The organism is Mucilaginibacter angelicae, assembly GCF_042434235.1.
Lineage (GTDB): Bacteria > Bacteroidota > Bacteroidia > Sphingobacteriales > Sphingobacteriaceae > Mucilaginibacter > Mucilaginibacter angelicae.
The window spans coordinates 1-115,343 of sequence record NZ_JBHLTS010000024.1; the positions used below are offsets into that span (position 1 = coordinate 1).

The following is a 115,343-nucleotide window of genomic DNA, read 5'->3' on the forward strand; positions in this document are numbered from 1 at the left end:
TCCTTTATCAGCAAACGATACGTTTGCAAATAATTCCGTTTTAAGGTTAGATCATTTGTGTTGATTCGCATAGCTTTAAGTTAGGCTATTTTGTCTCCGAATTATCTAACCTTTACAGCAATGACATGGTTCTCACAGCCGTTGTTGGTGTTGTCACCATAGGTGTTCGAAAGATTTTTTAATTCCCTCCCTTGGGAGGGGTGCGGCTGAAATGTGTGTTGGCAGGGAGGGGTTTGTACGCTATTCAAGCGAATAAGCCTATCGATGAACCCCTCCCTACACCCTCCCAGGGGAGAGAATCGCACAATCCCCAGCTTTTTTGTTTCTTCCAAATATTTGAAATTTCTGTCCAGCCTCTCCCTACACCACCTTTTTCTTCACCGCGTAATTATTAAGCTTTTCCAGCAGGTCATCGGGTTTAAATGGTTTGGATACATAATCATTCATGCCGGCTTCGTACACTTGTTCCTTAATATCAAAAAGTGCGGAAGCAGTAAGCGCGATGATAGGTACGCCTGATTTTTTAGGATCGGCCATTTTACGGATCTCTTTTGAGGCATCAAAGCCGTTCATTACCGGCATCTGGAGATCCATTAATACAATATCAAAATTACCGTATTGCATAAACTCAACAGCCCGTTCGCCGTTTTCGGCAATGGTTGGGTTTATATTCCACTTGCTGAGCAGTTTTTTCATCAGCATCACGTTAACCATATTATCTTCGGCAATAAGCACACGCAAACAGGCCAGGGCGTTTTCTGCAGATTGCCTGGCCAGTGGGGCAGCCACTACCTCGGGCGCTACTTCTGTTGATACCGGGAACTCCAGGTTAAATGAAAACTCGGATCCATGGCCCATAATACTGTTAACGGTTATTTGCAGGCCCTGCAGCTCAAGCAAACGCTTAACTATAGCCAATCCAAGCCCTGTGCCGCCATACTCACGTGTGGTAGCTAATGATTCCTGCGTAAATGGTTCAAATATATTTTCGAGGTTTTCCTTTTCAATGCCGATACCTGTGTCCCTTACCGAAAAGTTTACCGTAACGGTATTATGCCTGTCTTCCACGCAGGTAACCCTTACCCATATGTTTCCCTGCGGCGTAAATTTTATAGCATTGCTCACCAGGTTAAAAATGATCTGGGTTATCCTGGTAGGGTCGCCAAAAAGCACTTTATTTTTTAATGATCTGTCAACGTCAAGCTTAAACAGCAGTCCTTTTTCTTCGGCTTTCAGGATCTGGCCGCCGCAAATATTATTCATCAGCTCAATAAGGTTAAAGCGGATATTTTCAAACACCACCTTTCCCGATTCAATTTTGCTGAAATCAAGCACATCATTAACAATAGCCAGCAGGTTATTGGCCGAAAATTTCAGGATCTCGAGATTTTCACGCTGATCGGGCCGCGGGCCGCTCATCATCAGCAAATTACTCATCCCAATAACAGCATTTAAGGGCGTACGGATCTCGTGCGACATGGTAGACAGGAACTCGGATTTAGCCTGGGCCGATTTTTCTGACTTCTCAATAGCTGTTTCCATCTGATTGTAAAGCCGGGCCTGCTCCGCACTGCTATCTTTAAGGTGCTTGATATTTTTTAAGAAAGCCGTATAAAAATGACTATGGATAAATATGAGCAGTATAAAATTGGCAAACAGGCTGATGATAATGGTCGACTGGTCAATTTTATTAGGCTTGATACCGATAACGTACCCGCTGTTATACTCAATGATCATGAACATCAGCACCGGTACCGTATTAAGCAGGGAGTAAATGAGGCCCCATTGCTGGCCAAGCATATAATAGCTGAACACGATAACAATGATAATTACCTGTACAGTAATGATGTTTACCGTTTGTATGGATACATAAACCAGGCTGGCATTAACGAGGGTGCCCACAATAAGCAGGGCATGTGCCGCACCGCGCCAGTCGGGCGTCCAGGTTAAATATTTAAACAGCAGCACAACCGATCCCATTAAAACCAGGGCCGTATAGCCAAGCATCCTTTGGTTTTGGAAATAAACGTTCAGGTAAAGTGCCCCAAGGGCAACAAAAATAAGGAAGAACCCATAATACAATAAACGGATCCTGGCCTGGTCAAGGAACGATTGCTCCTTCGACAAGATTTTATAAATTGATAAGTTAAAGAAACTTACTTTACTACTCATATTCAGAACTTAACATTGGCCTTGCAATTTGCACAGGCAACCGTACAGCAAATGCTGTACAGTTGCTTGTTATACAAAGCCAGTAAGTTCTGCAATTAGCAAGCCAAAGCTGCCAGGTTTTCTTCAATGATGGTTAACTTGGCTTCGGCATCGGCTTTTTTCTTTTGCTCAACCTCAATAACTTCCGGTTTTGCGTTAGCCATAAACCGCTCGTTACCCAATTTTGCATTAACCGATTTCAGGAAACCCAGCAGGTATTCCTGCTCTTTTTTCAGCCTTGCACACTCGGCAACCGGGTCAATTTCTTCGCTGAAAGGAATATAAAATTCATCCGTTGAAGCTAAGAAATTTATAGCTCCTTCAACTTTATCAGCTACGGTTTCAAACTTGCTGATGTTGGCAAGCCTGGCAATGATAGCTTCATATTCTTCATAGTTGATCCCCGAATTCGACTTAACAAATAACTCCAAAGGTTCTTTATCCGAAATTTGTTTTGTTTTACGTGTATTTCTGATAGAGGTAACAACATCTTTTACTACCTCAACCTCAGCCAGTAAGCGTGAATTTATTTCCCCAATAACGGGCATTTGCGCTACAATACAGCAATCCATTATAGTACGTTCCCCAAACAGTTCATCATGCCATAACTCTTCGGTAAGGAAAGGCATAAAAGGGTGCAATACCTTTAAAATATTCTCAAAGAATTGAATAGTAGCCTTATAAGTATACTTATCAATAGGGTGCTGATAAGCAGGCTTAATCATTTCCAGGTACCATGCGCAAAAATCGTCCCATACCAGTTTATAGCTATCCATCAAGGCCTCTGATAAACGGTATTGGGCAAAGTTAGCTTCAATTTCGGTTAGCGCCTGGTTAAACCTGTTGCCAAACCATTCAATAGCTACGGCATTAGGGTTTGCAAGGCTTTCATCAACCTCCCAGCCTTTTACCAGCTTAAAGGCATTCCATATCTTATTGGCAAAGCCGCTGCCCTGTTTGCAGTAACTTTCGTCAAACATTAAATCGTTACCGGCAGGCGAGCATAGCAGCATACCTACACGTACACCGTCGGCGCCATATTGAGTTATCAGATCAAGAGGGTCAGGCGAATTGCCCAATTGCTTTGACATTTTACGGCCAAGCTTATCCCTTACTATACCGGTAAGGTATACGTTCCTGAACGGTGCTTCGCCCCTGAACTCATGCCCGGCCATGATCATCCTTGCTACCCAGAAAAACAAGATCTCCGGCGCGGTAACCAGGTCGTTAGTTGGATAGTAATAATTAATATCGGCATTATTCGGGTCTTTAAAACCATCAAATACCGAAATTGGCCACAACCATGATGAAAACCAGGTATCAACAACGTCTTCGTCCTGCCTCAGGTCGGCAGCGGTTAACTGAGGGTTTACAGCCTGTGCTTCCTTCAATGCATCTTCAGCATTTTTCGCAATTACAAACTCACCGTTAGGCAGGTACCATGCCGGGATCTGTTGTCCCCACCATAACTGGCGGCTGATGTTCCAGTCCCTTACGTTCTCCATCCAGTGGCGGTAAGTATTCACAAACTTTTCGGGGATCAGTTTGATCTCGCCATTAAGTACATAATCCAAAGCCGGTTTGGCCATCTCGCCCATCTTGCAAAACCATTGCATGGATAGTTTAGGCTCAATAACCGCATTGGTACGCTCTGAAAAACCTACTTGTGATTTATACTCCTCAACTTTTTCCAGTACACCGGCTTCTTCCAATAGTACCGCTATCTTTTTACGGGCAGCAAAGCGGTCTTCGCCAACCAATATCTGTGCTTTCTCGTTCAGCGTTCCGTCATCATTCAAAATATCAATAACGGGCAGGTTGTGGCGCTGGCCAAGCTCATAGTCATTTAAATCATGCGCAGGGGTCACTTTCAAACAGCCGGTACCAAAATCCATGGTTACGTAGTTATCCAGTATCACCGGGATCTCACGGTCAATAAGCGGGATATAAACCTTTTTACCATGCAGGTGCAGGTAACGCTCGTCGTTAGGGTTGATACAGATAGCTGCGTCGGCCATAATGGTTTCCGGGCGGGTGGTAGCGATGGTTAGGTAGCCGGGAGTCGATTCCGTACCTGCCACTTTATACCTGATATAATACAACTTCTGATTAACTTCCTTACGAATAACTTCCTCATCACTTACCGCGGTTTTGCCCTGCGGGTCCCAGTTGATCATGCGGATGCCGCGATAGATCAACCCCTTTTTATACAGGTGGATAAACGTATCAATTACCGCCTCGGATAGGTTCTCGTCCATGGTAAACTTGGTACGGTCCCAGTCGCATGAAGCGCCTAATTTTTTAAGTTGTTCCAGGATAATGCCGCCGTATTTTTCTTTCCACTCCCAGGCGTAGGTCAAAAACTCTTCGCGGGTAAGGTCTTTTTTGCTGATGCCGCGCTCTTTAAGCATGGCAACAACTTTGGCTTCGGTAGCAATACTGGCGTGGTCGGTACCGGGAACCCAGCAGGCATTTTTGCCTTTCATACGGGCGCGGCGTACCAGCACATCCTGTATAGTATTGTTAAGCATGTGCCCCATGTGCAAAACCCCGGTAACATTTGGCGGCGGAATGACTATTGTATAAGGCTCGCGCTCATCAGGCACCGACTTAAAAAAGCCGTGCTGCAACCAGTAACTGTACCATTTTTCTTCGGTTTCTTTAGGGATATATGTTTTAGCAATACTCATAACGCGCAAAAATACGATAGTTAGCGGTTCATAGCCAAAGGTTGAGGGATTTTTTTGTGGTTAGTTCATGGTTGATGGTTCATAGATCATGGTTCATAGCTGTGGATAAGAGCGCAGGCCGCATTAGGGATGGTAGCGGATACCGGCCAACGAGCGTAAGGCCTGCAGGCGTATGAACGTACAGCCCGGGCCGCAGGCAATGCCATGGTAGAGATTAGTGGTTGGTGATCAGAGGTTAGTTGTTTTGCATATATGTAAGTTTTTAAGGAGATCCTTATAATAGCCCTAACCTGAATATGGAGCATTAGAGCTTTTAAAAAAATCCCTTAATCAGAAAAATCCGCTTAATCCCGGTTCAGAATTATGGCGTTGCCTGCGGCCCGGGCTGTACGCTCCAAGTCCTCGCCTTGCCACAACACATTTCCCACGCACGCTGCGGGCTTTCCACTATCATCCCTAACGCAAACCAGTACTTTTATAAAAACATTATCTACACAACATGCTATCATCATCAATCATCTATATACCATAACCTACTATCCCCAAAACCATGAACCATGATCTATCAACTATGAACTCCCCCCAATACAAACCATGAACCATTAACCATGATCCATGAACTACCAACCAAAACCATGAACTATCAACCATGAACAATCAATCACCAACCCACTCCCACAATATTTTTACAATTAACCAGTTATTATATAGTAACATTCAAATTGTCATGAAAACAATGCCCCTGCACAGGTTCTGGCTCGATATTTTGAAAAAAACAAAGCTGGACGCGATCATTAACTGGTTCAATCATTAAGAGCCTGCCCCCGGCCTTTTTTTGCGTAATACCAGCTATTTATTAACTTTAATTTTTAAGTATTGACATGAAATTAAAGTTTAACTATTTATTGCTGGTTGCCGGTCTCGGCATGTCGGTAAATGTTTTTGCTGTGGATGGGCCCAAACCTGTAAAGCCAAAGCACAAAACATCCGCCCCTCCTAAAAAATTTATTGATCCTGCCAACATGGACCTGAGCGTAAAGCCCGGCGACGATTTTTTTGAATATGCCAATGGCGGCTGGTTAAAACAAAACGGTATGCCGGCCAAAGAAACCCGCTGGGGCAGCTTCCAAATCCTGCGCCAGGAAAATACCAATAAACTCATCTCTTTACTGAATGAAGTAAGCCAGGTATCGGCTTCACAACCCAAAGGCAGCCTGAAACAACGTGTTGGCGATCTGTATGCCAGCGCTATGGATAGCGTAACCATCGAAAAACGCGGTTATGACCCTATCAAACCTGATTTGCAGCGCATTGACCGCGTGAAAACCCTCGACGATTTTATTAATGAACTGATTTATGAACGTATTAACGGAATTGGCTCACCGATATTCAGGTTTGGGGTTGAGCAGGACGATAAAAACGTAAATAAATATGTAATAAGCCTTGGCCAGGGCGGCATTACCCTACCCGACAGGGATTATTACCTCAAGAACGATCCGCGTTCAAAAAAGGCCCAGGATGCTTTGAAAAAACTGGCTGTAACCGTATTTACTCTTAGCGGAAGCAGCCCTGATGAAGCAGCCAAAAATGCGGCTATTGTTTATGATCTGGAATGTACCTGGGCAAAAGCACAGCTTAGCCGTGTGGCCATGCGCGATCCGCATGTTACTTACAACAAATTCCTGATAACCGATTTTGAAAAGCAAACCCCGCACTTAAAGTGGTCAAAAATATTACCGGCCCTCAATGCGGGCGGCCAGGATAGCATCCTGGTTGGCCAGCCATCCTTTTTCAGAACTACCGACTCGTTATTTGCAGCTACCCCGGTGGCCAATTGGAGAGTTTACCTGCGCTGGAATATACTCAGAGGATCGGCTTATGGATTAAGTTCTGACTTTGTTAATGCCAGTTTTGCTTACAGCAGCACACTGAGCGGTCAAAAAGTACAAACGCCGCGCACCGAGCGTATGAGCGCTTTTGTTGACGCTAACCTTGGCGAATTGCTGGGACAGCTTTTTGTTGAAAAATACTTTACCCCTGCCGCTAAGCAATACATGGTTGATTTGGTGAACAACCTTAAAGGAACCCTTGCCGACCGCATTAAACGCCTTGATTGGATGAGCCCCGCAACCAAAGAGCGTGCGCTTAAAAAGTTAAATGCCTTTACCGTAAAAATCGGCTATCCTGATAACTGGGAAAAATATGACGGCGTAGTAATTAACCGCGACGACTATTTCGGCAATCTGCGGGCCCTGGGTAAATGGCGTTACAATTTTAACGTTAGCCGTTTGGGCAAACCGGTTGATAAAACCCGCTGGGGAATGACGCCGCCAACCGTTAATGCCTATTACAACTCAACCAATAACGAAATTGTGTTTCCTGCCGGCATCCTGCAGTTTCCGTTTTTTGATTTTAAAGCCGATGATGCCGTTAATTACGGTGGCATTGGCGCTGTGATAGGCCATGAAATGACCCATGGTTTTGACGACTCGGGCCGCCAGTACGATGCTGATGGTACCCTGCGCGACTGGTGGACAAAAGAGGATGCCGACAAATTCAAGTTGCGTGCCGACCAGGTTGTTAAGCAGTATGATGCTTTCACCGTTCTTGATACCCTGCATGTAAACGGCAAGCTTACCCTTGGCGAAAACCTGGCCGACCTTGGCGGTTTAAACATTGCTTACGAGGCATTCAGCAAAACCAAACAGGGCCAATCTGCCAATACCATTGATGGCTTCACACCCGATCAGCGTTTCTTTTTATCATGGGCACAGGTATGGCGTGCATTGCAAACCCCCGAGTCGGCAGCGCAAAGGATCCTGACAGATCCGCACTCGCCCGAGCAGTTCCGCACCAACGCGCCGATAACCAATATCAATGCCTGGTACAAAGCATTTGATGTAAAACCCGGCGATAAAATGTATAAAAAACCGGAAGACAGAACGAAGATCTGGTAAATCAGATTTCTTTTTAAGAATAGCAGGCCTGGTTGTGAAACCGGGCCTGTTTGGTTTTAAATTGCTTAAATAACACCCCATCATGTCACATTTACCCCCTGTTTATGGCTTGAAATTACCTGTTACCGGATAAAAATGATGTGGTAACTTTATGGCATAAACCACTTAGAACAATGAAAACAATATTTGATAAAGAAACCCGCGACGGCCTGATCAGCAGGATCAACCTACTTGATGAAAACAGCAAACCGGAATGGGGCAAAATGAACGTTTATCAAATGCTGAAACACTGCACCCTTTCGGAAGAAATGTATTTGGGTATTAAAATATATAAACGCGCGTTTATTGGTCGTCTGTTTGGCAAAGTGGCGCTGAAAGGCATGCTCAAGGATGATAGTCCCTTAAGAAGGAATACCCCAACCGTTCCGCAATGCAAAGCAACCGAAACAAACGGCGACGTGGCCGCTCAGAAAAAACAGTGGATTGAACTCGTGGAGGAATATGGCAAGACTACGAAAACCGATTTTGAACATACTTTTTTCGGAAAAATGACCAGGGAACAGATGGGGCAATTAGCTTATAAACATGTTGATCATCACTTGAGGCAGTTTAGTAATTAACGGTGGAGAGAGCTATCCAACTCTTATTACCTTTTCGGCTATCCAGCTTTTTATTTCATCAAACCTGATCAGGCCCATACTGGCAGCTATAACCATTTCGTATTTTTCGTCCTGGCTGGCTGCGATATCAAAGCCGTTTTCAAGTAAAATCAAACGCATTAATACATAGGATATTCTTTTATTTCCGTCCATAAATGGATGGTTTATAATCAGGCTCTCAAAAACAGCAGCAGCTTTATCCACTGCTTCCGGATACAGCTCATGCTGATCAAAGGTAGCATATGGTCGTGCAAGGGCGGCTTCCAGTCCTGGCAGATCACGTATCCCGGTTAGCCCGCCAAACTTTTCAATAAGCACATTATGTATTTGTTCGGCTTTTTCAACATTAATCATTGGGCAAGCCTCTCCAATAATTCGCTATCCTCGGTGAGTACCTGCCTCAAATGAGTAGTTAATTTAATGTCGCCTGCCATTTTTGATTGCAGATGTTTCAGGTATGAAAGAACATCCGCTAAAGCCTCTTCGGGCACATTTTCAAGTGCCTTATTAATCTCAGTTTTTATTTCAGCTGCTGTCATATTCAAATTTAATTATTTATACCGGTATCCGGTTTCACAGGTTTACACAAAAGCTATCAATATTTACACCACTTAAACAATGCACAAATAAAACATTCCGCTTAAGCATTATCTTTGCGGCAAATATGATCATTCAGCAATTTTACGATAAAGGCCTGGCGCACGGCTCATATGCCGTGATCCGCACGGGCAAAATGATAGTTATTGACCCGGCCCGCAATCCGCAGCCTTACTATGACTTTGCGGCTCAGCACGATGCCGATATTGTGGGTGTTATTGAAACCCACCCGCATGCCGATTTTGTAAGCTCACACCTGGAGATTCATCAAACAACCGGGGCGGTTATTTATTGCAGTAAGTTAACCGGCGCTGCCTACCCTCATGAAACTTATGATGACGGCGACGTTATCCAGCTTAACGATATCAAACTAAAAGCCATTAACACCCCCGGCCACTCACCCGATTCTATCTGTATTTTGCTGATAGATGAAGAAGGCCGCGAAACAGCCATCTTTACCGGCGACACGCTGTTTGTTGGCGATGTAGGCAGGCCGGATTTACGCGAGAACGTGGGCAATATTACTGCTAAAAAAGAGGAGCTTGCCCGCCAGATGTTCCAAAGCACCCGCCAAAAAATCATGACCCTGCCTAAAAATGTAGTGGTTTACCCGGCGCACGGCCCCGGCTCCTTATGCGGCAAAAGCATGAGCCCCGACCTGGAAAGCACCATTGGCCGCGAATTGCGCGAAAACTATGCTTTACAGCTAATGGATGAGCTGGATTTTATTAAAACGCTCACCACCGATCAGCCTTTTATGCCTAAATATTTCGGTCGCGATGTGGAGCTTAATAAAAATGGCGTATCAGGTTTTGAGGATGGTATAGCCGCTGTACCGCGTATTGATGCAGACAGCATATTAGAAAAGGGCATTTTAATTGTTGATGCCCGCCCCAAAGCACAGTTCAGGAGCGGCCACCTGCATGGCGCCATTAACCTGCAGGACGGAGAAAAATTTGAAACCTGGCTGGGTTCCATTATAGGCCCCGATGAGCAGTTTTACTTCATTGCCGAAAATGATGATAAGCTTGACATCCTCATAAAAAAAGCAGCCAAAATTGGTTATGAGCAAAATATCAAAGCCGCTTTATTAGCTCCTGCGAATACAAATGAAGTATCTGCAGATCTTGATTTAGACGCGTTCAAAGCAAACGAAGACGATTACACTATAGTTGATGTACGTAACCACACTGAAGTTGCCGAAGGCAAGGTATTTAAAAACGCCATCAGCATCCCCTTGCCCGAACTGCGCGAACGTGTCGGCGAAATCCCTGCCGGTAAACCTATCGTAGTGCATTGCGCAGCCGGTTACCGCTCAGCCGCAGGCGTGAGCATTGTATCGGCTGCTATAGATGTTGTGCCTGTTTATGACCTGGGTGAGGTAGTTACTGAGATGATGAAAGAAGTGCATGGTTAACGGTTCATAGATGATAGTTCATGGTTCATAGCCAGTAAGGTCCTGGAAACTTTGAACAATTTTCATTAAACTATGAACTATCATCCATAAACCATGAACTAAGTATACCACCCAAAACCATGAACCATCATCCATGAACCATGAACTAACCATCGTCCCCACCGCCGACGGCTCGAACACCATTTACAATGCCGAAGTAGGTGAGCATTACCACTCACGCCACGGGGCATTACAGGAGAGCCTGCATGTATTCGTTAAATCGGGACTGCAATATTTCCTGGAGCAAAACGACGCTACTGAGGTGAGCATCCTTGAAGTAGGCTTCGGCACCGGGCTCAACTTTTTATTAACTGCCGATACCTGCACCGGCAAGCAAATAAAATTGGACTATACCGGCATTGAAGCTTATCCTGTAAGCGCCGAAATGATGGGGCAAACCGGTTATCAGCAATACCTCCCGGAGGTATTATGGGAACAATTCAACAGTAATTACCCTGCTGCATTAACCGGCAAGGTTGAGATAAATAATATCACGCAGCTGCATATCGCCCACAGCAAACTCCTGGATTTTACAATGGATGAGCAGGTTGATATTATCTATTTTGATGCCTTTGCTGCCGCTCACCAGCCCGAAATGTGGAACGAAGAGACCATTGGCCACACCGTTAGCTTTTTAAAACCCGGCGGCGTATTTGTTACCTATGCCATTACCGGCAACCTGAAACGCATGCTTAAAAGCCTGGGCTTTAAAGTAGAAAAAGCGCCCGGAGCACCTGGCAAACGCGAAATGCTGCGGGCAGTAAAACTTTAAGCTGCCGGCCTATAAAAACCGGAAGCCTACGTTGAATTTCAGCGTAAAGCCATTGGTTGTTGGCAATTCGCGGTAAGCAAACTGGCCCTGGGCTGCCGCACTGCGGGTAGCGTAAATGATAGGGCCGCCGCAAAGTGAAAATGCTAACCGTGAATTAACGGGAGCGTAATTCAATGATGGGCCAACCAGTAACCGTGCGCCGCCTTCGGCCTCATCGGCTTCCCAAAAACCTTCCAGATCCTGCCCTACAGCCTCGAAGCCGCCAAAAAGCTGTCCCGAAATATGACGGTGTACCCCAATGCTGGTTATCAGGTCTAAACCATCGCGGTCAGTTGCAAATGCTTTTTCAAAGCGAACATTGGCGCCAAGTTTCCAATTGGCTACCTCATATGCCGCGGTTATCCTGCTAAATGCTACTGAATTGCTATTAAACTCACGCCTGTAACCAAGGCTTGCCCCTGCCCTGAAACCCATAGGCTGATTGCCGCCAATAAAATCACGAAGTACCTCGGCCTGCTGCAATGTACGCACGCCGCCATTATTACTAAAACCTGTACCCAGCATGGCCATTAATGTAAACTTATTGCCCAGGTACCCTTTGGCCGAAAAATTTTGATCCACACCATCAAATCCAAGTGGTGTAACCGTGCGCTCGCCATATCCGCCCGAGTAGTTTAAACTCCAGTTACGGCCTTGCGGGTTAAGTGTGCTCACCGTAAACAGGAATGGCTGGGGTTGGCTAAACGTACTGTTTGCCACATCGCCAACAGGCTGCTGGGCATAGCTTACTTTAATTATCGAAACAAAAAGGAGGATAAACAGGTAAATTTTTTTCATGGTAAAATTTGCTTACTGATAGCATTAATAATTGGCTAATAAAATTAATTAATGTTAGCTTAAAATTAATGATACAGTAAGTTTTCATTAAAGATGTTATCATACCTTTGCAGCATTAGCATTCACTACAAATATTTTATGCCTTTAAAAGCCCCTGAAACTGCCCCTACCGCTTCCATAGCCTTTGATAGATTGCTCATCATTATGGACGACCTTCGGGCCAATTGCCCATGGGATAAAAAGCAAACACTTGAAAGCCTGCGCCACCTTACCATTGAAGAAACCTACGAACTGAGCGACGCCATTTTAGGCGGCGACATGCCCGAAATAAAAAAGGAGCTTGGTGACATCATGCTGCATTTGGTTTTTTACGCCAAAATAGCTTCCGAAACCAACGACTTTACTATTACCGATGTTTTAAACAGCGTTTGTGATAAGCTGATTAACCGCCACCCGCATATTTATGGCGATGTGGAGGTGCAGAACGAGGAGGACGTGAAACGCAACTGGGAACAGATTAAGCTTAAAGAGGGCAATAAATCTGTTCTGGGCGGCGTACCGGCTTCATTACCCGCCCTGGTAAAAGCATCGCGCATACAGGAAAAAGCACGCGGCGTTGGGTTCGACTGGGAGGAGAAGAGCCAGGTTTGGGCTAAGGTTGAGGAAGAGATGCAGGAATTTAAAAATGAATTTAATGCCGAAGATGAAAGCACCATCGATCATGAAAAAGCTGAAGCTGAATTTGGCGACCTGTTGTTTTCGCTGATCAATTACGCCCGCTTCATCAATATCAACCCGGAGAACGCACTTGAAAAAACCAACAAAAAATTCATCAAACGCTTTCAGTATCTTGAGCTTAAGGCGCAGGAAAACGGTAAACAACTGCATGATATGAGCCTGGCCGAGATGGATGTTTTTTGGGATGAGGCAAAAAAACTATAAAAATACAGTAGCACGGTGTAGCGTTTAGCTAAAAACATGCGTAATAGTTAAAAAATCGATAACGAGATAAGATATATGAAACGTAATTTATTTTACCTGCTTCCATTACTGTTAACATTAGGCGTAGCCTGCTCTCCAAAAAACGAGGTTGTTCCGGTTGCTCAGCCACAAGGTAATTTTACAGGAACATTTGGTGCACTTGTTAAAAAAACAAGCGGTACCGGTTATGATACTATTCGTGATACAATAGCTTTAAAGCTTACTGCAACATCACTATTTCAAGTGGCTGCCAACACCAGGAAACACGTGGCAAGCTACGGAGCATTTGCTTACAACGGATACTACATCCAGTTTAACGACTCATCGGCAGTAGTACCGGGTGTTAATAAGTTTCACCTGAAAGGTGTTTACCAGTATTTTTATGATGGTACTGTATTTCAATTGCAGCGCAACAGCAATGGCGATACATTAACCGTTCAATACAACTTAAAGAAAAATTAACTAAAAGTCCTATTGTTTTAATTACCATGCCGGTGCCTCTACTCCAGGTACCGGCTTTTTTGATTACAGCAGGCACACAATACGGGCAGAAATATTTTATTATTTTGTATCATTTAAATCTTTTGCTTCGTAAAGGCTTTTAAAACAACATTTAGCGGAACTAAGAATATTTAATGCATCCACCCCCTCGCATTACCGAAGAAGAGATCGTAAGGCAATGCAAAAAAGGCAGCTTAAAACACCAGGAATTGCTGTACAAGCAGTTCTATGGCTATGCCATGGGTATAAGTTTGCGTTACAGTTTAAACCGCGATGATGCCCTTGAGGCTGTAAATGACGCTTTTATAAAAGTATTTAACGCTATTGGCGGCTATAATACCGATAAGCCGTTTAAAGCCTGGCTCCGCACCATTCTGGTTAACACGGCTATCGACCGCCGGCGTAAAGACCTTAAATTCCAGCTTAATGTTGAATTGGAAAATGCCGCCCCCATCAGGAGCAATATGGGGCCGGTTGATAATTTGAATGCACAGGATATTTTAAAGCTGATGGTAGAACTGCCGGCTATACAACGAACTATTTTTAACATGTATGAGATAGACGGCTACGATCATGACGAAATAGCCACTACGCTCGGCATCCCGGTAAGCTCATCGCGCGTTTACCTGAGCAGGGCGAAAGAAAGATTAAGAAATATATTAAGAAAAGAAGCACATAACCATGGACGATCAGTTGGATAACGACTTAAGAGACCGCATCAGGGAAGTGTTTGATAATTACGAAGACACTACCGCTGATGAAGGCTGGCTGCTGCTCAGGGAGAAATTCCCTGTTCAGGAAAAACAGCGCCGCCCGGTTTACCTGTGGTGGGCAAGCGCCGCTGCCGTCCTGTTGCTGTTTTTAAGTATAGGTTTATGGATAGCAAACAAAGATGGCAGACATGATAATGCCCAGATCTCTGCTACCAAACAAACAAAACCTGCCCTGCCGCAAAGCAGCGCGCCGGATAGTACCGTTCAAAAAGCTGCACCGGTACAGCAGCCGCCTGTAACAGCTGCGTCATCACCTGCAACAAGCCTTGCAGGCAACAATAGTACCCAGTCGTCAGCAACTAAATTAAACCCAGCCGGTAATATACCGGCAAGCAAGTCTAATACATTTACAAATAATAACGCTTTAAATAAACCGGCAGGTAACGCTGTTACAAACCAGCAACCGGCAACAACAGTACCTGCATTTACGCCGGTACCGGTAAACCCTGTACCTGCAAACCCGGTTAACGGAATTGCAAAAACTGCTGTATCCCCTACCGCTCAACCGGCTAATAATGGTGTGATCAATGTTCCGGCAGGTAAACAGGCTGATAGTGTTAAGTCGGCATTGCCGCAAACCAATACACAGCAATATGCCAATAATCCTGCTGTACAGGTTCCGGCTAATGCCAATCCTGTTAATAAAGCACCGGCTGCTGCTACACCATCGGTCATAAAAGTTAAACCAAAGGCCAACTCCATGGAGGCTTTGCTTGCCAGCGATCATGATCAGCCTAAAAAACCTGATGTTGAAACAGATGGGCGCAGGGTAAAATTCAGCGTTTACGCAGCTACATTTTTCAATTATGCCAAGGGTAGTCAAAACCAGGTAAATGCCGGCGCAGGCTTTACTTCTGATATTAAATTGAGCAAAAACCTCAAGCTTTCAACCGGTTTATTACTGGCTCAAAACACGCTTAATTATAACAAAAACCAACCCTCAAATGGTCCGGCTGCGGTGTCCTTTTCACCATCGTTAAGTACAGCTTACAACACCCAGGCTGATTTTACCAAGGTATCGTCGGCCCCTTCATTTAAAAACTATAATGCTAACCTTGTTGGCCTTGATATCCCTGTTAACCTTAAATATGAATTTAACCCGCAAAAAAATGACACTTATATTTCTGCAGGCTTAAGTTCGGGCACATTTATTAATGAGGCCTATACGGCAAGTTACAGCTATCCGGGCCTGGCACAGGCTGCCGGTGTACAGGCGCAAACCTCCGATGAAACAACGCACAAAAGCTTCAACAGCTTTTACTTTGCCAAAACCCTGAACGTGGCATTTGGTGTTGGCTATCCGCTGGGCAAAAGCAACAGGATAATTATTGAACCATTTTTGAAATACCCGCTTGATGGCCTCGGCTCGCAGCAGATAAAATTTGGAGCAGGCGGTTTAAACCTGAAACTGAACTTTACAACACATAAAAAATGAAAAAATACCTCCTTACCTTTATCCCGTTAATGCTTAGCGGGCTGCAGCTCTGCGCCCAAAAATTAGAAGTTTCTGTACAGGCCAATACCGGTTTGTTCCATTTTGCAGGTAAATCATCAACAGCTACCACCCAGGTATTACAGAGCTCAGCCTCTACCGCCGATCCGATGAACTACGCTAACAATCCGTATGGCAATAAAAACGGCTTTAGTTACGGCGGCAGCATCCAGGCCCAGCTGGTATCAAAAGGAGGTTTTATAGTAGGCTTGCAAGGCGGTTATGAGTTATTAAAAAGCAAGGTTGATATTGATAAGTATTCGCCGCTTATATACCTCACCTATAGCGATTACATGCCCTTAACAGCTATTGATCCAAGTTTTGCGGTAACAGGTCATGTTGCTTTTCAAAATCAAAATATTAACCTTAATCCGTACATAGGGTATCGCTTTCAGCTCAGCAAAGTTAAACTTGATATATTACCGGGGATGGATATAGGCCTGATACTGGACACCCGGGATAAAGGCGAAGTAAAAGATAAAGATGGTAAAATCTATAAAGTTGACAACAAAAGAAGCAAAGCCCCTACCGATGTACGGTTACGCCTCGGCGCTGCTGCCAGTTATGGCCGCTATGGCTTAAACGCAAGCTTTGCCCACGGATTGACAAATTACATGAAAAATTATATTGGTGATGCTTCCTTTAACACGCATAGCGAATATTTGCGGTTGGGATTGAGTTACAGGTTATTTTAATAGCCATTAACATAATCAAGACAGCAGGGAAATATCGTTTAAAAGACAGGAGGCACCTACGGAGCCAAAGCTTTAGATTTATTTTTTCCTACAAACATGGTACTCCTACGGAGTTTGAAAAATATCACTCATAAAACTCCGTAGGAGTACCATGTTTATAGACAATTGTTTTTTATCTTATTTGGCTCCGTAGGTGCCTCCTATCACCATAAATTGGTGATGTACAGGTTTGTTAGCAATAATAGAGCAATCTATTTAAGCTGGATAGCCTTTACCGGCGAGATCCTGCTTACCAGCGTTGATGGATTTATTTTTTCATACAAACATGGTACTCCTCGGAGTTTGAAAAACATCACTCATAAAACTCCGAGGAGTACCATGTTTATAGACAATTGTTTTTTATCTTATTTGGCTCCGTAGGTGCCTCCTATCACCATAAATTGGTGATGTACAGGCTTGTTAGTAATAATAGAGCAATCTATTTAAACTGGATTGCCTTTACCGGCGAGATCCTGCTTACCAGCGTTGATGGGATAATAAGTACCAGCAGGCAAATGATCAGCGTACCAATATTAAGGGCAACGATATCAAAAACATCAAACTCAACCGGCACAAAGGTCATATAATAAGACGCCTGGTCGAGTTTGAAGAAATGGGTATACATTTGGAAATAGCCCAGGCCTATCCCCAATAAATTACCCAGCAGCAAACCTAAGCCTATCAGGTATGAAGCATTGATCAGGAATACCTTGCGGATTGCCCAATTGGATGCCCCCATGGCTTTAAATATACCAATCATGGCGGTGCGCTCCAGGATCATGATCAGCAGTGCCGATATCATGTTGATAACGGCAACTGCCATCATCAGCACCAGCATCACTACCGAATTTACATCAAGCAGGTTAAGCCATTCAAATATGGTGGGGTAATCTTCCTCAATGGTGTATTCTTTCAATTTTACCGGTAAAACGGTATCAAGCGCTTCAGCAGCTTCGTTGATATGATCAAAATCGGCTACACGCAACTCGTATTGGCCTATCTCATTCGGCTGCCAGTTGTTAAGGCGGTTAATGAGTGATAATGCGCCTATAACAAAGGTCTTGTCAACTTCTTCAACCCCAATATTGAAAATGCCTTTGATCTTAAATTGGCGCCTACGCAGATCATCCTGTACAAAATACATCAGCAGCTTATCCCCTACTTTAAGCTTAAGCCTGTCGGCAGTAGTTTGCGAAATCATGATTTCCTTTTGCGCCTCAACCGAATCGGCAAAGTTGATCACATCACCGGCAATCATCATCTTTTTAAAGTAGTTCCAGTCGTAATTTTTATCAACGCCCTTAAGTACCACACCTTCAATTTCGTTGTTGGCCTTAACAATTCCCGGTTTGGTAGCCACGGGCATTACATGGGTAATAAAGGGGCTTTTGAGCGCACGTTTAACAAAATCACTATCGGCAGCAAACGAGGAACTTTGGTACGAGTTGTTCAGGTCGAACTTAACCACACGGATATCGCCGGCAAAGCCCCGAACTTTATTGCGGATCTCGTGTTTAAATCCTTTAACGATAGCAAGTGACAGTATCATTACCCCAAGGCCCAGCATAATGCCTATAATTGCAATGCGCACAATCAGTTTTGAAAATGTGCGTTTTGATTTAAATGTTATCCGGGCTGATATAAAGGAGGCGAAACTCAATGGCAGACTGTTTTTTTGTACCTTCGCAAATATGCGGTTTTGCTGTTAAACCTGCTACTTTTAAAATTGTTTCAACTCAATATTTTATGAATAGGATTTGCGTTTTTATACGATTTGCCCTCATAGCAGTTTTACTCGCAAATACAGCATGCAGCCAGGCAACCGATTGTAAAAGCTGTAAGGCAACATCCATCCAAAAAAACAAAAAAAACAGCCCTATTATTCCCGGAGCCGATCAAATTCCGCTGTATATTAACTATCTTAAGGGAAAAAATATAGGGATGGTTATAAATCAAACTTCTGTTATTGGTAAAAATTTAACTGCCAGTGTAGATAGTTTGGTGCATTTGGGAGTAACCGTAAAAAAGATTTTTGGCCCGGAACATGGTTTCAGGGGCAATGCCAGCAACGGCGCTACTGTTGGCGATGCCAAAGACCCTAAAACCGGCTTGCCTGTAATATCCCTTTACGGTAACAAACACTATAAACCCACTGCTGCCGACCTTAAGGATATCAACCTCATGATATTTGATATCCAGGATGTTGGCGTACGCTTTTATACATATATATCAACCCTGCACTACGTAATGGAAGCCTGCGCCGAAAACAACGTAGAGCTGATGATATTTGACCGCCCCAACCCCAACGGTTATTTAATTGACGGGCCTATCCTGGATACCGTTAACCGCTCGTTTGTAGGTATGCATCCCATTCCCATTGCCCACGGCATGACCATTGGTGAATACGCTCAAATGATAAACGGCGAAGGCTGGTTAAAAAACGGAGTTAGGTGCAAACTGAAGATCATTAAAGTGGCTAATTACAAACATAGCTTGCCTTATACCTTACCGGTAAACCCTTCACCAAATTTAAATACGCCTTTATCGGTTTTATTATATCCAAGCACCTGCTTATTTGAGGGGACTACCTTTAGTTTGGGCCGTGGCACACTTGTTCCCTTTGCTGTACTGGGGCACCCGGCGCTGAAAGGAAAATACAGTTTTTCGTTCACACCTAAAAGCATCCCTGGTATGAGCGAGAACCCGCCGCAGAAAGACCAGGAATGTTTTGGCATCGATCTGCAAAATATTTCGCCAAATGATATCACCGGCGTGGGCGCAATTAACCTGAAGTGGCTCTTAGAGTTATATAATGCTTTCCCGGATAAGGAACATTTTTTCAATGCGTATTTTATAAAGCTTGCAGGCACAGCCGAATTAAGAAAACAAATTGAAACCGGCAAAACCGAAGCTGAGATCCGCGCCGGCTGGCAACCGGGCTTAATTACGTTTAAAGCCACACGCAAAAAATATTTACTATACGAATAACTGAATAAAGCACATCTAATACCTAAACATACTATGAGAATTATATTTATGGGTACCCCCCAGTTTGCCGTTACTTCGTTAGACGCTTTAATTAAAGCCGGCAGTGATATTGTTGCTGTTGTTACAGCGCCTGATAAACCAGCCGGAAGGGGTCAAAAAGTTAGTGAATCGGCTGTTAAGCAATATGCTGTAGCTAATGGCTTAAAAGTGCTGCAGCCCGAAAAACTTAAGAATGAAGATTTTATTGCCGAACTTAAAGCACTTCATGCAGATCTGCAGGTTGTTGTGGCCTTCAGGATGCTGCCCGAAGCCGTTTGGAATATGCCAGCTAAAGGCACCATAAATTTACATGCTTCCCTGTTGCCGCAATACCGCGGTGCTGCCCCTATTAACTGGGCGCTCATCAATGGCGAAAAGGAAAGCGGTGTAACCACCTTTTTTTTAAAACATGATATTGATACCGGCAACATCCTGTTCACCGAAAAAATAACCCTTACCGGCAGTGAGGATGCCGGTGAGCTGCACGACCGCCTGATGAACAAAGGCGCCGGGTTACTGGTAAAAACAGTTAAAGCGGTTGAAAGCGGCCGTTACAATGAGCACCCGCAATCACAACTGGCCGAGGGAACAGAATTAAGGCATGCGCCAAAGATTTTTAAAGATGATTGCCAGATAGACTGGACGCAGCCTGCCCTGTCAATTTATAACAAGATCCGCGGCCTTAGCCCGGTGCCAACCGCTTATACCGAACTTAATGGCAAAAATCTGAAAATTTATGCATCAGAATACCAGCTGTCAGAACCGGCCATACAACCCGGAGACTTTTTAACAGATAATAAAACCTATTTGAAGTTTGCTGCTAAGGATGGTTTTGTATTGCTAAAAGATATTCAGTTAGAAGGCAAAAAACGTATGGGTATCGAGGACTTTTTGAGGGGGGTGAAGTTATAGTTAATATCTACGATGTCATTTCGACGAACAGCAAAGGTTGCGCAGGGCGTGAGGAGAAATCTTATGCGCCCGGCTTTAAAACCTTGCATACGGCTTTACAAGGCGCAGAAGATTTCTCTTTCGCCCCATCACTCAGGCCAGTCCATGCTCTATCGAAATGACATCTTGGTTTAACTGAGCAGCATCTTACTTTTTCAGTTCATAGCTATTATTGGCCCTATCTACATCAGGATAAATTTTCTCCGGGTCGATAATAACTTTAGCAACTGCCGCTTTTTTATCCCCGGTGAAAGTATAGGTGCTGCTATACTCCCAAATCTCTACCGGAAATTCATGATGTTCCTTTGATCCATCAGCATAGATTATCTCGACTATCAGCGGCATGGCAGCCTTTTCCATATTTTTAATGCTGATGTTGGGCTGAGCCCCTGCCTGGCTTTCCACTTTGGTTATCTTTTGATCGAGGCGGTAGTTTTCCAAAAACATCGATTTCCAAAACCAGGTTAAGTCTTCGCCAGCCGAGTTATCGATGCTCCTGAAAAAATCCCAGGGAGTTGGGTGTTTATAAGCCCAATCGCGGATATATTTTCTGAAAGCGCGGTCAAACCGCTCGGGGCCTAAAATCTGGTTGCGTAATAAGTTTAATGAGTAGGCTACCTTTTGATATTGCAGCGGATACACCTGGTTGCCGGGCAATGCATCGGGCCGGGTAACAATAGGCAGTAACTTTTCTGAAAACAGGGAATCAAGCGGACTGTCGATCTCAACATAGCCAATAAACTCGCCTTTGTTAAAAGCTTTGACAGCTATTTTATCAATGAACATATTAAAGCCTTCATCCATCCAGGCATATTTGCGTTCGTTGCTGCCCACAACCATCGGGAACCAGGTATGGCCCAGCTCGTGATTTACTACTGCAAAATACATATTGCCGGTATCTTTTGCCGAACAAAAAACCATGCCGGGGTATTCCATACCATCAAGGTTTGAAGCTACGTTGACCGCTTTATTATAGGGATACGGGAACCACTTTTCTGAAAAATGCTGCAAAGTAAATTTAATATACTCCGACGAGCGTTTCCAGCTGTTTTGTTTCTCCGACTCTATTGGATACAACGAACTGCCCATTACCCGTTTACCATCAGCAAGTTTAAAACTCAACGCCTCCCAAACAAATGACCGGGAGGCCGTCCAGGCAAAATCACGGGTGTTATCAAGCTTAAATTTCCATGTGCAGGTAGGTTTTGCAGGCCTTGATGAGCGATCGGTTACTTCCTTCGCTGTGCGGATCTGCACCGGCGTATCGCTTTCCTTGGCCTGTTGCCAGCGCTTTAATGCGGTTGGGGTTAATACTTCTTCGGGGTTTAAAAGGTCGCCGGAGCTTTCAACAATAAGTCCTGATGGTACCGTAATATTAACGTTGAAATTGCCATACTCCAGGTAAAACTCACCGTTACCTAAGTACGGCAGCGTATTCCAACCTTCTACATCATCCAGTACACACATCCTGGGGTACCATTGGGCCATGGCGTAGATATTGCCATTTTTTGTTGGGAGGATATCGGTACGGTTAACCAGGAAATCGGCATTTTTATAATTTACCGGGAAGTTGTAGCGATAGCGGATACTGAAACTGATGGCTTGTCCGCTTAAAAGCGGCTGCGCAAGTTCCAATTGCATCCGGGTATCGTAAATGTGGTACCTAATATCTTCGCTTTTACCTGCAAGCTGCACACCTTCTACCTGGTACCCGCCGTCGGGAGTAGTTTTTTCAGGATCCTGGTAAAGGAACAATTTGGATTGGATCCCCCGCGAATCTTTCTTAAACACATTTTGCTCTAACTGCAACCACAACGCAGAAAGTGACTTTGGGCTATTATTGGTATACGTAATGGTAGCAGTACCGGTGATTACATTGGTTTTATCATCAAGCGCCACATCAATTGCATAATCAGCTTTGTTTTGCCAGTAAGCAGGGCCTGGTTCGCCGGTGGCTGTACGATAGGAATTGCCCGGTGGCAGTAATGGTAATGCCGGGAACAAATCGGCAGGACGGTAATTTGTTTGGGCTGAAGTGATATGAGCAATAAATAATAACAGGCCGGTTATGATGAATTTTATGTTTTGTAGGGGTTTTAACATAATGACAATTTACTAAACGGGGATTTGAAATTTTTACAGCTCAATATAATAAAAGTTGATGATCTGTTATAATCAATACGAGTTCAGATGCACGCAAAGGCGCTAAGCCGCAAAGTATTCTTAGCGCCTTTGCGCCTTTGCGTGCTTAAATATACTGAAGAATGGCCTCTTACGGTCGTCCCAAAACCTCCATCACCGCCGCAGCCTTTAATAAACATTCTTCATACTCGTTTTCGGCGATGGCATGATAGGTAATAGCTCCACCGGCATGGAATGAAAGATACTTATTAGCAGAGTTATAGAGTAACGAACGGATCACCACATTAAAATCAAAATCGCCATCAGGACTAAAATAGCCTATAGCGCCTGAGTACACCCCGCGTTTGCTGCGCTCGTATTGTTCCATCAATTGCATACAGCTAACTTTAGGCGCACCGGTCATGCTGCCCATGGGGAAAGAGTTCCTGATGGCCGCTACATTTGAAAGGCCGTCCTCGATTTCGCAAACCACGGTAGAGATCATCTGATGTACCTGCTTAAAGCTGTAGATGCCAAAGAGCTCTTCGGTTTTAACAGTGCCGGGTTTGGCGGATCTCGTTAGATCGTTGCGCACCAGGTCGACCACCATTACGTTTTCCTGCAGTTCTTTAGGGTGGTTGCGCAGGATTTGTTTGGCCTGTTCATCGGCATCAATATTATCAAGCCTTTTAGCGGTACCTTTTATGGGTTGAGATATTAATTTACTGCCACGTTTAGCCAAAAAACGTTCGGGCGAGGCACCGAGGATATAGTTCCCATTCCATTTAAAAAAAGTAGCGAATGGATTTGGGGAAACTTGGTTAAGCCTTGTAAAGACCTCCAGGGGATCAAGGGAAGCGTCCTCAGCAAAAAATTCCTGGCAAAAGTTAGTCACATACATATCCCCGCGGGTAATATGCTCTTTTATTTTGTTTACTGTATCAATGTACTCCTGTTTGCTAAAACGCGGTTTTAGGCTGATGGCAGGTTGTTGAGTGGCTGCCGATAAATCTTGTTCGCTTATAGCTTTTATGACAAACTCAGGTTCATTTGAAATGATCTCTACTGCGTTTTCTTTTATCAGCACAAGATGTTCGGGAACAAAGAAATACAGATCAGGAAATTTTAAACCATCGGGATTATTGGAAGTAAGTTGCTCAACTTCATTTTTAAGATCATAACCCAGGAAGCCGGTCATCCAGCCGGGGTTATTTTCCCTGAAAAGGTCAAGCTCATCAAAAGCATTACCCACATTAGCGGTGAGCCCGGCGCGTGCACCTGCCCCTATCAGCGTATCAAATTTTGAATAGGGATCGCTAAACCCATTCGAATCAAGGTAACATAGCGTATCAAAGGTTGATGCCCATTGCAATGCCTTTTTCCTGAACCCCGGCAGATCATTAACCTGTACTATCACTCTGCAAAAATAACCAAGTAAACGAAAAAAGGCCGGATGTCCGGCCTTTTTTATGCTTCCTATTGCCCGTGTCCTCAAGGGCAATAAATATAACCGGCCATGAGGACATGGCTGGTGGATAATATTATTAGTGCAATACCAAAGTCTGCTTCCTGTCGGGCCCTACAGATAAATATTTTACCGGTACGCCAAGCTCGGCTTCAAGAAAATCAATGTATGATTGCAATTTAGCCGGGATCTCAGATAATTCGGTAATACCGGTAAGGTCTTCGTTCCAGCCGTCAATCTCCTTATATACCGGCTCCGGTTTTACAGAGCAAATATCATAAGGCATATAATCAATCTGCTCGCCCAGATAGTTATAGTGAGTGCAGGCATAGATCTTTTCAAAACCGCTTAAAACATCAGCTTTGGTCATTACCAGTTGGGTAACACCGTTCAGCATGATGGCATATTTTAAAGCCGGCAGATCGATCCAGCCGGTACGACGTGGCCTGCCAGTGGTCGCACCAAATTCGTGACCTATGCGGCGTAATTCTTCGCCCATTTCGTCATCCAGTTCGGTTGGGAACGGACCGCCGCCTACACGGGTGCAATAAGCTTTAAAAATACCTATTACTTCGCCAATTTGTTGCGGGGCAATACCTAAACCGGTACAAGCACCTGCAGCGGTAGTGTTTGATGAAGTTACAAACGGATATGAACCAAAATCGATATCAAGCATAGCGCCCTGAGCTCCTTCAGCTAATACCTTTTTGCCATCTTTAATATAGTTATTAACCAAATGCTCCGAATCAACAAGCGGGAACTGGCGTAAAACGTCAAGCGCTTCAAAAAACAATGCTTCGCGCTCAGAAAAATCAGCTACTTCGCCATAAAGCTGCAGCAGCATGGATACGTGTTTATCAACTAATTTCTGGTAACGCTCTTTAAAATCGGGCAGGGTGATATCGCCGATCCGTAAACCATTACGACCGGTTTTATCCATATACGTTGGACCAATACCTTTTAAGGTTGAGCCAATTTTGCCTTCGCCCATCTTTTTTTCGTTAGCAGCATCAAGCAACTGGTGGGTTGGCAATATCAGGTGAGCTTTTTTAGCAATTAAAAGATTCTTTTTTGCCAGCAGGTCATGCCCGGCATCTTTTAATTTATCCAGTTCTTTTTTTAGGGTGATAGGATCAATCACCACACCGTTACCGATAAGGTTGATGGTGTTTTCAAAAAATATACCTGAAGGAATGGTGTTTAAAACAAACTTTTTACCGTCGAATTCCAACGTGTGACCGGCATTTGGCCCACCCTGGAAACGTGCTATCAGGTCATAACCTGCGCTAAGCACATCAACAATTTTTCCTTTTCCTTCATCGCCCCACTGGAGGCCTAATAATACGTCAACAGCCATTAATTTTTATTTTGTATATATGTATTGAATGTTTTTAAGTGATTAAGCACCGTAATAATTAGTTGATTGTGCAGACGGATACTTTTTTACTGGATAGATAAAATCTTGTGGTTTGAGTTTGAATACGAGACAGCAAAAATTAACTTCTTTAGGTCCAAGCTCTTTAGTGCCAATAATTGTTTCGCACATTTTTTTGTCACCATAAAACTTCCTGATAGAGTGGAAATCCTCAAATGATCCATTGTTAATGACAGATTCCATTACAAATAAAGCATCCTTTTCAAAGTCAATATTATCCATATTAACATCACAAAATGCTTTCCTGCTTAAAATAGGTCTATCCATTATTTTATGCTCTTCTATCGCAATGGCCCCCTCTTAATTTGGTACAATTACCATAAAGATTTAAAGAGTGGTGTTTGATCTCAAATTTCAAGATATCGCCCATCATGCTCTGGATCTGCTGGATGCGCGGATCGCAAAACTCAACTACCTTGCCGCAGTCGATGCAAATGATGTGGTCATGCTGTTTGTAGCCGTATGATTTTTCAAACTGAGCCATGTTTTTGCCAAACTGGTGTTTGGTAACCAAATCGCACGAAACCAGCAGCTCAAGTGTATTGTAAACCGTGGCACGGCTTACACGGTATTTTTTATTTTTCATGTGGATGTATAACGACTCCACATCAAAGTGATCTGTACGGGAATATATCTCTTCGAGTATAGCGAAACGTTCAGGGGTTTTCCTGAGGTTTTTATTTTCGAGGTAAGCCTCAAAAATTTTTTTAACCATTGGTATGGTATCCTGCTGTGACATAATGATGTATTAACGGGGGCAAAGTTATTAATAATTTGGGTTATTAGTTGATTAAGTTGATTGAGTGAGTGGTTGTTTGAATTGCCGGGTATTTGATTAGGTTAATATTTTGTTTTCTTTACTACTCACCTAATCAACTATTCACCACTCACCCTCTGGCTAACTACTCACCTAATCAACTTAATCAACCACTCACCTCACGACGCTTTCTCAATCGCCGAATCAAAACGGTTAACTGCGGTTACGCCTTTAACTTGTTTTAGGTTTTTAATCAGGGTATCAAGGTGGCTGGTGTCGTTCACATATAACATCAGCGATCCTTCAAATATACCATTATCACTATCAACTGTGATAGACCTGATGTTTATTTTAAAATCATTTGAAATCACAGTAGTAAGCTTGTTAATTAGCCCAACCTCATCAATACCGGTGATGCGTAAACCGGTAAGGAAAGCAAGCTCCTGCTGGTTTGTCCAGCGGGCTTTTACTATCCTGTAGCCATAATTGGCCATTAGTTTGGCTGCATTAGGGCAATTGGTACGGTGGATCTTGATGCCATCGCTCACAGTAACAAAACCAAAAACATCATCGCCGGGGATAGGGTTACAGCAATTAGCCAGCTTGTAATCTATCTTCTGCATATCCTCGCCAATAAGCAGGATATCACTGTCTTTGGCCTTGATATTACGGATGAGGTTTTGAACCTGTTCCTGGTCTATTTTATCCTGGGGCTTATTGTCAATTACTTTTTCGGATGCCTGGTACTCTTTCAGGTCCTTCATATCAATAATGCCTTTGGCAACATTGTAAAAAAGGTCCTGCGTGGCCTGCAGTTTAAAAAAGTAGCTGATCTTTTGCAGGTTTTCGGAATTATAAGTGATCTTGAGCGATTTCATTTTACGCTCCAGGATCTCTTTGCCATCCTCGGCAATTTTCCGTTTTTCTTCTTTTAAAGCCGACTTGATCTTCGCTTTGGCCTTTGCGGTAACTACAAAGTTAAGCCAGTCCTCTTTAGGGGTTTGCTTGCCCGAAGTAATGATCTCTACCTGGTCGCCGTTCTGGAGCTTGTAGCTTAGCGGCACCAGTTTGTGATTTACTTTAGCACCGATACAACTTGCACCCACATCGGTATGGATCTCGAAGGCAAAGTCAAGCGCTGTAGCATTCAAGGGCAACTGGATGAGTGCGCCCTTAGGTGTAAAAATGAAGATCTCATCACTAAAGAGGTTCATCTTAAAATCGTCGATAAAATCGAGCGCGTTGGTATCGGGGTTTTTAAGCATTTCGCGCACCTTGGTTACCCATTGGTCAAGGCCGCTGTCGGTGCTGGCTTCCTTATATTTCCAGTGCGCTGCAAAACCTTTTTCAGCAATTTCGTTCATGCGCTTGGTACGGATCTGTACTTCAACCCATTGCCCGCGCGGGCCCATTACTGTAGTATGCAATGATTCATAACCATTGGCTTTAGGCGATGAGATCCAGTCGCGCAGCCTGTCGGGATTGGGGCGGTATTGGTCGGTTACTATAGAATAGGCTTTCCAGCAGTCGGCTTTTTCATTTTCGGGCGTGCTGTCTAATATGATCCGGATGGCGAAAAGATCGTAAACCTCCTCAAAAGGTATCGACTTCTTCTTCATCTTATTCCAGATGGAATGGATAGATTTCGGCCTTCCAAATGTATCAGCCTCAAGCCCCTGGGTTAATAACGATTTATTGATAGGATCGATAAAATCGCGGATAAAACGCTCGCGTTCGGCCTTTTTCTCGTTCAGCTTATTTTTGATAAACTGGTAAGTTTCACGCTCCATGTATTTCATGGAAAGGTCTTCCAGTTCGGATTTTATGGCATACAAACCAAGGCGGTGTGCAAGGGGGGCATACAGGTAAACTGTTTCTGACGATAACTTAAGCTGCTTATCCCTGGGCATAAACTCCATGGTACGCATGTTATGCAGCCTGTCTGCAAGCTTGATCAATATCACCCTTACATCATCGGCAAGGGTTAGCAGCATTTTGCGGAAGTTTTCGGCCTGCAATGAGCTGTTGGTGTCAAATACGCCCGATATTTTGGTAAGGCCGTCAATAATTTTGGCTACCTTTTTACCAAACTCCATCTCAATTTCATCAAGCGTCATGTTGGTGTCTTCAACCACATCATGCAGCAGGGCGCACACTATTGATGTGGTACCAAGGCCAATTTCTTCGGCGGCTATCTGGGCAACGGCAATAGGGTGGTATATATAAGGCTCGCCGCTTTTACGGCGCATATCCTTGTGGCTTTCAAGGGCCATATCAAATGCCTTACGTATCATGCGTTTATCGCCCTTTTGCAGGGTTGATTTACAGGCACGCAGCAGGGCACGGTATCTTTTTAGTATCTCGTTCTTCTCGGCTTCCAGGTCAATCACTAAGTCTTTCATGTACGGGGTATTAGCGGTATCTAATCATAAACATGCAGCAAATAAATATTATTGCAGGTATTAGTAAAATACCAAAAAAAATTACATTATTTTTGTATTAAGTAAAAATATGAAATTTATCGGTTTTCTGTTGCTGTTATGTTGCTTAATGGGTGCTGCAAAGGCTCAAACAGCTACGCCTGCTCCTGTAACTCTTGGCAAAAATGATACCATCAGAACAGCAATGACAAACCTTGACGGTGAACTTGTACCATGGATAGTTGAGCCGGAAGTTAAAATAGTAGATACCCGTATTTTTGCAAGCGAAGCTGACAGGCAAAACTACCGCCGCTTACGCTATAATGTAATGAAAGTACTGCCTTACGCACGTTTTGCAGGGCAAAGGTACCGCCAGTTACAGCGCGACCTGGCCGTTACCGCCGACAGAAAAAAACAAAAAGAATTAGTGAGCACCTGCGAGGGTGAAATCAAAAACCTGTTCAATAAGGAAATCAAAAACCTGACAATTAGTCAGGGGGAAGTTTTAATTAAGCTCATCGACCGCGAAACCGGGCAAACCAGCTTTGCTATGGTTAAGGAATTAAAGGGCGGGTTTAAGGCTTTCATGTTCCAGTCGGTTGCCAGTATATTTGGGCATAACCTCAAAGAAACTTACGACCCCGAAGAGCAGAAGGATATCGAGGCCATATTAAACCAGGCCGGATATAACTCATACAGCAATTAGTTTAATGGATAATAAAAGTATTTACCAGTTTAACATTCACAAGTTAAACGGTGAAGAGATCAGTCTTTCCGAATATAAAAACAAGGTTCTTTTAATTGTAAACACAGCATCCCAATGCGGCTTCACCCCCCAGCTAAAAGACCTTGCAGCTTTAAAAGCCGATTTTGCCGGTAAGGACTTTGAAATCCTTGCATTCCCTTCAAATGATTTTGGCGGCCAGGAACCCCTGGATGGCGAGGCCATTGCTGTTTTTTGTGAAAATTACGGGGCCAATTATCCCATATTTCAAAAAACACGTGTACGCGGCCCATACGCCCATCCTTTGTATCAATTTTTTGCCGATAAAAAGGAGAATGGAAATATCCGCTCGGTTCCACGCTGGAATTTTCATAAATTTTTGATAAACAGGGAAGGTCATGTAGTTGATTTTTATTACCCTTTCACCAAACCCAACTCATCAAAGGTGAGGCGAAAGATTGACCGCCTGCTGACATCGGCAACTGACCAATAAATTACTTTTGCGCATGCTTAAATTAGATATATTAGTTTTATCGGTACACCCTGATGATGCTGAATTAGGTTGTTCGGGTACAATTTTAAAACATATTGCCCTTGGCTATAAAGTTGGTATTGTTGACCTTACCCGCGGTGAGCTGGGCACCAGGGGCTCTGCTGAGATCCGTAAACAGGAAGCCGCTGCAGCTGCCGAAATATTAGGTTTAGCCGTACGTGAAAATCTTGGCCTGCCCGATGCCTTTTTTGAAAATACCCGCGAGCACCAGGTAAAGGTTATTGAAGCCATCCGTAAATTTCGCCCATCAATTGTGATCACCAATGCTTATTATGACCGCCACCCCGATCATGGCCGTGCTAATGAGCTTGTTGAAGCTTCGGCATTTTTAGCAGGCCTTCGCAAGATAGAAACATTTGATACTGAAGGGGCACCACAGGAAGCATGGCGGCCGGATATGGTGCTTCACTTTATACAGGATAATTACATTACACCCGATATATTAATTGATGTAACTGAACACTGGGATAAAAAAATAGAGAGTATTTACGCCTATGGGTCACAGTTTTACAACCCAAGCTGGGAAGGCGAACCACAAACCTATATTTCAACACCCGATTTTATTGAAATAGTAACAGGCCGGGCACGTGAATTTGGCAAAAGCATCCAGGTAAAGTATGCCGAAGGTTTTACCAGCCGAAAGATTTTAGGTGTAGATAATTTATTTAACCTTAAATAATATTATTTTAACTATAGATTATATATATAATTAAAGTCACCTTAATAAAAAAGGAGCCTGAAAATCAGGCTCCTTTTTTATTAATTTACATATGAGTAGTACTTAAGCTCTGATGTATTCAAAGCGATTGTTCTCATTGCTTCGCTCTCTTCTAAGCTTGTTTTCATTAGCCAGCTTCAAAAGGATACCCGAAAGCTCAGATGTTTTAAAATCAGAGTCGTACTGGTCTTTGCAGTAATTGGCAATTGACGATATAGAACGCTGGGTATCAAAGAAATCAGTATTCAACAACTGATTGAGTATTTTGGTTGCCCCTGGTTTTTTACGCCCCGAAATAGCACCGCCCTCATCTTCAATACGCAATTTCCTTGCTTTTTTACTAAACATTTCAACACCATCGGCATCTACTTTCTCAGATTCGATCATAACTTCCAGTAAACGGTCAATTATTCGAACCTGTACCGCTTCGGATTTGAATGAGTTTACAACCTCGGCTACTTCAACCAGTTGCTTCTTTAATTTCTCTATGTGTTTGCTCATGGTGATTGAATAGAACTGAGTTACTTTAATAGGGCTGCAACAAATCTAATTGGAATAATAACAAAAAATATGGCGTATTTTGGAAAAAAAGTAGCGTATATTAATATGTTTTCCTTTTTACAAATAATAGATGTTGATTTTACCTTATTAAATATTAGTTAATTCCATTCGTTCCATGAGCAGGATTTAGCTGTAGCCGGGATTGATCTTTTTTACTTTTGCGTTAAAAAGCGGCCGAAAGCTGCTCAAGCATCTCCAAACCTGTATCAATATGGCTTTTTTCAATGATCAGCGCAGGGCGGAAACGAACGCTCCTATCGCCACAGCCAAGGTACATAATATTATTATCAAAACCTTTTTTTATAAAATTATCCCTTATTGTTTTGTCCGGAAAATCAAAGGCTGTAAGCAAGCCTTTTCCCCGCACGTTGCTTACAACAGGGTGTCGTTCGGCAATTTCACTTAAGCCGTTTTGCAGGTACTCACCCATGGCTGCTGCATTATCGCAAAGGTTATCCTCCTCAATGATTTCCATTATTTTTGACGAGCGTACCATATCAACCAAACTACCGCCCCAGGTTGAGTTTATGCGCGACGATACTTTAAACACATTATCCTCAACCTCATCAATACGCCGGCCGGCCAATATGCCGCAAACCTGCATTTTTTTGCCAAAGGCAAGGATATCCGGACGTGCCTTTTCACCAAAATGTTCATGGCACCAGAATTTGCCTGTTAAACCTACGCCTGTTTGCACCTCATCATATACCAGTAATGCTTCGTACTCATCAGCAAGCTCACGCAGTTTCTCTAAAAACTCTTTACGTACATGGTTATCGCCGCCTTCTGATTGTACAGGCTCAATTATTATAGCACATATATCATCCTTATTATCTTCAAACGCTTTCCTGATCTGTGCTACTGATAATTGCTCACGCCTTAACAGATCTTCATGATTGGCATCGCTATAAGGAAAATTCATATAAGGCACAGATACCCGCGGCCAGTCAAACTTGGCAAACCACTTGGTTTTATTAGGTACAGTATTGGTAAGGCTCAGCGTATAGCCCGAGCGGCCGTGAAAAGCATGCTCAAAGTGCAATACTTTAAAACCTTTTTCTTTGGTGTAACCTTTGGCAAAGTTTTTCTGCACTTTCCAGTCCATAGCTACTTTAAGCGCATTTTCGATAGCTAATGCACCGCCGGCAATAAAAAAAGCATGGGGTAAATACTCCGGAATCCCTATCCTGTCAAATGTTTCAACAAACTGGGCGTATTGCGTAGTGTATATATCCGAGTTTGACGGATTAGTTAAAGCCGCAAGCATGAGGTTTTTCTTAAACTCTTCATCATTCAGCATTTTGGGATGGTTATAGCCCAAAGGCACTGAAGCAAAGCAGGTAAAAAAGTCAAGCAGTGTCCGGTTATATTTTGCATCGTAAATATAAACACCCTTACTTTTTTCCATATCAAAAGTGAGGTCGAAGCCATCGGCCAGTACATGCTTCTGAAGCGAAGCCTGTACATCCTGCGGAGAAACAAGTAGGTTGTACATATCAATTTGGTTTATTACAAATTTAACAAAAACCGCTTAAAATCAAAATTTAAGCGGTTTTTGAACCGATTGGCAAAAAAGTAACTTTAAATTGTTTAAAGTTACTTTTTGTACCAAACTTAAAACCGGTACACTTGTTTTAACCCATAACACTTACAAAAAACGATGGGTGAAAATCACTTTTACAGCGTAATCATCATAGGTGTCCGAAAGCTTTTTAATTCCCTCCCCCGGGAGGGGTGCGGCTGAAATGTGTGTTGGCAGGGAGGGGTTTGTACGCCATTTCAAATGAATAGGCCTATCGATGAACCCCTCCCTACACCCTCCCAGGGGAGGGAATCGCGCAATCCACCGCTTTTTTTATTTCTTTCGAACATCTACAGCACAATAACGATCAAAGCTGCCTAAGCAAACATTGCATGAGCTTTAACTGTGCCCTTAAATGTTTCTTTTTAATCAATTTCTTATTGGTTGAATATTTTAATATTAAATTCGTAACAATTACAACCAAAGGGAGTATTATTTACCATGGGAGAAGAATCATTAGCTGCCGACCAGGCAAAACCAGTACGCAAAGAAACATTAAACAGCCTTGCAGCCTGGGATTTGCTTGAAGACCTGCCTGTTGCCGTTTATACCTGCGATAAGGATGGCTATATAACCTCTTTTAACAAAGCAGCGGTAAAGCTTTGGGGTAAAACGCCCGAAGCTAATAAAGACAGGTGGTATGTAAACTGGGAGATCTTTAATATTGATGGCAATCCGTTAAAACCCGAAGAAACACCAACGGGTAAGGTATTAAAATATGGCAAGGCTGTAAAGCAGCAGGAAATACTTATTAAACGCCCCAACGGCAGCCTCAGTTATATACTTTCAAATCCCAAACCGCTTTTTAATGAAAATGGGGAGCTTACAGGCGCCGCCAACACCCTGATAGATATTACCGAACAAAAAAATGCAGAATCTAAACAAGGCATGCTGGCTTCTATTATTGAATCGTCTGAAGATGCCATTGTAAGTAAAAACCTCAATGGCATCATCACCAGCTGGAACAATGCCGCCCAGCGTTTATTTGGTTATACTGAAGATGAGATCATAGGTAAGCACATCACGGTTTTGATCCCTGAAGAGCGCCACAATGAAGAGGAGTTGATCATTAGTAAAATACGGGCCGGCGAACGGGTAGAACATTTTGAAACCATCCGTAAAACAAAAAGCGGCGGGGAAATACAAATTTCGCTCACTGTATCCCCCATAAAAGACAGCCACAATAAGGTAATCGGGGCTTCAAAAATAATACGCGACATTGACAGGCAAAAAAAAAACGAGGACAGGCTGCAGCAATATGCCGAGCGATTGGAAATCTTAAACTCAATAGGACAGGTTATTTCGGCCGAACTGGATATCCAGGGTATCCTGCAAAAAGTTACCGACTCCACCACCCAGTTATGCGGCGCACAGTTTGGTGCTTTTTTTCATAACCTGGTTAATGAGCAGGGCGAATCATACATGCTGTTCACCCTTTCGGGTGCACCGCGTGAGGCATTTGAAAAATTCGGGATGCCCCGCAACACAGCGGTTTTCCATCCTACTTTCAGCGGCGAGGGAACGGTGCGGGTTGATGACATTACCAAAGACCCGCGTTACGGAAAAAATGCTCCACATTTTGGCATGCCCGCAGGGCACCTGCCGGTTGTAAGTTACCTGGCGGTTCCGGTAAGGGCTAAATCGGGCGAGGTAATTGGCGGGTTGTTTTTCGGGCATGAGCAGCCGGCCAGGTTTACCAAAGAGCATGAACAGCTTGTTTTGGCCGTTGCCGCCCAGGCGGCAGTGGCGCTCGATAACGCCAAACTTTACGAGGATATTAAGCAGCTTAATGAAAAAAAGGACGAGTTTATAGGCCTTGCGAGCCATGAGCTAAAAACACCGGTTACCAGCTTAAAAGGGTACCTGCAGATCATTGCGCGCAACCTGTCCCCGGATGATAAAAATAAATCACTGGCTAACCGGGCGCTGGAACAGGTGGGCAAATTAACTACCCTGATATCAGATTTGCTTGATGTTACCAAAATTCAAACCGGTAAGTTGCCTTTTACCTATGCCGATTTTGATATGATCAAGCTGCTTACCGATTCAAAAGAGATCTTACAGCAAACCGATCCTTCACATCAGCTCATTTTAAACCTGCCAGTTGAAGAATTAATTATCCACGCCGATAGCCAGCGTATTGAACAGGTGATTATCAACCTGGTAACAAATGCCATAAAGTATTCGCCCAAGGCCGATAAGGTGATTATCGAAGCTGTGGTTAGCGGCGATAAATTAAGGGTATCAGTACAGGATTTCGGTATCGGTATCCAGCCCGATCAACTGGAACGTGTTTTTTCGCGCTTTTACCGGGTTGAAAACCTTGCTTCCCATATGTCGGGATTAGGGATAGGCCTGTATATCTCTCACGAAATAGTGAGCCGCCACCAGGGCAAACTCTGGGTTGAAAGCACCTACGGCGAAGGATCAACCTTTTATTTTGAGATCCCGATAAGCATCGATTAATTAGCTTTCAGCTTTGTGCATTCGGCTTTTAGCTTTTATTTAAACTTTTCCTTCATTCCCAATAATCCCCATATGCCCCCGCTATGGATAGCAAGGATCCTGCTGCCCGGATTGAAATGCCCCTTGCCTATCAGATCATATAAGGCATACATCATTTTGCCGGTATATACGGGTTCAATCAGGATCCCCGTTGCAGCTACAAATTGTTTAATGAAACCGATAAGCTCATCGTTAGCCTTCCCGTAACCGCCAAAGTGGTAATCGGTATGTACATTATAATCCGCAGGGGCCGTTAAAAAACGGTCGATCTCCTCCTTAATAAAACCGCCGTTCTTAAACACAGGTACAGCGTTAAATTTTGTTTTAAGCTGATGATTGTTTAAGCCGTTAATAATACCTGCCGCAGTTGTGCCGGTACCGCAGGCGCAAAAGATCTGGTCATAGGTTTCCGTTAGCTCATCAACCAGCTCACTGCAGCCTTTGGCCCCTTCAGCAGATGCGCCGCCTTCATCAATAAAAAAAGCCTGCTCATCATTGCCAAAATACTGGTTGAACAAGGCTGGTTTATCACGATAGGTATCGCGGTCGGTAAACTGCAATTCCATACCATGCAAGCGGCATAAAAACAAAGTATCATTATCAACCTTCTCACCGCGTACAATGCCCGTTGCTTTAAAACCAAACTTTGCAGCCGCGGCAGCCGTAGCCATCAGGTGATTGGAGTAAGCACCCCCAAAAGTTACGAGATGTGTTTTTTGTGCCGATTGTGCCTGTTTAAGCACATATTTAAGCTTGCGCCATTTATTACCCGATATCATAGGGTGGATCAGATCATCGCGCTTTATAAAAACTTTTACGCCGTGGCTATCAAACAAGGGGTTGTTGATTTGCTGTACCGGGCTAAAAATTTCAAGATCAATGTTCATAAAATAATACGGTGTTAATGCTATTGCAATATTACGTTTAACCTACCACAAAAAACGATTACTTTTGCGCCTCAAATGGCACACGAACCCGAACTGATAGAGCAGGAAGAACAGGACTTGTATGAGCACTTACGCGTAGTGGTTGACAAGGGCCAGTCGCTTTTGCGGATTGATAAATTTTTGATGCACCGCGTGGAGAATGCTTCGCGCAACCGCATTCAAAATGCTATTGAGCTGGGCAATGTGCTGGTGAATGATAAAACCATCAAAGCAAGCTATAAAGTAAAACCGCTTGATGTGATTTCGGTAGTGTTGCCGCACCCGCCGCGCGATACTGAAGTTTATCCCGAAAATATTCCCATCAATATCATTTATGAAGATGACGATGTACTGGTGGTTGATAAGGAAGCGGGCATGGTAGTACACCCCGGCTATAACAATTATACCGGCACGCTGGTAAACGCGCTGGTATATCATTTTCAGCAATTGCCAACATTGCCGGGTAATGATGGTCGGCCCGGACTGGTGCACCGGATTGACAAGGATACTTCAGGCCTGCTGCTGATCAGTAAAAATGAGCGTGCCATGAACTGGCTGGCCAAGCAGTTTTTTGACCATACCATCACCCGTAAATACATAGCGCTTGCCTGGGGCGATTTGCCTGAGGACGGCACCGTAACCGGCTATATTGGCCGCAGCGTGGCCGACAGGCGGGTAATGTCGATATATGATGATCCTGAAAAAGGAAAATGGTCGGTAACACACTATAAAGTTTTGGAGCGGATGGGTTATGTTACCCTGATTGAATGCCAGCTGGAAACCGGTCGCACCCACCAGATCAGGGCGCATATGCGGCATATCGGTCACCCTTTGTTTAGTGATGCTACTTACGGCGGTGATAAAATTTTGAAGGGGACGATGTTCAGCAAGTACAAGCAATTTGTCGAAAATTGTTTTGAGCTGATGCCGCGGCAGGCCCTGCATGCGCAAACGCTGGGCTTTTTACACCCCACGTTAAAAAAGCAGGTGCATTTTGAATCGCCGCTGCCGCCCGATTTTGAAGCGGTGCTTGCAAAATGGCGAAAGTACAGTGATACAGATACAAAACAATAGGCGTTAGATAGTAGAGCAACAATACCCAGTAATTATTAACAACACGATCAAATTATAACATCTATCTGTCCATGATGCCCGTATTCATCAATTTCAACGGCGAATATCTCCCCCACAACACACCATTGCTTACAGTTGGCAACAGGGGTTTCAAATATGGCGACGGTCTGTTTGAAAGCATGCGGCTAATGAAAGGGAAGCTCAAATTTGCCGAACTGCATGCCGACCGGCTTCAGCGCGGCATGAAAGCGTTGAAAATTGATGGCTATTCGCAAATGGACACCTGGTTTTTAAATGATATTGTTAACGAGCTTGCCCGCCGGAATAAAGTAAAGCACGGCCGGTTACGCTTAACCGTTTACCGCGATGCCGAAGGCTTATATACCCCTACCCAAAATAAAATGGGTTATTGCCTGGAGCTGACCCCATCTGAAGAGCCACGGTATTTTTTGAATGAAAAAGGTTTGATCATGGATGTGTTTACGGAACTGCCCAAACCATCGAATTATCTATCCAACATTAAAACCTGTAACTCGCTTATTTATGTAATGGCGGGCCTCTACAAAACCCAGAACAAGCTGGACGATGTGTTTTTACTGAACCAAAGCGGCAACCTCTGCGAAGCCAGCAGTTCCAATATTTTCATCAATTATCAAAACCATTTATATACACCCGCACTAAGCGAAGGCTGCGTTGAGGGTGTAATGCGCCAGGTGGTGATCAAGCTGGCAAAAGAAAATAATATTGATATAACCGAAGCCCAGATTAACCCGGACATTTTATACGAAGCCGATGAGGTGTTTTTAACCAATGCTACCCGCGGCATCCAAACGGTAATGGGTTTTGGCGTAAGGCGCTATTTTAACCAGTATAGTAAGGTTTTGATGGATGAATTGAATAAGCTGTAAGTTCGGTTGTAAAGTTTTTTAACACACACATGTCATTAATAAAAACGCCTGCCATTTCGAAACGAGGCACGAGTGAGAAATCTTCTACACCCGGCTTGGTTAACCAATAAGCACGGCAGTCTTACATGGCGTATAAGATTTCTCTTTCGCCCCGGCGCCCAGTCATCCCATGCTCTATCGAAATGACAATTCTTATTAAAGTATTTATAAAGTGCTTACTTCCTGTACTTTTATCGCCGCCAGAATCCCATCCCAAAGGGCAATACGTGCCTGTAAGGCTTCTTTAACAGCCGCAGTAGCTTCAGTCCATTTGTCATCATCTTCACCGCAAAGTTCGGCGGTCATTTGGTAGGCCAGTTGGGAATGGTGGTCACCGTCAACTTCAATGTGGCGCTCAAGATAGTATAACAGGATATCAACCTTGCCCGGTAATTGTTGGCTTAGTTCTTTTACTATGCTCACAAACATATCAGGGATCAGGTCTTCGCGGCCAAAAGTGAATACAGCAGCTTGCAGATAATCTTTATTGGTATCAATAACATCAAAGGTATGCTGCACAAAATTGCGGGCAGCAACCGGGATATTGGCAATGATCAGCGCCTCGTCAATATGCTTACCGAAAGTTAATTCATTAAACAGGTTATTGATCCCTTCGGCTGTGCTGCCGGCCTGCTGCATGGCACGCAGGTAAAGCTCGAAATGACTTACGCGGTTTCCCTGCTCGTCGATATCACTTTCTTCGCCTGCAACAATTTCATTGATCAGGTAACGGGTATTGGCGTTTCCTGTCGGCATCCACGGAGTGATGGTACAGGTAAGCTTTTGCTGCAAAGCTTTTAACAACGACATAAAATCCCAAACAGCGAACACATGGTGCTCCATAAAAACGGTAAGCTCATCAAGCGATGTAATATTTTTATAAAGCTCGTGACGGATAAGCTGGTCGCGTAAAGGCTGGATCTCGTTTTTTAAATGTGCAATGCGGTTGCTGTAATTTGCCATGTATCAAAAATTATATGGATCGCAAAAATAGTAAACAAGGTGATTATTAATGAAGTGATTATTTTTTTTGACGGGGTGGTGATGAGGATTGAAAATGGTTTTGCCAAAAGGAGTAAGATTTTTTAGAGAAAGCCGCCAAACCTGTATATTTAATTATGAAAACCGTTGCCCTATCGCTTATTGCGCTGCTTTTTATATTAACATCATGCAATCACATTTCTTCAAAAAAAGCAGATCAGCAAACAGCAGTTCCGAAGCCTTTACAGGATGATATTGATGATAATAGCATAAAAAAATCGAGGGGGGACAATCTATTGCAAGATATTTATGCCGACCAGGTAAGAAAGCAACCCGAGCTGCAAAATCTGGAAAACTTAATGGAGCATTTTTATGGTAGCCTACCCGACAGCGTAAAGAGTTTTCAAATTTATGACAATAAATCCACCTACTACTACAGATCAGCTAATGATGCATTAAATAATATGAAAGACACTGTTTTAAGGGACCGCTTACGTGTATTAATTAATGAGAGTAAGCATAAATATCTTGATACCATCAAAAGGTTTTCAACTTTGATGGCACATATCGACAGTAATAAAATAAAGATCGAGGATTATCATACTGTTTTAAAAATCGTTACCACCCTTCCTGTTATCGAAAGCTATCAGTATAAAAACCTGCCTGATATTAAAAGCGTAGCTAATTTGGCTAATGAAGCTCAACGGTTAAAAGCCAAAACAATTCAATTGGCAAATAAGCATTAGGATCATAGGTATTAATTTAGCTGCTTAAGGACAGTTAATTTAGATGAGCCCAAGGACAAGCTGCCCCAGAGGGGCAAAAGGTTTGTAGAAAAAATAATATAAATTTGACCGAGCACCAGAGGTGCTCAACCTAACCAGCCCGATCACAAACATGGCAAGCAATAACACCTATTCACAGTTATACATCCATATTGTTTTCGCTGTAAAATATCGCATGGCATTAATTGAGGATAGCTGGGCTGAACGATTAAGAATGTACATAACTTCGATTATTCAAAATCAAGGACACAAATTAATAGCCATTAACAACATGCCCGATCATCTGCATTTATTTATCGGCTTAAATCCCAATCAATCTATTGCTGAAATTGTAAGATTTATAAAAAGCGATTCGTCCGAATGGATCAATAAACAAAAGTTAGCAAATGAAAAATTCCAATGGCAGGACGGATATGGAGCTTTTAGTCATAGCAGATCACAAGTTGATAAGGTGGTGAATTATATAGCAAATCAACGAGAGCATCATCAAAAAACAACTTTTTTAGATGAATACAGAAAAATGTTAAATGACTTTAATATCGAATTTGATGAGCAATATATTTTCAAATTACCTCAATAGATCTGCTGATTTATGTTGAGCCCCTCTGGGGCTCTAAAATAGAGGCTTTTAATTTCTACAAACCTTTTGCCCCTCTGGGGCAGTTCGCCTCACATAACTGGTTCGCATAGTTAATTTGTAAATATAATTAATTGAACCTCAACAAACCTTATTGCTAAATCAAAGAAAATCATTACTCACCCACCACAATCTTCTCTCCCATCCGCACTGTAATATCTGACCCAAGCGCATAAAAAGCCGAAACAGGTTCTTTTTCAAGATATGGTTTAAATATTTCGCCATACAGCGCGGTAACATCTGCATCAAAAACATAATCGCTCACCAAACCTGTTTGCCATGAGATATGCTCAACCTGGTATTCCATAGTTTTGGTGGCGTTCAAACCGTTGTAGCCCCAGTAATGTTCTAAAATAAACTCCTCCGGGCTGCCGGGCTTGATGTCAACTAACTCATTACTTGCTGTGGCTCCAAGCCTATTCCAGCGGCCGTTAAGCTTCCACTCATATAAAAATCGGGTATGATTATCTGCGCTTGCAATAATGGAACTCCGCATAGGCAGGGCACGGTAATGTTCCTTATAAAGGTTGTTGGCAATAAGCGCGATCATACTTTTCGGTACTATCTCGCTTATGAAAACAGCGCCACGTTTCCATTCGGTACCGTTATAATATCGCACATAAAAACGCAGGTTTACTTCTTCAAAATTTATATGCCATGGCCATTTGATCCCCAATACCTGTGTATCCAGGAACATAAAACCAACCATGCTTACCAGGGCTTTGCCTTCCCAAAGATCAAGTACCGTACCTGCCGGGGTGTATTGTTTTAATATTGCGGCATCAACCTCGTAATTGAGCATTACCAGGTTTTTCCATTGTGCTTTTAGAAATTGACTTTTAGCCATAAAAAGAAAAATCCCGCCTTTTTTACGGGCGGGATTCATTAATGATAATTAGTTTTTATAATATTTCATAGCCTCGGGTATGAGGTTCTGAATATTGGCAATACGGGTAGCATCGGCAGGGTGCGTGCTCAAAAACTCGGGCTGGGCACCGCCTTTGTTTTGGGCAGCCATACGCTGCCAAAAAGCAATGGCATTGTGCGGGTCATAGCCCGCCATAGCCATAAAGGTTAAACCTAAACGGTCGGCCTCCGATTCCTGGTTGCGTGAGTAGGCCAGTAATTTCAATTGGCTTCCAACGCCATACAAAGTGCTTATAGCAGTTTGTGTAGCCTGCGATTGCTGGCTTGTGGCCGCACCTACTAATTGTCCGCCACCCTGTACCAGCATTTCCTGCGAGATGCGTTCGGCCGAGTGGCGGGCAATGGCGTGACCAATTTCATGCCCCATAACTACAGCAAGGTAAGCATCGGTATTGGTTACAGGCAATAAACCGCTGTAAACAGCAACCTTGCCACCCGGCATACACCAGGCATTAACTTCGCTGCTCTGAATCAGGTTAAACTCCCATTGAAAGCTGTACTGATCGCCATAGCCATTTTCTTTAAGATATTTTTCAATAGCCGCTGCTAATCTGTTACCAATAACTTTAACGCGCTGCGCATCGGTACCGGTGGCAACAACTTTGGTTTTGGGGTCGGTAAGCAGTTGTTTGTAGCTTGCCGCCGCCGACTGGTTTACTTCGGCATCGCCAACAAGGCTTAATTGTTTACGGCCGGTTAGCGGCACGGTTGAACAGGAAAAGATAGCCATGATGGCTATCAGGACTAATACAGGTTTGAACTTTTTCATGGTGATCAGGCAGTTGTTGTTTTCTTTTTAAAAAAATTAACTTTCGATTCTTTGCCCCTTATTAAGCGTTCTATATTTTTTTGGTGGGTTACCAGCACAAGCACACAAATGCACATGCCGTAAATTACTATCGATCGGATCGGTGTCGGAAAAATAAATGTAACGCCTATAGGATAAGTAAAGGCTGCTGCAATTGAGCTAAGCGACACATATTTTGAGATCAGTAATACCGTTATAAATACAATTACACATAACAAGGCGGCATGAAAATGTATAGCCAAAATCATTCCAAACAAAGTAGCAACGCCTTTACCGCCCCTGAAACCCGCAAAAATTGGGAACAGGTGACCCATAACCGCCGCTATGCCCAAAGCCAGTTCGTAATTAGTATATGCGGTTGAATTGATGGCACCCGTAGCAGATGCGCCAATGAAATAAGCGAAATTTGTAGCTGCCCAGCCTTTAAATATATCAAGCAGCATCACCGGGATGCCGGCTTGCTTACCAAGCACGCGAAAAGTATTTGTAGCACCTGCATTACCGCTTCCGTACTCGCGTACATCCACATTGTAAAAAGCCATACCTATCCAAACAGCCGTAGGTATTGAGCCGCACAGATAAGCCATTATAAGCGCTGTAACAGAGTAAACGGTTATCATTCTGCTGCAATATTACAAAATTGAAGCGGTAAAAGCGTTTTAATCTCAGCGCTTTTACTACTAAGTTTTGTTTAACGATGTGTTAATTGATATTTTAATTACCCTATTTTACAGCCTTCAGACTAAGATCAAGGCTTTTAACCGAATGCGTAAGCGCACCTACCGAAATGTAATCGACCCCGCAATCGGCATATTCACGGATATTATCAATGGTGATGCCACCCGAAGCTTCGGTAATGAAACGTCCTTTGATCATGGCCACAGCCTGCCGCAGGTTGTCGAAATTAAAGTTATCAATCAATATGCGGTTTACATTGCCGGTTTGTAAAACCTGCTCAAGCTCATCAAGGTTACGCACCTCAATTTCAATAGCCAGTTTTTTTCCGGTATCGGCAAGGTATTGATTGGCGCTTTCAATGGCCTGCCGTATCCCTCCGGCATAGTCAACATGGTTATCCTTAATCAGGATCATATCATACAAACCAAACCTGTGGTTCACGCCACCACCTATGCGTACCGCCCATTTTTCGAGGTAACGCAGGCCGGGGGTAGTTTTACGGGTATCTAAAACTTTAGTATTGGTGCCCTGCAGCAAATCAACTATCTCCCGGGTTTTTGTAGCAATTCCCGACATACGCTGCATACAATTCAGTACCAAACGTTCGGCGGTTAATATGCTGCGCGAGCTGCCTTCAACCTCAAAAGCCACATCTTTATATTTAACAGGAGTTCCATCCTGTAAAAACACAGTCATTTTAAGGTTGGGATCAACTATATGAAATATTTCGGCAGCCAGCTCAACACCGGCCAGTATACCTTCGTCCTTAACTAAAAGTTTTGCTTTGCCTGTAGCATCGGCCGGGATGGTTGAAAGCGAAGTATGATCGCCATCGCCCACATCCTCACTTAAAGCATTATTTATAAATCGATGTATTAGTTCCTTGTCCAATTGTGTTCTTTTTATGAGTCAAAAGTAACAACAATTTTTAGACCGATGTGCGTTGATGTGCAAATGTGCAAATTTCAGATGTGCAGATGATTTTCGATGTGCAGATAAAGAGGGTTTCAGATGTGCAGATGATGTGAATGTGCAAATATGCAGATTCCAAATGTGCAGATGAGTAGAGCTTCAATATTAGGCAAATGGGCTTATATAATTAAGAACAGCATCAAAATCATTTGCACATCTGCACATTTGAAATCTGCACATCGAAAATCATCTGCACATCTGAAATTTGCACATCGAAAAATCATTTCACCTTCTCGTCTTCAATTTTCAGTTCAACAACATTAGTGCTTTTACCGGCATCCTTTAAGGTGATGGTAACACGAAATTCACCTTTATCGGTATTTAAAATATAAACACCAAAATGGTAATTGCCCCCTGAGTTTACTTTATGCAGCAATTTGATCCCCTGGGGCTTATTCTTGGCGAAAAATTTATCCAGTATAACCGTAGCCTGGTTTTGCGAGTAAACATTCTCTTCTTCCATGATGGTTATCTCCACATTATTGGCAAATAACTTGGAAAGCTCTCTGGTGTTACCGGCTTTTAAAAGATTAGCCACGTTATCTATTACATCGGCCGATGAAACATACGGAAGCAGCAGTAAAAAAACAAACGATGGCAAGTATTTCAATTTCATACTATGATAACGTACTAACAGGTGCTAAAGTTACATTTGCAACTAAGTGTTTACCGGCTTTTCAAACAAACAAAAAAGCTATGTTTTATAAAACCGTATAATAAACACTAACACCACAATTTAACTTTTATTTCAGACTGCTAACCTAAATTAAAAAATTATATATAAAGTACCCTGTTGCCTTTATATTTGCATTGTGGAAAACAAAAAAAAACTCGCATTAATTATACTTGATGGCTGGGGTTACGGCCGCAACGATCAATCAAACGCTATACTGGCTGCCAATACTCCCTTTGTTGATGGCCTGCTTAAACAATATCCAAATTCAAAACTTGAAGCTTCGGGCGCAGCGGTAGGTTTACCTGCCGGGCAAATGGGCAACTCAGAAGTTGGTCACATGAACCTTGGTGCAGGCCGCGTGGTTTACCAGGAGCTTGGCCGCATCCATAAAGCAGTTGATGACAATGAACTGCCTACCATCCCCGTATTGAAGGATGCTTTTGAATATGCCAAACAAAACAATAAAGATGTACACTTCATCGGTTTAGTATCTGATGGTGGTGTACACTCACATATCAGGCATGTAAAAGGCCTTTGCGATGCTGCCAAACAACTGGATGTTAACAATGTATATATCCATGCTTTTTTAGATGGCCGCGATACCGATCCTAAATCGGGTTTAGGTTTTATTACCGACCTTGAAGAGCATATTGCCGGTACAGGCGCTAAAATAGCTTCGGCCATCGGCCGTTATTACGCTATGGACCGCGATAACCGCTGGGAACGTGTTAAACTGGCTTACGACCTGCTGGTAAATGGTGTTGGCGAAGCTACCCAAAACGTTACCAGCCTTATTAAACACTCGTACCTTGAAGGTGTTACCGACGAGTTTGTGAAGCCTATTGTTGCTGTTGATAGCAAAGGCCAGCCACTGGCAGTTATCAAAGAGGGTGACGTAGTGATCTGCTTTAACTTCCGTACAGACAGAGGCCGCGAGATCAGCATCGCCTTAACCCAAAAATCATTCCCTGAATACAACATGCACCCGCTTAATGTGCGTTACATCACTATGACACCATATGATGAAACGTTCAAAAATGTTCAGGTTGTTTTCAATAAAGAAGACTTGACCAAAACCCTGGGCGAAATCCTGCAAAATGCGGGTAAATCACAGATCAGGATTGCGGAAACTGAGAAATATCCTCACGTAACTTTCTTCTTTTCGGGCGGCAGGGAAAAAGAGTTTGCTAACGAGAAAAGACTGTTAGTACCATCACCTAAGGTTGCTACTTACGATTTGCAGCCTGAGATGAGCGCTGCAGGCATCCGTGATGCTATCATCCCGGAACTGGAAACAGGCTGGCCTGATTTTGTTTGCCTTAATTTTGCCAATACCGATATGGTTGGCCATACCGGCGTTTTCAGCGCTGTAGTTAAAGCAGCCGAAACTGCTGATGCCTGTACCAAAGCGGTTGTTGAAGCAGGTTTAGCCAACGGCTATTCGTTCATTATCCTGGCCGACCATGGTAATGCCGATTACATGATTAACGAAGACGGATCGCCCAATACGGCACATACCACCAACCTGGTACCATGTATTGTGATTGATAAAGATGTTAAAGAGGTAAAAGACGGAAAACTGGGCGATGTGGCGCCAACAATATTAAGCATATTAGGTGTTGCCATCCCTCCCGAAATGACTGGTAATGTATTGGTGTAATCCAAAAAATATAAGCAAAGCCGCCCTGTTGGGCGGCTTTTTATTATTAATATCAAATTTATATTCCTGCAGGCCCGATAACCGGCAAAGCGGTGCAAAACTGGTTTACTTTGACCTGAAAGCATTTTTCAGGGCCGATTCTGCACGGCTTACAAAGTTAAACCCTGCTGTAATCAAAACGGTTACCCACAATGGCGTTACCGAAACAAAAACGGTGCATATAGGCAACTGGAACCAGGAGCTTAATTTGTTTATCCAGTCGGACATTAACCGCCCGGCCTGGAAAAACAGCTATACAGTTAGCACAAGCGATAGCGCTATTGTTTACAGGGCACGCACACCTGAACTTAAGACCCGCCGCATTATTATTAAAAAAGCTGGTGACAAAGTTGAGTGGATCCTGATCTATAACCACACCAAAAACCTGCTGTACGAAACCAACGAAAAGCTAAGCTATTTCCCCGATTCGCTCTACCTGATCCAAAAAACACAGCACGTAAAATTAATGGGGCGTAATGATTACAAGGTACAGGGGACTTTACCGAAGAGGTAGAAGTTTTTTTTAATATTCCATTAAAACCACATCGTTAATAAAATCAACCAGCTTATCCACATAAACCTTTTTCATCTTCGCCCGGCGGGAGTTGCTATTATTAATTATTTGATTTTCTAACACATAGGCCAACAAATGAGCTTTAGCTTTGCCTTCGGGAGCATTATCCGGATTCAAAAACATATCGGAAGTTAAATTGAACGCGAAACTTTCGTTCAACTCCGAATGTGTTATCATAACGCAGATATAGATACCCTCATTATTATAAACATCATCATTTGATATGATAACAGCTGGGTGTTTTTCAGTCTTATTTTTACCCGGAATTAAAAATGGCAACTCGATTATATCGCCCCTTTGGAATGGCATTAATTAGAAGATGTTAGTTTTACAGCGATATTTTCTCTTGAAAAGTTTGCAAGCCCTTCTTTAATATATGCAGGGGTCGAATCTGTGATGGCGTTACTCCTATTTAAATATTTAAAGCTTAGATTTTCTATTTTGTGAAGTTGTCTTGTCAGGCGTCTGAAAATTTCCCCGAGCTCCTTATCCTCAAAATAATTACTTGAATAATAAAGGTCGTTCAGTTTATCAAAAACATTATTTAGCTTCTCTAACCTTTGATAAATCAGCAGAAGGTCGGTCGGATTTAATTCTTTTAAAAAACTTAAATCTCCCACATCCTCTTTAATCATCTCTGTAAACTCTACTAAAGATCTTTTAAACCCATCATTGCGGTTTGCTGCATGCCCGAAAAATAGATCAGAAAAATAACTGCCAAAGTTGATGTCTCTCACTTTGCTTTCTACATCCTGAATTAATAATGCACTGGTCATTTCCTTATATCTATCGCTTATTATAAAGATAAGACAAATAATTTTAATAAGTGTTCTGTTGATTTAGATAGCCACAAAGCAATGAACATCCTCTTCGGCTTAAAGCTGTTAACTTTAGTGCTGTTTCACCAGCGTATTACTGCCGGTAGTGGCCTGGATCAGTTTTTCTTTTGACTGATCAATGAGTGCAGAGATATCCATGCGGGAAGGATTATCATTCAATACCTTTTCCAGATCGGCAATAGAAGCTTTCAATGAGTTGATGCCCCTTGCTTTATCGTAAAAATGCGAGGTATTTTGCAGCTTAAACATACCGTAATCGCGGTAGGCTATACCCCTGTTTTGGTAGTATTTATTATCTCTAAGATCGCTGTTGATGGAAATGGCTTTTGTAAGATCGACAATAGCCCCTAACAGGTATAATTCCTTATCTGCTGCCGAAGCCTGGTTATCCCTCCCGAGATAGCTTTTGGCCCTCGCCCTGTAATAGTAGGCCGTAGCATCGGCCGGTTTTATGGCAATTACTTTGGTATAGGCCAGTATCGATTTTTTATAGTTATCGCTGTGATAGTAGGAATACCCCAGCATCCACATAGCGTTGGCGTTTGTTGAATCAGTTATGCACGCCTTTTCCAGGTGCGATACCGCCGAACGGAAATCGCCATCCATGAGTGCCTGCTGGCCAAGCCGTACATAAGCGTTTTGCGCTATGGCCGACTCAAGCGAAGACATGATCAGAAGGGGCAGGATAACTGATAACTTCATCAAACGGATTACTGGTAAAACAAAAATGGTATTATATTAACTATCAATACATCAAATTATTATGCCATAAAGCTGTTTTGTGAAAAAAAATTTCACATGTGCATAAAATTGTGAACAGCGATACTATGACTTTTTTTCATCTTTACCAATAAAATCTTATTTATTTACAATACATGCCACAAATTTGTAACAAACATATAACCAGTACGTTAAATCATCGAATTATTTGTTGTTATTAATTAGTGTAACTTGGCACAGCTCTTGAACCATAATCAGGCGCGATTCATAATCGCAATTTAACCTGTAATTGGCGTGAATACCTTTTTGCAGGCTGACAACATGGCGTTTTATTCTACTAAAATATAATTAATGAATTTCGATCCGTTTGATTTTAAAAATGCTTTACCGGTTATAAATGAGGATTCAGAGTTTTTCCCGCTAATGTCATCGGAAGATGAGGAGGAGATGAATAATGAGGAGCTACCCGATGTAATGCCTATTTTACCCTTGCGCAACACCGTACTTTTCCCTGGTGTTGTGATCCCAATTACGGTTGGCAGGGACAAATCAATAAAACTAATCCGCGATGCCAACAAAGGCAGCCGCATGATTGGGGTGGTTTCGCAACAGGATGTGGGTATTGAAGACCCTACTTTTAGTCAGCTTAATAAAGTTGGCACTATTGCACTTATTATAAAAATGCTGCAAATGCCCGATGGTAACACCACCGTTATCATTCAGGGTAAAAAACGTTTTTATTTAAAAGAAGAAGTACAAAGCGAACCCTATATAAAAGCTACAGTTGAGCCTTTCCATGAAATAAAAGGCAAGGAAGATAAGGAGTTTAAGGCCATGGTATCATCCATTAAGGATATGGCCATGAATATCATCCAGCTTTCGCCCAATATCCCAAGCGAAGCAGGTATTGCCATCCGCAATATCGAAAGCACATCCTTCCTGATCAACTTCATATCATCAAATATGAATGCTGATATGACGGCCAAGCAGCACCTGCTTGAAATTGCCAACCTGCGCGAACGTGCCAATCTGGTATTGGAGCATTTAACACTCGACCTGCAAATGCTGGAACTGAAAAACCAGATCCAGACCAAAGTTCGTGTCGATCTTGACAAGCAGCAGAGGGATTACTTCCTTAATCAGCAGCTTAAAACCATACAGGAGGAGCTGGGAGGCAACACCCCCGACCTGGAAATTGAGAGCCTGCGCCAGCGTGCAGTTAAAAAGAAATGGGCCAAAGAAGTTAAAGACCACTTTACTAAAGAGCTTGAAAAACTGGCGCGTACCAATCCCGCAGCTGCCGATTACTCCGTGCAGATCAATTATCTTGAATTGCTGCTTGATTTGCCATGGAACGAGTTTACCAAAGACAACTTTGACCTTAAACGCGCCCAAAGGACCCTTGATAAAGACCACTTTGGTTTAGATAAGGTAAAACAGCGTATTATCGAATACCTTGCCGTGCTCAAGTTAAAGCATGACATGAAAGCGCCTATCCTTTGTTTGGTTGGCCCTCCGGGCGTTGGTAAAACATCCTTAGGTAAATCAATAGCTAAAGCTTTGGGCCGTAAATATGTACGTATGGCATTAGGCGGCATTCGTGATGAAGCGGAGATCCGTGGCCACCGTAAAACATATATTGGGGCGATGCCGGGGCGTATTATCCAGTCGATAAAAAAGGCCGGCGCATCAAACCCTGTATTTATTTTAGATGAGATAGATAAAGTAGGCAACGATTTTAGGGGGGATCCTTCATCGGCCCTGCTGGAGGTGCTTGATCCCGAGCAAAATGGCACTTTTTACGATCATTATGTGGAGATGGATTTTGACCTTTCAAACGTAATGTTCATAGCAACCGCAAACTCACTGAGCACTATTCAGCCTGCTTTGTTAGACAGGATGGAGATTATTGAGGTGAATGGCTATACCATTGAAGAAAAAATTGAAATAGCCAAACAGCATCTTGTACCTAAACAGCGCGAGGCACATGGCTTAAAAATAAAAGACATAAGCCTTAAAGCTGATGTACTTGAAAAGATAGTGGTGGATTATACCCGCGAATCGGGCGTACGTTCACTGGAGAAAAAAATAGGCTCGGTTGTTCGCGGCGTAGCTAAAAACATAGCTATGGAAGAACCTTACAACAGCGTTGTAAACAAAAAAGATATTGAGAGAATATTAGGTGCACCTATTTTTGATAAAGACCTTTATGAAGGCAATGATGTGGCAGGCGTTGTAACAGGCCTGGCCTGGACTTCAGTAGGCGGCGACATCTTGTTCATTGAGGCAAGCTTAAGTCCCGGAAAAGGCCGCTTAACGCTAACAGGCAGCCTTGGCGATGTCATGAAAGAATCGGTGACCATTGCCCTCGCTTATTTACGGGCGCACGCAGCCGATTTTGATATCAACCCTAAACTATTTGATCAGTGGGATGTACACGTACACGTACCGGCAGGCGCTACCCCTAAGGATGGCCCATCGGCAGGTGTTACCATGCTTACGGCACTGGTATCGGCCTTTACACAGCGTAAAGTAAAACCTAACCTGGCCATGACCGGCGAGATCACCCTTCGCGGTCGTGTGTTACCTGTAGGCGGTATTAAGGAAAAGATCCTGGCTGCCAAACGTGCCAATATCAAGGAGATCATCCTTTGCAAATCGAACCAAAAGGATATCCTTGAAATTAAGGAAGATTACATAAAGGACCTTAACTTCCATTATGTTACCGATATGAAGGATGTAATAAGTTTGGCCCTCCTTAACGAAAAAGTTAAAAAACCGATAGATCTTACAGTTAAAGAAGATGATAAAGCAGCGGTTAATTAAACAGGCAATTTTTCGGGATAAATAATATGAGTTTCACAGCTTACCGCTGTGAAACTTTTTCGTTTAAAGGGGGGGCTGACAGCCTACGATGTGTACACTTCTTTTCTATAAAAGAAGAAATTGTCATTTCGATAGAGCAAGGTGAGGTGGAGTGATGTGGAGAAAGAGAAATCTTATACGCCATGTAAAACCCTCATACATGATTTAGTGCATATTGCATAAGATTTCTCCTCACCCCTCCCGCGCATTCCCCCTACTGATTCGTCGAAATGACAACCGGTTTTTAAACGATCAGTTTCAAAAGAAGTGCCCCACAGTAATTTTTAAGAGGGGAATTAAAAACCTTGATCCCAACCAATACCATTTTTAAACAGTCAATTTTATAACTGCTTTATTTGCATTGGGTTTTTTATATATTAGCGCACATATACTATATAAACCCCAATGCCTAATAAACTATTTTTAACACTGGTATGCCTGTTAAGCGCTACCTGTTTATTTGCACAAACCCGCGGTCACGAATTTGGTATCCAATCTGATAATGATTCATTCCTTGGTCAGGGATCCGACAGGTATTACACCAATGGTATTTTCTTTTATTACCGAAAAGCTTTAACGGTAAAACCATCAGAAAACGACCTCCAAAACAAAGTTTTAGGATTTGAATTAGGGCAAAAGATGTTCAACCCGCAATCGGGCTATGTTCGCGGACCGTTTGATATTGACAGGCCCTTTGCCGCATATACCTATTTAGGTTCCACACTTAACTTCCTTTATAAAAACGAAAGCAACCTGAAATTTGGCGCACAACTGGGGGTAGTAGGCCCTGCAGCTGGCGGCGAGCCGGTACAAAAGCTTATCCATAACACATTTGGCTTTTACCAGCTTAATGGCTGGCAATACCAGATCAAAAACGATGTGGAACTCAACCTTTCGGCCGAATATAACAAGCTGCTGGCGCGTGCTTCATGGATCGACCTGAGTTTTAGCTCATATGCCAACCTGGGTAATGGCTTTACAGGTGCCGGTGCCGGAGGTATGGTACGCCTGGGCAATTTTAACCAGCTGTTCAATTCCATCAGTACCCAAAGTACAGTATCAACCGGCGGCGAAGAAAAGTTGCTGCACAAACACGAGATCTTTTTTTATTACAAGCCTTTAGCCAATGTGGTTGGCTATGATGCTACCATCCAGGGCAGTCTGTTCCGCAAACATGACGATCCAAACAGCCTGGAAGTTACTTCAGAAAAGAAACCTTTTATATTTAGCCAGCAGGTTGGCGTAGCTTTTACCACCAGTCGTTTCGCGTTTGATGTAGCGGCCATATTCCACACCAAAGACGCTAAAGAGATGTTGCGCTCGCACCAGTGGGGATCAATTACCGGCTTTTATAGGTTTAAGTAAATGTGCAAATTTCAAATGTGCGGATGTGCAAATTGAAGGTTAAACAATTTTAAATGCTCAGATTATTTTCGATTAGATAAAGTTCTCAAATTCATCTGCACATCTGAAATCTGCACATTTGCACATCAATAAATCATTCTCTAAAATCAATTTTCCTGTTTTCCTTTTTTGCCGATTGTATCTTCTTACCTTCGAGCCTTGCGGCTTTGGCAGCTTTACTTACTTTGGTTGGCTTGCGTATCTTGGGCTTTTGGAGGGCTTTTATGAGTATCGATGTTAACCGTTCAATCGCTTTTTCCTTATTGAGATACTGGCTCCGCTCTTCGTCGCATATCACCTGCACATAGCCATCTTTGTTAAGCCTGTTTTGCAGTTTTTCGGTTAAAAGCAACTTTTCCTCATCGGTAAACAAGGCCGATGAATCTATTGAAAATAACAATTCAACCTTGCTCGAAACCTTGTTTACGTTTTGGCCGCCCTTTCCCCCGCTTCTTGATGTTTTGTAGCTCGTTTCCTTTTGGAGACTGGCTTTAGTAAAATTCATCTTCAAAAATAAGCCTAATTGAGTTACCATGGTCAGGCCTTTTGCCAATAATTTGCTATTTTAGCAGTTCTATGAACAACAATATTGTAGTAGCCATTGATGGTTATTCTTCGTGCGGTAAAAGCACCCTGGCAAAAGCTTTAGCAAAAGAGCTTCACTTTATTTATGTAGATAGCGGCGCCATGTATCGTGCCGTAACGTTATACTTTTTAAGGCATAATATTGACCTTGAAAACCATGCCCTCGTGGCCGATACATTGCATAATATTCATCTTAACTTTCAAACGCAAAATCATAAAACCTTCATTACTTTAAATGAGGAAGATGTATCTGAAGAGATCCGCCAGATGCATGTTGCTGAAAAAGTTAGCTCGGTAGCTGCAATCAAAGAAGTGCGCGTAGCCATGGTAAGGCAGCAGCAGCGTTTAGGCCGCTCAAAAAATATCATTATGGATGGCCGCGATATAGGCACCGTTGTGTTCCCCGATGCCCAGGTAAAACTATTTATGACTGCCGATCCGAAGATCCGCGCCGAACGCCGTTACAAGGAGTTATTACCTACTAATCCCAACATAACCTTAGAAGAAATTTTTGACAACCTTGCCCACCGCGACTACCAGGATACCACACGTGAGGAAAGCCCCCTTACCCGCGCCGAGGATGCCATTATATTAGATAACACCGACCTTAGCCAGGACGAGCAATTACTCTTTGCCCTGAGCCATATTGAGCCCTTTATTGCGGAGTAGTGGTCAGGGATTAGAGGTTGGAGATCAGAGATTAGTTAAAAGCGTCATTGCGGGTAACCATCAGGGAAACCCTGAAAAAAATAGTGATGACGTATAAAATATATTTCAGCGATGGTGCGCAGGCCGCGTTAGTGATAGTAGCGGATACCGGCCTTGTGGCTAATGCCTGTGCAGTATGAGCGGATAGCACGGGCCGCAGGCAACGCCCATATTCATAAACACACCCAATAATCAATGACTTACAATTACACCATTATAAAAAACGAAGACAACCGACCAAAGGAAGCTCATTAATACATATAAAATCAAATTATAATTATTAATATTCCCAAACTATACAAGGTGGCCCTGCTTATCGGGGATTGCTTCGTACCTCGCAATGACGTGGTGTATATAATAGTTCAGAAAAAATCAGCGTAATCAACGCAATCAAAAAAATCAACGGTCAAATTTTTCCGCCTTAACCCCAAACCTGTTCAAAAAATCAACCCCTTCATCGCTTGGCAGGCCTTTGTATTCGGCATATGATTTATCGTAGTAAACATGGGTGATCCCGGCCGAATAAATGAGCCTTGCACAAGGCAAACACGGCGACAGTGTAGTATACAGCGTAGCCCCTTCAAGTCTTGCACCGTTTTTCACCGCGTAAAGTATTGCATTTTCTTCGGCATGCAGGGCAAGCGAGCAGCTGCCTTTTGAATCGCGTGCGCAGCCAACCCCGGGCCATTCTTCATCGCAATTATGCGTGTGTGCTGGAGGCCCGTTATAACCGATGGATATGATCCTGGTATCGCGGGTTAAAACCGCCCCAACGTGTGCCTTAACGCAATGCGACCGCTGCGAAAGATCAGTGGCCAGGTTCATGAAAATATGATCGAAGCTGGGTTTTGTCATCTGTGATCAGAGGTTAGAGATTGGAGATTAGTTAAAACTGCTGTAAAAAGAAAAGAGGTTGAAAATTAAAGGACTAACCTCTAATCTCCAACCTCTAATCTCTAAAAAATATTAATGTCCGCCTTTAACTTCAACGTGGTCAAGGTCGATACCCTGGCTACGGAGTTCGCGGCTAACTTTCCATGCAAAATAAGCAAGATAAGCAAAGCCTAATACAGGTACTATGTAGGAGAAGTGGATCCCGCTCATACCTGCTATAACGTTGTTACTGCCATCGGCAATTTTACCCTGCAAAGGTGGAATTATAGAACCACCCAGGATCATCATAATTAAAAATGCCGAGCCCTGGCTGGTGTATTTACCTAAACCGGTAATAGCCAAAGAGAATATAGATGGCCACATGATAGAACAGCATAAACCACCGCTGATAAACGCGAAGGTTGCCACTTTACCGGTAGTAAATAAACCTGTAAGCATAAACACTATACCCAATAAACCAAGTACAGATAAAGTACGGGTTGGTTTTTGCTGACCGATAAAGAAAGCAACAATAAGGATAGTCACGCAAATTGCGTAGGTATAAAGGTTACTCACGTTAACACCCGAAAACACATTTACAAGCAATACTATGCCAAACGCAAGGAAAGGTATCAGGATGTATAAAATATATTTTACAGATTTTGAAAGGTTAAACGCATCTATCGATCCGGCAAAACGACCGATCATTAAACTACCCCAGTATAATGAAATATACGGTGCGATATCCGACTCGGCAAAAGAACCAAACGCAGGGGTTTTCAATAACGACCCCATATTACTTTGAATAGTTACCTCAGTACCTACATAGGTAAATATGGCAAGCATACCCAATATGAGCTGTGGATACTGCATGGCGCCCCAGCCTTCTTTACTCTTTTTAGCAGCAAATATGGTACCTACCAGGGTAAATACAATGATGGCAAGTGACGCGTAAACAAAATATTGGCTCGGTACACCGGTAGCCTTGCTGATGGGGTCGGCAGCAAGTATCAAACAAAACGCTACAAACATAACCAGCAATGGTGTATTTGCTTTTGAGCTTGATTCAATCTTTTCATCGCTGGTAACCTTTGGCAGGTTTGAGAACCAGAAGAACAAAGCAACCGCTATGAATAAGCCGGCCAACAGATAGTACAGGTTATTGATTGATGATATTTTAACATCAGCTGCAGCGGTTTTAGCAGTTGCCGAACCAAATAATACCACGCTCACTACAACCGGGCCTAACAAAGCGCCGATGTTATTGATACTGCCTGCAAAGTTTAAACGGTTTGAACCGGTTTCGGGCGGGCCCAATGCAACAACAAAAGGGTTTGCAGCCGTTTGCTGTAGTGAAAAACCAACCGCAATGATAAAGAAAACAGCCAGGATAAAACCAAATGCGCCTGAAGCTACAGCAGGGATCATAGCTAATGCGCCCACCGCCGAAACAACAAGGCCTAAAATGATACCATTTTTGTAACCCAACTTGTTCATGATATCAACCTTGCTGGCTTGTGAAGCAAAGTAAAGGATCAGTGAACCAATGAAATACCCTCCATAAAATGTAAAGTCAATTAATTGGGATTCAAACTGGGTAAGGTGAAAGTGCTCTTTACAGAAAGGTATAAAAATACCGTTGGAGGCTGCTAAAAAGCCCCAGAAGAAAAACACGGTGATCAGCGTATACAGGGCTGTACCGTAGTTCTTAGCATTGTTTTGTTCCATTTTAAAGTAGGTTGTACTAATTTGATTTTTGAATCTCTAAACATAATTCAATTTTGCTAAAACTCTCCACTCTTTTTTAAATAAATTAAATCACAATTTTAACTTTCGTTGTTTATGAGATAAAATTGCATATTCGCAATGTTCAAAAAAGAACAAAGCTTAACTTAATGATAAAAGCCATTGTTTCGGGTATCGGGTTTGGATTAGTACTTACATTTATTACCGGCCCGGTTTTTTTTGCGCTTATTAAAACCAGCATCGAAAAAGGGTTTCATGCCGGTATTTCGCTTGCCCTGGGTGTGGTTTGCAGCGATGTGGTTTTCGTAGGAGCAATCCTGTTCGGTTCGCAATATATCGATGTATCTGATCATACCAAAGTGATAGCCGGCGTTGTAGGGAGTGCCATATTATTTGCACTTGGACTGTATTATATGTTCAAGAAAAGCGAGATCAATTATGAAAATAAAGTCCCCTCAAGTGCCGACCGTTTTGGTTATGTACTTAAAGGTTTCCTGATGTGTATTTTTAACCCTACCCTCCTCTTCCACTGGACGGTAGTGATCGGCGCAGCCAGTACCACATTCCTGGTGGGTACCCCGCACAGATCATTTCATATAGCCGTAATGTTTTTAACCATACTTATTATTCAGTTTGGTATGGATACCCTCAAAGCTTTTTACGCCAATAAATTACGCGACCGTATTTCGGTCAAATTCATTCACCGTTTAAATGAGGTTGCCGGTATTGCGCTTATTATTGCTTCGCTGGTGTTGATTGATAAGCTGGTCACCCATTTTGTATTTGCAGCACCGACGGGGTCATAAGATTTTTTTCTTATTTTATTTCTTCTCTCGCCCTTGTTGGCATTGTCACCACAGGTGTTCGGGAAGATGAATTATCTCTTTTTTAAATAAAAGACATGTCATTGCGAGCGTAGCGTGGCAATCGCACGGAAGCAAAGCCACTCTGTATAGCTACGAGATTACTTCGTCGTTCCTCCTCGCAATGACATGCTTATTAAACCAACATTTTCAACTGATCTGCATCTTCCGAACACCTGTGGTGACAACACCACCTACAGCATAGGCTTCTTCGTATCGTCATTGGGCAAATGGCTAACTTTTCAAAACAAAAAAAGGCGATGAAAAATCCATCGCCTTAATATATCATTCCCCCTTCAGGGGGTTAGGGGGCTTTACATGTAAGCTCTTTGGTTTTTACCTTCCATCCAGTTAACAAAGGCGCGGTTAACAACCTTGTTACCACCAGGGGTTGGGTAATCGCCGCTGAAATACCAATCGCCAAGGTTATCAGGACAGGCAATATGCAGGTTATCCAATGTCTGGTAAAGTACCTGTACTTCACAATTCACATTTTTAGGTGTGATGATCTTTGCAATACGGTCAGAGATCTGCTGGTCGGTAAACATGGCATAAATTTCTTTAACATAGTTTTTAACCTCTTCTTTCGGCAGTTTCTGGCTGTCTTTACATTTCTGGTAAACATCCAGGATCACATCTTCCCTGTCCATCTCTTTTAACAGGCTGATTGCCGCTTCAAAAGCAACAAATTCGCCCATGCGTGACATATCGATACCGTAACAGTCGGGGTAGCGGATTTGCGGGGCAGATGAAACCACAACAACCTTTTTAGGGCCAAGCCTGTCCAAAATTTTCAGGATACTTTGTTTCAGCGTAGTACCACGAACAATGGAGTCATCCAATACAACTAATGTATCGGTGCCTTTTTTAATGAGGCCATAAGTGGTATCATATACGTGGGCAACCATTTCGCTGCGGTCAGCATCCTGGGTGATGAAGGTACGCAGCTTAACATCCTTAATGGCAATTTTCTCAACCCTTGGTGCTATCTGTAAAATTTCGGTAAGGTCTTTTTCCGTGATATCGCTTCCAAGCTCAAGAAGTTTTTCGTGCTGATATTTCTTTACATACTTGTGCATGCCTTCAACCATGCCGTAAAAGGCAACTTCGGCCGTATTTGGGATGTAAGAGAAAACCGTGTTTTTGATATCATGATCAACCGCATTTAATATCTGCGGGCAAAGCAGGCGGCCTAACTGTTTACGTTCGCGGTAAATGGCCGAGTCGCTGCCGCGCGAAAAGTAGATCCGCTCAAATGAGCAGGCTTTCTTTTCCTTTGGCTCGCTGAACATATCTTCAGAGATCTTGCCGTTCTTTTTAACGATCAAAGCATGACCCGGGCGAATTTCCCTGATCTCTTCCATCGGTATATTAAACGCTGTTTGGATAGCAGGGCGCTCTGAGGCTGCAACCACGATCTCATCATTGTAATAGTAAAACGCCGGACGGATGCCAACCGGGTCGCGCATTACAAAAGCATCACCATGGCCCAGGATCCCGGCAATAGTATAACCACCATCCCAGTTCTTAGCCGATTTACGGAGGATCTTGGCAACATCCATATCGTTGGCTATCAGCTTACTGATCTCCACGTTATCGTCCAGTCCTTCGCGTTTATACTGATCAAACAAGCCCTGATTTTCGGTATCAATAAAGTGGCCTATTTTTTCAAGTACGGTAATGGTATCTGCCTGCTCTTTCGGGTGCTGACCAAGGTCATACAATTGCTGCAGCAACTCATCAACATTAGTCATGTTGAAGTTACCTGCAATAACCAAATTTCGTGTTTGCCAGTTGTTTTGCCTCAGGAAAGGGTGACAGCTTTCAATGCTGTTTTTACCGTGGGTACCGTAACGCAGGTGCCCCAATAAAACTTCGCCTGTGAAGCTAACATGTTCCTTTAGCCACTCGGCGTCAAGCATCTTTTCGGGGGTTTCTTTCTGAATGTCCGCGAATTTCTTCTGGATGTATTCAAAAATATCAGCCACGGCATTTGAGGCCATAGAGCGGTGCCTGCTGATGTAGCGTTTACCCGGAGCAATATCCAGTTTAATGGTAGCAACACCGGCGCCATCCTGGCCGCGGTTATGCTGTTTTTCCATTAAAAGGTAAAGTTTGTTCAGGCCGTACAGTGCAGTTCCGTACTTTTTCTGATAATAAGATAGTGGCTTTAGTAAGCGGATAAATGCCACACCGCATTCATGTTTAATCTGATCGCTCATGATTCGGAATGAGGCTGCAAAGGTATCATTTTAAAATGAAGTATGGATAAAATACATTGTCATAACATTGCATTAATTTACAACGCCCTTTAATCAGTTTTATCCGGGTAAAAAGAACGCGTAACCTCAATAAATCCAACTATTTGATCATTAAAATCTTCCAGCTCTTCGGCAGGTACCCATAACTCATCATGGACAATGCCGCCCACATTTTGCACTTCGTACCTTTTCAAAAACACGGCAGGCAAGCTAAATTTAGTCACAAAACCCGAGCCCGAGGCAGGCACATTCCAATCTCTTGCTATTTGAATTGCATACTCCTCGTTCATCACCGGGTAAAAAATGGGCTGTTGAGCCAAACGTTTGGGAAAACGCTTAAACCCCGATTCCTCTATCAGTTTTAGTTCTTTTGGGCCTACAGGCCTGTAAAGCGTTGTTAATTCTTCCATTATTAACTTAATCAATTTTTAAATCCAACCATCTGGTGCAGCTTAACCGGGTCATAAACCCTGCCCTCTTTTATTACTACCGATACCTTCCTGATATCCCTGATATTACTAAGCGGGTCGCCGTCGATAATAACCAGGTCGGCTTGCTTGCCCACCTCAATCGAGCCTGTTGTTTTATCAAGGCTCATTACAGTGGCAGGCGTGATAGTTGCTGTTTTGATAGCCTGTGCCGGGGTAAGGCCGGCTTCCACATAAAGTTCCAGTTCGCGGTCCAGGCTATAGCCGGGGAAGCCCATATCTGTACCGGCAACTATAGGTACCCCTGCATCATACAACACCTTAACCGTTTTCTTCATACTTTCATACATGGGTTTTAGTTTGGCAGCCTGTGCCGGTTCTTCGCCCATGTTTTTAAACAACGCCTGAAGCGGCAGCGGCAAATTATAATAGTTAGGTTCAAGTTTAGTTATATCATCCTTAACATTACGGAAAGCCAGCTCGAAAACACCAATGGTAGGATCGATAACTACATGATGATCTTTTATGAACTTGATTGCCGCCACGCTTATCGAATCATCAAAAATAGTTGCCCTATTCTTATCCCGTTTCATGACAGAGTAAACATACTGAACATGGTTAACCATATTCATGCCCGAATCAACTCCCTGCTGCAGCGTCATGTGCTGCGGGATATGGCCTGTTACTGTTAAGCCCAAACGGTGCGCCTCATCACAAATTACTTTAACTATAGCCGGCTTTACCGAACTGTAGATCTTGATCTGCTGAAAGCCATTTTCTTTATAACGGTCGACCGCCTTAATAGCCTCTTCCTTAGTATCCGCCTGGATAATACCCAGTGCATAAGGCCCTTTGCCATCGATGATACCCGCTTTAATGATATTTGGGCCAACGCCTTTGCCACCATCAATGGCAGCTTTTATTGCATTGATATATCCAAATTCGTTACCGCAATCGCGCACAGTGGTTACACCTACCGCAAGATAGGCAGGCCCCCACTCAGCTTGTTCAAAGTGCGCGTGCATATCCCAAAGGCCAGGTAAAATGGTTTTCCCTTTGGCATCAATGATTTTGGCCCCTGCCGGGATTTTAACTTCGCCAACCTTACCTGTTTGTTTGATAATACCATCCTCTATTAAAACAACGGCGTTCGGCATGCTTGTACCTGTGTTTACATCAATCAGGTTACCACCTGTAACCGCTATTACCTTATTAGTAACACCGGTAGGCGCGGCTGCCCTGGCAAACAGTTCCATACCGTAAGTAGCTGCCTTACTGATAAGCTGAGGCAATAATTCTTCATAAGGCACACGCATCATTTCCAGTTTATCGCCTTCGGCATCATTGGTGATCAGGCAAATGAGTTTGCCATCATTATCTGTCCATACCAGTTCGTTGCCCCAAACCAGTCCGCTTATGGTAAGGCGGTTAAGTGTAAGCGGCTTACCATTGAAGGTAAGCTGATCCATGCCTGATTTTTTGATCTGTACATCGCCAAATGGCAGCATATGGATGCTTGCTGGTTGTTGATGTTTATTCCAATACCGGATAAGCACCTGTTGTACTGTGCCCGGCGAATAGCCCCCTACCGGGAAACTAAGCGGTAATACTTTTTGTGAATACGATGAATCATTAACCCTGATTGCCGCTTCATTTCCGCGAATGGTTACCTTATCATCAATGGTCGAAAACCTGGAAGTATTACCTTTTATGGTCAGTTCCAGCGGATCGGCAACAGGGTTTACCTTCAATTCGGCAATAAGGGGCACAGGCGATCCGCGGTCAACAAATTTAAAATCGATATGATAATGAACGGCATCTTTATACTTACGCACGTAATAAGTTTCCTTGCCAATGTGCTGTTCAAACTTGTGCAGGAAGAAGGTTCCGCTATCAACAGGCAAATCGGTCTGGGCCCGGGCATTTGTTATCAAAGCCGAAACGGCAGCAAATAATAATATAGGTCTTTTCATAAGGTCAGTAATATTAGGGTAAGTTAGTAGTTTGTTTGGGATGTTGCAAAACAGCTTGTGAGATTTTGGCTAAAGCCTTTAGATGATCCCCCGCCGTTGTTGGTGTTGTCACCACAAGTGTTCGGAACATGCAGATCAATTGAAAATGTTAGTTAAAAAAGCCATGTCATTGCGAGGAGGAACGACGAAGCAATCTCGTAGCTAAGCAAATCGGACATGCATTGGCTACGAGATTGCCACGCTTCGCTCGCAATGACATATTTTTTTAAGAGATAATCTCATCTTCGAATATTTAGATTTGAGACGTAAAATTGCGTCTCCGCATTGCAAATCACCGCGGTAAATAAAAAAACAACCTACCCTATATACCTGAATGTAATGTTAATCCTTGCCCCCTGCATCCTGCTTGTTTTGGGTACCTGGTGAAGCCAGTGATGCTGTGTTTGCCCCTGCATGATCAGCAGGTCGCCATTATTAAGGGGGATAGAAACTTTGGCATTCTTTTGCTGCTTATGTTTAAACTGGAAAACCCGCGAAGCACCAAATGATACCGAAGCTATAACCGGGTTACCGCCAAGCTCAGTTTCATCGTCGCTATGCCAACCCATGCTGTCGTTGCCATCCCTGTAATAATTAAGCAGCGCAGTATTGAACCGGTGCCCGCATTGCTGTTCTGCCGCCTGTTTAATACCACCAAGCAGCGGACTAAACTTAACCGGCACATTCACTACCCCCGAATATACATACACCTCGTCGCTGTCCCCATACCAGGCCGTAAGCCGGGGGAAGTTTATCTCCTTACCATAGATCTTCATTTTATCCTGCTTCCATGGTGTTTCCTCAACCAGCCGCCCAAATACATCTTCCTTAAAAAATCGAGGATAAAGCAACACCTCGCCGTCAAAAGGCAACAAGTTTTTTGGCGCACCAAACAGGCCCAGTTGATCATTATTGAATAGATCCATGTTCAAATATCCGTAATACTACCATAAAAACGCTATCCCCAGTTCCAGTATCAAAATGATAAAACCTATCATTTTGATAGCTTTTACTCATATTGATAAAATCTTTCTCATTTTGATAAACAACTATAAAACAAGCATCTATATAAAATAAAATACGCAGTGGCATGCTTATTGGCTATGCGCATCCATAGTACAAAATAAAATTTACGATGGCATTGTTTATCGCTGCAGCAGCAAAATTTTCAAAACAGACCACATGCTCCCCCGCTGCAGCAGGTATCATCCCCTCTTTTTCCCCTAATAATTTATACAATTCATGAATTCGCACGTTAAGCAACTCACTTTCGCGGGTATGATCGTTACCCTCGGTATTATTTTTGGCGATATCGGTACTTCTCCCCTTTATGTTTTTCAAACCCTGTTGGTTGAAGGCGGTAAAGTGAACACCGCGCTGGTATTAGGCTCAATCTCTTGTATCTTTTGGACACTAACCCTCCAAACCACTTTCAAATACATTGTTATTACCCTACAGGCAGATAACAAAGGCGAAGGCGGCATTTTTTCATTATACGCACTGGTGAGGCGATATGGCAAATGGCTGGCTATCCCGGCTATTATAGGTGCAGGTACTTTGCTTGCCGATGGTATTATTACCCCACCTATCTCCGTAACGTCGGCCATTGAGGGTTTGAACCTTGTGCCGGCATTTTCAACCGTTATTGTACCAGGAAATAACCTGATCCTCATTATTGTAATCACCATCATTTTATTGCTGTTCTTTTTTCAGCAGTTTGGCACCAAGGTGGTTGGTTCGGCTTTCGGGCCTGTTATGCTGATGTGGTTTATCATGCTCGGCGTATTGGGCACCATGCAAATTGTGCACTTCCCATCTATTTTTAAAGCCCTTAACCCTTATTACGGCGCACGCTTGCTGATGGACCACCCTAAAGGTTTCTGGCTGTTAGGCGCGGTGTTTCTATGCACCACCGGCGCCGAAGCCCTGTACTCCGATCTTGGCCACTGCGGCAGGCGCAACATCCAGGTAAGCTGGATCTTTGTAAAAACAACCCTGATACTGAACTACCTTGGGCAAGGCGCATGGGTATTATCACAAGCACCCGGAAAAGATTTTACCGGCGTTAACCCTTTCTTTGAAATTGTACCGCATACCTTCCTGTTACCAGCTGTAGCTTTGGCTACACTGGCTACCATTATTGCCAGCCAGGCACTCATCAGCGGTTCATTCACACTCATTAGTGAAGCGGTGAGCATGAACTTTTGGCCACGGATCACTATTAAATACCCGTCAAACATTCGCGGACAGATCTACATCCCAAGCATTAACTGGATGTTGTGTATCGGCTGTATCCTGGTGTCAATGTATTTCCGTACCTCAAGCGCCATGACTGCCGCTTATGGCTTCAGTATCACCATTGCCATGCTTAGCACCACTATTTTGATGTATTACTTTATGCGTTACGTGAAGCATTGGCCGGTATGGCTGGTTACTATTATCCTGTGCGTATTTGTAACTGTCGAGTTCTCCTTTTTTGTAGCCAATGCGGTTAAAATATTAAAACGTTTATTTTTTGTAGGATTTGAAGTTGGCCTGATCTTTACCATGTACACCTGGTTCAGGGCGCGTAAAATCAATAACCGCTTCCTTAATTTCATCGACATTAAAGAAAAACTGCCATTGCTGAACGCATTGAGCAATGATACCACCATCAATAAATATGCTACCCACCTGATTTACCTTACCAAGGCCAACAACGGCAGGCAAATTGAAGAAAAGATCATCTACTCTATCATGAGCCGTCGCCCTAAGCGTGCCGATACTTACTGGTTTGTACATATTGAGCAAACAGATGAGCCTTACACCCAGGAATACAGTGTTGACCAGATTGAACCCGGCAAGGTAATCCGGATTGAGTTCCGCCTTGGTTTCAAGATCCAGCCGAGGGTTAACGTACTTTTCCGCAAGGTGGTTGAGGATATGGTTGAGCGTGGCGAAATCAACATCATTAGTCAGTACGAGTCATTGAAACAATACAATATGGCGGCCGATTTCAGGTTTGTGATCATGGAGAAATTCCTGTCGTACAATAACCTGTTCAGCGTATCTGAAGGCTTTATCCTGAACAGCTATTTTGCCATCAAAAAACTGGCCCAGTCCGAAGCCAAAGCTTTTGGCCTGGATACCAGCGAAACCCGCATTGAAAAGATCCCGCTGGTGGTTAAACCTGTTAATAATATCCATATTAAAAGGATTGACCCGGTTACACATAAAGCGGTTGAGACTGTGGGTAAAGAAGTTTTTGCGTAAGGCCATTGATTCACCCCGGTGTCGCTACGCTCATCACCCCTCTTTGCTTCTCAAAGAGGGGTTTTCTTTTTTTATTTATTCTCGCCAGCGGGAATAAAATTATGTCATTGCGAGGTACGAAGCAATCGCACGGAAGCACAGCCGCTCTGCATAGCTACGAGATTGCTTCGTACCTCGCAATGACATTTTTTTACGCAGGTACAAGCGTCCTCCGCTTGTACCATTCCAACGGTAAGCGTCCACGCTTACCATACCCGGGAGCGTGGACGCTCCTATCAAAAAATCATTCAAGCGTGGACGCGTATTTTTTCTTTAAAACCTTTTTTGGCGCAAGTCTTGTGTGCAGGATGGTGCCGGGCTGACTTGTGACTCCGTAGTCCAAGTTATCCAACGCTCCTTAGCCATCCCACAAAATTTGAGCTAAAGGCAATGACGCGTTTTTGCACCAAACAAAAAACCCGGCCTTACGGCCGGGGATTTCATCAGGTTTATTGGATTGGTTGGAAATACGTAATTATAATTTTTCGCCGTGCTGGCTGATATCAAGGCCCTGCTCCTCTTCCTCTGCAGAAACCCTTAATGGCGAGATCATGTCGGTGATCTTTAGCAACAGTAATGAACCGAAAAATGCAAATACCGATACACAAACCAATGCTACGAGCTGCACAATGAACAGGTGGGTTTCACCAAAAAACAAACCGTTACCGGTAGTATTGTTAGGGTTTACATGCTGACTGGCAAATACACCGGTTAACAGCATTCCCACCATACCGCCCACGCCGTGGCAAGGGAATACATCAAGTGTATCATCTATAGAAGTACGTGTACGCCATTCAACTACCAGGTTACTCACTACTGCCGAGATAATACCGATAGCCAGTGAGTGCGGTACCGATACAAAGCCCGCAGCAGGTGTAATGGCCACCAAACCCACCACAGCGCCAATACAGGTACCCATGGCCGATGGCTTGCGACCAAGCAGCATATCAAAAAAGATCCAGGTAACACCCGCGGCTGCCGAAGCAGTAGTGCTGGTTGCCAAAGCGGTAACCGCCAAAGCATTGGCTCCAAAAGCCGAACCGGCATTAAAACCAAACCAGCCGAACCATAACAAGCCTGTACCTATCATTACATAGGTGATCCGTGCAGGTGCATGATTGGCCTCGTTGCGGCGTTTTAAATATAAGGCCGATGCCAATGCAGCCCAACCGGCCGACATATGCACTACCGTACCGCCTGCAAAGTCAAGCACACCAAATTTGGCCAGTATGCCATCCGGGTGCCAGGTGCAATGTGCCAGCGGCGAGAATATGAAAATAGAAAACAGTACCAAAAAAATAATGTACGAGTTAAAACGGATGCGCTCGGCAAATGCACCGGTAATAAGCGCAGGGGTAATAATGGCAAACTTTAACTGGTACATGGCAAACAGCAGCAACGGAATAGTTGGCGCGGCCTTCCAGGTGGCATTACCCAGCATGCCCTTCATCATAAAATAGGTTGACGGATTGCCGATAATACCATAGAAGCTATCGCCAAAGGCCAGGCTAAAACCGAAAATGCCCCACATTACCGTAATGATCACCATACAAACAATGCTTTGCAGCATGGTTGATATCACGTTCTTTTTGTTAACCATGCCCCCGTAAAAAAACGCAAGGCCCGGCGTCATGATTAAAACCAGTGCCGTCGACATCAGCATCCAGGCAATATCGCCGGTATTAAAGTTGGGGTGACCGGAATTTTTGAAATCAACCGACGGAAAAATAAAAGTAAGTGAAAGTATAATTAAGATCAGGAAAAAAGGGAAATACCTCTTCATGTATTTAGAAAAAATATGTTTTAAATCGGCATGAAAGGTATGATTTTTTCTAAAAACAAAAGAAATTAAATAACTTTTGTTGAAAAAAACATCAACTACAGATATTTCAGGATAGAATTTGGGAAAACCCCTAATAAAACAAGCAGAAAACTTATAACAACGGCTAAAACAAGCAAATTATAAGATCTTTTACTGGGAACTTCAGCGTTTTCTGTTCTTTTCAGAAATAAATACAAGGGAATTTTAAGGTAATAAAACAAGGATACTACCGTAGTTAAAGCGCCTGTTATCATTAATGCCATCAACCAAATACTATGCGTTTGCTCATAAGTACTGTAAACCGCCGAAAACACGAATAGCTTACCTGTAAACCCGGCAGTAACCGGGATCCCTGTTAAAGAGATAAGGATAATTACAAAACAAACCGAAGCTACCGGGTATTTTAAACCCAAACCTTTGTAAGCTTCCACCTCTTCGGCCTCAGCAATATTGCTGAAGTAAGAGGCCAGAGCGAGCGCTCCTATATTGGCCAGTGCGTAAACGGCAAGATAATAAGTAAGTGATGATAAGCCCTGTACATTAAAGGTAACCACCGCCATTAATGCAAACCCGGTGTGGCCGATGCTTGAGTAAGCCAGCATCCTTTTTACGTTGCTTTGCAAAACAGCTGCAAAATTTCCGGCTATCATGGTGATAATACCAAGGGCCGATAAAACAATGCTAAAATCAATCCCCTTCCAATCTGCCGAAAACAGAAACAAGGGCATCACATTTACCAATAATGCAAAGGCAGCTATTTTAGGCACGGTTGAAAGATATGCAGTAACAGGCGTGGGCGCTCCCTGGTAAACATCGGGCACCCAAAAATGCATGGGTACAAATGACAGCTTAAAACCTATACCAATCATTACCAGCACCAAAGCAAAGGAAACACTTACCGGGTTCACATTTGGCAACTGTGCCACAATGCCCAACAAATCGAGCGAGCCGCTGAAGCCATATAGTAACGAGATGCCATACAACATAACCGCCGATGATGCCGCACCAAACAGCACGTACTTTAAACCGGCTTCGGTACTTAAAGCAGTTTCTGAACGATAGGCCACCATCAGGTATGATGCTACGGATACCATCTCAATAGCAAGATAAACAGACAGCAGGTTAATAGCCATCGCCATTAAATGCAGACCTAAAACAGATGCAATGGAAATGGTGTACAGATCAGATAATCCTTTCGGGTGTGCCTTCAGCTTATCATCCCAGGTAAAATTCAATAACAGGACAAATGAAAGCAGATCGATAATGATTTTAAAAAACACTGCCGATCGCCTTAGCAGCAACATACTGCCAAAAATAACATGATCACCGTCAAGGATCAGGGCTACTTGCTGCAGGTCTTTAAACAGCACCAACAGCAAACCGGCACAGGCTACTATTTTACAAAGCTTTACAGATCTGCGCCCAAATATCAGGTCGGTTATCAGCACTACCAAAAACAGCACGGTTAAATAAATTTCGGGCATAAAATAGGGTAAGCTGCCAAAAACATTGGTTAACTGAGCTGATATATGGGGGAGCAGATCGTGCATTTATATTTTATTGTACTATTACTGATTGATTTTTTGGGTATTTAACCTGGTATTTTAATTTCACCTTCTTTTCATCGAGCGAATTTAACACGAAATTCCATGAAACCTTACCTGTTGTTGCATCTGGTTTTGCTCCGGATGTTTCCTGAGTTTCCACCTCGATATCTTTATTCTGCGAAACCGGCACCTGGTCTTCAACCAGCAGGTTAACCGGCTGGCTTTTCCTGTTTTTAATATCAATAAGCCAGTTGCGTGTTTCCTTTTGACTTGAACCCGACGACTGGCGCATAGCCAGGCCTTTCTCCGATGTACGGGTAACAATGATGTTTTTGTCCGTACCCAATGAAAGGTTCAGCGTATCGGTAGTGGCATCGGTATTGATAAGCGATTTACCGATATAGGTACCTTCAAAAAACAGATTAGCCTCGCCAGAGAGGAAACTGTATTTATTCCAGTTGGTGAGCTGCGCGGTAAGGAATACATCGGTGCTCAGTTTAGGCGCTACATAATACTGGTAGGTAGCATCGATATTATACTGGCTTATTTCAACCGCATATTGCTTGCCATCGCTTAGCACGGTATAAGGATTGGCAATGTTAAATTCGATATTGGTTTGGTTCTCTTCTTTTTTTACTTCGATGGGTGTGGTATAGGCCGATTCTTTACGTACTTTGCTAACACTACCTGTGATATAGCCGGATGAATTATCATCACGGGTAGAACTATAACCAACCACAACAACTTCATTCAATTGTTGTGATGATGATTTTAGCGCTACATTGATCAGCGGTGCATTAGCCTGCCTTTCTAAAGTTTCAAATCCTATAAAACTGTAGGTAAGCACAGCATTGGCGTTAGGTAGCTGGATACTGTAATTCCCTCCTACATCGCTTACCGCACCTATTGAGGTTCCTTTTACCCTGATACTTACGCCAGGCAAGGGTTGGTTAGTGTTTTCTTCATATACCCTGCCCATTACTTTTGTTATAGAAGCAGCGGTACCCGAATAATACATGCCAAAGTTAAGATAGGTAGGGGTAAGCTCGGGCTTTGCGCCGTTTACAGTAGGGTTACCTGTTGATAGGGTAAGCTTGGCATTTTTCCAGTCCTCACCTGTTTTTTGGGATACATTGGCCTTGTAAACAATGGTGATAGGGCTGTTTACATTTTTTGCCCTGATATCGTAGGTTGGGAACCAATTTGCATTACGCACCAGGTAGCTTAAGGTAAAGTTTGCCTGCAAAGCTGCCTTTGATGATACGGTTACCAAAACATTACTTGTAGTTTTAACACCCGCCCTGTTGATCTCTGCAATTTGTTTTTCATAACCCTGCAGTTCATCATTAAGCTGATCTACCTGGTCATTTATCGCCTGCTGGTTCTTTTTGATCTCATTTAAGCGGGCTGTTTGAAAATCAAGTGCCTGTTTTAGCTTAACTGCATCCAAAGCGACATTGGTACCGTTGCTCACCGGGTTTTTAGCCAGTGTATTAGCCTCTTCCTGGTAAATGGAAAGCATATTATTTTGCAGGGCAATTTTATTCCTTACCAGTTTTTCTTTGGCTTCAATAACCTGTATATTTTTCTGTTTGATCTCATTATCGGCAAAATCAAGTTCATGGTTAACCGAAAGAATGGTAAAATCGCCGCCTGCATTTACCTGGATGCTTTGCACATCAATCCCCGGCGACAGGTTTTCAAATATTAGCGTTGATGTGCCGGGGCTGATATTCACCAGCGCGGTACGGCTTACCTGCGCCCCGTTTAAAAACACGGTTACTTTCTGAACTTTGGACGCTACCTTTTGCCCTTCATCGGCTTTGGTTGCTGTAGCGATAAAAAATAATGCTGCAGCAATAGATAATTTTTTAAACATAATTCCTTCGGTTAAATACATACCATCTGTTATTTCGCTGATGCCCGGGTTGCCGGGGGCAGCGTAAATAAAAGATGCAGGGGTATGCACTTTTCCATAAATGAATTTATGTTGAAACACGATTTATTTTATTTAGCCTGTAAATACTGTATCAGCGCCAGTACCGAATCATTGATCTTATCAAAAACCAGCCCCGGCATTATACCTAAAGCCAGCGCCGCAAGGGCCAGCGGGGCAAGTGTTAGTTTTTCGCGAAGGTTGAGATCGGTAAGGGCTATTTTCCAAACTTCGCCGCCTTTTAATGATACCTTGCCAAAAAACATGCGTTGCAGCGTCCACAGGAAATAAGCCGCACTAAGCAGGATCCCTACTGAGCCGCAAATAGCCATCCAATATGGCAACAAACCGTTTACTGTTGCCGATTTAAATGTACCCGTAAGCGTAAATGCTTCGGCCACAAAAGCCGAGAAACCCGGCAGACCTAAGGAAGCAAAAAAAGCAATCATCACAAAAGCGGTATATTTCGGCATGTGGGTGCCCAATCCGCGGAAATGGTAAATATCCCTGTCGTGCACGCGGTTGTATACCACGCCAACTAAAAAGAACAGCATGGTTGATAAAAAGCCGTGGCTTACCATCTGCATTACAGCGCCGCTTACACCCTCTGCAGTTTGCGAGGCTATGCCCAGCAATACAAAACCCATATGCGATACAGACGAGTAGGCGATCATCCGTTTCAGATCGCGCTGGGCCAGCGCATTGCAGGCACCGTATAATATAGAGATAACGCCTAAAAGCCCGATCCAGAAAGCACCCGAGGTGGCTATCTCCGGGAAAATGCCTAAGCAAATCCTGATGATCCCGTAACCACCTATTTTGAGCAGTACACCGGCAAGAATGATAGATACCGGTGTTGGTGCCTCCACGTGGGCATCGGGTAGCCAGGTATGCAACGGTACAACCGGCACTTTAATGGCAAAAGCAATAAACAGCACCACAAAGCCAACCGTACGAGCAGGCATCCCCAATATGGTTTGATGTGCCGCGGCCGAAAACACCGAACCCTGGGCATAATTGGCCTGGTTCATCATCTGGACGATATTGAAAGTATGGCTGCCTGTTGCAGGGTCGCTCACTGAAAGGTATAAGCCAACCATCACCAGCAACATAAACACTGAACCAAATAATGTATACAGGAAAAACTTAATAGCTGCGTATTCCCGGCGCACACCGCCCCACATCCCTATCAGGAAATAAAGCGGTAATAACATCAGCTCATAAAACAGGTAAAACAGGAAGAAATCCAGTGCACAAAATACACCCATCACGGCCATATCCAGCAGCAGGAACAGCAGGAAGAAACCTTTCAAATTACTCTTGATCTCCCATGAGGCCAGTGTAGCCACCACCATCACCAATGCCGACATCACCAGCAGCGTTACCGAAATACCATCTATCCCCACAAAATAATCTATCTGCATTTTGCCCATGCTGCCCAGGTTAAGCGCTATCCATGGCAGTTTCTGCACAAACTGAAACTGATCTTCATGATTAATCCCGGCTGTAGCTGCGCCCGTTTTAAAATCAAGATAGATCCAGATGCTGATACCCAGCTGCAAAAGCGTAGCCAGCAGGGTGATATATTTAAAACTCCCCCGAACTGACGATGGCAGCAATACAATCACCAACGCAAACAGTACAGGTATAAATATGAGGAGGGTTAATAGGTTCATTAAATTCAGATCAGTATTTTTAAAATAAAGAGTACCAGCACAATGAGCAGCATACTATACAAATAATACTGCACCTTGCCGTTTTGAAACTTACGTGCAAAATTGCCAATACTTTGCACTAATGCAGCCATTAAATGCAAAAATCCGTCAACAATATATTTATCGCACCAGGCAGCGATGCTTGCTACCATCCGGCTTGTACGTTCAATTAAATGGATCAGCCCGTCGATGATATTCCTGTCGAACCAGAAACAGGTTTTGCCCAGACCAAGGATCGGCTTTACAATTACTTTTTTATAGATCTTGTCCAGGTACCACTGGTTATAGGATAAGCGGTACAGGAAGCCTGTTTGCGGGAACGAGAACGTGTTTTGTTTTACATAGATGGCGTATGCCGCATACATCACAAATACGCTCAAGATATTTACCCCTACCGGGATTATGGTATGGTAGATATTTTCGCGGGCCAGGAACTCGGCAGGCTTTAGGCCGTTAAAAAGCCAGGCGCTTTCATAAAAGAAAGGGTTAAATGAAAACAAAGGGAACAAACTACAAACCGCCAGCAGGATCAACGGCAACTTGTATTGCCAGCCGCCGTCACTGATATGGAACTTGATTTCCGGGTTGCTCTTAAGCAGTCGAAACTCACCGAAGAAAACTTTTACAATAAGCCTTGATACATAAAAAGCGGTAAGCCAGCTGGTAAACAAGGCGCCCGCCGGAATCAGCTTAAGCCATGCACTCCGGCCCTCGCTCCACTCAAAAGCCTGGATCAGGATGCCATCTTTCGACAGGTAACCCGATGTAAGCGGGATCCCGATAAGGGCAAGCGAACCAACCACAGCGGCAATAAAAGTAAGCGGCAGCTTTTTACGCAAACCACCCATGTGAAGAATATTTTGCGGATCGATATCCAGATCGTTCTTTTCCTTGATGTGCTGCATTTCGTGGATCACGATGCCGGCCACCAAAAACAGCAAACATTTAAAAAAGGCATGTGTAGCCAAATGAAATAACGACGAGCCATATGCTCCTACCCCCATTGCCAAAATCATATAGCCCAATTGCGATATGGTTGAATAAGCAAGTACACGTTTCAGATCGTTTTGCGTAAGCGCGATGGTAGCCGCCATGAAAGCAGTAAAGCAGCCGATGACGGCTAAAACAGTCAGTTCCGTATCGGTAAACATCGGATAAACCCTGCCCAGCAAAAACACCCCTGCAGCCACCATAGTAGCCGCGTGAATCAATGCAGAAACTGAAGTTGGGCCTTCCATAGCATCCGGTAGCCAGGTATGCAGCGGGAACTGGGCCGATTTAGCTGCAACAGCAAGGAAGATCCCTGTGCAGGCTATATATTGCCAGATTGCGGGTAATTTGGTCATTGTACCGCGAACCCAAACAGAGCCATAATTAGAAGGCATCCTATCCGGCGAAAAAGTCCATAGCCCTTTATCCGGCCCCATAAACTTAACAAGGCCATGTTCTCCAAATAAGGTATCGATATCAAACGTATGGAATTGGGCAAAAATGATAATGATAGCGCTCAGCAAACCGATATCGCCTATCCGGTTCATGATAAAGGCTTTTTTATTGGCCTGTACGGCCTTATCCTTAGTAAACCAAAAGCCGATAAGAAGGTATGATGAAAAACCCACCAGTTCCCAAAAAGCGTAGAACAGCACCAGACTATCCACAACAACCAGGCCCAGCATGCTGAAACAAAAGAAGCTTAAGTAGGTGAAGTAACGACTATACCTGTTGTCATGCTTCATGTAGGCTGTAGAATAGATATGTACAGGCAAAGCGATCAGCGATACCAGCAGCAACATCAGCACAGAAATATTATTAAGCAGGATCCCTGCGAAAACTTTGGTATTGCCAATAGTAAACCACAGCTTTTGGGTATGCAGTGGCTGCAGGTTCCAAACCCTTGCAAATACTATTGCAGATAGCACGCAACCCACCAGAATAGCTAATGTTGAGATCCATCCTGACAATTTACTTTTTTCAGGCAGGCAAAAGTTTATCAAAGCAGCAAACAGCGGCAAAACCACAGCTGCTATGGTGTAGCTGATAATGATTGGATCTGTATGTGAAAGCGCAGTGTTCAATTATCTATTTTGCTTTTATTTCTACAGAGGGCGGTATAGAATCATGCCCCATTACATAATATAAACTAAACTCATTGTAAGTCGCCTTCTGTGAAAGAATATTGTATAACTGTTCGATTCGTACAGATGTCATTGATTTATATTCATGCCCATTTATTATGTATATTAAATTACTATCGTCATTATGATGTTTTTCAAGATACGATTCATACTCCTTTGAAAGCGCACCGATTCCCTGCTTATATTGTTTTACTGCATACTCTCTGGTCGTAACAATTATTATTTTGAAGCTCGTAGGGGCGTTGGTTATTGAGTCAGTTTTTTGTTTTATAAATTCAACACTATGAACATCTTTCAATTTTAAACCTTTGAAATTCCTATCCGATTGCTTTCCGTCAACTACATATTTATAACTACTATCTGCAAAGTGGCTAAACTGCTCATTACGTAACAAAGTATCATTCGGGTTTATAAATGTAAGCGATGTACTGTCCAGGTCCCCCTTAAGCAATATCCCATCAAATATCATAGATCGGGAAAGTAAAGTGGTATTGATCTGTTTTCTTAATGTACTTGCAAAGGTGTCTGTAGCTTGAGCACATGCAATTACTGGAATTAAAGCGACCAGAAAGAAAATAAACAAAAATTTCCTCATGTTCAATCCCTCAAATTTTTAATCTCGTCCGGATCAATGGTTTTATATCTCCGGTAAACATTCAGGATAATAGCCAGGGCAACCGCCGTTGTAGCTGCCGCCAGCACGATAGCAAACAGGGCAAATACCTGCCCCCCATTGTTCAGCTTATCGTATTTACCAAAAGCTACCAGGTTTAAAATGGCTGCATTCAGCATTAGTTCAATACCTATTAATACCTGTATGGAGTTGCGTTTGGACACAATCATGTACATGCCTGTGCAAAACAGCAAAGCACCTACCAATAAAAAATCGGTTAGTGTGATCATGCGCTGCCCTCCTTACGTGATAAATGCGCCGCGCCCACCAATGCCATCAGCAATAAAACAGAGATAGCTTCAAAAGGCAGCAAATAAGTGGTCATTAAATTGATACCGATATTTTCAGTCATCAAAGTAGTTGGGGCGATCTCATTTTTTTGTGCGATGGATTGCTTTACCCATGGCAGGTTATCAGCATCGGCTTTAAGTATAATATTTACAATCACCGCTAAAAACAGCACAGCCAGTATAACAGCCGGTACTTTAGCCATGTTAATGAATTTCCCCTTCTGCTGCTGGATCACATTCAAGGTTTCGCGACCGGAGAGCATAAACGCAAAAAGGATGAGCACCAGGATGCCTCCCACATAAATTACTACCTGCGTTACCGCCACAAAATCGGCAAGGGCCAATACATACAGGCCGGCCAATGCAAACAGGGTAACAAAAAATATAAAGATACTCCTGACTAAATTTTTACTTAACGCAGCGTACAGGGCCGAGCTAACGGCAATAAAGCTCATCACATAAAACAACACGCGTACCAAGGTCATGCCCCTCCCTCCTTTTGTTTCATAGCGGCTAATTTGGCAGCCTGCTTTTCGGCCTGTTGCTTATCAAATAAGGCGCGCTTTTCGGCTGCGTCTTCGGGCGCCATATCTGAGAACTGATAAACCAAATCGCTGAGCTGAAAAACCGTTTTATCATACTGGTTGGTCATGACGATGCATTCGGTTGGGCACACAATGGTACACAGGCCGCAATACATACATTTGGCCATATCAATATCAAATTTGGCAGCATACAAACGCTTGGTTGTACCGTCGGATGTTTGGCCGATAGCCTCCGTTGCCTTGATCGATTCGATATCGATACAATTAACCGGGCATACTTTAGCACACAAGTCGCACACTATACAATCGTCCATTTCCACATCTAACTGGTAGCGGCCTACCTCAGGTACGGGCAATTGTTGCTTGGGGTATTGGATGGTATTGGTGCCATGTTCCAGTTGTTTAAAGTAATTACTGTCGCTCACGGTCACAATCTCCCTTTTGCCATTACCCGCAAAAAGGTGCCGTATGGTAAGGCTTAAACCTTTCCATGCAGTTGTAAACGCATTAATTACTTTATTCACCGTTGATTTTTTTGATTACGTTGATTTCGCTGATTCTGAACCTTGATTTTTAGGATTTCAGGATCACCTTGATATTTATTATTCCTTTTATATGTTTTGCTTCCCTCTTTCTATCTTGCCTCCTGGCTCTTGACCTCCTGCCTCTGGCAATTCTCACATTAACCACAACCTCCACACGCCCGATATCAGCATACAGGCAAAGGCCAGCGGGGTTAATACCTTCCAGCAAAGGTTCATCAACTGGTCTACCCGTAAACGGGGCAGAGTCCACCTGATCCACATTTGCACGCCTACAAGGGTTAATGTTTTTAATATTACCCACAGTATGCCCCATGCCACTCCGGTTGTCCACGTTGCCAGCTTTAGGCCAGCTATGTTAGGCAGCGGTGTATTCCAGGCACCTAAAAATAAGATCACTGCTATCATAGATACCAGGAACATCATCGAATACTCGGCCAAAAATACCAGCGCAAAGCGGATTCCCGTAAACTCGGTATGGAAACCGGCTACCAGTTCCGATTCTGCTTCCGGAATATCAAAAGGGGCACGGTTACTTTCGGCCAGTGAAGCTATAAAATAGATTACAAATGCGATCAATAAATGTGGTGCCCGAAATATGTTCCAGCTAAAAAGGCCGCCTATCTGAGATACATCCCAGAAACCGGCGAACTTTATTTTTTCAGTAGTTAGGATGCCCTGTTGGGCCGAGATCACCTGCAAATCCAGTGTTTGTGCTATCATCACTACCGATATTATGGCAAAGCCTGCAGGGATCTCGTAGGAAATGATTTGCGCTGCCGAACGCATGGCACCAAGTATAGAGTATTTATTGTTTGATCCCCAGCCTGCCATCAGGATCCCCAATGTTTCGATGGAGATAATGGCGAAGATATAATATAGACCAATATTAGTTTTTGAAGGAATTAACCCAGGTGCCCAGGGCAGGGCAGCAAAGCCGAGATATACTGCTATAAAGATTACCGCCGGAGCCAGCATAAACAGCCATTTATCTGCTGCCGCCGGGATGATCAGCTCCTTCTGAAGCATCTTCAAAATATCGGCCAGCGTTTGCAGTGAGCCGTATTTCCCGGTTTCGGTAGGACCAAGCCTGTCTTGTATAAATGCTGATATTTTACGCTCGGCATACACACCGAATAAAGCGAAAAAGGCCGAAAAACTGAACAACCCAATTGCCGCAATAAAATATGTAAAATAATAGTTCAACAGGAATATTTGCTTAAGGGTGCAAACTTACTAAATGTTGAGTTATTTAGAATGATTAAATTATATATTAAGTTGATAGGGATTGTTGGTGAATGGTTGATTGTACAGGTGAGTGGTTGACTGGGTTGATTAAGTGAGTGGTTATAATGGCCCAATAACTGCCGCGAGTTTAGCGCAGCGTAACTCGTGGTGTAAAATAGTTTGAGTCTCTGACTGAAGTGGGACTTAAGTTAAAAACTTAAGTCATGGCCAACTACGGGTTACGCTGCACTAAACCCGCGGCAGATATCTTATTTAATCAACCTCTCATCTCTTTAGCGCAAGTCTTGAGTAGTGGGCCGGAGGGGAGATGACTTGTGCTTTTTTGCCCGAAGCACAAGTCATCCACGCTAATGCCATCACACAAGACTTGCGCTAAAAACAGGGGACTTAAGTTAAAAACTTAAGTCATGGCCAACCACGGGTTACGCTGCGCTAAACCCGCGGCAGATATCTTATTTAACCAACCACTCACCCAAACNTTATTTAACCAACCACTCACCCAAACTAACACTTCACCAAATCATTAGCCGATATAAACGTTGATTTTACCGGGGCCGAAAAGAATAGCGAGGCGTGATGATCAAAATCGGTGGTATCATCGGTAGTGGTATAAAACTCATTTTCACCGTTCCTGCTCAATTTTTGTTCAATTTCGGGGTGACGGTTTAAATAATCAACCAGGCTTTTGGCTACTATATCGCCCTGGCCAACTACATTAATGCCTTCGGGCAAATATGCTTTTATTTTTTCCTGGATAATGGGGTAATGTGTACAGGCCAGTAAAATGGTATCAATGTTTGGTGATTGTGCCATAATCTGATCCAAATACAGTTGCACAAAGAAATCAGCACCGGGTTTATCGTATTCGCCGTTTTCAATCAGCGGCACCCAAAGCGGACAAGCCTGCTGGTAAACTTTTATATCAGGGAAAAAATTCTGGATCTCCAACAAATATGAACCCGATTGTACTGTTCCTTTTGTACCAAGCACCCCTATTTCTTTGGTCTTGGTATAATCGCCAATAATCTCGGCCGTTGGACGGATCACACCCAATACTCTTTTCGACGGATCATCTATATGTTTCAAATCCTGCTGCTGGATAGTACGCAGTGCTTTGGCCGATGCGGTGTTACAGGCCAGGATCACCAGCGGGCATCCCTGGCTAAACATCCATTGTACGCACTCCCAGGTGTACTGGTGTATGGTGCTGAATGAACGGTTACCATAAGGGGCGCGGGCATTATCGCCCATATAAATATAATCATAGCCGGGCAGCTGTTCAATAATGGAACGGAATACGGTTAGCCCGCCAAAGCCCGAATCAAAAATACCAATGGGTTGATTTGACATACACAAACATAAAAAAAGCGCCCCGTAATTACGGGGCGCTCTTGTATAATTTACTTAAAGGTGATTTTATTTTAAACCTAATTTCAATTTTACAGCAGCCATCAGGTCATCACCTGCCGGCGATACGATCATGCTAACCTGTGACGAATCCAGTACGTAAGCGTAACCTTTTTCTTTGGCTACAGCTTGTACCGCAGTTGAAACTTTATCAATGATAGGCTTGCCTAATTCTTGCTTTTTAGCATCAACTTGTTGCTGAGCGTTATTTTGATAATCGTTCATGCGTTTCTGGATGTCCTGAAGCTCGGCAGTTTTTGCTGAACGTGCAGCATCTGTCATTGTAGAAGCGTTTTTTTCCAGATCAGCTCCTTTGGTTTGTAATTCATTGTTCATAGTGGTTAGCTGATCAATGAATGTTTTTTGATAGGCCTGTAATGTTGTTGAAACAGTTTTAGTTTCAGGCATCTGATCAATAACCTGGCTAAAATTAACATAACCTATTTTTGTTTGCGCTTTAGCGAAACTACCCGCGAACAACATACCTGCTGCAACTAAGGCGACTTTAAATAGTTTTTTCATTTTTGTTTTGTGTCCTGTGTTTAATAATGGATAATAATTATCTGTTTGTTTTTGTAACGTGTACTGCAAATTACTTATGAAAACCAACCCGGAAACAGCTTAACAATGAACAGGAACATTGGCGGCTATCCTTACTCCGGCTAAAATAACATTGAGTAATTTGATTGTTAAACATAAAAAAAGCGTCCCGTTTAATCAGGGCGCTTTTTCTATATCTTTTGTAATTTTTATTTCAAGCCTAATTTAAGTTTCACAGCTGCCATCAGGTCATCAGCATCAGGAGATACCAATAAAGTGATCTGTGATGAATCTAACACGTAAGCATAACCTTTTTCTTTAGCCACAGCCTGTACAGCCTGGGTAGCTTTGTCGATAAGCGGTTTACCTAATTCCTGCCTTTTAGCATCAACTTGTTGCTGGGCATTGTTTTGGTAGTCATTCATACGTTTTTGAATATCCTGCAATTCGCTTTCTTTAACGGCGCGTACAGCATCAGTCATGCTCGCCCTTTTTGACGTATAGTCCTGGCCTTTTGTCTGGTACTCATTGTTCATAGTAGTTAATTGATCAATGAATGTTTTTTGATAAGCCTGTATTGATGCCGTTACAGTTTTAGTTTCGGGCATCAAATCAATCAGTTGGTTGAAGTTGATGTGGCCTATCTTAGTCTGAGCATTTGCAAAGCTGCCCGCAAATAACAAACCTACTGCAACTAAGGCAACTTTAAATAGTTTTTTCATTTCCTTTTTTCTGTGTTTAAATAATAGTTCGATTTATTTTAATTCAAATTATTTAGCAAATACTCCGGGCTTTAGTCCTAACCTGGTTATAACATCCGCACTTTTATCATATCGCGGGCTGGCATATAACATGATCACCTCACTGTTTTTATCAAAAATCATATCCAGGTTATCGCCTTCGGCAACTGCTTGTACAGCTTTAGACACTCTATCCTGAATAGGTTTAATCAGCGCTGTGCTTCTTTGTGAAAGCTCACCATCCGGACCAAACTTCTGGCGTTGAAAATCTTTCGCCGCCTTTTCTTTTTCTACTATTTCGGCCTCACGGCGTTTCTTCATATCAGGGGTCATCAGCACCTGGTCGGCCTGGTAGGCTTTATACAGGCGGTCAATTTCCTGAAAACGCCCGTCAACCTCTTTCTGCCATTGATCAGATAATGCAGCCAGCTGCTTTTGTGATGAAGCGTATTCGGGCATGTGCTTTAAGATATACTCCGAATCAACATACGCAAAACGCTGCGCATAGGCACCTGCAAAAGCAGTTAACGTTAAAAAGGCTACTAAAATTATCTTCTTCATAAATTCGGAACGCAAATTAATTAAATCCGCCGGATAAACTCTGAGAAATTGTAAAATGGAACTGGCCTTTATTTGCATCCGGTTGTCCCGGTATTTTGTCAAAGCCATAACCATAATCTAACCCAAGTAAGCCAAATATAGGCAAAAATATCCTTGCGCCCACACCTACCGAACGCCTTACGTTAAACGGATTAAACTGGCTAAACTGGTTCCAAACGTTACCACCTTCGGCAAAGGCCAGCAGGAAGATAGTTGCCGATTGACTGGCAATAACCGGGTGACGAAGCTCCAGTGTGTATTTGTTATAAATGGCACTACCTGTGTTGGTGTTCTGATTTTCGTTTGAGCCTTCAGGTACTATCGAGAAGTTTTGGTAACCGCGTAAACCGATAATCTCGCTACCCTGTAAAAACTGGTAGCTCTGCATACCGTCGCCGCCTAATTTGAAACGTTCAAACGGTGAAGGGCCTACTTCGTGGTTGTACTGGCCAAGGAAACCAAACCTTACCTGCGACATCAGCACAAACTTACCTACCAGTTTCGAGAACCATTGCGCGTCATATTTAAATTTGTAATACTCAACAAAGTGGTAGCGCTCTTCAGGAGTTGCTATACGGTAGTTGATATTATTAAATAGTGAATATGGAGGCGTAGCCTGTACGGTAAATTTAATGTTTGAACCCTGTGTTGGGAAAATAGGCGCATCAATTGAGTTACGGCTAAGCTCCTGGGTTAACTTGATGTTATATGAGGTACCGTTGGTGAACAGGTAACCGGTATAGTTATCCAGATTGTAGTGATCAAAGTTAAGCGAGTAGTTTAACTGGAAATAGTTATCAGGCCATTTTAAACGTTTACCTAATGTAACACCAATACCGTTAATACGCAGGTTATTGTAGTAAGGGCTTGATTTTGGATAGTACTGACCGGTTGAGCTTCCCTGTGTATAGGCCGATAACGCAAAATAAATTGGTTTTTTACCACCTAACCACGGCTCGGAGAATGTGAACGAGAAGTTTTGGTAAGTACGACCGCTTGACTGCCCCCTTAAACTCAATTTCTGACCATCGCCTTTAGGTAACGGTTTGTAAGCTTTAAGGTGGAATATGTTACGGATAGAAAAGTTATTAAAGGTTAAGCCCAAAGTACCTACCAGCTGGCCACCGCCAAAACCGCCCGAAAGCTCGATCTGATCTGAAGGTTTTTCAACTACGTTATAAACCAAATCAACAGTACCATCCTGCGGATTGATATTGGTTGGCTTAGGCTCAGTTTTTTGCTCGTCAAAGTTACCCAGCTGGCCAATTTCACGCGCACTGCGGATCAGTAGTTCCTTGTTGAACTTTTGACCAGGTTTTGTCTGGATCTCACGCATTACCACTTTATCGTTGGTAACATCATTACCTTTTAACATAACGCGGTTAATGGTATACTGAGGGCCTTCATAAATCCTTACATCAACATCAACAGTATCATTATATACCCTTGTTTGTACCGGATCGGCATTGAAGGTTAAGTAACCGTCATTCAGATAAAGCGATGAAACGTCATCATTACCCGGTGTAGGGCCGCTTAAGCGTTTGTTCAATTCGTCTTCGCTAAATACGTCGCCTTTTTTAACATGGAGGATCCTGTTTAATATATCGGTTGGGTATTTGGCATTGCCCGAAAATTTAACGTTACCAAAGTAATATTTCGGGCCTTCGTATACTTTCAGTTTTACGTTTACAGTTTCATCATCATGTTTCCAAACAGAATCACTCAATATCTCAGCATCACGATAGCCCCTGCCCTGCATTTTTTCAACCAGGTTTTGCTTATCTTCTTCGTATTTATCCTGCTTAAATTTCTTCGATCCAAACAGGTTATACCATTTACGTTTACGGGTTTTACTTAAAAATCCGCGCAGGGTACCTGTACTAAATGCCTTGTTGCCTTCAAAAATAACATCGTTAATTTTAACCTTTGTCTTTTTATCAATGGCAACATCCAATATAACGCTGTTAACATCACCCTGATCTTTACGCTGGGTAATGGTAACGGTAGTATTTAAAAAGCCTTTTTCATTAAAGTGTTTTTTAATGATAGCAGTTGTTGTGCTGATAAGGTTTTCATTTACGATCTTGCCTACACGGTCGTTCAGTTTTTTCTGAACATCTTCAATCTCGCCTTTACGAATGCCGGTTAAGTGCATGCGTGATAAACGCGGGCGTTCCAAAACAGCAATCTCCAGGTAAATGGTATCCATATTAATTTTGGTGATGTTTAACTGAACATCATCAAATAAGCCCTGTTGATATAAGGTTTTAATTACCTCGGCATTACGCTCACCCGGAAGGTTGATACGATCGCCTTTGGTTAATTTGGATAACTGGATCAGGATGTCTTTATCAAGATATTTTGCGCCACTAACAGAAATACCACCAATAATATAATCTTTAGGGTTAAGATAACTTAAACTATCAGCCGGTATCGATTTTGACAGTGTAGGCCTCGGCCCGTTGGATATCTGGGCGAAAGCCGTAGTAGCCAAAACCGAGAAAAGAATAGCAAAAAGAAATTTATACATTCGAATATTTTAGTGGGCTAAAAATAATTTATACAGTTGTTAAAATTTGTTAAAAGTAAAAATTTAGTTCACCTGCTCACTTGTTAAACCAAAACGGCGCTCGCGTTTCTGAAAATCGATCACTGCTTCATACAGATCTTCCTTCCTGAAATCGGGCCATAGCTTGGTTGTAAAATACAACTCAGCGTAAGCAATTTGCCATAATAAATAATTACTTATACGGTATTCACCGCTGGTTCTGATCAGCAGCTCGGGGTTCGGCATATCACCGGTAAAAAGGTTTTGTTCAAAAACCTCTTCATTAATATCGTTTATATCCAGCTCGCCGTTTTTTACTTTTATGGCGATATTTTTTGCAGCGCGCACAATTTCACGTCGCGAACTATAGCTTAAAGCCAAAGTAAGTACCACACCGGTATTACCTGATGTAGTTTCAATAGCGCTATTAAGTTCGCGAAGGCATTTCTCTGGAAGCATATCCAGATCTCCGATGGCATTAAGCCTGATGTTGTTTTTCATAAAGCCGGGAACTTCTTTATGAATGGTACTTACCATCAGCTCCATAATAGCCATAACCTCCAGCTTGGGACGGTTCCAGTTTTCGGACGAAAATGTATATAAGGTGATATATTTAATACCTAATTTATCGGCACCTTCAACAACGTCCCTAACAGAAGTTACACCGTTGTGATGGCCAAATATTCGTAATTTGCCTTTGCCTTTTGCCCAGCGCCCGTTACCATCCATAATGATAGCTACGTGCTGCGGTAGTTTCGACAAATCAATCTGATCCAAATAATCCATATTACTCATTATCAAAAGCCACCCTGTACAAACACACTTGTGTAAAATTTTTCATCAATACGATGGTCTGCTATATCCGGTTGTTAGACTGCTCAATTATAAATTAACCCACATTTGCCATTTTTGCCACGCAAATTGACGGATTTTTCAGGGTACAAAGGTAAAACTTACTTTGTATTTTTTTAGTATCCCGCACTAAAAGAAAATGTTATTGCGAATAATATATTAAAACTGCCTAAATAGCTATCAAAACCATGATTTTTCACAATATTTAAGCTAAATTAAAAAGCCGGCAGCTATTATCTGTTTGATAATGAAAGCTGCCGGCCCTAAAAAGCTGCCTGTAAATTTGCTTACAGTTGCATTACATTATTATATTCCTTTTTGTTTAAGTGCATTAACATCTTCAGGCATAATATCAACTATAGCATATTGCTGGATACCGGTAATTGCCAGTTCATCAAGCGTACTCACCAAATTACTGTATTGCGATTTATCACTGGGTTTTACCAGTACGATCATGCTTTTTCCCGTATTATCATGCACTTTTTTATTTGTTTCGATGATGGCTTTACGAATCCCATTTGCATTAAAGTTTGTAACAGATGGCGCTATTATAGGTTGTTTAAGCTCGCCCAAAAAATATAACACTTTATTGTCTTTACCCAGGCATACCGTTAAAGTGCGACTTGCTCCCACAGGTTCATCTTCTTTTCCTACCGGCATAGCCAAATCCATAGCTTTTGGTTTAGCCAGCGTAGTGGTCATGATAAAAAAGGTAATGAGCAGGAACGCCAGATCGACCATTGCAGTAAGATCAACACGGGCGTTTATTTTTTTGCGTTTGTGTTTTCCGCCGCCATTTTGGGGGGATGAATTTAATTCGGCCATGACTTTAAAGATTTAAGGTTAATAATTAATTGCAATACTAAATTAGAAAATACAATACAAAAACAGAATTAAATATTGTATTTTCTAATTTTAAACGAATTAAATATTGAATTATTATTTAAAAAGACACAATAATTCCACAACGCTTGTATACCGCAAATTGTAGATATACTGTACTAAGAAGCTGTTTAAAAAACGCAAAATATTCATTGCCGTTGGTTTTAACCAACGGTAAAAAAGTTAAAAGTCTTGGCTTTAGCCTAATTATGCAAGCGGATTTAGGCTGAAGCCCTCTTATTGCTAATCATTATTCCGTTGGTTAAAACCAACGGCAATGAAGCTTTATCTACCTGTAAAACTGTATTCATCATTTTTAAACAGCTTTTTAGTAGTAGCAGTTGGCTGTTACGAAAGTAAATGAGATGGTGAAATTGAGGAAGAAGTAGGTATCGTGCGATTTAAAATCGCCGCGTTGTGAGCCAACTGTGCCAATATAATTACCGGTTATTTCGCCCGAACGATCAGAAAGTGCAGCCGCAGTGCCGGTCATTTTATTTTTATCGGGATACACACCGCTTACATCGTCAAGATAATCGGTAAATGCATAGCGATATCCCATATCGGCCATGATGGTAAATTTGCCCGAAAGGTTATACTTAATACCTAAGCCGTAAGGGATCACAACCGTATTATTACCATAGGGCTTAAGCTGGCCTTCGGTTTTTAATGATCTCAGGCTCCTGGTGCCGCCCCTGAAATCCTGTGCCTGGGGGGCGTAGGAAGAAATGCCGATACCTGTAAATATATAAGGCGTGTATTTATTTCGCCCGGCATCGGGGATATAGTTCATGAAGTTAAATTCGCCGGTGAGGCTAACCTCGCGTAACTGGTCTTTAAAATTAAGGTTACGATCACGAAATTGCTGATTGCTTGACCGGTTGTCATAAGCTGCAATATTACCAACGCCAACATTCAACTTAGCCGAAAAATAACCGTCGAAGTTTCTTTTACCAAATATGCCTGCCGAAACACCGCTTATCTTAACAGGGTTATTGGGGTTAAGATCGCCAATATAACCTGCACCACCTATCGATCCGCCTATTTCCCAGGTTTGGGCCTGCAGCTGATAAGTTAGAAAGAAGAATATCGCAAAAAGTAAAAATTTAGGCATTAATCAAATTTAGTAATTACGGGCGTCCAGGCCCCAAAGCAGTTTATTCCTTAACGTAGTTAAATAACTTTCATTACTAAGGCGAATTAAATTTAACTTAAAACTGGCCTTTTGAACATGAAATTTAACTGTTTGATCTAACACCTCCGTTCGCGAATCGCAGGAAATGATATAGTTAGCGCTGCGGCTTTCAACCTCAAAACAAAGTTTACTGGTATCAGGGATCACAATAGGCCGCACGTTTAGGTTATGTGGCGATACCGGGGTTACCACAATACTGTTTGACTGCGGGAAAATGATTGGCCCGCCACAGCTTAACGAATAAGCTGTTGAACCAGTTGATGTGGAGATAATAATGCCATCGCCCCAGTATGAATTTAAAAACTCATCGTTCAAAAACACATGGGTAATGATCATAGCAGCATCATCGCGCTTATGGATAGTTACATCATTAAGGGCAAAATTATTGTCGCCAAAAACATTGGGCTGCGAATCAACAGTAAGCAGCTCGCGGCAATCGCAGGTAAACTGCCTGTTCACCACGGCGTGAATAGCCGCAGTAATATCATTTTTATTAACACTGGCCAAAAAACCCAGGCGACCAAAATTGATACCGATAACAGGGATCCCCGAATCGCGGATCACGGTTACCATATCAAGCAGGGTGCCGTCGCCACCAAGCGTTATAAAAATATCTATAAAGCCTTTTAATGTTTCGGCCGGGCGCAATACTTTGTATTGCACCGTGGTCAGTTTATCCTGCAGATATTCGTGGAGCTGCTGGTGTACATAAATATCAACACCATGCTGTGCAAGGTTATCAAAAACCTGTTGTACAAAGGGTAAAACAGATGGCTCATTAAAGGGCCTGCCGTAAACTGCTATTTTCATTTTTTAAAAAAGCGAATATCGAACTTTGAAAGTACATTCATGCAGCAAGGCATAAATAATTAATACAGGTATAACCTATCCGCTGCAATTGGGTCCCGATCTGCCCTTTATACCAGATACACCTCTATAATGACAAACCATATGCTATTGTTTGCCAATATTTCCGAATAACAGCACTTTAATAACCTTAACAGATAAATAACTTCAAAGTAAAATTAATTAAGTTTAACTATTTTGGCCTACCTTACGATATTTAAACAACGGTTATTTATAGATGGATCAAACTTTTACCCAAAAACTATCCAATATACAGTCAATTGCCAATGAGCTTCCTTCTGCATTAATAATACATGAGGTTGAAACATTGCAGATTGTATATATGAACAGTGTAGGCCTTAATATATTGGGTACCACGCTTGATGAACTGAAGGCCATGGGCCCGGAAACATATCATCTAAAATATTTTAACACCGAAGACAGCGATGAGTATGTGCCTAAAATACTGCACCTTATAAAAAGCCGTACCCAGGAGCAGGTGTCTTATTTTCAACAGGCCCGCTCGTCAGAACATGAAGAGTGGCAGCTGTTTGTTAGTAATACTAAAGTTTTTGCCCGCAACGAAGCCGGCGACGCCACGCATATTTTGACATTAGCCAGCATGCTGGACCCAGTTCATCATATCACCACCAAAGTGAACCGGTTAATGGATGACATCTCATTTTTGCGAAAAAACAACCTGCTGTTCCTGACCCTTACCCGGCGCGAAAAAGAGATCCTGAAATATATTGCCATGGGCATGAGCTCGGCAGAAATTGGCGCAAAACTATTCATTGCCCCGGCTACGGCCGAAACACACCGTAAAAACATCAAGAACAAGCTGCGGTTAAAAAATCATTATGATGCCGTGCGGTTTGCGCAGGCTTATAATTTGGTTTAAGTTCTGAGAAGCTGTTTAAATTTGATTGGGATTATTTATGTAAAATACAAAATCATTGCCGTTGACTTTAGTCAACGGAGTAATGAACGAAAAACAAGGGGCTTTAGCCAAAATATCGCTTGAATATTGGGCTAAAGCCCGCAATGCTACCTCCTCTTACCGTCGACTAAAGTCAACGGCAATGAATAAGATTCGTTTTTAAACAGCTTCTCTGTATATTAAGTCAATAGTCTTAAATTTCAAATCTCAAAGTTCGATAAGATATAATAGTGCATCCTATTTAAGGCCGCTGACTTAAGACTTCGTACTTATGACCTATGACTACAAATTAAGGTAATTCATGAGTGAATCATACCTGTCGCGGGTGGTATCGTTGATATCGGTATGGTTAAAGGTGGCCTTGATATCATACTCGTACCGGAGGAAACTGGCAGTTATGGCCGAGATATCCTGTTTGTTGATTTTTAGTGTAACCTCCATCCGGGTGGAATCGGGGAAGGACTGAACATAGGAGCTCAGGATCTGCGCATTGTCTGACTCTACGATCTGCGCCATGTGTGCCAGCGAATTATTCTTATTGCTGATCTCCAGCACAATAATGCCGCCCGGCTGCGATACCGAAGTTATTTGAGCGAAATATTCTGTAATGGCGTTAATGGATATCAGGCCGAGGTAATTGCTTTTGGCATCAAGCACCGGAACCACAGTAAGTTGCTGCTCATAAAACAGGCGGATAACATCATAGATATGCTGATCTTCCAGCACATAGGGATTAACCAGCGAAAGGGCCAACGCACCTATAGGGGTTTGATAATCATCTTCAGCTATCAGGTCATCCTCGGCAAGCAGACCTAAAAATTGTTCTTCATTTACAATAGGCAAATGCCTGAGGCGAAACTCAACCATACGGTCAAGCACTTTCTGAATGGTATCAGAGGTGTGTACCGGTGGTATCGAGTCAGCTATCAGGTCAAGTGCTATCATCTACGCATTTACTTTGGTCTCTAATTTAGTTAAAAACTGTTTAAGTAAAACATTAAATTCTTCAGGGTGCTCCATCATAGGGGCATGGCCACATTTATCAATCCAGTGCAGTTCAGAATCGGGCAGTGTTTCATTAAACTCAACAGCTACCTCGGGCGGGGTGATCTTATCATTACGGCCCCATATCAAAGATACAGGAATAGTGATCTTATGCAGATCTTTTTTCATATTATGCCTGATAGCCGATTTTGCCATGGCCAGCAAACGGATCACCTTGTGCCTGTCATTAATGGTCTGAAAAACATCAAGTACCAGCTCATCAGTAGCGATGGCCGGATCATAAAATGTAAATTGTACCTTTTCGCGCACAAAATCAATACTTTCCCTGCGTGGGAACGAACCGCCAAAAGCGTTTTCATACAAGCCCGAGCTGCCGGTTAAGACAAGAGCCTTTATGTTTTCGGGATGCGCGGTTAAATATACCAAAGCCACATGCCCGCCAAGCGAATTACCCAGTAAAGTAATATTACTAAGCTTTTTAAATTTTATAAACTTATGTACAAATTTCGATAAACTTTTTACCCCGGTGCTGATCAGCGGCATATCATAAATAGGCAGCATGGGGATAATAACCCTGTACTTTGATTTAAACTCATTAATAACACCATCCCAATTGCTCAACGCCCCCATTAAACCATGCAGCAGTAACAGCACCTCTCCTTCGCCCTCATCGATGTAACTAAAACCGTGTTCCTCTTTAAGCACGAACTCCATATAAATATTAAAAATTAATTTTTCAAAATTAGCCTATACCAAAATCGCTTTCAGTATAAATTCCTGTTATTCCGCTGTAAAATTAGTTTATTACGAACGACATTTAGCAAGTATAGCAATTATTTATCAATGTAGTAATGTTAAGCTTTTATTAAACAAGTTAACATTAATTCAACATTACTATTTAAAAAGCTCAGTAATAATTAAATGCTAAAAGCCTAACCCAATAACTGTTTAACCACCTCCGATATTGTTTTGCCATCGGCCTTGCCGGCAAGTTCTTTACTGGCCATACCCATTACACGGCCCATATCTTTCACCGATGTTGCGCCTATCCTGCCAATAAGTTCTTCAAGATAACCCTCAATTTCAAACTTGCTCATTTGCTGCGGAAGGTACTCTTCAATAACCAGCATTTCGGCTATCTCAACCTGGTAAAGGTCGTCACGATTTTGTTCTTTATAAATATCAGCCGACTCCTTGCGTTGCTTTACCAGCTTTTGTAATACCTTGATCTCTGCATCTTCGGTTAATTCATCGGCAGCCCCTTTTTCGGTTTTAGCCAAAAGCAAAGCCGATTTAATGGCGCGTAATCCCTGTAAACGATCTGCCTGCTTAGCAAGCATGGCCAGTTTAATGTCCTGGTCTATTTGTGTAATTAATGACATATCTTTAATTAGTGTTTTTAAATGTGCAAATTTCAGATGTGCAAATGTGCAGATGATTTTTCGATGTGTAAATTTCTAATATGCAGATGCGCAAATGTTTTTTGATGCTGTTCTTATTATATAAGTCTATTGAACTAATTTTGAAACTTCATTCATTTGCACATCTGGAATCTGCATATCCGCACATCATCCTCATTTGCACATCTGAAATCTGTACATCTGCACATCTACTACCCCCTGAATATCGTACCGGCATTAGCTTGTGCCGTTGGCATGATCAGGATATCGTTGATGTTAACATGTGCAGGTCGTGATGCAATGAACCAGATGGTTTCGGCTATATCAACGGCCTGCAATGGTTCAAAACCTTCATATACTTTTTTTGCCCTTTCCTTATCGCCTTTAAAGCGCACTTCCGAAAACTCGGTTTCCACAGCACCCGGATGTATTGCCGTTACCTTAATGCCGTAAGGTAAAAGGTCAATCCGCATACCTTTATTCAAAGCATCAACAGCATGCTTGGTAGCGCAATATACATTTCCGTTTGCATAAACTTCCTTACCGGCAATTGAACCAAGGTTTATAATATGGCCTTTACCATTTTCAATCATCCAGTTTGATACCACCCGGCTTACATACAGCAGGCCTTTTATATTGGTATCAATCATAGTTTCCCAATCATCAATGCTGCCTTTTTGAATCGGGTCAAGCCCCTGGCTTAAACCTGCATTGTTAACCAGCACCGTTACTTTTTTCCATTTTTCGGGCAATGCCTCCAGGTTGCTGATAGTATCCTCGCGGTTGCGTACATCAAATGATGAAACGGCAACTTCTACATTATACTTATCATTCAGGTGTTTGGCCAGTTTCTCCAGCCTTTCCAACCGGCGACCGGTTAATACCAGGTTATATCCCTCACGGGCAAAAACGTGTGCACATGCCTCGCCAATGCCGGCGGTAGCTCCTGTAATTAAGGCAATTTTACTCATAGGTTTGATAACTATAAACAGCGAAATTATGTTTTTTAGTTTGAAATTTTGTCGGTTGTGGGTAAGGATGTTTTACTCACCCCGACATCGCTGCGCTTGTCACCCCTCTCTGCTTCGCAAAGAAGGGACTTTAAGCAATCTAATTTTTACAACCCTCTTTGCGGCGAAGCCGGAGAGAGGGTGATCCAGCGAAGCGTAGATCGGGTGAGTCAATTCTGCGACATGCATTAAATGATGATGGCTTTATCACCCATTGCGTTAAAAACGCAAACCCATTTTAAGCACTCATTATAAATGAGTGCAAGAAGTGAAAATGAAAAAACCTTTGCGTCTTCGCGCCTTTGCGAGAAAACATCTAACAAAGAATAGCTTTAACTTCTACTCAAAAATCAAACTGAACATAATGGTATGTAAGCCCAGCCTGCTGATAGGTGCAGAATAAGGATTATTTTCGCGCATCAGTACGTTTCCTATCGAATTGGAGATCTTGATCTCGGGCGAGAGCTTAAAAAATTCAAAATAGATATCACAGCCTATTCCTGCTTCATATGAGGCAAAGCCGCCAACATTCTTCACCAGTTTTTCGGAAAGATCAAGATTGGCATCTGCATTTTTCTTGGAGCCGATGGACTGGGTATATTTTATGCCGCCTACTACATAAGCCCTGAAATCGCCCAGCCTGTCCGATTTTAGTTTTAATTGCAGGGGCAGATCAACCGAAGTGGTTTGTACTTTTTTGTCAACATCCTCTGATGGATCAACATAAGAATAATGTAAAGCCCTGTCGGCAAAAATCAAGGATGGCGTGGTGCGAACCTCCAAATGTTCGGTGAGCCTGTACCGTGTTAAAAACCCCACACCGAAACCTGATGTACTTTTTGAGCTGATGCTGTTAAGCGGACCTTTCACCTGGACGCCATTTTCATCCAAAAAAGGATCGCGAAAATTGGGTTGGTTGATGATCTTGAAATCGCTGCCTACATACGTGAAGCTGAAGCCAAAGCTCAGGTCCTGCTGATCGGCACCGCCACCCCATGCAGGTACGCGTTGAGCAAACAATAAATTGCTGCTAAAAATAAGTACAACTACAATCAGGTAACGGTTTATAATCATTTAATACCGGTGTATATTGAACAGATACCAAACGTTAAAGGCCTGCATTTGGTATTCTTAAAACCCACTTTATCCATCAAAGCTACAAAAACCGGCCCATCAGGAAAAGCAGCTACCGACTCGGGCAAATAACTGTAAGCCCTTGCATCTTTACTGAACAGCTTACCAATTCCCGGTGTAATATAGCTGAAATAAAAATTATATAATTGCTTTACAGGGAATACCTTGGGTTTTGAAAACTCAAGCACCACCACTTTCCCGCCCGGTTTCAGCACCCGGTTTATATCGGCCAAACCTTTTTCCAGGTTTTCAAAATTACGTACGCCGTAAGCAACCGTAACCGCGTCAAATTCTGCCCCCTCAAAAGGTAGTTTTTCCGAGTCGCCCAGTTTTACAGCAAATTTATCGCTTAAACCACGCTTGGCTATTTTTTGCTCCGCGATGTCAAGCATCCCCCTTGAAATATCAACACCAATAATTTTTTCGGGTTTCAGGATAGATAAAGCCTCGAAAGCAAAATCACCGGTACCGGTAGCAACATCCAGGATCAGTTTTGGTTTATCTTTTTTTAATTCGTTGATAGCCTTTTTACGCCAGATGATATCAATACCAAGCGACATGAAATGGTTCAGGAAATCATATGTTTTTGAGATATTGTTGAACATATCTGCCACCTGCTCTTTTTTGGTAGCCTGCTCGTCATGGTACGGTGTTATGGTTTTGCTCATCGCGGGCAAAGATAGTGATTGTACGCTGAATGCATTAATATTAAGAAAGGCGAAAATGAATACTGAAACAGCGCTGACAAGTGGACTCACCCCGGCATCGCTGCGCTCGTCACCCCTCTCTGCTTCGCAAAGAGGGGGTTTCAATATTTTATGTTTCCCTTACCCTCTTTGCGGCGAAGCCGGAGAGAGGGTGGTCCAGCGAAGCGCAGACCGGGTGAGTTGACCATGCGACACGAAGTTACCCCGATATTAAGTTACCCTAATTATACAAATGTTAAGTCAATTCATTATTTTTAAAAACCAATTACAACCGGTACATCCCGGTAAATCACATTTTAAATTTGTTTCCTTATCCTTATGAAAGACGAACAAGAATCCTCGCGCCGTAGTTTCATTAAAAAACTAACCACAGCAACCGCGGCTGTAGCCGCCGGATCGGGCCTTTTAGCCAGCCAAAGCCAGGCCAAATCTTTTTCTATCCAGAAACGCCTTGTGGGCAACAGTCCTAACGACCAGGTGAACCTCGCCCTCATTGGCGCAGGCGGCATGGGCACACAGGACACTATTACCGCACTGCAGGTGCCCGGTGTGAAACTGGTAGCCGTGTGTGATTTGTACGACGGCAGGCTTAAAGATGCCAAAACCCGCTGGGGGGCCGACATTTTTACTACAAGGGTTTACAAAGAGATCCTGAACCGTAAAGATGTGGATGCAGTGATCATTGCCACGCCCGATCACTGGCACCAGCAAATTTCGGTTGATGCCATGCATGCCGGCAAGCATGTTTACTGCGAAAAGCCCATGGTACATGCCATTACCGAAGGCCCGGCAGTGATCAAGGCACAAAAAGAAACGGGTATGATTTTCCAGGTGGGCAGCCAGGGCGTATCATCATTAGGTAATGAAAAAGCGCATGAACTGTTAAAAAGCGGCGCCATTGGCGAACTTAACTATGCCGAAGGTTTCTGGGCCAGGCGCGCGCCGCTTGAGGTTTGGCAATATCCTATCCCTGAAGACGCCTCGCCTCAAACTGTGGATTGGGAAACTTATATCAGCAATACAAAAAAACGCCCGTTTGATGAGAAACGCTTTTTCCGCTGGAGAAACTATACCGATTATGGTACCGGCATGGCAGGCGATCTTTTTGTTCACTTGTTTTCAAGCCTGCATTTCATAACTGATTCTGTAGGGCCTAATAAAATTTACGCGTCAGGCGGTTTACGTTTCTGGAACGATGGCCGCGAAGTACCCGATGTACTTTTAGGCACTTTTGATTACGGCAAAACCCAGGCACATCCGGCATTCAACCTTTCCTTAAGGTGCAACTTTGTGGATGGCACCAGCGGCACTACCTATCTTAAACTGGTAGGCAGCGAGGGCTCGATGGATATAACCTGGGATAAGGTAACCTTAAAGCGCAACAAAGTTTTAGCATCCGACGATCCGTTTTATTTAGATAAGCTTAAAAAAGCCGGAAGCGGTTACGCCGAACGCAAAAAAATGCTTCCGCCTGAAGAGATCACTTACGATGCCGATAAAGGCTACCTCGGCGGTCCGTATGATCATATGAACAACTTCTTCACCGCCATCCGCAATAAAGGTAAGGTAACTGAAGATGCCATATTCGGCTACCGCGCGGCAGCCCCCGCCCTATTATGTAATGACAGCTATTACAACAACAGCCCGATGTTCTGGGATCCTGAAAAAATGCAGCTTATCAAAAAATAACAGTTCACAGCAAATACCTTATTATGAAACAACAATTAAAAAGAATTGGTTTGTTACTGGCGGCAGCCGGTTGGGTTTGTGTGCAAACGTCGGGCGTTCCCATTGATGGCACTAAACCAGCTAAACAGGCTACCCCTGCAAAAGGTACCTGGGTAAACCTTTTTGATGGCAAAACATTAAAAGGCTGGCATGGCTTCAATAAAAAAGGCACGGTAAAAAACTGGACTATTATTGATGGTGCCCTTGTTTGCCTTGGTGCAGCACAGGGAGATACAGGTGGCGATATTGTAACCGATAAAGCTTACACCAATTTTGAACTTTCATGGGAATGGAAGATAGATAAAGGCAGCAACAGCGGCGTGATCTATCACGTGGTTGAAGATCCTAAATATCATGCCACTTACGAAACCGGCCCCGAATACCAGATTATTGACGATGCCGGCTGGCCCGAAAAACTGGAGGATTGGCAAAAAACCGGCTGCGATTATGCGATGTACCTGCCTAATGCATCAAAAAAAGTAGCGCCTGTTGGCACCTGGAACACCAGCAGGATTGTTTTTAATAACGGGCATGTTGAACACTGGCTCAACGGCAAAAAAATTATAGCCTTTGAAGCCTGGACAGATGACTGGAAAAAGAAAAAAGCTGAAGGTAAGTGGAAAGATTATCCCGACTACGGCAACGCCAAAACGGGCTTGATTGCCCTTCAGGACCATGGCCATAAGGCTTATTTCAGGAGTATCAAAATAAAGGAACTATAAAATTTATAAATTTTGCTTCGTACCTTCGCGCAACAGTTTTATCTTTATAAAAAACTCATTGGGGGTACGAAGCAATCCTTAACAGCAGGCAACCATGCAATATCGCCGGCCGGGAACTGCTTCGCCGTTCCACCTCCCAATGATCGGGAAAGAAAAAATCTTTTGATCCCCCGTTGAATATATAACCCGCAATGAGTTTTTTTGTTTGCTTTTTACGCTTATTTAGTGAGCGCTAACAAACCTTCAATATCCAGCCTGCGGGTAAACATAGTAAACTCACCATCCTGATCCTTAGGCCATTGCTCTTTTGGCCGGTCCCAATAAAGCTCAACACCGTTTTGATCCGGGTCGTTCAGATAGATGGCTTCAGATACCCCATGATCAGATGCGCCGGTGATGTTGTAACGGGCATCAATCAGCCTTTGAAGTATAACTGCGAGGTCTTTTCTTTCGGGGTATAAAATAGCTGTATGAAACAGGCCGGGTGCATATTCAGGAGCCGGCGAAGCCCCTTTGCTATGCCAGGTATTTAAGCCAATATGGTGGTGATAACCACCGGCCGAAATAAAGGCGGCCTGATCGCCATACATTACCATTTTTTCAAAGCCCAGCAAACCGCAATAAAAATCAAGCGATTTTTGCAGGTCGCTTACCTTTAAATGTACGTGGCCAATGCGGGTTTGGGCGGGTATTTTATAATCGTTCATTATATTACGTGTTTAAACATCAAATTTAACTATTATTGCATTACTTTTTGTTTACCTATTGTAAAACAAGCTTATAAATAAGCTGCAAGCATTTACAAGGGTAATTACCTAAGTAAAGGCATTAAGTAAAAATACTACCTTTGCAGAATGATCGTAAAATCGGCCGAATTTATTTGCAGCAATACCCAGATTAGTAAACTGCCGCCACCGGTAAAACCGGAGTACGCGTTTATAGGGCGCTCAAATGTGGGCAAATCTTCCCTTATCAATACTTTAACAGGTAAAAAGGGACTTGCAAAAACATCGCAAACTCCCGGTAAAACGCAGCTCATCAACCATTTTCTGATCAACGAAAACTGGTACATTGTTGATTTGCCTGGTTATGGCTACGCCCGGGCCTCCAAAGCAAATAAAGCCAACTGGGATAAATTTATCCATACCTACCTGGATAAGCGCGAAAGCCTGCAATGTGTAATGGTGCTGATTGACAGCCGCCTTGAACCGCAAAAAATCGATATAGAATTCTGTAACTGGCTTGGCGAAAAAGGCCTGTCATTTGTATTGGTGTTTACTAAGGCAGATAAACAGTCTTCAGTTAAAACAGATCAAAATATAGCTAAATTTCGCAAAGCAATGCTGGCCACTTTTGATGAGGTGCCGCAATTCTTCATCACATCGTCAGAAACACAGCTGGGCAGGGATGAGATTCTGGCTTTTATAAGTAATATCAATCAACACTTTGAAGTGCCGTTTTTCAACCCTCCGGCCTGAGTATAATAGAACCATGAAAAAATACTTATCCTTAGTAACCTTCGCCCATACCATTTTTGCCATGCCGTTTGCATTTATCGGCTTTTTTTTGGCAGTAACTACAACCCAGTATCATTTCGACTGGCTTAAGCTGGTGTTAATGGTTCTTTGTATGGTCTTTGCCCGCAATTCGGCCATGGCCTTTAACCGCTACCTGGACAGGGATATCGACATTCAAAACCCGCGTACCAAGCAGCGTGATATTCCGGCAGGGAGGATCAGTCCGCGGGCGGCTTTAACATTTGTTATCATTAACTGCCTGTTATTTATTACAGCAACATGGTTCATTAACAGGCTTTGTTTCTTCTTATCACCGGTAGCATTATTTGTAGTAATGGGCTACAGTGCAACCAAACGTTTTACAGCGCTTTGCCATTTGGTTTTGGGATTGGGATTATCGCTTGCCCCCATCGGTGCTTACCTGGTGGTTACCGGGCAATTTGCCATTACGCCAATATTCTTTTCCTTATCCGTGCTTTGCTGGGTAAGTGGTTTTGATATTATTTACGCCCTGCAGGATGAAGATTTCGATCGCAGCAAAAACCTGCACTCCATCCCGGCTTATTTGGGTAAGGTAAATGCCTTAAGGTTATCAACCTTTTTACATGTACTTTCGGCTATTTTTATCATGATGCCGGCGTTTGAAACGCATGTGGGCTTCCTGTACTATATCGGCATCGCCTTCTTTTGCGCCATGTTGGTTTACCAGCACCTGCTTGTAAAACCAAACGATCTGAGTCGCGTTAACTTTGCGTTTATGACAACTAACGGCATTGCCAGTGTGGTATTTGCAGTATTGTTTTTGCTTGACAGGATATGGATCCACTAACCGCCCTTCATAAGTTTCGGGAATATTTTGAGCGATATGTTCTGCTTACTGACCAGGAATGGCAGGCTTTATCGCAATACCTAACGGTAGATGCCTTAAAAAAGAAGAAGTTTTATGTAGAGGCTGGTAAAGTATGTGATCATATCGGCCTGGTGGTTAAAGGATCGGTACGCTATTATCATGTTAAGGATGGCGAAGAAATAACCGGTTATTTCAGCTTTGAAGATGAAATGCTAAGTTCATATAAAAGCTTTTTAACCCGTACCCCGGCCTTAAATTACATCCAGGCATTGGAAGATTCTGTGATCGTGAACCTAAGTCACAAAGGTTTACAACAAGCCTGTATGAATGAGTTGCTCAGCTTTAAAATGGAACGTTTCGGCAGGTTAACAGCCGAGCATTACCTCATCTGTTACGAAGAACGCATAACCGCTTTCATCACCCAATCGCCCGAAGAGCGTTACAGCGATCTTTTACAAACAGGCGGCGAGGCTTTATACCGCATCCCGCAGCATTATATTGCCAATTACTTAGGCATTACCCCGGTTTCACTCTCGCGCATCAGGAGAAGGATCATGAAGATAAGCGCCTGATGAGGAGGTGAAAGGTAAAAGGCGAAAGGTTAAAGGTTTTGGGAGAGCTGAAAGCCGAAGGCTTAAAGCAGAAAGCTAAATAAAAATTCAAACATCTATCTAAATTCGAAATCCCCCAATTCCTTATCTTTTGTTAACGTTTTGATTTACAAAGGCAGCCTACCTTTGTTATACACAAAACGAAAAAGATTATGCACACTATATTAGGAGCCGGCGGTCCGGTAGCGAACGCCCTTACCAAAGAGTTAATCAACCATAACGAAACCATCCGCTTAGTCAGCCGCAAACCGGTTAACACACCCAACGATAAAGTAACCTGGCAAAAAGCCGATCTGTTGAATTACGATGAGGTATTGTCAGCAGCACAGGGATCAACCGTAATTTATCTTGTAGCCGGACTGGTTTACGATAAAGACATCTGGAAAGCACAATGGCCCGTTATTATGCAAAACGTAATAAACGTTACTAAAGCCACAGGTGCCCGTTTGATATTTTTTGATAACGTATACATGTACGGACTGGTTTACGGGGCCATGACCGAAGAAACGCCCTACAAACCCAGCAGCGTTAAAGGCGAGGTACGAGCCGGCATTGCCAATATGCTGATGGATGAAGTTAAAGCAGGCAACATCAACGCAACCATTGCCCGCGCGCCCGATTTTTATGGCACCCCGATCAACAGCTTTATTGATATGATGGTACTGAGCAATTATGCCAAAAAACAAAACGCGCAATGGATAGGCAATCCGGATTGTAAACACAATTTTATTTATGTGCCCGATGCAGGTAAAGCCATGTTCATGCTTGGTCAAAATCCTGATAGCGGTAACCAGATCTGGCACCTCCCCACCCCGCCTGCCATCACCGGTAAACAGTTTTTGGATATTGCTGCCAGGGTTTATAAAGTTGAGCCAAAATATATGCGCGTTAATAAAGCAATGCTGTGGCTGTTTGGCCTGTTTAAAAAAGTGGTAATGGGTACCGTGGAGATGTATTACCAGTACGATCACAATTATATTTTCGACAGTAGTAAGTTTGAAAAAGCATTCAACTTTAAACCAACAAGCTACGAAGATGGGATAACCGAAATATCAAAGACGATTTATAAAGCGTAAGTCTGGAGTTGTAAGAAACTGCTTAAAAACAAAAAAACATCATTGCGAGGCACGAAGCAATCGCGAACTATACAGGGCGGACCTGCAAATCGGGGATTATTAATAATTATAATTTGATTTTATAGGTATTAATGAGCTCCCTTTGGTCGGTTGTCTTCGTACCTCGCAATGACGTTGTTGGATATCCTTTCGGCTTGTCAAATTAGTGTACTTTTACACATCTATTATTTGCACATCTCCAACCATAATCTGCACATTTGCACATACGCATATCTGCACATCTAAAAATCATGATCCATAAAAAAACAAGAACATATATCCCTGCATCCCTCGATATTAAATGGGAAACACTTGAACCTTTTTATAAAGAACTGTTAAATCGTCCTGTCAACTCGGTTGAAGAACTGGAGAAATGGCTGCGCGATAAAAGCGAGCTTGAGGCTGCTTTAGAAGAAGATTTTGCCTGGCGCTATATCCGCATGACCTGTGATACCACCAGCGAAGACCTGCTGCAAAAGTTCCAGTACTTCGCCACCGAAATTGAGCCAAAAATTGCTCCATTCAGCAACGAACTCAACAAAAAGCTGGTTACCAGCAAATATGTTGACCAGTTGGACGGCGAAAAATATTTCGTGTTTTTACGTGCTGTAAAAAAGGCTTTAGAGCTTTTCCGCGAGGAAAATATCCCGGTACAAACCGAGATCCAGGTGGAGCAGCAGAAGTACCAGTCGACCACCGGTGCCATGTCGGTTCATATTGATGATAAGGAATTTACTTTAGAACAGGCGTCCGTATTTTTAAAGGGCACCGACCGCACCAAACGCCAGGAAGTTTGGGAAAAGATCACCAGTCGCCGCCTTCAGGATAAAGAAAAGCTGAACGAACTTTTTGATCATCTGCGTAAGCTTCGCCATACAGTAGCCACAAACGCAGGCTTTGAAAACTTCCGCGATTATATGTTCCAGGCTTTAGGTCGTTTTGATTATACCCCGCAGGATTGCTACGCTTTCCACGCGGCTATCGAAACTGAAATAGTTCCAATACTTCGGGTTCAGGCCGAAAAACGCCGCGAGGCTTTGGGTTTGCCTGCCCTTAAGCCATGGGATATGGATGTGGATATTTCCGGTAAACCTGCTTTAAAGCCATTCCAAAATGGAGAGGAATTGATCGAAAAATCTATCCAATGTTTCAGCAATATCAACCGCTATTTAGGTGAGCGTTTAGAGATCATGAAGGATAACGGACTGTTTGACGTGGAAAGCCGCAAGGGCAAAGCACCTGGTGGTTACAATTACCCATTGGCCGAAACCGGCGCGCCTTTCATTTTCATGAACTCGGCCAATACTTTCCGCGATTTAACCACAATGGTACATGAAGGTGGTCATGCAGTTCACACCTTCCTCACTGCCGACCTGGAACTGAACGATTTTAAACATTGCCCATCCGAAGTTGCCGAACTGGCTTCTATGTCGATGGAGCTGATCTCGATGGATAACTGGAATGTTTATTTTGATAACGAAGAAGACTTGAAACGCGCCAAACGCGATCAGTTGGTAGATGTATTGAAAACACTGCCGTGGGTGGCCGTGGTCGATCAGTTTCAACACTGGATCTACACCAATCCGGATCATACTGATGCCGACCGTACAACTGCCTGGATAGAGATCTTTGAACCTTTCGGTGCAAACTTTGCCGATTGGAGCGAACACCGCGAAGCGTTAGCAAATCTTTGGCAAAAACAATTGCACATTTTCGAGGTACCTTTCTACTATATTGAATATGGTATGGCCCAGTTAGGTGCTATAGCCGTTTGGAAAAACTATAAGGAAAATCCCGAAAAAGGTTTACAGCAATATCTTGATGCCCTTAAGCTTGGCTATACTAAAACTATCAAGGAAATTTATGAAACAGCAGGGATCAAATTTGATTTCAGCGCTGCTTATGTAAAAGAATTGGCCGAGTTTGTTAAGGCCGAATTGGATAAATTGAATTAAGATATTCCCTTTTTTAAACAACAAAAGCGCCAATGACGCTTTTGTTGTTTAAAACCATCTGCCGCGGGTTTAGCGCAGCGTAACCCGTGGTGTAGCATGGTTTGAGTTTTCAACTCAAGTGGCACTAAAGTTGAAAACTTTAGTCATGGCCAACCACGGGTTACGCTGCGCTAAACCCGCGGCAGTTTTTTCTTTTATCCTAAAATCCTCTTATACAGCCCCCAATAATCGCTCACCATTTTTTCACTTGAAAACTGTGCGTTTGCCCATTCATAACAATCAGCCCTGCTAATTTGGTCGAGCCAATCAACGGCTTCGGCGGCTTCATCAACCGTATTAACCAAAAAGCCTGTCTGCGCATCTTTGATCAGTTCAGGCATAGAGCCGCGATTAAAGGCAATGACCGGTGTACCGCAAAGCATGGCCTCGGCAACGCTTAAGCCAAAAGGTTCATCAAAGCTGATAGGATGTAGCAAAGCATAAGCCTTACCCAAAAGCTCCCGGCGTTGATCCGGGCCGGCATGGCCAATATATTCTACTTCATCAGATAATTGCGGCTCTACCTTTTCTTTGAAATAATTGGCGTCCTGCACTATGCCGGCTATCAGCAGCTTTCTTTTGCTTTTTTTGGCGATCTCTATTGCTTCGGCGGTTCCTTTATCGGGGTGGATGCGACCGAAATATAACAGGTAATCACCGGGCTGTTCATAAAACTGAAAATCGCGGGTATCAAGGCCATTGTAAACCGTGGCTAAATAATTAAGCTCAGGACTACGATCAGCATTGCTGATCGATACATAATGCCCCATGCTGTTATATTTTTTATAAACCGGGATGATCTTCGACGATGAAAAACCATGTATGGTGGTAATTATCGGCGTTTTAATCAAGCCAGAATATGTGAGCGGCAGAAAGTCAAAGTTGTTATGGATGATATCGAACTCATGCGCTTTCTCCATCAGGTTACTGATATGCAGGCATTCCAGCACTTTAGCATCCTGTGTCCTGTCCTCTTCATAACCGGTAGCGCAAATGGCATCAAGCGTACCCGAAGTTATCGAATCACCGGTTGCAAAGAGGGTTACCTCCGCGCCAAGTTTGATGATCCCTTCGGCTATGTTTGATGCTATTTGTTCCCATGGCCCGTAGTGCCTGGGCGGTGTACGCCAGGCAACAGGGGCTAATACAGCTACTTTCATTTAGCAGGTCTGCAGTTTTTGACCGTATTTGTTGTACTCGTATTCCAGCTCGAAAGCTTTCAATACGGTAAGGTGCGATATCAGATAAGCCAGCGTGCTTTCCGCTCCCTGGTTACGGTTGATACCACCCGGCAGCAAGCCGTCGCAGCAGCCTTTTGTTTCATGGTCATATAGCGGTGCGCGCAGGGTATTTTCTCCCAGAAACCATTTATAGCTCAGGAACATTTTTTCAATATACTGCGGTACCCTGAAAATCTGGTAGGCCTGGAAGTGCATCAGCACCATAGCCATTGTTTCAATAGCCTGCTGATCAAAGGTTGGGAATGTACCACCACGGTAATACCAACCATCGTTACCAACAGGACTTAGGTAGCCGTTTGATAAGGTAAGCTGATCAAGGAAGGCCATGGTTGCCATGGCTATCTTCTTGGCTTCTTCATTACCGGTGATCTCGCATGAATGTAGCAAGGCCAGCGGAAGGATAGCATTATCATAGGTCATTTTTTCCTCAAACCACTGCCAGTCGTCAGACTGGGTATTGTTATAGGCATCGATCAAAGGCTGGGTTAAATCAGCTAATATTTTCACCATGCCCTCATCTGTAGGATAAACCTGCAGGTATAAACTGATACCAATTATGGTATTAGCCATACCCCTCAAATGCTTTAATGCCGCAAAATGGGGTACCGATTTATGAAAGATCTCCAGCGAAAATTCACGGTATGAATTACTTGCCGCACAGCCAATCAAATGCCCAAGCGCCCAAATGGTACGCCCGAATGAATCTTCAGAGCCAACCTCATCCAGGTATCGCCTGTCAAAACTCAGGAAATTGCGGAAATTGCCATCATCCGTTTGCATATAGTGAATATAGCTCAGGTATATCGGCAGCAGTTCAAACGCTTCGCTGCTCCCGTTGCGTTGATAAGCCATCAATGCCATGATCAGCGCACGGGCGTTATCGTCCAAACAATATCCTTCCTTCAAATTCGGGATCCCATATTTGGCATGTTGCACGATACCTGTATCGTCGGTTAAGCGCAATACATGGGTTAAGCTGAATTTCGGCAAGATCTCCGGATCAACAATACTGTTACGCAGGATCTTGTCGCTAAAATCAAAACGTACCAGTGATTCCTGGGCTACTTTAATAAACTCAGCACCAATAACCGGCCAGCGTAAATGCAGGCCGTATTGATAGGCATTTTCTTTCAATTCGTTCAGAATACGGTCCTGGTCAAGCAATTCGATAAGTGTATCGGCCAGTGCTTCTGAGTTTTTGAAATCAAACAGCCTGCCGCGTTTATCGGCCAGTAATTCGGTAGCATGCCAGTATGGGGTTGATACTACGGCTGCGCCTGCACCTACCGCATATGAAAGCGTACCGCTGGTGATCTGGGCCTCATTCAAATATGGGGTTACATAGATCTCGCAGGCTGTAAGGTAGTTTACCAGCTCTTCCTCAGATACAAATTTATTGATGAATGCCAGGTTACGGGATACCCCTAATTGCGCTGCAAGCGATTTCAGGTGGTCACGGTATTCCTCACCCGAGCTTTTAATAACGCCAGGGTGCGTGTTACCTAACACCACGTACATAACATCAGGATGTTTTTCAACTATTTTGGGCAAGGCCTTAACCACTGTTTCCAGGCCTTTGTTACGGCTCAGCAAACCGAAGGTGAGCATAACCCGGTGGTTTTTAAACGAGCTCAGGTTTTTAACCGGGTTTTCGGCAGGGGCTTCCACATCGGGTACACCATGCTCTATGATCTGGATCTTATCGGCAGGGATCTCGTAAATGGAGGTCAGAAACTCAACAGCCCGCTTGCTCATCACAATAACTTTGGATGATTGTTCAGCTATCTCGCGGATGATAATGCGCTGAACGTAGCTTGGGTCTTTTAATATGGTATGCAATATCGATATCAGCGGTTTTTCCAGCCGGTTGATCAGTGGCAAAATATAAATACCGCTTTCGCCGCCGTAGATGCCAAACTCATGTTCCATAATACATACATCGGCATTGCTGGTGTTGATATAGTTAGCCGCCCTGATATAATCCTTTTGATGATTTTGGCGAATAACATATTTTACCTCCTCCGGGTATTCATACTCATGTATATTTTCCGAATCATTAAGTGCAACAACAAAACCGGTTTGCGCCAGCGATTGCCTTTCGGGAAAATTTGAGCCTATTGCGCGCATCAAATTATTATTAAATGTTGCGAGACCGCATTCGCGGGGAGGATAGGTGGATATATATGCTATTTTCATATGTAGATTGAGTATAGATGCAAGTTTGTGAATTCAAGGTTTAACAATTTAATTAATTGTATAAACACCTGACTATTTAAATGGGCAGATTGACCTTATTTATTGCGATTACAGCATTTCTTGCGACATTTGCATAGCTATTACTATAAATGCACAAACCATACCATTTTAACTCAAACTAAAATTTGACGGCGGGCTATTTTATAAAGTAACTTAATCGTTACTTTTTTTAGAAGAGAGAGCAGTGTTATGAAATCATGTTAAGATACACAAAAATAACCGATTGCTTCGATTATAATTTGGCAGGCCTTCCTGATCTCATCATGGGTAATAATGAGCGGCGGGGCTAAACGCATGGAGTTGCTGCAATGTAAAAACCAGTCGGTTATTACACCGTTTTCGATACAGCGATCAATTATTTTTTTGTTGAGGTCGAAGTTTTCCAGCTCAATGGCCATCATAAGGCCTTTACCTCTAACTTCGTGTATAGCAGGGTGTACAAGTAATGTACGAAATAACGCCTCTTTTTCGGCTACGCCGGATACCAGATCAGTATTCAACAAAAACTCCAATGCTGCTAAACCAGCTGCGCAACATACCGGATGGCCGCCAAAGGTAGTGATATGGCCAAGGATGGGATTTTCCTTCAGCGCATCCATGATTTGGGTTGATGAAATAAACGCGCCTATCGGCATGCCGCCGCCAAGTGCTTTTGCCAACAGCAAAATATCGGGTACAATATCAAAATGTTCAAAAGCAAACAGTTTACCCGTACGCCCAAACGCTGCCTGGATCTCATCCAGTATCAGCAGCGTACCCGTTGCTGTACAGCGGGCGCGTAAAGCCTGCATGTAGGCAATATCAGGCACACGGATGCCAGCCTCACCCTGTATGGTTTCGATGATCACGCAGGCGGTTTCTTCGGTAATGAATTCAAGATCTTTCGGGTTATTAAAACGGATGAAGTTTACGCCTGGCAATAAAGGCCGGTAAGCCTGCTTAAACTCCTCATTGCCCATAACACTCAATGCGCCGTGCGTACTGCCATGATACGAGTTGTGGCAAGCCACAACCTGCTGTCTACCTGTAAAGCGCTTGGCAAGCTTTAAAGCCCCCTCAACAGCTTCGGCGCCAGAGTTGGTAAAGTATACTGACTGCAAATTATCGGGCAGTACCGAAACAAGCTTTTCGGCGAAGCGTACCTGTGGAGTTTGCACATACTCGCCGTAAACCATCAGGTGCATGTATTTATCAACCTGCTGTTTGATGGCGTCAATAACATAAGGATTGCTGTGCCCCAGGCTGCTTACACCAATGCCCGATATCAGGTCGATATAAGGCTTGCCTTCGGCATTGTACATGTAAATACCTTCGGCACGCTCAAATTCAAGCAATAAAGGGAAATTGGTAGTTTGAGCGTTATTGGCAAGAAAGAGCTGGCGAAGAGTTGGCATGATTGCTGAGTTTAAAATTCCTATCATATTTTAAAAACTGTTCAAAAATAAAAGCGTCATTGCGAGGAACGAAGCAATCCCAAACTATACAGAGCAGCTCTGCTAATCGGGGATTGCTTCGTTCCTCGCAATGACGTTTTTTATGATATTATTTTTATCAAATCAGTTAAAAAAAATGAATTTACCGACAAAGATAAACTAAAACAGATGGACGAAAATCCATCTGTAAATGATATTTAAAATACTTTCGATTTCTAAAAAGTAGAGAGCAACTAATCTCTAAACTTCAACCTCTAATCACTAAACCTCAATTCCCCGCTCTTTCGCTGCGTTCGCTGAGTTGTTTGATAAGCTCATCGTTAAACTCCTGTTCGCTTTTGTACAGGATACTCACCTTTTCGGGAGGGAGAATTTTGGAAAAAGAATCGCGGTAGCGTTTACGGATCCCTACCAGCTGGCTTTCGTAATAAATTTCTTTATCTATCTGCTCGGTGCCGTTTGTTGATGAAGTAGAGTTATTTAAACGCTTCAGGATGCGCACAGCAGTAAGTTCCTGCTGATATTGATTGTAGATCGGCCAAAATTTGGTTGCTTCTTCATCCGTAAGATCAAGCTGCCTGCTGATATACCTGTTACGGGCAGCCTCAAGCCTTTTACCCATATTTCCCTTTTTGTTACCATTAGGGCGGACGGGATTAAGCTCGGGCCTTGCGGGGGTTTGAGCCGGAACAAAGCGGTTAACCTGCCCCACAGCTTCATAGCCCAAAGCCATAACAAATAACACAATACAAATATGCCTGATTAATTTACTCATTAAATGTTTTCCTCTGTTTAATTATCTATATAATCCGACAGATCTTCGTCTGCATTACTTGTGTTGCTTTTTTGATTAGCGTCCATCAGTGTACGGGTATCGCTTGCGTCCATGTGCAACTGAAGATAGCTTTTTATTTCATCAACCGGTACTGATGATACCTGCTCATGTAAATATGAGTGGTTATGATCGGGCGACTGAATATCGCTCCTGAAAATAACACCCACCCCCAGTATCAGGGCAAAACAGGCGGCTGTAGCATACCTGATGGTAGGTGATAACCAAAGCCTCCTTACCATGCCTTTTTTCTGTACAGGCTTAGCTTTGTTTATACTTACAACGTTATCTGCTTCCTGCTCCTCCTCCAAATCGGCATTAACCGTTTTATCCAGGATGCGCTGACTAAGCTGATCGAAGTAATTTATTGGTACAACAAAGCCCTCATGTTCTGCGTTCACGGCTTCCTCAACCGCTATACGGCTTTGGATATTGGCGCTCAGCTCCTCAAAATAATTTTCTGGCACGGTAAAACCCTCATCGCCCATGGCCTCCTCCACTGCAATACGGCTTTGGATATTGCTGCTCAGTTCGTCAAAATAATTTTCAGGTACCGTGAAGCCTTCATCAGCCAGATCCATAGCTTCCTCAACCGTTATTCGGCTTTGGATATTGCTGCTCAGTTCGTCAAAATAATTTTCGGGTACCGTGAAGCCCTCACCCGCATTCATGGCTTCATCCACCACAATACGGCTTTGAATATTGCTGCTAAGCTCATCAAAATAATTTTCGGGAACGGTAAACCCCGAATCACCGGCGCTAAAAGCACGCTCAATATTTATACGGCTCTGGATGTTGCTGCTTAGCTCGTCGAAGTAATTTTCAGGTACGGTATACCCTGCAGATGGATAGTTTTTCAATCCCTCAAGCCTTATACGTGTTGTAATGTGCTGCGCTAACTCATGGAAATAGCCGTCAGGCACTGTGAACGGGTTAGTTTTGCTAACCTGTTTCAGCGCGATGAAATCATCCAGCCATTCCCTATTGTCCATATCGCTTTTCATACACAACTATAGATTGGTATTGTGCTAAAAGGTTTAACGTAAATTAAAAAATTAATCGTGACCAAGCAAATGCGCTTCTATCTTCTTGACTGCCAGGTGAAAAGAAGCTTTTAAAGCTCCCACACTGGTACCTAAAACCTGCGACATTTCCTCGTATTTCATGTCTTCATAATATTTCATATTGAAAACAAGCCGTTGTTTTTCGGGTAAGGTAAGCAGTGCTTCCTGCAGTTTACGCTGCGCGGCGTCGCCGTTAAAATAAGTTGAGTCGGCCAGTGTATCAGCCAGCTCATAAGCAACATCATCCAACGAAACATTATTTTTTTGTTTTTTCTTATTCAAAAAAGTAATGCATTCGTTGGATGCTATCCTGTACATCCAGGTGTACAGTTGCGCGTCGTTTCTGAAACCGGCAAGGTTTTTCCAAACCTTTACAAAAACATCCTGAACCAGGTCATCAGCATCGTCATGGTCAACAACCATGCGCCTGATGTGCCAGTATATTTTTTGCTGGTATTTTTTCAACAACAGGTTAAACGCCTCATTCCGGGTCTTTTCGTCCTGAAACTTGCTTAATATCTCTGAATCTTCAACCTGTACCGACATTTTTAGAATTTTATTAATGTTAAAGGTTTAATTAACCTTTTTTGTTTTTTCTTTCTATCACCTTTTTAACAGCGGCCACAATATGCTCGGCATCTAAACCGTATTTGGTCATCAGTTGTTCAGGTGTACCGCTTTCACCAAAGCTGTCATTAACTGCTACGTATTCCTGCGGTGAAGGGTTGTGTACTGCAAGTACCTGCGCAACGCTATCGCCCAAACCACCAAGGCGGTTATGCTCTTCGGCGGTAACTACGCAGCCTGTTTTGGCAACTGATTTCAAAATAGCCTCTGCATCCAGCGGTTTAATAGTGTGGATGTTGATGATCTCGGCGTCAATGCCCTGCTCAGCCAAAATTTCGCCTGCAAGAATAGCCTGCCATACCAGGTGCCCTGTTGCAAAGATACTTACATCAGCGCCTTCGTTCACCATCCATGCCTTACCAATTTCAAATTTTTGATCAGGATCGGTAAAGATAGGAACAACCGGCCTGCCGAAACGTAAATAAACCGGACCGTCATACTCAGCAATAGCAATGGTAGCGGCTTTGGTTTGGTTATAATCACAAGTGTTGATAACCGTCATGCCCGGTAACATTTTCATCAGGCCGATATCTTCCAAAATCTGGTGGGTAGCACCGTCTTCGCCCAAAGTTAAGCCAGCGTGTGAAGCGCAAATTTTAACGTTTTTGTTTGAGTAAGCTACTGACTGGCGAATTTGGTCATAAACCCTGCCGGTTGAAAAGTTTGCGAAAGTACCGGTGAAAGGAATTTTACCGCCGATGGTCATACCGGCAGCAATACCGATCATGTTAGCTTCAGCAATACCTACCTGTACAAAACGCTCAGGGAATGCTTTAATAAAATCGTTCATTTTTAACGAACCAACAAGGTCGGCGCAAAGGGCAACAACCTGGTCGTTTTTCTGGCCTGCTTCCAGCAACCCGGCGCCAAAGCCCGAGCGGGTATCTTTTTTATCTGTGTAAGTGTATTTTTTCATTTTGCCTACCCCTCCCCTCTTTCAAGGAAAGGAAGATTTTAAATCGTGATAAATTAAACTGATGTCTTGAACTCCCCCTTCAGGGGGCCGGGGGGGCTTAATAATCGCCCAGTGTTTCTTCTAACTGATCTAAAGCCAGTTTAAGCTGCTCATCATTTGGCGCAATACCGTGCCATTTGTGGCTGCCTACCATAAAGTCAACACCGTAACCCATTTCGGTATGCATCAAAATCATGATCGGTTTACCATTACCTGTACGGCTTTTTGCTTCTTCAAGCACCCTAACCACATCGGCCATATCATTACCTTTCATATCCAGTACATCCCAGCCAAAAGCTTCCCATTTAGCGCGAAGATCGCCTAATGAAAGTACCTGTTTGGTTGGACCATCAATTTGCTGACCGTTAACATCAATAGTCGAGATCAGGTTATCAACATGATTATGAGGAGCAAACATTGCAGCTTCCCAGATCTGGCCTTCCTGGATCTCGCCATCGCCATGCAGGGTAAACACTAATGATTTATCACCATTTAATTTTTTAGCAAGGGCGGCACCTATAGCTACCGATAAGCCCTGGCCTAATGAACCCGAAGCAATACGGATACCCGGAAGGTGCTCATGTGTAGTTGGGTGACCTTGTAAACGGGCGTTCAACTTACGGAAAGTTGCCAGCTCGGCTTTGTCAAAGTAACCTGCGTGTGCCAGAGTGCTGTAAAACACCGGCGAAATATGGCCGTTTGACAGGAAGAAAATATCTTCGCCAACAGCGTCCATATTAAATTTAGGATCGTGGTTCATTACCGAAAAGTACAATGCGGTAAAAAAATCGGTACAGCCCAATGAGCCGCCGGGGTGGCCTGATTGACAGCCATGTACCATACGTACAATGTCGCGCCTTATCTGCGACGCGGTTTTTTCTAATGTTTGTAAGTCTGCTTTCATTAATGGAATTATAGGAACTGCTAAAGTAGCTATTATGATTGTGTTTTTAACACTTAATTTACAAGATCGAGTACTTGTTGAGATGAGTTTTTAGTATCAACCTTACCAATCACGTGCGTAATAACTCCTTCTGCATCAATTATAAATGTGGTACGTGCTGTACCCATGTATTTTTTGCCATACATGTTTTTTTCAACCCAAACCCCATAAGCTTCAACAATTTTAAGCTCGTTATCAGCTATCAGGGTAAAAGGCAGGCTGTATTTAGTTTCAAATTTTTTGTGCGATTTTTCGTCGTCGGTGCTTACTCCAATCACCTCAAAACCTTTGCTTAAAAGCGATTGATAGTTATCCCTGAAATCGCATGATTCGGCAGTACAGCCGGGGGTATCATCTTTAGGATAAAAATAAAGGATCACATTTTTGCCTTTGTAATCGGCAAGGGATACTTCTTTACCGTTTTGGTCTTTAGCGGTAAAGGCGGGGGCTTTATCGCCTTCTTTTAATGTTGTCATGGTATGAGGTACTTATCTGTAAAAATCGGCGGCAAATTCCGAAAAATTATTCTTGTTATCAACTAACACCAGCTTAAACACGTGTTTACCGGGCGCAATATCGCTATTAAAGGTGTAACTTAATATTTTACTTTTATAATCATGCTCCATCAGCACCCACTTACCATCAATGGTGCCGGTATAGCTTTTAATTCCGGATAAATTATCGCTCATCCTCAAATTGATACTGCGGGCGGCCTTCATGTTGCTGCCGTTTTTGATATTGAGCGGATGGATGACCGGCGATACGCTATCTACCTTGATGTAATAATCGCCAAAGGCGCTCACCTGCGATATCACATAACCATCTTTAAAGTAACCACCCTGGCAGCCACCCCATGAGCTTACTATAACTGCCTTATCGGCATACTTGCCCAAATCAACATCGGGCTTGATCCAGATTTCATAGCTGTCATGAATTGGCGTTAACCTGTTATGGATATGATGCATGGCCGAATAGGCGCCTGCAGGTTTGGCCGAAGCCGAATACTGAAAATCCAGATCATCATACAGGTTGCCCGGCATTATGATCACCTTAACCTTATCGTTGCTAAACTCACTGCGCTTATCGTAATAAAGCATAGTGCCTGTAGGCTTTATAGGCTGCGGGTTGGTGAACGGAGACGATTTAACTTTGAGTTTCAAGGATGAAGAATTGCCCGCTACGTCCTTTACCACATATTCAACATCATGCACAGCATTATCATCAAAAGTGATGATGCCGTTATTTACAGATTGCGGGTACAGCGAAATCCGACTACCGGGCAGGATAAAACATTTCTGCATCCACCTGCGCGACGATTCAAAAGCAGGGTAATCGATATAGGCATTGATGGCATGGGTTTGATCGAACGCGAAACGCTCAACCGCAAAGGTGTATACGGTTTTGCCATCCAGTTTTAATTCGATAGAATAAACACCGTTATGGTTAAACGATGTACTGTTCATATCGGTAGTATTGATGCCGAAGCCGATATTACCGCTTAGTTCAAGCGTTTGCGGTTTAATGAGGTGATAATTACCTGCTGATCCGGTAACGCCCAAAAACTCCTTAGCTGTTTTTTCGCTGAAAGGTTTACCATTGAGGTGATAGATGCCAATGGAGGTAATCGTAGGTGGCACTTTATCGGGGATGGTTAAGCCAAACAATTGCGCATTGATGGTTTCCTCTGTTTTACTATCCCTGATCTCGAAGTGCACATGAGGACCGGCCGATGCACCGGCATTGCCCGATATTGCTACAACCTCATCCTTTTTTACCGGTACCTGTGTTGGCGTAAGATTAAAATCAGCCTCATAGGTTTGGTGCTCGTACTGGTATTTTTTTACAAGATCAATCACCGCCGGACTAAAACTTTCCAAATGACCGTACACCGTAGTATAGCCATTTGGATGGGTGATGTAAATTGCCCTGCCAAAACCGCCAAACTGTACGCGCACCCTTGATATATAGCCTTCGGCAGCTGCATGTACCGGGTAACCTGTGCGCTGGTTGGTTTTAAAATCGAGCCCGGAGTGAAAATGCGCAGGCCTTAACTCGCCAAATGAACCGGCTGTGGTAGGCGGTGTAAGATCAAGCGGGTACCTGAAATAGTTTTGCGGGTATTGCCTGCTTTGTATAATAGTTTGTGCATATGTGTTTGAATAAAGCGCCAAACACATAGCACCTGTAACCAATAGTTTTTTGATCATGCTTATTTAACGTAAAAATCGAGCATTTTTTCATCCTCAAGGTATCCCTCAAGCCTGTCGCCGATTTTCACTTTTGATACACCCGGTGGGGTGCCGGTAAATATTAGGTCGCCCTTTTTAAGGGTGATGTATTTTGAAACAAATGCAATAATGCTCTCGAAAGAGAAAAGCAGATCGCGGGTGTTACCCTGCTGCCGGGTTTCACCGTTGATATCCAGTTTAAAATTGATGTCGTAAACCGATTCAAATTTAGCCTTAGGCACAAAATTGCTGATAGGTGCTGAGCCGTCAAAGGCTTTGGCCAACTCCCAGGGCAAACCTTTTTCTTTGTGGCGGGCCTGGATGTCGCGGGCGGTAAAATCAATCCCTAAACCAATCTCCTCGTAATAGTTAGCCGCAAATTTTTCGTCGATATACTTGCCTTCCTTACTGATCTTGAGTACGATCTCGATTTCGTGGTGGATATCTTCCGAAAAATCAGGGTGATAAAAAGGCTTATTTTCTTTCAGCAAAGCCGTTTCGGGCTTCATGAAAATAACCGGCGTTGTAGGTACCGGGTTATTAAGTTCTTTGGCGTGTTCGGCGTAGTTGCGGCCAATGGCAATAATTTTCATAAATGAACGCTATAAATGCCAAAGCTAAAAAAATTGATGGGTTTGGGGGAAGGTTTATGACGGTGTATTAATAATTTGACGTAAATAAACCATGTCATTGCGAGGAGCGGCATGGGCCAAAGCGCCTGGTGCGACGTGGCAATCTCGTAGCTATACAGGGCGGATATGCATTGGCTACGAGATTGCCGCGCTACGCTCGCAATGACATAGTCTTTAGCTATTTTTTAATTAATAACCGAAATCCTTTTGATAACCGATTCGGTACCGGCAACAACGCGCACAAAGTAAAACCCGCGAACCAGTTTATTGCTGATAGGATAATTTAAATTATGATCACCGGATTCAACCCTTTGTGAAAACAGGGTGGAAATATCGTTACCCAGCACGTCCATTATTTTAATGGTTACGTTGGTATTTCGCGATATGGAGTATTTCAGGTTGATCTGATCTGTTACAGGATTTGGGTACAGCTGCACATCGCTCAGTAGTTTATCATCCGGCCGGGATACGTTAATTTTAACATTTGAAGTAACAGCCGGCTTTAAAGGCGGAAGCGAAAGGTGTAAACCATTTTTTAAATAAGAAGTTTTTGCCTGCTTGGTTTTACCCCTAAGGTA

General features: G+C 43.1%; 103 protein-coding genes (1 of these 103 running past the window's edge). 34 read left to right on the forward strand and 69 right to left on the reverse strand.

The genetic code is table 11. The annotated features are described in order from the left end of the window. Positions 1–360 precede the first annotated feature (360 nt). Positions 361–2,172 carry an ATP-binding protein gene (locus tag ACFFGT_RS17960; RefSeq protein ID WP_377023914.1) on the reverse strand — a complete coding sequence of 604 codons (1,812 nt, stop codon included), beginning with the start codon at positions 2,170–2,172 and terminating at the stop codon, positions 361–363. 95 nt (positions 2,173–2,267) lie between these two features. After that, complete coding sequence (locus ACFFGT_RS17965; RefSeq protein ID WP_377023915.1) at positions 2,268–4,901, reverse strand: valine--tRNA ligase; 2,634 nt, start codon at positions 4,899–4,901, stop codon at positions 2,268–2,270. Between the two features lie 881 nt (positions 4,902–5,782). Here ACFFGT_RS17965 and ACFFGT_RS17970 point away from each other — a divergent pair. Both ACFFGT_RS17970 and ACFFGT_RS17975 read left to right on the forward strand, forming a co-directional pair. After that, entirely contained in the window at positions 5,783–7,858 is a 2,076-nt protein-coding gene (locus ACFFGT_RS17970; RefSeq protein WP_377023916.1) for a M13 family metallopeptidase, read from the forward strand. Positions 7,859–8,031: 173 nt separating this feature from the next. Then, positions 8,032–8,478 (forward strand): DUF1569 domain-containing protein, encoded by a 447-nt coding sequence (locus ACFFGT_RS17975; protein ID WP_377023917.1) that lies wholly within the window; start codon positions 8,032–8,034, stop codon positions 8,476–8,478. A gap of 12 nt (positions 8,479–8,490) precedes the next feature. Here ACFFGT_RS17975 and ACFFGT_RS17980 read toward each other — a convergent pair whose 3' ends face one another. Both ACFFGT_RS17980 and ACFFGT_RS17985 read right to left on the reverse strand, forming a co-directional pair. Then, positions 8,491–8,871, reverse strand: a complete 381-nt coding sequence (locus ACFFGT_RS17980; RefSeq protein WP_377023918.1) for a type II toxin-antitoxin system death-on-curing family toxin — start codon at positions 8,869–8,871, stop codon at positions 8,491–8,493. Further along, positions 8,868–9,056: a hypothetical protein gene (locus ACFFGT_RS17985; RefSeq protein WP_377023919.1), complete on the reverse strand. Its 189-nt coding sequence runs from the start codon at positions 9,054–9,056 to the stop codon at positions 8,868–8,870. Before ACFFGT_RS17985 ends, ACFFGT_RS17980 begins: the two co-directional genes overlap by 4 nt. 125 nt (positions 9,057–9,181) lie before the next feature. Between ACFFGT_RS17985 and ACFFGT_RS17990 the strand changes: the two genes are divergently transcribed. Both ACFFGT_RS17990 and mnmC2 read left to right on the forward strand, forming a co-directional pair. After that, positions 9,182–10,531 carry an MBL fold metallo-hydrolase gene (locus ACFFGT_RS17990; protein ID WP_377023920.1) on the forward strand — a complete coding sequence of 450 codons (1,350 nt, stop codon included), beginning with the start codon at positions 9,182–9,184 and terminating at the stop codon, positions 10,529–10,531. Positions 10,532–10,664: 133 nt separating this feature from the next. After that, a complete protein-coding gene (gene mnmC2 / locus ACFFGT_RS17995; protein ID WP_377023921.1) occupies positions 10,665–11,342 on the forward strand; it encodes a tRNA (5-methylaminomethyl-2-thiouridine)(34)-methyltransferase MnmC2 in 678 nt (225 codons plus the stop codon). A gap of 9 nt (positions 11,343–11,351) precedes the next feature. On the opposite strand, the gene ACFFGT_RS18000 is transcribed toward mnmC2, so the two are convergent. Further along, positions 11,352–12,179, reverse strand: coding sequence for a hypothetical protein (locus ACFFGT_RS18000; RefSeq protein WP_377023922.1), 828 nt, complete (start codon positions 12,177–12,179; stop codon positions 11,352–11,354). A gap of 138 nt (positions 12,180–12,317) precedes the next feature. Between ACFFGT_RS18000 and mazG the strand changes: the two genes are divergently transcribed. The 5 genes from mazG to ACFFGT_RS18025 all read left to right on the forward strand — a co-directional run bounded on the left by mazG (position 12,318) and on the right by ACFFGT_RS18025 (position 16,621). Further along, positions 12,318–13,121: a nucleoside triphosphate pyrophosphohydrolase gene (mazG, locus tag ACFFGT_RS18005; RefSeq protein WP_377023923.1), complete on the forward strand. Its 804-nt coding sequence runs from the start codon at positions 12,318–12,320 to the stop codon at positions 13,119–13,121. A 75-nt stretch (positions 13,122–13,196) separates the two neighbouring features. Next, positions 13,197–13,622, forward strand: coding sequence for a hypothetical protein (locus tag ACFFGT_RS18010; RefSeq protein ID WP_377023924.1), 426 nt, complete (start codon positions 13,197–13,199; stop codon positions 13,620–13,622). A gap of 173 nt (positions 13,623–13,795) precedes the next feature. After that, positions 13,796–14,362 carry an RNA polymerase sigma factor gene (locus ACFFGT_RS18015; RefSeq protein WP_377023925.1) on the forward strand — a complete coding sequence of 189 codons (567 nt, stop codon included), beginning with the start codon at positions 13,796–13,798 and terminating at the stop codon, positions 14,360–14,362. Continuing rightward, positions 14,343–15,869 carry a hypothetical protein gene (locus ACFFGT_RS18020; protein ID WP_377023926.1) on the forward strand — a complete coding sequence of 509 codons (1,527 nt, stop codon included), beginning with the start codon at positions 14,343–14,345 and terminating at the stop codon, positions 15,867–15,869. Before ACFFGT_RS18015 ends, ACFFGT_RS18020 begins: the two co-directional genes overlap by 20 nt. Continuing rightward, positions 15,866–16,621, forward strand: coding sequence for a hypothetical protein (locus tag ACFFGT_RS18025; RefSeq protein ID WP_377023927.1), 756 nt, complete (start codon positions 15,866–15,868; stop codon positions 16,619–16,621). Before ACFFGT_RS18020 ends, ACFFGT_RS18025 begins: the two co-directional genes overlap by 4 nt. Before the next feature lie 478 nt (positions 16,622–17,099). Here the strand turns inward: ACFFGT_RS18025 and ACFFGT_RS18030 are convergent, their stop codons facing one another. Beyond that, entirely contained in the window at positions 17,100–18,251 is a 1,152-nt protein-coding gene (locus ACFFGT_RS18030; RefSeq protein WP_377023928.1) for an ABC transporter permease, read from the reverse strand. 155 nt (positions 18,252–18,406) lie between these two features. Between ACFFGT_RS18030 and ACFFGT_RS18035 the strand changes: the two genes are divergently transcribed. Next, positions 18,407–19,648: an exo-beta-N-acetylmuramidase NamZ family protein gene (locus tag ACFFGT_RS18035; protein ID WP_377023929.1), complete on the forward strand. Its 1,242-nt coding sequence runs from the start codon at positions 18,407–18,409 to the stop codon at positions 19,646–19,648. Positions 19,649–19,681: 33 nt separating this feature from the next. After that, the gene (fmt, locus tag ACFFGT_RS18040) at positions 19,682–20,599 is read left to right on the forward strand and encodes a methionyl-tRNA formyltransferase (RefSeq protein ID WP_377023930.1); all 918 of its coding nucleotides are present in this window, start codon (positions 19,682–19,684) and stop codon (positions 20,597–20,599) included. Positions 20,600–20,785: 186 nt separating this feature from the next. On the opposite strand, the gene ACFFGT_RS18045 is transcribed toward fmt, so the two are convergent. The 6 genes from ACFFGT_RS18045 to ACFFGT_RS18070 form a co-directional block, all read right to left on the reverse strand. Continuing rightward, on the reverse strand, positions 20,786–22,741 hold the full coding sequence (locus tag ACFFGT_RS18045; RefSeq protein ID WP_377023931.1) for a M1 family metallopeptidase: 1,956 nt from the start codon (positions 22,739–22,741) through the stop codon (positions 20,786–20,788). Between the two features lie 169 nt (positions 22,742–22,910). Next, positions 22,911–24,176 carry an anthranilate synthase component I family protein gene (locus tag ACFFGT_RS18050; RefSeq protein ID WP_377023932.1) on the reverse strand — a complete coding sequence of 422 codons (1,266 nt, stop codon included), beginning with the start codon at positions 24,174–24,176 and terminating at the stop codon, positions 22,911–22,913. Positions 24,177–24,303: 127 nt separating this feature from the next. Continuing rightward, positions 24,304–25,581 carry an adenylosuccinate synthase gene (locus tag ACFFGT_RS18055; protein ID WP_377023933.1) on the reverse strand — a complete coding sequence of 426 codons (1,278 nt, stop codon included), beginning with the start codon at positions 25,579–25,581 and terminating at the stop codon, positions 24,304–24,306. Between the two features lie 42 nt (positions 25,582–25,623). Beyond that, positions 25,624–25,926 (reverse strand): DUF6922 domain-containing protein, encoded by a 303-nt coding sequence (locus tag ACFFGT_RS18060; RefSeq protein ID WP_377023934.1) that lies wholly within the window; start codon positions 25,924–25,926, stop codon positions 25,624–25,626. 4 nt (positions 25,927–25,930) lie between these two features. Continuing rightward, positions 25,931–26,398: a Fur family transcriptional regulator gene (locus ACFFGT_RS18065; RefSeq protein ID WP_377023935.1), complete on the reverse strand. Its 468-nt coding sequence runs from the start codon at positions 26,396–26,398 to the stop codon at positions 25,931–25,933. A 197-nt stretch (positions 26,399–26,595) separates the two neighbouring features. Beyond that, on the reverse strand, positions 26,596–28,818 hold the full coding sequence (locus ACFFGT_RS18070; protein WP_377023936.1) for a RelA/SpoT family protein: 2,223 nt from the start codon (positions 28,816–28,818) through the stop codon (positions 26,596–26,598). Between the two features lie 109 nt (positions 28,819–28,927). On the opposite strand from ACFFGT_RS18070, the gene ACFFGT_RS18075 reads away from it, so the two are divergent. The 3 genes from ACFFGT_RS18075 to bshB1 are packed head-to-tail and all read left to right on the forward strand — an operon-like array spanning position 28,928 to position 30,792. Then, a complete protein-coding gene (locus ACFFGT_RS18075; protein ID WP_377023937.1) occupies positions 28,928–29,542 on the forward strand; it encodes a DUF4294 domain-containing protein in 615 nt (204 codons plus the stop codon). A gap of 4 nt (positions 29,543–29,546) precedes the next feature. Continuing rightward, positions 29,547–30,053 carry a glutathione peroxidase gene (locus ACFFGT_RS18080; protein WP_377023938.1) on the forward strand — a complete coding sequence of 169 codons (507 nt, stop codon included), beginning with the start codon at positions 29,547–29,549 and terminating at the stop codon, positions 30,051–30,053. A 13-nt stretch (positions 30,054–30,066) separates the two neighbouring features. Then, positions 30,067–30,792: a bacillithiol biosynthesis deacetylase BshB1 gene (bshB1, locus tag ACFFGT_RS18085; RefSeq protein WP_377023939.1), complete on the forward strand. Its 726-nt coding sequence runs from the start codon at positions 30,067–30,069 to the stop codon at positions 30,790–30,792. A 102-nt stretch (positions 30,793–30,894) separates the two neighbouring features. Here bshB1 and ACFFGT_RS18090 read toward each other — a convergent pair whose 3' ends face one another. Together ACFFGT_RS18090 and lat are read right to left on the reverse strand one after the other, a co-directional pair. Next, complete coding sequence (locus tag ACFFGT_RS18090; protein ID WP_377023940.1) at positions 30,895–31,332, reverse strand: hypothetical protein; 438 nt, start codon at positions 31,330–31,332, stop codon at positions 30,895–30,897. Between the two features lie 223 nt (positions 31,333–31,555). Beyond that, the gene (gene lat / locus ACFFGT_RS18095; RefSeq protein ID WP_377023941.1) at positions 31,556–32,887 is read right to left on the reverse strand and encodes an L-lysine 6-transaminase; all 1,332 of its coding nucleotides are present in this window, start codon (positions 32,885–32,887) and stop codon (positions 31,556–31,558) included. A 528-nt stretch (positions 32,888–33,415) separates the two neighbouring features. On the opposite strand from lat, the gene ACFFGT_RS18100 reads away from it, so the two are divergent. Beyond that, positions 33,416–35,440: a PAS domain S-box protein gene (locus ACFFGT_RS18100; protein ID WP_377023942.1), complete on the forward strand. Its 2,025-nt coding sequence runs from the start codon at positions 33,416–33,418 to the stop codon at positions 35,438–35,440. A gap of 35 nt (positions 35,441–35,475) precedes the next feature. Here ACFFGT_RS18100 and ACFFGT_RS18105 read toward each other — a convergent pair whose 3' ends face one another. Further along, entirely contained in the window at positions 35,476–36,366 is an 891-nt protein-coding gene (locus ACFFGT_RS18105; protein WP_377023943.1) for a 1-aminocyclopropane-1-carboxylate deaminase/D-cysteine desulfhydrase, read from the reverse strand. 75 nt (positions 36,367–36,441) lie between these two features. Between ACFFGT_RS18105 and ACFFGT_RS18110 the strand changes: the two genes are divergently transcribed. Both ACFFGT_RS18110 and ACFFGT_RS18115 read left to right on the forward strand, forming a co-directional pair. After that, on the forward strand, positions 36,442–37,479 hold the full coding sequence (locus ACFFGT_RS18110; RefSeq protein ID WP_377023944.1) for an RluA family pseudouridine synthase: 1,038 nt from the start codon (positions 36,442–36,444) through the stop codon (positions 37,477–37,479). A 71-nt stretch (positions 37,480–37,550) separates the two neighbouring features. Continuing rightward, positions 37,551–38,387 (forward strand): aminotransferase class IV, encoded by an 837-nt coding sequence (locus ACFFGT_RS18115; RefSeq protein WP_377023945.1) that lies wholly within the window; start codon positions 37,551–37,553, stop codon positions 38,385–38,387. A gap of 204 nt (positions 38,388–38,591) precedes the next feature. On the opposite strand, the gene ACFFGT_RS18120 is transcribed toward ACFFGT_RS18115, so the two are convergent. Further along, positions 38,592–39,389, reverse strand: a complete 798-nt coding sequence (locus ACFFGT_RS18120; RefSeq protein ID WP_377023946.1) for a DUF3050 domain-containing protein — start codon at positions 39,387–39,389, stop codon at positions 38,592–38,594. A 155-nt stretch (positions 39,390–39,544) separates the two neighbouring features. On the opposite strand from ACFFGT_RS18120, the gene ACFFGT_RS18125 reads away from it, so the two are divergent. Next, complete coding sequence (locus ACFFGT_RS18125; RefSeq protein ID WP_377023947.1) at positions 39,545–40,153, forward strand: hypothetical protein; 609 nt, start codon at positions 39,545–39,547, stop codon at positions 40,151–40,153. 151 nt (positions 40,154–40,304) lie between these two features. Beyond that, the gene (gene tnpA, locus ACFFGT_RS18130; protein WP_377023948.1) at positions 40,305–40,772 is read left to right on the forward strand and encodes an IS200/IS605 family transposase; all 468 of its coding nucleotides are present in this window, start codon (positions 40,305–40,307) and stop codon (positions 40,770–40,772) included. A 172-nt stretch (positions 40,773–40,944) separates the two neighbouring features. On the opposite strand, the gene ACFFGT_RS18135 is transcribed toward tnpA, so the two are convergent. The 5 genes from ACFFGT_RS18135 to ACFFGT_RS18155 all read right to left on the reverse strand — a co-directional run bounded on the left by ACFFGT_RS18135 (position 40,945) and on the right by ACFFGT_RS18155 (position 44,830). Next, positions 40,945–41,715 (reverse strand): YqjF family protein, encoded by a 771-nt coding sequence (locus ACFFGT_RS18135; protein WP_377023949.1) that lies wholly within the window; start codon positions 41,713–41,715, stop codon positions 40,945–40,947. A gap of 9 nt (positions 41,716–41,724) precedes the next feature. Continuing rightward, on the reverse strand, positions 41,725–42,525 hold the full coding sequence (locus ACFFGT_RS18140) for a M48 family metallopeptidase (protein ID WP_377023950.1): 801 nt from the start codon (positions 42,523–42,525) through the stop codon (positions 41,725–41,727). Positions 42,526–42,530: 5 nt separating this feature from the next. After that, positions 42,531–43,184, reverse strand: a complete 654-nt coding sequence (gene plsY / locus ACFFGT_RS18145) for a glycerol-3-phosphate 1-O-acyltransferase PlsY (protein WP_377023951.1) — start codon at positions 43,182–43,184, stop codon at positions 42,531–42,533. Positions 43,185–43,287: 103 nt separating this feature from the next. Next, a complete protein-coding gene (nadC, locus tag ACFFGT_RS18150; RefSeq protein ID WP_377023952.1) occupies positions 43,288–44,133 on the reverse strand; it encodes a carboxylating nicotinate-nucleotide diphosphorylase in 846 nt (281 codons plus the stop codon). A gap of 301 nt (positions 44,134–44,434) precedes the next feature. Further along, positions 44,435–44,830, reverse strand: coding sequence for a DUF4783 domain-containing protein (locus ACFFGT_RS18155; RefSeq protein ID WP_377023953.1), 396 nt, complete (start codon positions 44,828–44,830; stop codon positions 44,435–44,437). Positions 44,831–45,026: 196 nt separating this feature from the next. Here ACFFGT_RS18155 and gpmI point away from each other — a divergent pair, with 196 nt between their 5' ends. Beyond that, positions 45,027–46,550, forward strand: coding sequence for a 2,3-bisphosphoglycerate-independent phosphoglycerate mutase (gpmI, locus tag ACFFGT_RS18160; RefSeq protein ID WP_377023954.1), 1,524 nt, complete (start codon positions 45,027–45,029; stop codon positions 46,548–46,550). Beyond that, a complete protein-coding gene (locus ACFFGT_RS18165) occupies positions 46,537–47,103 on the forward strand; it encodes a hypothetical protein (RefSeq protein ID WP_377023955.1) in 567 nt (188 codons plus the stop codon). The genes gpmI and ACFFGT_RS18165 overlap by 14 nt, the downstream gene beginning before the upstream one ends. A gap of 9 nt (positions 47,104–47,112) precedes the next feature. Here ACFFGT_RS18165 and ACFFGT_RS18170 read toward each other — a convergent pair whose 3' ends face one another. The 3 genes from ACFFGT_RS18170 to ACFFGT_RS18180 all read right to left on the reverse strand — a co-directional run bounded on the left by ACFFGT_RS18170 (position 47,113) and on the right by ACFFGT_RS18180 (position 48,704). Continuing rightward, positions 47,113–47,472 carry a type II toxin-antitoxin system PemK/MazF family toxin gene (locus tag ACFFGT_RS18170; RefSeq protein ID WP_377023956.1) on the reverse strand — a complete coding sequence of 120 codons (360 nt, stop codon included), beginning with the start codon at positions 47,470–47,472 and terminating at the stop codon, positions 47,113–47,115. Then, positions 47,472–47,939, reverse strand: a complete 468-nt coding sequence (locus ACFFGT_RS18175; protein WP_377023957.1) for a hypothetical protein — start codon at positions 47,937–47,939, stop codon at positions 47,472–47,474. Before ACFFGT_RS18175 ends, ACFFGT_RS18170 begins: the two co-directional genes overlap by 1 nt. Before the next feature lie 114 nt (positions 47,940–48,053). Continuing rightward, positions 48,054–48,704 carry a tetratricopeptide repeat protein gene (locus ACFFGT_RS18180; protein WP_377023958.1) on the reverse strand — a complete coding sequence of 217 codons (651 nt, stop codon included), beginning with the start codon at positions 48,702–48,704 and terminating at the stop codon, positions 48,054–48,056. A 369-nt stretch (positions 48,705–49,073) separates the two neighbouring features. Between ACFFGT_RS18180 and lon the strand changes: the two genes are divergently transcribed. Then, the gene (gene lon / locus ACFFGT_RS18185) at positions 49,074–51,548 is read left to right on the forward strand and encodes an endopeptidase La (protein WP_377023959.1); all 2,475 of its coding nucleotides are present in this window, start codon (positions 49,074–49,076) and stop codon (positions 51,546–51,548) included. A gap of 444 nt (positions 51,549–51,992) precedes the next feature. Then, positions 51,993–52,952, forward strand: a complete 960-nt coding sequence (locus tag ACFFGT_RS18190) for a lipid A deacylase LpxR family protein (protein ID WP_377023960.1) — start codon at positions 51,993–51,995, stop codon at positions 52,950–52,952. 133 nt (positions 52,953–53,085) lie between these two features. Here ACFFGT_RS18190 and arfB read toward each other — a convergent pair whose 3' ends face one another. Further along, complete coding sequence (arfB, locus tag ACFFGT_RS18195) at positions 53,086–53,496, reverse strand: alternative ribosome rescue aminoacyl-tRNA hydrolase ArfB (RefSeq protein WP_377023961.1); 411 nt, start codon at positions 53,494–53,496, stop codon at positions 53,086–53,088. Positions 53,497–53,567: 71 nt separating this feature from the next. Between arfB and cmk the strand changes: the two genes are divergently transcribed. Beyond that, positions 53,568–54,245, forward strand: coding sequence for a (d)CMP kinase (gene cmk / locus ACFFGT_RS18200; protein WP_377023962.1), 678 nt, complete (start codon positions 53,568–53,570; stop codon positions 54,243–54,245). A gap of 438 nt (positions 54,246–54,683) precedes the next feature. Here cmk and ACFFGT_RS18205 read toward each other — a convergent pair whose 3' ends face one another. Both ACFFGT_RS18205 and ACFFGT_RS18210 read right to left on the reverse strand, forming a co-directional pair. Further along, positions 54,684–55,139: a deoxycytidylate deaminase gene (locus ACFFGT_RS18205; RefSeq protein ID WP_377023963.1), complete on the reverse strand. Its 456-nt coding sequence runs from the start codon at positions 55,137–55,139 to the stop codon at positions 54,684–54,686. Between the two features lie 111 nt (positions 55,140–55,250). Further along, entirely contained in the window at positions 55,251–56,885 is a 1,635-nt protein-coding gene (locus tag ACFFGT_RS18210) for an MFS transporter (protein ID WP_377023964.1), read from the reverse strand. Between the two features lie 167 nt (positions 56,886–57,052). Here ACFFGT_RS18210 and ACFFGT_RS18215 point away from each other — a divergent pair, with 167 nt between their 5' ends. Further along, positions 57,053–57,709 (forward strand): LysE family translocator, encoded by a 657-nt coding sequence (locus tag ACFFGT_RS18215; protein ID WP_377023965.1) that lies wholly within the window; start codon positions 57,053–57,055, stop codon positions 57,707–57,709. Between the two features lie 371 nt (positions 57,710–58,080). Here the strand turns inward: ACFFGT_RS18215 and ACFFGT_RS18220 are convergent, their stop codons facing one another. The 4 genes from ACFFGT_RS18220 to ACFFGT_RS18235 all read right to left on the reverse strand — a co-directional run bounded on the left by ACFFGT_RS18220 (position 58,081) and on the right by ACFFGT_RS18235 (position 63,393). Then, entirely contained in the window at positions 58,081–59,988 is a 1,908-nt protein-coding gene (locus tag ACFFGT_RS18220) for an amidophosphoribosyltransferase (protein WP_377023966.1), read from the reverse strand. Between the two features lie 89 nt (positions 59,989–60,077). Beyond that, positions 60,078–60,437, reverse strand: coding sequence for a hypothetical protein (locus tag ACFFGT_RS18225; RefSeq protein WP_377023967.1), 360 nt, complete (start codon positions 60,435–60,437; stop codon positions 60,078–60,080). 11 nt (positions 60,438–60,448) lie between these two features. Continuing rightward, positions 60,449–62,428: an amidohydrolase family protein gene (locus tag ACFFGT_RS18230; protein ID WP_377023968.1), complete on the reverse strand. Its 1,980-nt coding sequence runs from the start codon at positions 62,426–62,428 to the stop codon at positions 60,449–60,451. A 356-nt stretch (positions 62,429–62,784) separates the two neighbouring features. Further along, positions 62,785–63,393 (reverse strand): alpha-ketoglutarate-dependent dioxygenase AlkB family protein, encoded by a 609-nt coding sequence (locus tag ACFFGT_RS18235; protein WP_377023969.1) that lies wholly within the window; start codon positions 63,391–63,393, stop codon positions 62,785–62,787. 316 nt (positions 63,394–63,709) lie between these two features. On the opposite strand from ACFFGT_RS18235, the gene ACFFGT_RS18240 reads away from it, so the two are divergent. Continuing rightward, on the forward strand, positions 63,710–65,719 hold the full coding sequence (locus tag ACFFGT_RS18240) for a KUP/HAK/KT family potassium transporter (RefSeq protein ID WP_377023970.1): 2,010 nt from the start codon (positions 63,710–63,712) through the stop codon (positions 65,717–65,719). Positions 65,720–66,233: 514 nt separating this feature from the next. Here the strand turns inward: ACFFGT_RS18240 and ACFFGT_RS18245 are convergent. The 19 genes from ACFFGT_RS18245 to ACFFGT_RS18335 form a co-directional block, all read right to left on the reverse strand. Beyond that, entirely contained in the window at positions 66,234–67,541 is a 1,308-nt protein-coding gene (locus ACFFGT_RS18245) for an ammonium transporter (protein WP_377023971.1), read from the reverse strand. Between the two features lie 95 nt (positions 67,542–67,636). Then, a complete protein-coding gene (locus ACFFGT_RS18250; protein WP_377023972.1) occupies positions 67,637–69,130 on the reverse strand; it encodes an NADH-quinone oxidoreductase subunit N in 1,494 nt (497 codons plus the stop codon). A gap of 7 nt (positions 69,131–69,137) precedes the next feature. Further along, the gene (locus ACFFGT_RS18255) at positions 69,138–71,126 is read right to left on the reverse strand and encodes a mucoidy inhibitor MuiA family protein (RefSeq protein WP_377023973.1); all 1,989 of its coding nucleotides are present in this window, start codon (positions 71,124–71,126) and stop codon (positions 69,138–69,140) included. An 8-nt stretch (positions 71,127–71,134) separates the two neighbouring features. After that, complete coding sequence (locus ACFFGT_RS18260) at positions 71,135–72,739, reverse strand: complex I subunit 4 family protein (protein ID WP_377023974.1); 1,605 nt, start codon at positions 72,737–72,739, stop codon at positions 71,135–71,137. Between the two features lie 5 nt (positions 72,740–72,744). Next, positions 72,745–74,853: an NADH-quinone oxidoreductase subunit L gene (gene nuoL, locus ACFFGT_RS18265; protein WP_377023975.1), complete on the reverse strand. Its 2,109-nt coding sequence runs from the start codon at positions 74,851–74,853 to the stop codon at positions 72,745–72,747. A gap of 4 nt (positions 74,854–74,857) precedes the next feature. After that, positions 74,858–75,508 (reverse strand): hypothetical protein, encoded by a 651-nt coding sequence (locus ACFFGT_RS18270; RefSeq protein ID WP_377023976.1) that lies wholly within the window; start codon positions 75,506–75,508, stop codon positions 74,858–74,860. Between the two features lie 2 nt (positions 75,509–75,510). Further along, the gene (gene nuoK, locus ACFFGT_RS18275) at positions 75,511–75,816 is read right to left on the reverse strand and encodes an NADH-quinone oxidoreductase subunit NuoK (RefSeq protein WP_091222011.1); all 306 of its coding nucleotides are present in this window, start codon (positions 75,814–75,816) and stop codon (positions 75,511–75,513) included. After that, a complete protein-coding gene (locus tag ACFFGT_RS18280) occupies positions 75,813–76,361 on the reverse strand; it encodes an NADH-quinone oxidoreductase subunit J family protein (RefSeq protein ID WP_377023977.1) in 549 nt (182 codons plus the stop codon). Before ACFFGT_RS18280 ends, nuoK begins: the two co-directional genes overlap by 4 nt. Beyond that, on the reverse strand, positions 76,358–76,945 hold the full coding sequence (locus ACFFGT_RS18285; RefSeq protein ID WP_377023978.1) for a NuoI/complex I 23 kDa subunit family protein: 588 nt from the start codon (positions 76,943–76,945) through the stop codon (positions 76,358–76,360). Before ACFFGT_RS18285 ends, ACFFGT_RS18280 begins: the two co-directional genes overlap by 4 nt. A 153-nt stretch (positions 76,946–77,098) precedes the next feature. After that, positions 77,099–78,169 carry an NADH-quinone oxidoreductase subunit NuoH gene (nuoH, locus tag ACFFGT_RS18290; protein ID WP_377023979.1) on the reverse strand — a complete coding sequence of 357 codons (1,071 nt, stop codon included), beginning with the start codon at positions 78,167–78,169 and terminating at the stop codon, positions 77,099–77,101. 546 nt (positions 78,170–78,715) lie between these two features. Next, a complete protein-coding gene (gene murI, locus ACFFGT_RS18295; protein ID WP_377023980.1) occupies positions 78,716–79,561 on the reverse strand; it encodes a glutamate racemase in 846 nt (281 codons plus the stop codon). Between the two features lie 66 nt (positions 79,562–79,627). Beyond that, positions 79,628–80,140 (reverse strand): OmpH/Skp family outer membrane protein, encoded by a 513-nt coding sequence (locus ACFFGT_RS18300; RefSeq protein ID WP_377023981.1) that lies wholly within the window; start codon positions 80,138–80,140, stop codon positions 79,628–79,630. 227 nt (positions 80,141–80,367) lie between these two features. Next, a complete protein-coding gene (locus ACFFGT_RS18305) occupies positions 80,368–80,880 on the reverse strand; it encodes an OmpH/Skp family outer membrane protein (RefSeq protein WP_377023982.1) in 513 nt (170 codons plus the stop codon). Between the two features lie 48 nt (positions 80,881–80,928). After that, positions 80,929–81,459 (reverse strand): OmpH/Skp family outer membrane protein, encoded by a 531-nt coding sequence (locus ACFFGT_RS18310; protein WP_091221985.1) that lies wholly within the window; start codon positions 81,457–81,459, stop codon positions 80,929–80,931. Between the two features lie 16 nt (positions 81,460–81,475). After that, complete coding sequence (gene bamA, locus ACFFGT_RS18315; RefSeq protein ID WP_377023983.1) at positions 81,476–84,028, reverse strand: outer membrane protein assembly factor BamA; 2,553 nt, start codon at positions 84,026–84,028, stop codon at positions 81,476–81,478. Between the two features lie 63 nt (positions 84,029–84,091). Continuing rightward, positions 84,092–84,832 (reverse strand): undecaprenyl pyrophosphate synthase, encoded by a 741-nt coding sequence (gene uppS, locus ACFFGT_RS18320; protein WP_377023984.1) that lies wholly within the window; start codon positions 84,830–84,832, stop codon positions 84,092–84,094. Between the two features lie 372 nt (positions 84,833–85,204). Then, entirely contained in the window at positions 85,205–85,723 is a 519-nt protein-coding gene (locus ACFFGT_RS18325; RefSeq protein WP_377023985.1) for an ExbD/TolR family protein, read from the reverse strand. A gap of 385 nt (positions 85,724–86,108) precedes the next feature. Further along, positions 86,109–86,894, reverse strand: a complete 786-nt coding sequence (gene porG / locus ACFFGT_RS18330; protein ID WP_377023986.1) for a type IX secretion system protein PorG — start codon at positions 86,892–86,894, stop codon at positions 86,109–86,111. A 9-nt stretch (positions 86,895–86,903) separates the two neighbouring features. Beyond that, positions 86,904–87,785, reverse strand: a complete 882-nt coding sequence (locus tag ACFFGT_RS18335) for an NAD kinase (protein WP_377023987.1) — start codon at positions 87,783–87,785, stop codon at positions 86,904–86,906. Positions 87,786–88,059: 274 nt separating this feature from the next. Between ACFFGT_RS18335 and ACFFGT_RS18340 the strand changes: the two genes are divergently transcribed. Then, on the forward strand, positions 88,060–88,722 hold the full coding sequence (locus ACFFGT_RS18340) for a response regulator transcription factor (protein ID WP_377023988.1): 663 nt from the start codon (positions 88,060–88,062) through the stop codon (positions 88,720–88,722). A gap of 321 nt (positions 88,723–89,043) precedes the next feature. Here ACFFGT_RS18340 and ACFFGT_RS18345 read toward each other — a convergent pair whose 3' ends face one another. The 6 genes from ACFFGT_RS18345 to ubiE all read right to left on the reverse strand — a co-directional run bounded on the left by ACFFGT_RS18345 (position 89,044) and on the right by ubiE (position 93,978). Then, positions 89,044–89,706: a CBS domain-containing protein gene (locus tag ACFFGT_RS18345; RefSeq protein WP_377023989.1), complete on the reverse strand. Its 663-nt coding sequence runs from the start codon at positions 89,704–89,706 to the stop codon at positions 89,044–89,046. Next, positions 89,707–90,480, reverse strand: coding sequence for an alpha/beta fold hydrolase (locus ACFFGT_RS18350; protein WP_377023990.1), 774 nt, complete (start codon positions 90,478–90,480; stop codon positions 89,707–89,709). It abuts the gene before it with no gap. A gap of 218 nt (positions 90,481–90,698) precedes the next feature. After that, positions 90,699–91,148: a GatB/YqeY domain-containing protein gene (locus ACFFGT_RS18355; RefSeq protein ID WP_091172583.1), complete on the reverse strand. Its 450-nt coding sequence runs from the start codon at positions 91,146–91,148 to the stop codon at positions 90,699–90,701. Between the two features lie 230 nt (positions 91,149–91,378). Next, on the reverse strand, positions 91,379–92,137 hold the full coding sequence (locus ACFFGT_RS18360; RefSeq protein ID WP_377023991.1) for an SDR family oxidoreductase: 759 nt from the start codon (positions 92,135–92,137) through the stop codon (positions 91,379–91,381). 378 nt (positions 92,138–92,515) lie between these two features. Then, a complete protein-coding gene (porT, locus tag ACFFGT_RS18365) occupies positions 92,516–93,250 on the reverse strand; it encodes a type IX secretion/gliding motility protein PorT/SprT (protein ID WP_377023992.1) in 735 nt (244 codons plus the stop codon). After that, positions 93,247–93,978, reverse strand: coding sequence for a bifunctional demethylmenaquinone methyltransferase/2-methoxy-6-polyprenyl-1,4-benzoquinol methylase UbiE (ubiE, locus tag ACFFGT_RS18370; protein WP_377023993.1), 732 nt, complete (start codon positions 93,976–93,978; stop codon positions 93,247–93,249). Before ubiE ends, porT begins: the two co-directional genes overlap by 4 nt. Positions 93,979–94,335: 357 nt before the next feature. Here ubiE and ACFFGT_RS18375 point away from each other — a divergent pair, with 357 nt between their 5' ends. Continuing rightward, positions 94,336–95,706 carry a Gfo/Idh/MocA family protein gene (locus tag ACFFGT_RS18375; protein ID WP_377023994.1) on the forward strand — a complete coding sequence of 457 codons (1,371 nt, stop codon included), beginning with the start codon at positions 94,336–94,338 and terminating at the stop codon, positions 95,704–95,706. 23 nt (positions 95,707–95,729) lie between these two features. Next, a complete protein-coding gene (locus tag ACFFGT_RS18380; protein WP_377023995.1) occupies positions 95,730–96,467 on the forward strand; it encodes a 3-keto-disaccharide hydrolase in 738 nt (245 codons plus the stop codon). Between the two features lie 218 nt (positions 96,468–96,685). On the opposite strand, the gene ACFFGT_RS18385 is transcribed toward ACFFGT_RS18380, so the two are convergent. Further along, complete coding sequence (locus ACFFGT_RS18385; RefSeq protein WP_377023996.1) at positions 96,686–97,174, reverse strand: VOC family protein; 489 nt, start codon at positions 97,172–97,174, stop codon at positions 96,686–96,688. Between the two features lie 147 nt (positions 97,175–97,321). Between ACFFGT_RS18385 and yihA the strand changes: the two genes are divergently transcribed. The 5 genes from yihA (at position 97,322) to ACFFGT_RS18410 (ending at position 102,515) form a co-directional block, all read left to right on the forward strand. Next, positions 97,322–97,945 (forward strand): ribosome biogenesis GTP-binding protein YihA/YsxC, encoded by a 624-nt coding sequence (gene yihA, locus ACFFGT_RS18390; RefSeq protein WP_377023997.1) that lies wholly within the window; start codon positions 97,322–97,324, stop codon positions 97,943–97,945. 13 nt (positions 97,946–97,958) lie between these two features. Continuing rightward, positions 97,959–98,813 carry a UbiA-like polyprenyltransferase gene (locus ACFFGT_RS18395; protein ID WP_377023998.1) on the forward strand — a complete coding sequence of 285 codons (855 nt, stop codon included), beginning with the start codon at positions 97,959–97,961 and terminating at the stop codon, positions 98,811–98,813. Further along, entirely contained in the window at positions 98,801–99,406 is a 606-nt protein-coding gene (locus tag ACFFGT_RS18400) for a Crp/Fnr family transcriptional regulator (RefSeq protein ID WP_377023999.1), read from the forward strand. The genes ACFFGT_RS18395 and ACFFGT_RS18400 overlap by 13 nt, the downstream gene beginning before the upstream one ends. Before the next feature lie 191 nt (positions 99,407–99,597). Further along, positions 99,598–100,521, forward strand: a complete 924-nt coding sequence (locus ACFFGT_RS18405; RefSeq protein ID WP_377024000.1) for an NAD-dependent epimerase/dehydratase family protein — start codon at positions 99,598–99,600, stop codon at positions 100,519–100,521. Between the two features lie 290 nt (positions 100,522–100,811). After that, entirely contained in the window at positions 100,812–102,515 is a 1,704-nt protein-coding gene (locus ACFFGT_RS18410) for a M3 family oligoendopeptidase (protein ID WP_377024001.1), read from the forward strand. 194 nt (positions 102,516–102,709) lie between these two features. Here ACFFGT_RS18410 and ACFFGT_RS18415 read toward each other — a convergent pair whose 3' ends face one another. The 12 genes from ACFFGT_RS18415 to ACFFGT_RS18470 form a co-directional block, all read right to left on the reverse strand. Next, a complete protein-coding gene (locus ACFFGT_RS18415; protein ID WP_377024002.1) occupies positions 102,710–103,714 on the reverse strand; it encodes a glycosyltransferase family 4 protein in 1,005 nt (334 codons plus the stop codon). Further along, positions 103,715–105,991: a glycosyltransferase family 4 protein gene (locus ACFFGT_RS18420; RefSeq protein WP_377024003.1), complete on the reverse strand. Its 2,277-nt coding sequence runs from the start codon at positions 105,989–105,991 to the stop codon at positions 103,715–103,717. It abuts the gene before it with no gap. Between the two features lie 260 nt (positions 105,992–106,251). Beyond that, positions 106,252–107,445 (reverse strand): aspartate aminotransferase family protein, encoded by a 1,194-nt coding sequence (locus ACFFGT_RS18425; protein WP_377024004.1) that lies wholly within the window; start codon positions 107,443–107,445, stop codon positions 106,252–106,254. Positions 107,446–107,752: 307 nt separating this feature from the next. Next, positions 107,753–108,259: a hypothetical protein gene (locus ACFFGT_RS18430; RefSeq protein ID WP_377024005.1), complete on the reverse strand. Its 507-nt coding sequence runs from the start codon at positions 108,257–108,259 to the stop codon at positions 107,753–107,755. Positions 108,260–108,276: 17 nt separating this feature from the next. After that, positions 108,277–109,320, reverse strand: coding sequence for a hypothetical protein (locus tag ACFFGT_RS18435; RefSeq protein ID WP_377024006.1), 1,044 nt, complete (start codon positions 109,318–109,320; stop codon positions 108,277–108,279). 51 nt (positions 109,321–109,371) lie between these two features. Next, a complete protein-coding gene (locus ACFFGT_RS18440) occupies positions 109,372–109,926 on the reverse strand; it encodes an RNA polymerase sigma factor (RefSeq protein ID WP_091221884.1) in 555 nt (184 codons plus the stop codon). A gap of 31 nt (positions 109,927–109,957) precedes the next feature. Next, positions 109,958–110,923, reverse strand: coding sequence for a transketolase family protein (locus tag ACFFGT_RS18445; protein WP_377024007.1), 966 nt, complete (start codon positions 110,921–110,923; stop codon positions 109,958–109,960). A 97-nt stretch (positions 110,924–111,020) separates the two neighbouring features. Continuing rightward, complete coding sequence (locus tag ACFFGT_RS18450) at positions 111,021–111,866, reverse strand: transketolase (RefSeq protein WP_377024008.1); 846 nt, start codon at positions 111,864–111,866, stop codon at positions 111,021–111,023. A 53-nt stretch (positions 111,867–111,919) separates the two neighbouring features. Then, positions 111,920–112,381, reverse strand: coding sequence for a thioredoxin-dependent thiol peroxidase (gene bcp / locus ACFFGT_RS18455; RefSeq protein ID WP_377024009.1), 462 nt, complete (start codon positions 112,379–112,381; stop codon positions 111,920–111,922). Between the two features lie 12 nt (positions 112,382–112,393). Then, positions 112,394–114,112, reverse strand: a complete 1,719-nt coding sequence (locus ACFFGT_RS18460; protein ID WP_377024010.1) for a M23 family metallopeptidase — start codon at positions 114,110–114,112, stop codon at positions 112,394–112,396. 2 nt (positions 114,113–114,114) lie between these two features. Further along, positions 114,115–114,726 carry a fumarylacetoacetate hydrolase family protein gene (locus ACFFGT_RS18465; protein ID WP_377024011.1) on the reverse strand — a complete coding sequence of 204 codons (612 nt, stop codon included), beginning with the start codon at positions 114,724–114,726 and terminating at the stop codon, positions 114,115–114,117. 224 nt (positions 114,727–114,950) lie between these two features. After that, a protein-coding gene (locus ACFFGT_RS18470) for a T9SS type A sorting domain-containing protein (RefSeq protein WP_377024012.1) crosses the window boundary here: on the reverse strand, positions 114,951–115,343 show its 3' portion. The gene runs 51 nt beyond the window's last position; only the last 393 of its 444 coding nucleotides appear in the window; the start codon falls outside the window, past its right edge; the stop codon is at positions 114,951–114,953.

Bases quoted from the DNA above. Each gene is read 5' to 3' on its own strand.
- ACFFGT_RS18100 (WP_377023942.1), top strand. From the start codon at position 33,416: ATGGGAGAAGAATCATTAGCTGCCGACCAGGCAAAACCAGTACGCAAA.
- ACFFGT_RS18300 (WP_377023981.1), bottom strand. From the start codon at position 80,140: ATGAAAAAACTATTTAAAGTCGCCTTAGTTGCAGCAGGTATGTTGTTC.
- tnpA (WP_377023948.1), top strand. From the start codon at position 40,305: ATGGCAAGCAATAACACCTATTCACAGTTATACATCCATATTGTTTTC.
- mnmC2 (WP_377023921.1), top strand. From the start codon at position 10,665: ATGAACCATGAACTAACCATCGTCCCCACCGCCGACGGCTCGAACACC.
- ACFFGT_RS18045 (WP_377023931.1), bottom strand. From the start codon at position 22,741: ATGTTAAAACCCCTACAAAACATAAAATTCATCATAACCGGCCTGTTA.
- ACFFGT_RS18425 (WP_377024004.1), bottom strand. From the start codon at position 107,445: ATGCCAACTCTTCGCCAGCTCTTTCTTGCCAATAACGCTCAAACTACC.
- ACFFGT_RS17965 (WP_377023915.1), bottom strand. From the start codon at position 4,901: ATGAGTATTGCTAAAACATATATCCCTAAAGAAACCGAAGAAAAATGG.
- ACFFGT_RS18405 (WP_377024000.1), top strand. From the start codon at position 99,598: ATGCACACTATATTAGGAGCCGGCGGTCCGGTAGCGAACGCCCTTACC.
- ACFFGT_RS18205 (WP_377023963.1), bottom strand. From the start codon at position 55,139: ATGACAAAACCCAGCTTCGATCATATTTTCATGAACCTGGCCACTGAT.
- plsY (WP_377023951.1), bottom strand. From the start codon at position 43,184: ATGATAACCGTTTACTCTGTTACAGCGCTTATAATGGCTTATCTGTGC.
- bshB1 (WP_377023939.1), top strand. From the start codon at position 30,067: ATGCTTAAATTAGATATATTAGTTTTATCGGTACACCCTGATGATGCT.
- ACFFGT_RS18220 (WP_377023966.1), bottom strand. From the start codon at position 59,988: ATGAGCGATCAGATTAAACATGAATGCGGTGTGGCATTTATCCGCTTA.
- ACFFGT_RS18445 (WP_377024007.1), bottom strand. From the start codon at position 110,923: ATGAAAAAATACACTTACACAGATAAAAAAGATACCCGCTCGGGCTTT.
- ACFFGT_RS18140 (WP_377023950.1), bottom strand. From the start codon at position 42,525: ATGAAAAAGTTCAAACCTGTATTAGTCCTGATAGCCATCATGGCTATC.
- ACFFGT_RS18000 (WP_377023922.1), bottom strand. From the start codon at position 12,179: ATGAAAAAAATTTACCTGTTTATCCTCCTTTTTGTTTCGATAATTAAA.
- ACFFGT_RS18465 (WP_377024011.1), bottom strand. From the start codon at position 114,726: ATGAAAATTATTGCCATTGGCCGCAACTACGCCGAACACGCCAAAGAA.
- ACFFGT_RS17960 (WP_377023914.1), bottom strand. From the start codon at position 2,172: ATGAGTAGTAAAGTAAGTTTCTTTAACTTATCAATTTATAAAATCTTG.
- ACFFGT_RS18420 (WP_377024003.1), bottom strand. From the start codon at position 105,991: ATGAAAATAGCATATATATCCACCTATCCTCCCCGCGAATGCGGTCTC.
- ACFFGT_RS18020 (WP_377023926.1), top strand. From the start codon at position 14,343: ATGGACGATCAGTTGGATAACGACTTAAGAGACCGCATCAGGGAAGTG.
- ACFFGT_RS18450 (WP_377024008.1), bottom strand. From the start codon at position 111,866: ATGAAAGCAGACTTACAAACATTAGAAAAAACCGCGTCGCAGATAAGG.
- ACFFGT_RS18175 (WP_377023957.1), bottom strand. From the start codon at position 47,939: ATGACCAGTGCATTATTAATTCAGGATGTAGAAAGCAAAGTGAGAGAC.
- ACFFGT_RS18250 (WP_377023972.1), bottom strand. From the start codon at position 69,130: ATGCACGATCTGCTCCCCCATATATCAGCTCAGTTAACCAATGTTTTT.
- ACFFGT_RS18310 (WP_091221985.1), bottom strand. From the start codon at position 81,459: ATGAAGAAGATAATTTTAGTAGCCTTTTTAACGTTAACTGCTTTTGCA.
- ACFFGT_RS18415 (WP_377024002.1), bottom strand. From the start codon at position 103,714: ATGAAAGTAGCTGTATTAGCCCCTGTTGCCTGGCGTACACCGCCCAGG.
- ACFFGT_RS18165 (WP_377023955.1), top strand. From the start codon at position 46,537: ATGTATTGGTGTAATCCAAAAAATATAAGCAAAGCCGCCCTGTTGGGC.
- ACFFGT_RS18435 (WP_377024006.1), bottom strand. From the start codon at position 109,320: ATGAAAAGCGATATGGACAATAGGGAATGGCTGGATGATTTCATCGCG.
- bcp (WP_377024009.1), bottom strand. From the start codon at position 112,381: ATGACAACATTAAAAGAAGGCGATAAAGCCCCCGCCTTTACCGCTAAA.
- ACFFGT_RS18410 (WP_377024001.1), top strand. From the start codon at position 100,812: ATGATCCATAAAAAAACAAGAACATATATCCCTGCATCCCTCGATATT.
- arfB (WP_377023961.1), bottom strand. From the start codon at position 53,496: ATGAATTTTACTAAAGCCAGTCTCCAAAAGGAAACGAGCTACAAAACA.
- ubiE (WP_377023993.1), bottom strand. From the start codon at position 93,978: ATGAGCAAAACCATAACACCGTACCATGACGAGCAGGCTACCAAAAAA.
- bamA (WP_377023983.1), bottom strand. From the start codon at position 84,028: ATGTATAAATTTCTTTTTGCTATTCTTTTCTCGGTTTTGGCTACTACG.
- mazG (WP_377023923.1), top strand. From the start codon at position 12,318: ATGCCTTTAAAAGCCCCTGAAACTGCCCCTACCGCTTCCATAGCCTTT.
- porG (WP_377023986.1), bottom strand. From the start codon at position 86,894: ATGCCTAAATTTTTACTTTTTGCGATATTCTTCTTTCTAACTTATCAG.
- ACFFGT_RS18385 (WP_377023996.1), bottom strand. From the start codon at position 97,174: ATGAACGATTATAAAATACCCGCCCAAACCCGCATTGGCCACGTACAT.
- cmk (WP_377023962.1), top strand. From the start codon at position 53,568: ATGAACAACAATATTGTAGTAGCCATTGATGGTTATTCTTCGTGCGGT.
- ACFFGT_RS18400 (WP_377023999.1), top strand. From the start codon at position 98,801: ATGGATCCACTAACCGCCCTTCATAAGTTTCGGGAATATTTTGAGCGA.
- ACFFGT_RS18090 (WP_377023940.1), bottom strand. From the start codon at position 31,332: ATGAGCAAACACATAGAGAAATTAAAGAAGCAACTGGTTGAAGTAGCC.
- ACFFGT_RS18115 (WP_377023945.1), top strand. From the start codon at position 37,551: ATGATGCCCGTATTCATCAATTTCAACGGCGAATATCTCCCCCACAAC.
- yihA (WP_377023997.1), top strand. From the start codon at position 97,322: ATGATCGTAAAATCGGCCGAATTTATTTGCAGCAATACCCAGATTAGT.
- ACFFGT_RS17970 (WP_377023916.1), top strand. From the start codon at position 5,783: ATGAAATTAAAGTTTAACTATTTATTGCTGGTTGCCGGTCTCGGCATG.
- ACFFGT_RS17975 (WP_377023917.1), top strand. From the start codon at position 8,032: ATGAAAACAATATTTGATAAAGAAACCCGCGACGGCCTGATCAGCAGG.
- ACFFGT_RS18155 (WP_377023953.1), bottom strand. From the start codon at position 44,830: ATGAAATTGAAATACTTGCCATCGTTTGTTTTTTTACTGCTGCTTCCG.
- ACFFGT_RS18235 (WP_377023969.1), bottom strand. From the start codon at position 63,393: ATGGATCTATTCAATAATGATCAACTGGGCCTGTTTGGTGCGCCAAAA.
- uppS (WP_377023984.1), bottom strand. From the start codon at position 84,832: ATGGATTATTTGGATCAGATTGATTTGTCGAAACTACCGCAGCACGTA.
- ACFFGT_RS18350 (WP_377023990.1), bottom strand. From the start codon at position 90,480: ATGGAGTTCGTGCTTAAAGAGGAACACGGTTTTAGTTACATCGATGAG.
- ACFFGT_RS18345 (WP_377023989.1), bottom strand. From the start codon at position 89,706: ATGATAGCACTTGACCTGATAGCTGACTCGATACCACCGGTACACACC.
- ACFFGT_RS17985 (WP_377023919.1), bottom strand. From the start codon at position 9,056: ATGACAGCAGCTGAAATAAAAACTGAGATTAATAAGGCACTTGAAAAT.
- ACFFGT_RS18035 (WP_377023929.1), top strand. From the start codon at position 18,407: ATGAATAGGATTTGCGTTTTTATACGATTTGCCCTCATAGCAGTTTTA.
- fmt (WP_377023930.1), top strand. From the start codon at position 19,682: ATGAGAATTATATTTATGGGTACCCCCCAGTTTGCCGTTACTTCGTTA.
- ACFFGT_RS18335 (WP_377023987.1), bottom strand. From the start codon at position 87,785: ATGAAAATAGCAGTTTACGGCAGGCCCTTTAATGAGCCATCTGTTTTA.
- nuoK (WP_091222011.1), bottom strand. From the start codon at position 75,816: ATGATCACACTAACCGATTTTTTATTGGTAGGTGCTTTGCTGTTTTGC.
- ACFFGT_RS18260 (WP_377023974.1), bottom strand. From the start codon at position 72,739: ATGAACCTATTAACCCTCCTCATATTTATACCTGTACTGTTTGCGTTG.
- ACFFGT_RS18355 (WP_091172583.1), bottom strand. From the start codon at position 91,148: ATGTCATTAATTACACAAATAGACCAGGACATTAAACTGGCCATGCTT.
- ACFFGT_RS18065 (WP_377023935.1), bottom strand. From the start codon at position 26,398: ATGTCACAGCAGGATACCATACCAATGGTTAAAAAAATTTTTGAGGCT.
- ACFFGT_RS18025 (WP_377023927.1), top strand. From the start codon at position 15,866: ATGAAAAAATACCTCCTTACCTTTATCCCGTTAATGCTTAGCGGGCTG.
- ACFFGT_RS18010 (WP_377023924.1), top strand. From the start codon at position 13,197: ATGAAACGTAATTTATTTTACCTGCTTCCATTACTGTTAACATTAGGC.
- ACFFGT_RS18080 (WP_377023938.1), top strand. From the start codon at position 29,547: ATGGATAATAAAAGTATTTACCAGTTTAACATTCACAAGTTAAACGGT.
- ACFFGT_RS18170 (WP_377023956.1), bottom strand. From the start codon at position 47,472: ATGCCATTCCAAAGGGGCGATATAATCGAGTTGCCATTTTTAATTCCG.
- ACFFGT_RS18340 (WP_377023988.1), top strand. From the start codon at position 88,060: ATGGATCAAACTTTTACCCAAAAACTATCCAATATACAGTCAATTGCC.
- ACFFGT_RS18070 (WP_377023936.1), bottom strand. From the start codon at position 28,818: ATGAAAGACTTAGTGATTGACCTGGAAGCCGAGAAGAACGAGATACTA.
- ACFFGT_RS18305 (WP_377023982.1), bottom strand. From the start codon at position 80,880: ATGAAAAAACTATTTAAAGTTGCCTTAGTTGCAGTAGGTTTGTTATTT.
- ACFFGT_RS18135 (WP_377023949.1), bottom strand. From the start codon at position 41,715: ATGAATCCCGCCCGTAAAAAAGGCGGGATTTTTCTTTTTATGGCTAAA.
- ACFFGT_RS18360 (WP_377023991.1), bottom strand. From the start codon at position 92,137: ATGAGTAAAATTGCCTTAATTACAGGAGCTACCGCCGGCATTGGCGAG.
- ACFFGT_RS18125 (WP_377023947.1), top strand. From the start codon at position 39,545: ATGAAAACCGTTGCCCTATCGCTTATTGCGCTGCTTTTTATATTAACA.
- lat (WP_377023941.1), bottom strand. From the start codon at position 32,887: ATGTACAACCTACTTGTTTCTCCGCAGGATGTACAGGCTTCGCTTCAG.
- ACFFGT_RS18060 (WP_377023934.1), bottom strand. From the start codon at position 25,926: ATGGATAGACCTATTTTAAGCAGGAAAGCATTTTGTGATGTTAATATG.
- ACFFGT_RS17990 (WP_377023920.1), top strand. From the start codon at position 9,182: ATGATCATTCAGCAATTTTACGATAAAGGCCTGGCGCACGGCTCATAT.
- ACFFGT_RS18245 (WP_377023971.1), bottom strand. From the start codon at position 67,541: ATGAAGAGGTATTTCCCTTTTTTCCTGATCTTAATTATACTTTCACTT.
- ACFFGT_RS18440 (WP_091221884.1), bottom strand. From the start codon at position 109,926: ATGTCGGTACAGGTTGAAGATTCAGAGATATTAAGCAAGTTTCAGGAC.
- ACFFGT_RS18225 (WP_377023967.1), bottom strand. From the start codon at position 60,437: ATGGAAGAATTAACAACGCTTTACAGGCCTGTAGGCCCAAAAGAACTA.
- ACFFGT_RS18240 (WP_377023970.1), top strand. From the start codon at position 63,710: ATGAATTCGCACGTTAAGCAACTCACTTTCGCGGGTATGATCGTTACC.
- ACFFGT_RS18395 (WP_377023998.1), top strand. From the start codon at position 97,959: ATGAAAAAATACTTATCCTTAGTAACCTTCGCCCATACCATTTTTGCC.
- ACFFGT_RS18190 (WP_377023960.1), top strand. From the start codon at position 51,993: ATGCCTAATAAACTATTTTTAACACTGGTATGCCTGTTAAGCGCTACC.
- ACFFGT_RS18230 (WP_377023968.1), bottom strand. From the start codon at position 62,428: ATGAAAAGACCTATATTATTATTTGCTGCCGTTTCGGCTTTGATAACA.
- ACFFGT_RS18270 (WP_377023976.1), bottom strand. From the start codon at position 75,508: ATGAGGAAATTTTTGTTTATTTTCTTTCTGGTCGCTTTAATTCCAGTA.
- ACFFGT_RS18325 (WP_377023985.1), bottom strand. From the start codon at position 85,723: ATGGCCGAATTAAATTCATCCCCCCAAAATGGCGGCGGAAAACACAAA.
- ACFFGT_RS18110 (WP_377023944.1), top strand. From the start codon at position 36,442: ATGGCACACGAACCCGAACTGATAGAGCAGGAAGAACAGGACTTGTAT.
- ACFFGT_RS18075 (WP_377023937.1), top strand. From the start codon at position 28,928: ATGAAATTTATCGGTTTTCTGTTGCTGTTATGTTGCTTAATGGGTGCT.
- ACFFGT_RS18105 (WP_377023943.1), bottom strand. From the start codon at position 36,366: ATGAACATTGATCTTGAAATTTTTAGCCCGGTACAGCAAATCAACAAC.
- ACFFGT_RS18015 (WP_377023925.1), top strand. From the start codon at position 13,796: ATGCATCCACCCCCTCGCATTACCGAAGAAGAGATCGTAAGGCAATGC.
- ACFFGT_RS18280 (WP_377023977.1), bottom strand. From the start codon at position 76,361: ATGACCTTGGTACGCGTGTTGTTTTATGTGATGAGCTTTATTGCCGTT.
- ACFFGT_RS18210 (WP_377023964.1), bottom strand. From the start codon at position 56,885: ATGGAACAAAACAATGCTAAGAACTACGGTACAGCCCTGTATACGCTG.
- ACFFGT_RS18380 (WP_377023995.1), top strand. From the start codon at position 95,730: ATGAAACAACAATTAAAAAGAATTGGTTTGTTACTGGCGGCAGCCGGT.
- ACFFGT_RS18180 (WP_377023958.1), bottom strand. From the start codon at position 48,704: ATGAAGTTATCAGTTATCCTGCCCCTTCTGATCATGTCTTCGCTTGAG.
- ACFFGT_RS18120 (WP_377023946.1), bottom strand. From the start codon at position 39,389: ATGGCAAATTACAGCAACCGCATTGCACATTTAAAAAACGAGATCCAG.
- porT (WP_377023992.1), bottom strand. From the start codon at position 93,250: ATGATTATAAACCGTTACCTGATTGTAGTTGTACTTATTTTTAGCAGC.
- murI (WP_377023980.1), bottom strand. From the start codon at position 79,561: ATGTCAAATCAACCCATTGGTATTTTTGATTCGGGCTTTGGCGGGCTA.
- ACFFGT_RS18460 (WP_377024010.1), bottom strand. From the start codon at position 114,112: ATGATCAAAAAACTATTGGTTACAGGTGCTATGTGTTTGGCGCTTTAT.
- ACFFGT_RS17980 (WP_377023918.1), bottom strand. From the start codon at position 8,871: ATGATTAATGTTGAAAAAGCCGAACAAATACATAATGTGCTTATTGAA.
- ACFFGT_RS18430 (WP_377024005.1), bottom strand. From the start codon at position 108,259: ATGAGTAAATTAATCAGGCATATTTGTATTGTGTTATTTGTTATGGCT.
- ACFFGT_RS18375 (WP_377023994.1), top strand. From the start codon at position 94,336: ATGAAAGACGAACAAGAATCCTCGCGCCGTAGTTTCATTAAAAAACTA.
- lon (WP_377023959.1), top strand. From the start codon at position 49,074: ATGAATTTCGATCCGTTTGATTTTAAAAATGCTTTACCGGTTATAAAT.
- ACFFGT_RS18215 (WP_377023965.1), top strand. From the start codon at position 57,053: ATGATAAAAGCCATTGTTTCGGGTATCGGGTTTGGATTAGTACTTACA.
- ACFFGT_RS18055 (WP_377023933.1), bottom strand. From the start codon at position 25,581: ATGGCTGTTGACGTATTATTAGGCCTCCAGTGGGGCGATGAAGGAAAA.